General features: G+C 61.5%; 91 protein-coding genes and 4 tRNA genes (2 of these 95 cut by a window edge). 36 read left to right on the top strand and 59 right to left on the bottom strand.

The window, feature by feature from the left end; genetic code table 11:
* From phaC to LB525_RS04600, 4 genes are all read left to right on the top strand, one after another.
* Positions 1-1,296: the 3' portion of a class I poly(R)-hydroxyalkanoic acid synthase gene (gene phaC, locus LB525_RS04615; RefSeq protein WP_224525320.1), read on the top strand. Its footprint begins 540 nt before the window's first position; the window shows 1,296 of its 1,836 coding nt (coding positions 541-1,836); its start codon lies off the left edge, out of view; the stop codon is at positions 1,294-1,296.
* Positions 1,297-1,664: 368 nt separating this feature from the next.
* A complete protein-coding gene (locus tag LB525_RS04610) occupies positions 1,665-2,783 on the top strand; it encodes a YcbK family protein (RefSeq protein WP_224543695.1) in 1,119 nt (372 codons plus the stop codon).
* 479 nt (positions 2,784-3,262) lie between these two features.
* Positions 3,263-3,337, top strand: a tRNA-Glu gene (locus LB525_RS04605).
* Positions 3,338-3,799: 462 nt separating this feature from the next.
* The gene (locus LB525_RS04600; RefSeq protein ID WP_224543694.1) at positions 3,800-4,885 is read left to right on the top strand and encodes a hypothetical protein; all 1,086 of its coding nucleotides are present in this window, start codon (positions 3,800-3,802) and stop codon (positions 4,883-4,885) included.
* Positions 4,886-4,999: 114 nt separating this feature from the next.
* Here LB525_RS04600 and LB525_RS04595 read toward each other — a convergent pair whose 3' ends face one another.
* The 13 genes from LB525_RS04595 to LB525_RS04535 all read right to left on the bottom strand — a co-directional run bounded on the left by LB525_RS04595 (position 5,000) and on the right by LB525_RS04535 (position 39,597).
* Positions 5,000-10,507, bottom strand: coding sequence for a DEAD/DEAH box helicase (locus LB525_RS04595; RefSeq protein WP_224543693.1), 5,508 nt, complete (start codon positions 10,505-10,507; stop codon positions 5,000-5,002).
* A 3-nt stretch (positions 10,508-10,510) separates the two neighbouring features.
* Positions 10,511-11,530, bottom strand: a complete 1,020-nt coding sequence (locus LB525_RS04590; protein WP_224543692.1) for a hypothetical protein — start codon at positions 11,528-11,530, stop codon at positions 10,511-10,513.
* A gap of 7 nt (positions 11,531-11,537) precedes the next feature.
* Positions 11,538-13,418: a hypothetical protein gene (locus LB525_RS04585; protein WP_224543691.1), complete on the bottom strand. Its 1,881-nt coding sequence runs from the start codon at positions 13,416-13,418 to the stop codon at positions 11,538-11,540.
* On the bottom strand, positions 13,415-14,680 hold the full coding sequence (locus LB525_RS04580; protein ID WP_224543690.1) for a hypothetical protein: 1,266 nt from the start codon (positions 14,678-14,680) through the stop codon (positions 13,415-13,417). Before LB525_RS04580 ends, LB525_RS04585 begins: the two co-directional genes overlap by 4 nt.
* A gap of 376 nt (positions 14,681-15,056) precedes the next feature.
* Positions 15,057-16,259, bottom strand: a complete 1,203-nt coding sequence (locus tag LB525_RS04575; protein WP_224543688.1) for a Druantia anti-phage system protein DruA — start codon at positions 16,257-16,259, stop codon at positions 15,057-15,059.
* A 303-nt stretch (positions 16,260-16,562) separates the two neighbouring features.
* The gene (locus LB525_RS04570; protein ID WP_224543687.1) at positions 16,563-18,482 is read right to left on the bottom strand and encodes an ABC transporter substrate-binding protein; all 1,920 of its coding nucleotides are present in this window, start codon (positions 18,480-18,482) and stop codon (positions 16,563-16,565) included.
* A gap of 158 nt (positions 18,483-18,640) precedes the next feature.
* Positions 18,641-31,750, bottom strand: coding sequence for a SpvB/TcaC N-terminal domain-containing protein (locus LB525_RS04565; protein ID WP_224543685.1), 13,110 nt, complete (start codon positions 31,748-31,750; stop codon positions 18,641-18,643).
* A gap of 735 nt (positions 31,751-32,485) precedes the next feature.
* The gene (locus tag LB525_RS04560) at positions 32,486-34,732 is read right to left on the bottom strand and encodes a ComEC/Rec2 family competence protein (protein ID WP_224543683.1); all 2,247 of its coding nucleotides are present in this window, start codon (positions 34,730-34,732) and stop codon (positions 32,486-32,488) included.
* Positions 34,733-35,276: 544 nt separating this feature from the next.
* On the bottom strand, positions 35,277-35,705 hold the full coding sequence (locus tag LB525_RS04555) for a terminase small subunit (protein ID WP_224543681.1): 429 nt from the start codon (positions 35,703-35,705) through the stop codon (positions 35,277-35,279).
* Positions 35,706-35,873: 168 nt separating this feature from the next.
* Entirely contained in the window at positions 35,874-36,704 is an 831-nt protein-coding gene (locus LB525_RS04550; protein ID WP_318012387.1) for a hypothetical protein, read from the bottom strand.
* The gene (locus LB525_RS04545; protein WP_224543680.1) at positions 36,677-37,285 is read right to left on the bottom strand and encodes a hypothetical protein; all 609 of its coding nucleotides are present in this window, start codon (positions 37,283-37,285) and stop codon (positions 36,677-36,679) included. The genes LB525_RS04550 and LB525_RS04545 overlap by 28 nt, the downstream gene beginning before the upstream one ends.
* 332 nt (positions 37,286-37,617) lie before the next feature.
* The gene (locus LB525_RS04540; protein ID WP_224543678.1) at positions 37,618-37,869 is read right to left on the bottom strand and encodes a helix-turn-helix domain-containing protein; all 252 of its coding nucleotides are present in this window, start codon (positions 37,867-37,869) and stop codon (positions 37,618-37,620) included.
* A gap of 372 nt (positions 37,870-38,241) precedes the next feature.
* Positions 38,242-39,597 carry a tyrosine-type recombinase/integrase gene (locus LB525_RS04535; protein WP_224543676.1) on the bottom strand — a complete coding sequence of 452 codons (1,356 nt, stop codon included), beginning with the start codon at positions 39,595-39,597 and terminating at the stop codon, positions 38,242-38,244.
* A 698-nt stretch (positions 39,598-40,295) separates the two neighbouring features.
* Here LB525_RS04535 and LB525_RS04530 point away from each other — a divergent pair.
* Positions 40,296-40,676, top strand: a complete 381-nt coding sequence (locus LB525_RS04530; protein ID WP_224543674.1) for a hypothetical protein — start codon at positions 40,296-40,298, stop codon at positions 40,674-40,676.
* 646 nt (positions 40,677-41,322) lie between these two features.
* Here LB525_RS04530 and LB525_RS04525 read toward each other — a convergent pair.
* Positions 41,323-41,586: a hypothetical protein gene (locus tag LB525_RS04525; RefSeq protein ID WP_411966450.1), complete on the bottom strand. Its 264-nt coding sequence runs from the start codon at positions 41,584-41,586 to the stop codon at positions 41,323-41,325.
* A 52-nt stretch (positions 41,587-41,638) separates the two neighbouring features.
* Entirely contained in the window at positions 41,639-42,088 is a 450-nt protein-coding gene (locus LB525_RS04520) for a cupin domain-containing protein (RefSeq protein WP_224543672.1), read from the bottom strand.
* 63 nt (positions 42,089-42,151) lie between these two features.
* On the opposite strand from LB525_RS04520, the gene LB525_RS04515 reads away from it, so the two are divergent.
* Complete coding sequence (locus LB525_RS04515) at positions 42,152-43,159, top strand: LysR family transcriptional regulator (RefSeq protein ID WP_224543670.1); 1,008 nt, start codon at positions 42,152-42,154, stop codon at positions 43,157-43,159.
* 461 nt (positions 43,160-43,620) lie between these two features.
* On the opposite strand, the gene LB525_RS04510 is transcribed toward LB525_RS04515, so the two are convergent.
* Entirely contained in the window at positions 43,621-43,914 is a 294-nt protein-coding gene (locus LB525_RS04510; protein WP_224543668.1) for a hypothetical protein, read from the bottom strand.
* A 219-nt stretch (positions 43,915-44,133) separates the two neighbouring features.
* On the opposite strand from LB525_RS04510, the gene LB525_RS04505 reads away from it, so the two are divergent.
* On the top strand, positions 44,134-44,820 hold the full coding sequence (locus LB525_RS04505; protein ID WP_224543667.1) for an aspartyl/asparaginyl beta-hydroxylase domain-containing protein: 687 nt from the start codon (positions 44,134-44,136) through the stop codon (positions 44,818-44,820).
* Positions 44,821-44,832: 12 nt separating this feature from the next.
* Here LB525_RS04505 and LB525_RS04500 read toward each other — a convergent pair whose 3' ends face one another.
* The 3 genes from LB525_RS04500 to LB525_RS04490 all read right to left on the bottom strand — a co-directional run bounded on the left by LB525_RS04500 (position 44,833) and on the right by LB525_RS04490 (position 46,080).
* Entirely contained in the window at positions 44,833-45,138 is a 306-nt protein-coding gene (locus tag LB525_RS04500; RefSeq protein ID WP_224543666.1) for a DUF982 domain-containing protein, read from the bottom strand.
* A 225-nt stretch (positions 45,139-45,363) separates the two neighbouring features.
* Positions 45,364-45,600 (bottom strand): hypothetical protein, encoded by a 237-nt coding sequence (locus LB525_RS04495; protein WP_224543665.1) that lies wholly within the window; start codon positions 45,598-45,600, stop codon positions 45,364-45,366.
* Positions 45,601-45,711: 111 nt separating this feature from the next.
* On the bottom strand, positions 45,712-46,080 hold the full coding sequence (locus LB525_RS04490) for a hypothetical protein (RefSeq protein WP_224543664.1): 369 nt from the start codon (positions 46,078-46,080) through the stop codon (positions 45,712-45,714).
* Positions 46,081-46,278: 198 nt separating this feature from the next.
* Between LB525_RS04490 and map the strand changes: the two genes are divergently transcribed.
* From map to LB525_RS04450, 8 genes are all read left to right on the top strand, one after another.
* Complete coding sequence (gene map, locus LB525_RS04485) at positions 46,279-47,106, top strand: type I methionyl aminopeptidase (RefSeq protein WP_140543738.1); 828 nt, start codon at positions 46,279-46,281, stop codon at positions 47,104-47,106.
* Between the two features lie 36 nt (positions 47,107-47,142).
* Entirely contained in the window at positions 47,143-47,904 is a 762-nt protein-coding gene (gene radC / locus LB525_RS04480) for a RadC family protein (RefSeq protein ID WP_224543663.1), read from the top strand.
* Between the two features lie 148 nt (positions 47,905-48,052).
* On the top strand, positions 48,053-48,937 hold the full coding sequence (locus LB525_RS04475; RefSeq protein WP_224525292.1) for a cytochrome c oxidase subunit II: 885 nt from the start codon (positions 48,053-48,055) through the stop codon (positions 48,935-48,937).
* Positions 48,938-48,958: 21 nt separating this feature from the next.
* Positions 48,959-50,728: a cytochrome c oxidase subunit I gene (gene ctaD / locus LB525_RS04470; protein WP_224543662.1), complete on the top strand. Its 1,770-nt coding sequence runs from the start codon at positions 48,959-48,961 to the stop codon at positions 50,726-50,728.
* Positions 50,725-51,429, top strand: a complete 705-nt coding sequence (locus tag LB525_RS04465; RefSeq protein WP_095765040.1) for a cytochrome c oxidase subunit 3 — start codon at positions 50,725-50,727, stop codon at positions 51,427-51,429. The genes ctaD and LB525_RS04465 overlap by 4 nt, the downstream gene beginning before the upstream one ends.
* A 10-nt stretch (positions 51,430-51,439) precedes the next feature.
* On the top strand, positions 51,440-52,159 hold the full coding sequence (locus LB525_RS04460; RefSeq protein WP_095765039.1) for a heme-copper oxidase subunit III family protein: 720 nt from the start codon (positions 51,440-51,442) through the stop codon (positions 52,157-52,159).
* A gap of 26 nt (positions 52,160-52,185) precedes the next feature.
* Positions 52,186-52,578, top strand: coding sequence for a cytochrome C oxidase subunit IV family protein (locus tag LB525_RS04455; protein ID WP_095765038.1), 393 nt, complete (start codon positions 52,186-52,188; stop codon positions 52,576-52,578).
* A gap of 129 nt (positions 52,579-52,707) precedes the next feature.
* Positions 52,708-53,181 carry an aminoacyl-tRNA deacylase gene (locus LB525_RS04450; RefSeq protein ID WP_095765573.1) on the top strand — a complete coding sequence of 158 codons (474 nt, stop codon included), beginning with the start codon at positions 52,708-52,710 and terminating at the stop codon, positions 53,179-53,181.
* Positions 53,182-53,520: 339 nt separating this feature from the next.
* Here the strand turns inward: LB525_RS04450 and LB525_RS04445 are convergent, their stop codons facing one another.
* From LB525_RS04445 to tig, 3 genes are all read right to left on the bottom strand, one after another.
* Positions 53,521-53,901, bottom strand: a complete 381-nt coding sequence (locus LB525_RS04445; protein WP_224543661.1) for a c-type cytochrome — start codon at positions 53,899-53,901, stop codon at positions 53,521-53,523.
* Positions 53,902-54,116: 215 nt separating this feature from the next.
* Positions 54,117-54,626 carry a hypothetical protein gene (locus tag LB525_RS04440; RefSeq protein WP_224543660.1) on the bottom strand — a complete coding sequence of 170 codons (510 nt, stop codon included), beginning with the start codon at positions 54,624-54,626 and terminating at the stop codon, positions 54,117-54,119.
* A 195-nt stretch (positions 54,627-54,821) separates the two neighbouring features.
* The gene (tig, locus tag LB525_RS04435) at positions 54,822-56,336 is read right to left on the bottom strand and encodes a trigger factor (protein ID WP_095765035.1); all 1,515 of its coding nucleotides are present in this window, start codon (positions 56,334-56,336) and stop codon (positions 54,822-54,824) included.
* Positions 56,337-56,780: 444 nt separating this feature from the next.
* Here tig and LB525_RS04430 point away from each other — a divergent pair.
* Together LB525_RS04430 and LB525_RS04425 are read left to right on the top strand one after the other, a co-directional pair.
* Positions 56,781-56,865: transfer RNA gene (locus tag LB525_RS04430), tRNA-Leu, on the top strand.
* 326 nt (positions 56,866-57,191) lie between these two features.
* Positions 57,192-58,124: a hypothetical protein gene (locus LB525_RS04425; RefSeq protein ID WP_095765034.1), complete on the top strand. Its 933-nt coding sequence runs from the start codon at positions 57,192-57,194 to the stop codon at positions 58,122-58,124.
* Positions 58,125-58,170: 46 nt separating this feature from the next.
* Here the strand turns inward: LB525_RS04425 and LB525_RS04420 are convergent, their stop codons facing one another.
* Together LB525_RS04420 and LB525_RS04415 are read right to left on the bottom strand one after the other, a co-directional pair.
* Positions 58,171-58,752 carry a GDYXXLXY domain-containing protein gene (locus LB525_RS04420; RefSeq protein WP_224543658.1) on the bottom strand — a complete coding sequence of 194 codons (582 nt, stop codon included), beginning with the start codon at positions 58,750-58,752 and terminating at the stop codon, positions 58,171-58,173.
* A complete protein-coding gene (locus LB525_RS04415; protein WP_224543657.1) occupies positions 58,749-59,867 on the bottom strand; it encodes a DUF2157 domain-containing protein in 1,119 nt (372 codons plus the stop codon). Before LB525_RS04415 ends, LB525_RS04420 begins: the two co-directional genes overlap by 4 nt.
* Positions 59,868-60,102: 235 nt before the next feature.
* Here LB525_RS04415 and LB525_RS04410 point away from each other — a divergent pair, with 235 nt between their 5' ends.
* The 4 genes from LB525_RS04410 to LB525_RS04395 all read left to right on the top strand — a co-directional run bounded on the left by LB525_RS04410 (position 60,103) and on the right by LB525_RS04395 (position 62,730).
* The gene (locus tag LB525_RS04410) at positions 60,103-60,243 is read left to right on the top strand and encodes a DUF1127 domain-containing protein (protein ID WP_095765031.1); all 141 of its coding nucleotides are present in this window, start codon (positions 60,103-60,105) and stop codon (positions 60,241-60,243) included.
* A gap of 51 nt (positions 60,244-60,294) precedes the next feature.
* The gene (locus LB525_RS04405; RefSeq protein ID WP_071031998.1) at positions 60,295-60,435 is read left to right on the top strand and encodes a DUF1127 domain-containing protein; all 141 of its coding nucleotides are present in this window, start codon (positions 60,295-60,297) and stop codon (positions 60,433-60,435) included.
* A 363-nt stretch (positions 60,436-60,798) separates the two neighbouring features.
* The gene (gene trmFO / locus LB525_RS04400) at positions 60,799-62,208 is read left to right on the top strand and encodes a methylenetetrahydrofolate--tRNA-(uracil(54)-C(5))-methyltransferase (FADH(2)-oxidizing) TrmFO (RefSeq protein WP_224543656.1); all 1,410 of its coding nucleotides are present in this window, start codon (positions 60,799-60,801) and stop codon (positions 62,206-62,208) included.
* 3 nt (positions 62,209-62,211) lie between these two features.
* A complete protein-coding gene (locus LB525_RS04395) occupies positions 62,212-62,730 on the top strand; it encodes a hypothetical protein (protein ID WP_224543655.1) in 519 nt (172 codons plus the stop codon).
* Positions 62,731-62,740: 10 nt separating this feature from the next.
* On the opposite strand, the gene LB525_RS04390 is transcribed toward LB525_RS04395, so the two are convergent.
* From LB525_RS04390 to yajC, 6 genes are all read right to left on the bottom strand, one after another.
* A complete protein-coding gene (locus LB525_RS04390; RefSeq protein ID WP_224543654.1) occupies positions 62,741-63,691 on the bottom strand; it encodes a sterol desaturase family protein in 951 nt (316 codons plus the stop codon).
* Positions 63,691-64,116 carry a hypothetical protein gene (locus LB525_RS04385; RefSeq protein ID WP_095765027.1) on the bottom strand — a complete coding sequence of 142 codons (426 nt, stop codon included), beginning with the start codon at positions 64,114-64,116 and terminating at the stop codon, positions 63,691-63,693. Before LB525_RS04385 ends, LB525_RS04390 begins: the two co-directional genes overlap by 1 nt.
* 77 nt (positions 64,117-64,193) lie before the next feature.
* Positions 64,194-65,069, bottom strand: coding sequence for a phytoene/squalene synthase family protein (locus LB525_RS04380; protein ID WP_224543653.1), 876 nt, complete (start codon positions 65,067-65,069; stop codon positions 64,194-64,196).
* Positions 65,070-65,459 carry an Mth938-like domain-containing protein gene (locus LB525_RS04375; RefSeq protein WP_224543652.1) on the bottom strand — a complete coding sequence of 130 codons (390 nt, stop codon included), beginning with the start codon at positions 65,457-65,459 and terminating at the stop codon, positions 65,070-65,072.
* Positions 65,460-65,487: 28 nt separating this feature from the next.
* Positions 65,488-68,028, bottom strand: a complete 2,541-nt coding sequence (gene secDF, locus LB525_RS04370; protein WP_224543651.1) for a protein translocase subunit SecDF — start codon at positions 68,026-68,028, stop codon at positions 65,488-65,490.
* Positions 68,029-68,082: 54 nt separating this feature from the next.
* Positions 68,083-68,421: a preprotein translocase subunit YajC gene (gene yajC / locus LB525_RS04365; protein WP_095765024.1), complete on the bottom strand. Its 339-nt coding sequence runs from the start codon at positions 68,419-68,421 to the stop codon at positions 68,083-68,085.
* Positions 68,422-68,687: 266 nt separating this feature from the next.
* Here yajC and LB525_RS04360 point away from each other — a divergent pair, with 266 nt between their 5' ends.
* Positions 68,688-69,560 (top strand): ATP-binding protein, encoded by an 873-nt coding sequence (locus LB525_RS04360; RefSeq protein WP_224543650.1) that lies wholly within the window; start codon positions 68,688-68,690, stop codon positions 69,558-69,560.
* Between the two features lie 10 nt (positions 69,561-69,570).
* Here the strand turns inward: LB525_RS04360 and LB525_RS04355 are convergent, their stop codons facing one another.
* Entirely contained in the window at positions 69,571-70,392 is an 822-nt protein-coding gene (locus tag LB525_RS04355) for an AraC family transcriptional regulator (protein ID WP_224543648.1), read from the bottom strand.
* Positions 70,393-70,503: 111 nt separating this feature from the next.
* Between LB525_RS04355 and LB525_RS04350 the strand changes: the two genes are divergently transcribed.
* Positions 70,504-71,394, top strand: a complete 891-nt coding sequence (locus tag LB525_RS04350) for an NAD-dependent epimerase/dehydratase family protein (protein WP_224543646.1) — start codon at positions 70,504-70,506, stop codon at positions 71,392-71,394.
* A 110-nt stretch (positions 71,395-71,504) separates the two neighbouring features.
* Here LB525_RS04350 and LB525_RS04345 read toward each other — a convergent pair whose 3' ends face one another.
* From LB525_RS04345 to LB525_RS04285, 13 genes are all read right to left on the bottom strand, one after another.
* On the bottom strand, positions 71,505-73,034 hold the full coding sequence (locus LB525_RS04345) for a peptidoglycan DD-metalloendopeptidase family protein (RefSeq protein WP_224525254.1): 1,530 nt from the start codon (positions 73,032-73,034) through the stop codon (positions 71,505-71,507).
* Positions 73,035-73,171: 137 nt separating this feature from the next.
* Complete coding sequence (locus LB525_RS04340) at positions 73,172-73,825, bottom strand: protein-L-isoaspartate(D-aspartate) O-methyltransferase (protein WP_224525251.1); 654 nt, start codon at positions 73,823-73,825, stop codon at positions 73,172-73,174.
* 14 nt (positions 73,826-73,839) lie between these two features.
* Positions 73,840-74,598, bottom strand: coding sequence for a 5'/3'-nucleotidase SurE (gene surE, locus LB525_RS04335; protein WP_224525249.1), 759 nt, complete (start codon positions 74,596-74,598; stop codon positions 73,840-73,842).
* A 4-nt stretch (positions 74,599-74,602) separates the two neighbouring features.
* Positions 74,603-75,907, bottom strand: coding sequence for a serine--tRNA ligase (gene serS / locus LB525_RS04330; protein ID WP_224525246.1), 1,305 nt, complete (start codon positions 75,905-75,907; stop codon positions 74,603-74,605).
* Between the two features lie 184 nt (positions 75,908-76,091).
* Positions 76,092-76,955 carry a twin-arginine translocase subunit TatC gene (gene tatC / locus LB525_RS04325; protein WP_224525243.1) on the bottom strand — a complete coding sequence of 288 codons (864 nt, stop codon included), beginning with the start codon at positions 76,953-76,955 and terminating at the stop codon, positions 76,092-76,094.
* Entirely contained in the window at positions 76,952-77,659 is a 708-nt protein-coding gene (gene tatB, locus LB525_RS04320) for a Sec-independent protein translocase protein TatB (protein ID WP_224525240.1), read from the bottom strand. Before tatB ends, tatC begins: the two co-directional genes overlap by 4 nt.
* A gap of 83 nt (positions 77,660-77,742) precedes the next feature.
* Positions 77,743-77,961 carry a twin-arginine translocase TatA/TatE family subunit gene (locus LB525_RS04315; protein WP_027167260.1) on the bottom strand — a complete coding sequence of 73 codons (219 nt, stop codon included), beginning with the start codon at positions 77,959-77,961 and terminating at the stop codon, positions 77,743-77,745.
* Between the two features lie 179 nt (positions 77,962-78,140).
* The gene (gene scpB, locus LB525_RS04310) at positions 78,141-78,896 is read right to left on the bottom strand and encodes an SMC-Scp complex subunit ScpB (protein WP_095765016.1); all 756 of its coding nucleotides are present in this window, start codon (positions 78,894-78,896) and stop codon (positions 78,141-78,143) included.
* Positions 78,893-79,693 carry a segregation and condensation protein A gene (locus tag LB525_RS04305; protein ID WP_095765568.1) on the bottom strand — a complete coding sequence of 267 codons (801 nt, stop codon included), beginning with the start codon at positions 79,691-79,693 and terminating at the stop codon, positions 78,893-78,895. The genes scpB and LB525_RS04305 overlap by 4 nt, the downstream gene beginning before the upstream one ends.
* Before the next feature lie 62 nt (positions 79,694-79,755).
* Positions 79,756-80,775 carry a beta-N-acetylhexosaminidase gene (gene nagZ / locus LB525_RS04300; RefSeq protein ID WP_224525232.1) on the bottom strand — a complete coding sequence of 340 codons (1,020 nt, stop codon included), beginning with the start codon at positions 80,773-80,775 and terminating at the stop codon, positions 79,756-79,758.
* Positions 80,776-80,908: 133 nt separating this feature from the next.
* Complete coding sequence (locus LB525_RS04295) at positions 80,909-84,418, bottom strand: SPOR domain-containing protein (RefSeq protein WP_224543645.1); 3,510 nt, start codon at positions 84,416-84,418, stop codon at positions 80,909-80,911.
* A gap of 103 nt (positions 84,419-84,521) precedes the next feature.
* Positions 84,522-86,279 (bottom strand): arginine--tRNA ligase, encoded by a 1,758-nt coding sequence (argS, locus tag LB525_RS04290; protein WP_224543643.1) that lies wholly within the window; start codon positions 86,277-86,279, stop codon positions 84,522-84,524.
* Between the two features lie 61 nt (positions 86,280-86,340).
* Positions 86,341-87,570 (bottom strand): deoxyguanosinetriphosphate triphosphohydrolase, encoded by a 1,230-nt coding sequence (locus LB525_RS04285; RefSeq protein WP_224543641.1) that lies wholly within the window; start codon positions 87,568-87,570, stop codon positions 86,341-86,343.
* Between the two features lie 70 nt (positions 87,571-87,640).
* On the opposite strand from LB525_RS04285, the gene erpA reads away from it, so the two are divergent.
* From erpA to LB525_RS04265, 4 genes are all read left to right on the top strand, one after another.
* A complete protein-coding gene (gene erpA / locus LB525_RS04280; RefSeq protein WP_042644753.1) occupies positions 87,641-87,988 on the top strand; it encodes an iron-sulfur cluster insertion protein ErpA in 348 nt (115 codons plus the stop codon).
* Positions 87,989-87,992: 4 nt separating this feature from the next.
* Positions 87,993-88,385: a VOC family protein gene (locus LB525_RS04275; protein ID WP_095765011.1), complete on the top strand. Its 393-nt coding sequence runs from the start codon at positions 87,993-87,995 to the stop codon at positions 88,383-88,385.
* 7 nt (positions 88,386-88,392) lie between these two features.
* Positions 88,393-89,187: an exodeoxyribonuclease III gene (xth, locus tag LB525_RS04270; protein WP_095765010.1), complete on the top strand. Its 795-nt coding sequence runs from the start codon at positions 88,393-88,395 to the stop codon at positions 89,185-89,187.
* 71 nt (positions 89,188-89,258) lie between these two features.
* Positions 89,259-89,552 (top strand): hypothetical protein, encoded by a 294-nt coding sequence (locus LB525_RS04265; protein ID WP_095765009.1) that lies wholly within the window; start codon positions 89,259-89,261, stop codon positions 89,550-89,552.
* Between the two features lie 322 nt (positions 89,553-89,874).
* Here LB525_RS04265 and LB525_RS04260 read toward each other — a convergent pair whose 3' ends face one another.
* From LB525_RS04260 to LB525_RS04220, 9 genes are all read right to left on the bottom strand, one after another.
* Positions 89,875-90,702, bottom strand: a complete 828-nt coding sequence (locus tag LB525_RS04260; protein ID WP_224543640.1) for a tetratricopeptide repeat protein — start codon at positions 90,700-90,702, stop codon at positions 89,875-89,877.
* Positions 90,689-92,413: a dihydroxy-acid dehydratase gene (ilvD, locus tag LB525_RS04255; protein ID WP_140840483.1), complete on the bottom strand. Its 1,725-nt coding sequence runs from the start codon at positions 92,411-92,413 to the stop codon at positions 90,689-90,691. Before ilvD ends, LB525_RS04260 begins: the two co-directional genes overlap by 14 nt.
* A gap of 290 nt (positions 92,414-92,703) precedes the next feature.
* Positions 92,704-93,972, bottom strand: coding sequence for an OmpP1/FadL family transporter (locus LB525_RS04250; RefSeq protein ID WP_224522617.1), 1,269 nt, complete (start codon positions 93,970-93,972; stop codon positions 92,704-92,706).
* A gap of 362 nt (positions 93,973-94,334) precedes the next feature.
* Complete coding sequence (locus tag LB525_RS04245; protein ID WP_224543638.1) at positions 94,335-97,118, bottom strand: valine--tRNA ligase; 2,784 nt, start codon at positions 97,116-97,118, stop codon at positions 94,335-94,337.
* A gap of 209 nt (positions 97,119-97,327) precedes the next feature.
* Entirely contained in the window at positions 97,328-98,125 is a 798-nt protein-coding gene (locus LB525_RS04240; protein ID WP_224543636.1) for a PopZ family protein, read from the bottom strand.
* Positions 98,126-98,404: 279 nt separating this feature from the next.
* Complete coding sequence (locus LB525_RS04235; protein ID WP_224543634.1) at positions 98,405-99,787, bottom strand: TolC family outer membrane protein; 1,383 nt, start codon at positions 99,785-99,787, stop codon at positions 98,405-98,407.
* A 186-nt stretch (positions 99,788-99,973) separates the two neighbouring features.
* Positions 99,974-100,648 carry a protein-L-isoaspartate O-methyltransferase family protein gene (locus LB525_RS04230; RefSeq protein ID WP_224543632.1) on the bottom strand — a complete coding sequence of 225 codons (675 nt, stop codon included), beginning with the start codon at positions 100,646-100,648 and terminating at the stop codon, positions 99,974-99,976.
* Between the two features lie 92 nt (positions 100,649-100,740).
* A tRNA-Cys gene (locus LB525_RS04225) sits at positions 100,741-100,814 on the bottom strand.
* A gap of 163 nt (positions 100,815-100,977) precedes the next feature.
* Positions 100,978-101,238, bottom strand: coding sequence for a hypothetical protein (locus LB525_RS04220; protein ID WP_095765002.1), 261 nt, complete (start codon positions 101,236-101,238; stop codon positions 100,978-100,980).
* Between the two features lie 208 nt (positions 101,239-101,446).
* Between LB525_RS04220 and LB525_RS04215 the strand changes: the two genes are divergently transcribed.
* A tRNA-Asn gene (locus LB525_RS04215) sits at positions 101,447-101,521 on the top strand.
* Positions 101,522-101,857: 336 nt separating this feature from the next.
* Here LB525_RS04215 and LB525_RS04210 read toward each other — a convergent pair.
* Positions 101,858-102,145 carry a hypothetical protein gene (locus LB525_RS04210; protein WP_095765001.1) on the bottom strand — a complete coding sequence of 96 codons (288 nt, stop codon included), beginning with the start codon at positions 102,143-102,145 and terminating at the stop codon, positions 101,858-101,860.
* A gap of 251 nt (positions 102,146-102,396) precedes the next feature.
* Between LB525_RS04210 and LB525_RS04205 the strand changes: the two genes are divergently transcribed.
* The 5 genes from LB525_RS04205 (at position 102,397) to LB525_RS04185 (ending at position 107,824) form a co-directional block, all read left to right on the top strand.
* Entirely contained in the window at positions 102,397-102,654 is a 258-nt protein-coding gene (locus LB525_RS04205; RefSeq protein ID WP_176476901.1) for a hypothetical protein, read from the top strand.
* Between the two features lie 24 nt (positions 102,655-102,678).
* On the top strand, positions 102,679-103,449 hold the full coding sequence (locus LB525_RS04200) for a hypothetical protein (protein ID WP_140840505.1): 771 nt from the start codon (positions 102,679-102,681) through the stop codon (positions 103,447-103,449).
* A gap of 1,044 nt (positions 103,450-104,493) precedes the next feature.
* Positions 104,494-105,711 (top strand): HlyD family secretion protein, encoded by a 1,218-nt coding sequence (locus LB525_RS04195; RefSeq protein WP_224543630.1) that lies wholly within the window; start codon positions 104,494-104,496, stop codon positions 105,709-105,711.
* A complete protein-coding gene (locus tag LB525_RS04190) occupies positions 105,708-107,324 on the top strand; it encodes a DHA2 family efflux MFS transporter permease subunit (protein ID WP_224543627.1) in 1,617 nt (538 codons plus the stop codon). Before LB525_RS04195 ends, LB525_RS04190 begins: the two co-directional genes overlap by 4 nt.
* A 68-nt stretch (positions 107,325-107,392) precedes the next feature.
* Complete coding sequence (locus tag LB525_RS04185) at positions 107,393-107,824, top strand: cupin domain-containing protein (RefSeq protein ID WP_224543626.1); 432 nt, start codon at positions 107,393-107,395, stop codon at positions 107,822-107,824.
* 42 nt (positions 107,825-107,866) lie between these two features.
* Here the strand turns inward: LB525_RS04185 and LB525_RS04180 are convergent, their stop codons facing one another.
* Positions 107,867-108,322, bottom strand: coding sequence for a carboxymuconolactone decarboxylase family protein (locus tag LB525_RS04180; RefSeq protein ID WP_224543624.1), 456 nt, complete (start codon positions 108,320-108,322; stop codon positions 107,867-107,869).
* Positions 108,323-108,408: 86 nt separating this feature from the next.
* Positions 108,409-108,864, bottom strand: a complete 456-nt coding sequence (locus LB525_RS04175; RefSeq protein WP_095765564.1) for an SRPBCC family protein — start codon at positions 108,862-108,864, stop codon at positions 108,409-108,411.
* A gap of 408 nt (positions 108,865-109,272) precedes the next feature.
* On the opposite strand from LB525_RS04175, the gene LB525_RS04165 reads away from it, so the two are divergent.
* The 3 genes from LB525_RS04165 to LB525_RS04155 all read left to right on the top strand — a co-directional run bounded on the left by LB525_RS04165 (position 109,273) and on the right by LB525_RS04155 (position 111,101).
* Positions 109,273-110,028 carry a copper homeostasis protein CutC gene (locus tag LB525_RS04165; RefSeq protein WP_224543622.1) on the top strand — a complete coding sequence of 252 codons (756 nt, stop codon included), beginning with the start codon at positions 109,273-109,275 and terminating at the stop codon, positions 110,026-110,028.
* The gene (locus tag LB525_RS04160; RefSeq protein WP_224543620.1) at positions 110,028-110,537 is read left to right on the top strand and encodes a GNAT family N-acetyltransferase; all 510 of its coding nucleotides are present in this window, start codon (positions 110,028-110,030) and stop codon (positions 110,535-110,537) included. The genes LB525_RS04165 and LB525_RS04160 overlap by 1 nt, the downstream gene beginning before the upstream one ends.
* Before the next feature lie 75 nt (positions 110,538-110,612).
* The gene (locus LB525_RS04155; protein ID WP_224543619.1) at positions 110,613-111,101 is read left to right on the top strand and encodes an SRPBCC family protein; all 489 of its coding nucleotides are present in this window, start codon (positions 110,613-110,615) and stop codon (positions 111,099-111,101) included.
* On the opposite strand, the gene LB525_RS04150 is transcribed toward LB525_RS04155, so the two are convergent.
* The 3 genes from LB525_RS04150 to LB525_RS04140 all read right to left on the bottom strand — a co-directional run.
* Positions 111,102-112,124: an acyltransferase family protein gene (locus LB525_RS04150; RefSeq protein WP_224543618.1), complete on the bottom strand. Its 1,023-nt coding sequence runs from the start codon at positions 112,122-112,124 to the stop codon at positions 111,102-111,104.
* 206 nt (positions 112,125-112,330) lie between these two features.
* Positions 112,331-113,128 (bottom strand): FAD binding domain-containing protein, encoded by a 798-nt coding sequence (locus tag LB525_RS04145; protein WP_224543617.1) that lies wholly within the window; start codon positions 113,126-113,128, stop codon positions 112,331-112,333.
* A 120-nt stretch (positions 113,129-113,248) separates the two neighbouring features.
* Positions 113,249-115,343: the 3' portion of a xanthine dehydrogenase family protein molybdopterin-binding subunit gene (locus LB525_RS04140; RefSeq protein WP_224543616.1), read on the bottom strand. 251 nt of this gene lie beyond the right edge of the window; 2,095 of the gene's 2,346 nt are visible here — the last part of the coding sequence; its start codon lies off the right edge, out of view; its stop codon occupies positions 113,249-113,251.

Raw genomic sequence — 115,343 nt, 5'->3', positions numbered from 1 at the left:
ATCGCTCCGTCGAACTTCATCCTGACCAATCCCGAGCTGTTCCGCGAGACCATGGCCTCGAACGGCGAGAACCTGGTGCGCGGCATGAAGATGCTGGCCGAGGACATCGCCGCGGGCCGAGGCGACCTGAAGCTGCGCCAGGCCGACTACACGCCCTTCGAGATCGGCAAGAACATCGCCACCACGCCCGGCAAGGTCATCGGCCGCAGCGATGTCGCAGAGATTATCCAATACGACCCGGTAACCGAGACAGTGCTGAGACGGCCGCTGCTGATCTGCCCGCCATGGATCAACAAATTCTATATCCTCGACCTCAACCCGCAAAAGTCCTTCATCCGCTGGGCGATCGAGCAGGGCCACACCGTCTTCGTCATCTCCTGGATCAATCCCGACGAGCGTCACGGCGCCAAGGGCTGGGAGGCCTATATCCGCGAAGGCCTGCAATTCGGCCTCGACATGGTGGAAAAGGCTACCGGCGAAAAGGAAGTCAACGCCATCGGTTACTGCGTCGGTGGCACGCTCCTGGCTGCCGCGCTGGCGCTGTTGGCGCAGGAAGGCGACCACCGCATCAGATCGGCCACCTTTTTCGCCACCCAGGTGGACTTCACCTATGCCGGCGATCTCAAGGTGTTCGTCGACGAGGACCAGGTCGCCGCCGTCGAGCGCTCGATGAACGAAAAGGGCTATCTCGACGGCACCAAGATGGCCACCGCCTTCAACATGCTGCGCTCGGGCGACCTGATCTGGCCCTATGTCGTCAACAACTACATGCGCGGCAAGGAGCCCCTGCCCTTCGACCTGCTCTACTGGAATTCCGATTCCACGCGCATGGCGGCGGCCAATCACTCATTCTACCTGCGCAATTGCTATCTCGAGAACAATCTCTCGCGCGGCACAATGGAGCTTGCCGGTCGCACGGTCTCTCTGGCCGACATCACCATCCCCGTCTATAACCTGGCCACGAAGGAAGACCACATCGCGCCGGCGCTTTCGGTGTTCCTGGGGTCGCAGTTTTTCGGCGGCGACGTCGAGTATGTAATGGCGGGTTCCGGTCACATCGCGGGCGTCGTCAACCCGCCTGCCGCCAGGAAATATCAGTACTGGACCGGCGGCAAGCCGGTGGGCGATTTCAGCGCGTGGCTTGCCGCGGCGCACGAGCATCCTGGTTCATGGTGGACGCACTGGCAGCACTGGATCGAGGCCCAGGACGACATTCGCGTACCCGCGCGCAAACCCGGCAAGCGTATGAAAACCTTGGGAGATGCGCCGGGCACCTATGTCAAGGTGCGTGTGTAACGGGCTGTAATGTGTGGTGAGTTGACGGGCCGCCAAAACAGGGCGAAATGGTGGCGTCAATCGTTCGGCGGCCTCAAATCACCTTCCGACGCAGAATAATTCCGAGGCTTGCAGATTCGACACACGTCCCGTTTCCGGTTGGGAACAGGAGGGTTATCGCGGCGCGATACTGGAGTGGCGCGGCGATGACGAACCGACCGGATCTCGAGGGGGAATTTGTTTTGAAATCAGCAGGTTGGCGTCTTGCACGAGGGGGAAGCTGCAGCATTGCGGCAGCGCTTTTCTCCGTGCTCCTGGCCTCCTGCACATCGACCGGCGACCCAACGATGTCGGTCGTTTCGCCCGCTTACAATTCAACTGCCGGCGAAATGAGCGCGACATCCAGCGCCAAGACTGCGACTTCGGCCGATTCGTCCTTGCAGGCATCGGCGCCGGCCGAAGCGACGTCGACCGTGATGAGCGAGGGCGATGCGCCTTTGCCCGAGAAGGTCGCCTATGTGCCGGAGACGCGGCCGGACGGCACCTTCCCCATCGCCATCCCTGCCGGCGCCCAGGCCATTGCCGGGAGCACGCCGCAACCGCTGGTTCAGCAGGCGCAAACGGCGGAACAGACGCTAGCCCTCGCCAAGCAGGTGGCCGCCGGCGATGCCGCCACCGTCGCGTCGAAGGCGCAGGCGACCACGCAGGCCATGAGCAACGGCGTCTATGTGACCGCGGCCGAGCCGGCGCAGCCGCAGATCGCCGCGCCGAAGAAAAGCCTGTTCGCCTCGCTGTTCAGCACCACGCCGGCTTCGGCCGCGCCCGCCCCCCTGATCAACAATGCGCGCTCCGGCGACCAGCCCGCCGCGCAGGCCAAGACCACGCCGCCGCCGGCCAAGCCGATCGTGACGCTGGCCTCGGCGACCCCGACCGAAAAGCCGGTGCAACTGGCCTCGCTCGACAACCCGAGCAATCACATCACGGGCGCCGACGCTCTTCCCGGCGTGCGCCAGACGGCGCTGTTCGAGATCAAGCGCAAATCCGGCATCGACGACGAGAGCGACGTCGACCTCAACGAGGACGAAGGCGGCGGCGGTTCCTACCAGGTGGCGTCGGCCGCCGGCTTGGCCAGGCTCGCGCCCAATGGTCTTTTGAAGCAGAACGAAAGCGTCGACGTCGCCTGCCTCAAGCCGTCGCTGGTACGGGTGCTGAAGACGATCGAGGGCCATTTCGGCCGCAAGATGATCGTCACCTCCGGCTATCGCGATCCCTCGCGCAACCGCCGCGCCAACGGTGCCAAGAACTCGCTGCACATGTATTGCGCCGCCGCCGACATTCAGTTGCCCGGCGTGTCGAAATGGGAACTGGCGAGCTACGTCCGCTCGATGCCCGGCCGCGGCGGCGTCGGCACCTACTGCCACACCGAATCTGTCCATATCGACGTCGGCCCCGAGCGCGACTGGAACTGGCGCTGCCGCAGGCGCAGCGGCGGCGGCGAGGACGGCTGATACGTTCGGCCTGGTCTGGAGGGGCATGCCGGTTTTACCGGCTGCGAGCCGATCGCCGCCAACGCCGACATTCGTCTCAACACGCCACCACGGACGTCAGTTTCAACACGCCACCACAGACGTCGGCGATTAGCCGAAGCCCTTCGAACTTCGTCGTCCACGGGCGGAGCGGGAGCGAAGCGGACGCGCAGACCCGAGGATCCATTCAGTGACCTTGACCGCGGAGTGCAGCGGCGCAAGTTCTGCACCGTTGCGGCACGTCAGCCGCGCGGATTCTATGGTCTGCGCGCGTCGCTTCGCTCCTTGCTCCGCCATAGAATGACGATCGCGAGGATGTTCCGGCTAATCTCCAGGGATGCGCGGCCAAGCGAAACCGCCACCCGAGGGGCTTTGTGCCGCCTTTGAAAAAAGTTGTCGCATGTGGCGGCAGATGGGTTGCCGGTTGGCAACAACGCAATTATAAGCCGCTTCGTCTGAGCGCGCCCATCGTCTAGCGGTTAGGACACCGCCCTTTCACGGCGGTAACAGGGGTTCGATTCCCCTTGGGCGTACCAGATTTTTCAATGTGTTAAGGCGCCTCCTCGAATTTTGGTCCCGAAAAGTGACCCGAAATGCGCGAGCGGTAACGTCAACTGGATGATTCTTTGGAGCGAAAAGTCTGGTGCGACTGCGTTCGAATGAGGCTGCGTGTGACGCCAAATCACTATATGAATTTGGAAAGTGACCGCACGGAAACCGTATCATGCCCGCAAAGACGCTGTTGGATTTCAAGAACGAAAGCGATCTCGTTTTCAGCGACATTTCTAGCGAGGCTTGGCGCGAGTACCATTTTGAATCGGGCGCTAAGGTTCGAATCGATGGCCCACAGAGGCTTCACGTAAGCGACAGCGGTGGCCACCGCATCTTCGACAGTCAAGGTCTATCTCATTACATTCCTAAGGGGTGGATCCACCTTATTTGGGAAACGAAGCCAGGACACCCCAATTTCGTGCGTTAGCCAGTCTGGAAGCGGCGTCATGATCGTGTTTCTGTCTTCGTCGGCCCGCGCCCGATACGCTGACGATGTTATTCGGATGCTGGCGCTTCCACGTGGCGGTCAGTTGCAGTTCCGGTACGATGGCAGGTGGCTTGCTGACGACGTCCGTAACAGGGTTCCTTGCGAGCAACTCGCCGACGAATATGCGCTGGTGTGCTTCGTAGCTGGTAGCAGTGACCCTATCCCCTATGATTTGATACCCGTTCGTATCGCTCGCATAATCCGTGCTGAGACTGTCGGAACGTCTTACATTTTTACCCTGGCTGCCCATGCGTATGTCAGTGAAGCGACAGCTGGTGCCTTGAACACAGCAATAAGTCCTCTCTCTCGCGAACGATTGCCTAGCGCGGCCCACGCTCCGAATGAACTCTATTGCTTCTCCGTCGACCTTGATTTGCGATCTCACCAGCGCCTGACATTCGACGCCTTTGAAGAGACTGCAAAACAGCTCAGCCGTCACAAGTCGTTTGCAACTGAGGAAAGCGCTTTCTTTGCAGTACGTCAGATCAGCAGAATCTCCGGCCGGAGCTGGTTTGGCACTTGGCCGCGGCCGAGCGCTGTCGAGCAAGGTGCGTTTCGGCTCCGGACTGGGAGGCGCTATGAATGTGAGGTGTACTGTCTTAGGCTGTTCCAGCACCCTGCCGACGCAGTTGATGTGCAGCCGACGCACAAGGAACTTGCCTTGGTTGTCGAGGCTAATGATGATTCCATTCAGTTTGCATCTGCCAAACGCAGCGTGGTCGATTCACGGTATGACGTGAAGCGCTACGTTTTTGCAGCTGAACCGGAGGTGATGCGGCGCGTTAGCGGTTTTAGACTATTCCTTTCAGCTGAGGGCGATGGAGGAAACCAGGTACGCCAGGACATCACTCTCCAAATCATGTTCGGCGGCTCGCTTTTCCTAGCTTCCATTCGGGCTATTGCGATTGGTATCGCAACTGCCGGGCCGGGAATGATTGCCGCAAATGCCGCTGGGAAGCTTAACTCAGGCACTGCGGTGCTTATGATAGCCTTAGGGGCGCTCGCTGGGATATCCGCAATTTTTCCTTCCTTTCGGAAGCCGTGATAAAGAGTTTTGGGGTCGGCGGCCGATATCTCACAAAGCGTCATTCGTCAGCATGGCCGGAAGGTGCCCTCCATTATTTCGGTCGACAAGTTTGTCACGGGTTGGCTGGTGACCCTATCCGCCATAAAGCACTGCGTTTCGAACCATCTGATGTTCATCAGGTAGATTTCGACCTAAGACGAACTCGTTCAACACGACCGAGGTAGTTGTTGAGGGTAAATTGCAAAGCGAGTGCCCTTGCCATTCCGGCGTAAGCAAAGCGGGGCGAAGCCCAACCGCAACTTGATGTTTGGCGCTCGTAACGGCAAGTGGCACAGTGACGCCCTGCATTTCTGTTGGCCCCGCACACGAGAAGCCCTCCAATTCGAGCAGGCGCTGAAGATTCAACAAAAGCCTAGCCTGCGCGAGCGATGTCTTTTCCTGTGGTAACGTGCCATCAAGCGCGTAACGCAGAAGCTCGGCACCAAGGTTCCTGTCGAGTCGGTCCTTGAGGTACTGGTTGTGGTAGTGGCGCAGGCAACTCTGGCACGAGTGTTCGCAATGAGCGGGGCAATCCTCCAGCAGTGCGAGCGTCTGTTGAAGGACTTCCTCGATGTTTCTTGCAGCCAGCTCGGCATAGCCGGCTCCGCCGGACAAAGTATCGTACAGGTAGACGTCGAGCATCAAAGAGTCATCTTCCCGGTTTGGAACGATACGGAACCCCGCGCCGAACTCAGCAGGGTCGAGATCGATCTGTTTGTGCCGGCTGGCTGCCAACCGCAGGCCTTCTGCCAACGAGTAAAGGGCGTCTTCGAGTATCCTCAACTGTAGGGGGTCGCTTGTCTCGGTGATCAGCGGCCGCTTAAGGCCGATACGTAGCAGCAATAAGTCCGTCGAGAAAACGTGGCCTAGGAATACATTTTCATAGGTCCCAGCACATCTTTGCCCTGGTTTCCGCTGCCCGTATGAGTATTCAATCTTGTAAGGTCGCGTGTGTGATCCGTGGGGCGGTTCGTCGACAGAGGCGCGACCGCACTGATTGCAAATCCAGAATCCGCTACGCCCGGCGGACGTTTCCTGCCCTTTATTGACTGTCACGAGCTGGCGATCAGTGGTGACTACGTAGGTGAGGTTGCGGCCAATCGACCGCAGGCTCGGCAGGTCGTCCTTTCCTACGGGAACGGGGAACTGCGCCGCCGTTGCGTAGGTAATGTCCTGATCGCGGTCGTCATCCTTCAGTGCCCTGCCATCTTCCGGGAGAAAAACTTGCGGCACTACCATGTGCGTATGTTTCAGGTCGCTTGCGCATACCGGACAATGTGCCCCGCCTTGTGTCGTGTCATTCAAGTCTGCCACAAAGCTGCAGTTCTCGCAGTGCACCAGCGTACGGCGCTCATCGAAGATCGCCTGGGCGCGGTTCTCGACGTCCGGCAATGTGTTCGCAACCACTCCGCCAGAACGATAAGTCTCCTTATTAATGACTATCAGGCGGCCGGGAGCATATTCACTCAGAGCCTTCGAGATGGACTGCTGAGGCCGCTCGTCGACCTCCATCTTCCACTCGTCATTGCGCTTGACCAGACGCTCCACAAGGAAACTGGACAGGTCTGTGGGAAAAGCATAGCTCGGCAGCAAGCCCTTGGAGAATAGGAACTCAAGCAGTTCCTGATCGGCGAGAGCCTGGCGTTCGTCCTCGTCCTCGCCACCAGCGCCTTCCTCGCCTTCGCCTGCGCTGCTGCTTGTCGCTGTTGCCGCTAACAATTCATGTCGGAAGCGGGCCAGAGTCGCCAGCAAGTCCTCTGCCTCTTCTCCAATCCAGGCGTCGATCGTTCGAGGGGCTACGCGGAGATCATCCGGAAGCCAGTCTCGGATCAGTGGACGCAACTGACCGATCGGCGCAATAAGATCCTGGCGCACCCACGTGTCGAAGCTCGTGATGTCGAGGCCGGACATGGGTTCACCAAGGAAAAAGTCCGTAGCCTTGCCCAAAGCCCGGAACAAAGCGGACGATCCAGCGCCGACTGGGACCTCGTGGTGATCCATATAGTTATGAAAAAACGTCTGGAAGAGGTAAGCTGCGATGTGGCGTCGCGCGATCTTTGGGTTGTCGATCTTAACGTCGGGGTTTCGGGGATCGCCAGCCACGATCTGTGCCGGATTGTTGTAATAGTAGCCGTCGTGAGGACCGTTCTGTGCATAGGTCAGAACGGTTGAAAGCGACGAGCCGCGCCGCCCGGCTCGACCAGCACGCTGTTGGTAGTTCTCTCGTTGGGGTGGCACATTGCGCAGCCCCACCGCAACCAGCGAGCCGATATCAACCCCCACTTCCATGGTGGTGGTGCAACTCAGTACATCGATCGGTTTATCGGATTTTGCGATTTGAACATCCTTAAAGCGCAATTCGAACTGCTCGGTGGTCGCGTGGACCCGCGCATTATCGCGGTTTGACAACTGAGCCGTATGTTCTTCGACCGAAATGCTGCGCAGTCGCGCGTCGCCCGCAAGCACGCGTTCCACGGGCGCTCGCCAAAACCCCTTGCGAGCTCGAATATACTCGCTCTGGGAAGGTATCACCGAACGGAGGGATCCTGAACCGCAAGCCGCGCAGTGGCCGTGGACGGTCATCGGCAATAGCGCGGTGCAGTCGGTGCAATGATTCCATGTCATATCCAAGTCAATTTGAACGACAACTTTGGCGGGATCGATGAAAATCGCGTCGGTGGAATCAATGAGGCCGAGTTCGTTCGCCAACTCCTTTTCGATCAAGGTGAAGGTAGTGAGGTCAATCTTCAGGGCGGCCGCCAGTGAAGGTCGGATTGCCTTCGGAAATGCACCGTTGCTGCCCCAAGCGTTCCTCCAGCGGCCTGCTGCCGCCCCACGCACGTTTGCCTCAATGGTATGGTCGAAGGCATACGCGTCCGCCACATGCATCAACCAAGCGGCAGCGAGACCGGACATGTCGGCAGTTGGAAGCGTTGGAATCAAAGGTGCAACCGCGCTGACAAGCTTCGTCAGCGCACGCCTAGTTGGCAGGAGACAGCCCACCGTGGTACCCGACAGTGAGTAATAGCGGCCGCACAGTTGCCTGAGGAGAGCCATTCTGTAGCGGCTTGGCGGCGGTCCAGGGTCGAAATCTGCCAGCAATTCCTCAAGAGGCTGGTCGGCGTGATCCTTTTGCAGGCGTTTAACCTGATCCTCGATTGTTTGCGCATCTTCTCGATCAAAGATTGGCAAATTACTGTCGCTGAGAACCTTAAGTACCGCGATGTATAGACTTCGGTCGGGCCGGGGTTCGCGGCCCGCATCGAGCAGTGCGCGCGTGGCGAGTGCCAAAACCTGCCGGAAGATGTCTTGCTCTACCTCGCGCGGAATATCGCGAGCCAGCCGGGCAGCCTTCTGCCGGCCGTCCGAAAACAGCAGAACCTTACGGCCGCCGTTAGGGTACTCGCGGGTTTCGATCCGAGACGCCGGCTGGCTGTCCAATTGCGTCTTCACCAAGTTGGCAAACGGTGCCTCGCCCTTGGTTGCATGGTCCATGATCGTAGATGTATCACTACGCAGCGTTGGCTCGCCGCACACGCAGCAACTTCCAAATCTTACGCCGCTCCTAACCCAATCCTGGCTCTGTGTGGGCAGGTAGACGCGGGTAAAGCCCGGAGCTGGCTGATCGACGCCATAATCAAGACGGCCGCTCCGCATATCGAGCCAGGCGGCGACGCAGTCGACGAAGCTCGGATTCGGTGATTCCATCAGCACTTCGACCTCAACGAGCGGGGGCTGACGGCCTTCGCGGAACGGCCCGGAAGGAGTGCTCCAGAGGAACTGAGGTTGCGGGCCATCGGCATATCCCCGCAGATAAGCCGTTCCGCATTCACGATGAGTGAGCAGCTCGAAAACCCTTGCACCACACTGGCAGTGCCGGCGATGGTGCGTATGCAACCTACCAAGGATCCGGTCAGACTCCTGGTATCGAGCGTGAGAACAATTCGGATCGACGCAGGCGTAAAGTCCGGGCAAACCGCGAAAAAACATATGCAGGCGGGTGGGTAACAGGACCCGGTCATCTGCTTTCCGGCGCGCGAAGGGGGCCAACGCTAATAGCGTCGCTAGCGCGCGATTGCCATCGGGGTGGTGCTCGAACAGTTGCTCCTGCAAGGAGCGTAGCGCCACGGCGTTGCCCGACACCATTTCGACAAGCCTTTCGAACACCGGGAAACCCGTGAGGTTGGCAAACAGGTAGTCTGCAAGGTCTTCAGCGGACTGTGGTTCAGGCCAGCCGAACCCGGCGGCCAAAGCGGCAACTGCGTCGCACGCAGTTTCCGGATGGGTTGCGTGCTGCTCAAAGGCAGCCAAGTCAAACACAGCAAGCAAATCGGTCACGCGAGCGCTGGGCCGCCCACTGCCGTGTCGCTGTTCGCGCGTGCCAGTGATTACCGAAAATCGACGGCTCGATTGGCGCGACAAACCTGTGAGATTGCGGGCAAACTCTTCAATAGCCGCCTCGGCCGCCGGACCCTGTCCCAAGCTGGCGCTAGTCAGGATGAAGCGCACCCGTTCACGCGGAACTTCAAGGCGAGCTAGTAAGCGTCTAATCAGCAGAGCAACCTCTGCGCCACCCGCACCTCGGTACATGTGCGCCTCGTCCAGCACCAAGATCAGTTCATTGGCGCTGTCGGCATGCAGCCAATCCTTCGTCTGCTGGAAAATGGACCGCTCGATCGGCCGCATAAGCATGTATTCAAGCATCGAGTAGTTAGTGATCAAAATGTCGGGGCACGCCCGCTGCGTCTCATCGCGGGTCATCATCTCGCGGTCTGCGGGCTGAGTGACGAGACGGCGGTTCCAATGATGATATCGCCGTGGCGGGCCGCCTTTCGGATTTGGCTTCAGTTCTTCGTGTTGCTTACCGTAAAACGCCGACAGATCCTTTGAGGGCCACTGGCCGATCTTCGTCAGATTAGCCACTGTCTCAGGCTGTGCCATTAAGGGCAGATAAAAGCGCTCGAACAACGGTTCGATCCGTTCGCCGTCGCGTTTCGCCGAGCGCAATCCCGGATAGGGCGACCGCCCGGTGTAACTGCCAAAGCGCACGGGCCTGGTGCGGCCGGCAGAAACAATCCCCGACGCAACCTTGTCACCAAAGAGACGGCGGATGCGACCCAACTGATCGTTGACGAGAGCGTTCATTGGATAGAGTAGAAGGGCGCGGCAACCCGGCAGCGATGCGGTGGCTGGCCGATCACTGGCCTCTTGGGTGAGCTGCCCAATGATCGGCATGAGAAAGCTCTCGGTCTTGCCTGAGCCGGTCCCGGTTGCGACGATGAGGTCGGCGCCCCGGAAATATTTCTCAAGAGCTTGTGCCTGGTGCACATAGGGCCGGGGAAATAAGCCGACCTTCGCCGCGGCAAGTTCTGCAAGTGCCTTCTGAACTACCGGCGGAAGGTCGAGTTGGTCGTAGGCATGCCCCAACTCATAGACCGGGGTTGACTCAACAAATGGAACCTGCGCGACCGCGCCGTCCTCCTGGAGCAAAAGCCGCCGTTCCTCAATCAAGGCCGGGTTGCGCCTCGATATAAGCCCGTAGACTTTCACCGAGTCGTTCAACGGTAGCGTGAACACCGTGCTCTCGTCGCTCGGCCTCATTGCTCATGACACTCCCCCTTTCAATTGTACCCCAAGCCGGCCGAGCGCATGAGCCACGAACGGCAAGGCGAGGACCGGGAAGGCCATGCGACGGACGGACGGAGAGGTTGCATCTTCACGCCGCCAGCCAAGCGCAAGAACGCGTCCCTCTTCGACGGGCAGGTCGTTGGCGAGTGTAACCTGCACCAAATCGTCGTCCCGCTTAACATCCAGTCTGCGTTTGACTCCTAGGGCCTCATCGTAAGCAAAGCGGAACCTTCTAGCGTGGCCATGTTCGACCACCGCTGCACGCCGCAGCAGTAGTCCATCCGGCGTGCGCTCGAACTCCCCGAGATAATACGGACGATTGTAAAGCGTCGTGGGCTTTGCCTGTGCCCGGCATAGCCGCAAGGGAACATCAGCAAGGTCAGCCTCCCGGGCACCTATCCAGCGGGACCGGAACTGCTGCACGGCTTGGTCCGGAGCGTATATTTCGAGATGGTCGGCTGGCACGGCGGACTGCTGAAGCCGTGAGCGGTAGATCTTCAGCGCCTTGGCCATCCAGACACCGATTGGCTCGATGTGGCCCAGCCAATCGTCGAAGCTCTGCACGGCCATGTGGGAGTTGCCAGTCATCGCATAGCGCATGACCCCTGCCGCAACAAAGCCGCCGGGCGGAAGTGCGCCAAGCAGGAAGGACGGGCCGCCCGATAGGGCAACGGCACGTGGAGGCGTTGACTGCCAGTAGCCTCCAGGCGAGCGCCACAGGTCGCCGGTTTCCGCAAGCGCGTCCAGTACCTCCTTCACCAATGGTCGCGTCTCAGCAGTGCCGAGCAAACCGGCGAGATTCGTCTCGATCATGTCGGTGAGGCGCCCCGTGAATACGCCATGCCCGCTGCGTGCGCCGTCCGCCTCGCAAACGGCGTGAAGATGGGCGGTAACCACTGCGCGCCGAACCGCTTCAGAGGATCCGTGGATCGACAGGCCGGCCATCACGTCGGCCAGCACCTCGGAATGAGGAAGGACACGTAGCGACAGGGGCATCTCGGCGCTAATCCTTCCTGATGCTTACTAGATCCAGCAGCAGTTTCAGTCGGGTGTCGGCATAATCCTCGCTGTCAACTCGGCCGCCGTCCAGTTCCTCCTCGATGTCCTCGGGCTTCAAGTCGGCCATCCGCCAAAGGGGCCATAACCAGGCATACGCGGTCGATTGGAGGGATGTAGGCGCATTTGCGGTGCGGAAACCTTCCAGCGTGGACATGAAGGCTGCTGCGGTCCGTTCGATGCGCGGGTTACGCGGCGTAAGATCCCGCCTCAATAGCCTCAGCAACTCTTCCGTTTGGGCTTTGCCCTTCGAGAGTTGCATCGACAACGCCTTGGGATCGAGCGATCCCAGCATCCCTGACGAGACGGTCGCGTTGGCTTTCGGAAAAATGCTGAAATCCAGAACATCAGTATCGAAAACCGGCCCGAGTTGGAGATTGAGTGGCTGTTCTGGAAACGTCGATACTCCGTCGGCCATGGTTGCCACCACAACGACGCTGGCGCTCTGGACGAGGTCTGCAATCGCGTCGGCCAGCAGTTCGAAGGGCACGTTGTTGACCCGCTCCAGCACAAGGGCTCCGATCGTGCCTTCCTGTTTCCCAAGTGCCCCCGCCACATCGGTATCGAGCGTCGCTGCGTCAACGAACCCGACCGGCACCCGCGCCCGCACCGCACGGCTCCCGGCGAGCGCCATTGCGATCACACGGGCGAGTTCGGTCGAGAATGCTCCCTTGAGAAACAGCACTCTGCCGGTGACCGCCGCAACCAGGACTTCTTCCGCAAAAACTGCGGCGCCCGGAGATTTCAGTCCGAGCGCAGCGAAGTTCGACGTCAGTAGACCAACAGCCTCTACCCCCGTCACAAGATTCTTGGCTGAATCGGGCCGTTGATCCAGCGGCACAACGCGGAGCGATTGTGTGGTCGCGGCGGGAGGTCCGTGGGTGTACACTGGTGGCGGGCTAAGGTTCTCGTCCAATTGCTGGACACGTTCGGTGAGCGCGGCAAATTGTTGTTTGAGTTCCGCGGTCTGCTTGCCGGCCTGATCTTCGGTGTCACCCCACAAGGCCTCGAGATCAGCGACGCTGCGTTCGATGGCCTTCAGGCGCCCATCGCTCGCTCCACTGGCGCGTGCAATGGCCTCGCGACAGGAGTCCAATTCCTTTCGCAGATGCGCTAGCTCGGCACGCGCCTCTTCCATCACACGCGGAGAAACGCTCTCTGTCACCACCGGAACTGGGCGAGCTATGAGGCCGTCAATCGTCTCTGCCAGTCTCCCAATATCGCCCTGCAGGCCTTTCAATAGATCCTCACAGCTCTGCAGACGATCTGGCAGGGTCGACAAGGCACGGTCTTTCTCGACCGCGACCAAGGGCTTGGCGCCGCTCACCAGCCGCTCAAGAGTATCCGTGATCTCAAAGGGGCTGAATTGGAGGAGCCGTGCAATCGTCTCGGCGGCGCAATTGTTTAGAAAAGACTGTTCCTGTAAGGTGCGGAACAGTGCCTCAATCTCCGCCTGCGGCTGTTCGGCGGCTGCTTGTGAATGCTCTTTGGCCGCATCCTCGATTGTGTCGAGCAGGGGGGTGAGACCCTCGACCTCCTTCAGGTATTGTTCGGCCCAGGCCCGCCAAAAATAATAGTAGGCGGTTTCGGCGCTCGCCTTGCTGGCTTTGGAAGCGCCGCCCTTTTTAAGAAGATGATGGAGCAAAGCCTGCTTGCGCTTCGGAAGGCTGGCGGCACTATCCTTGCGAAAGCCGTCAACGCTAGGCAGGACGCGCAACAGTTCACGATTGGTCTTGTTGGTAACTTCGTTGAGGAAGGCTAACAGCTCTCGATCGCCGAGCGCGCGTAGCCGTTCCGCCGCCTGGGGCGTGGGGGACGACTGAGTCATGATGCCTCCCCATTCCGGCGTGTCATTCGGCTCAAGGCCAGACGGTGGTGGGCTGCAAGCCAACGCGGAGCGATTAGTGCGCGCAATGCCGTCGATAGCTCCTCGTCTGATGGCGACCTGGAAACCGCGCCCGCTCGTCCGGCGGCCATGAGAACCCAGCGTGCGTGGGCACGCGTGCCAGGTGACATGTGTTGGATCGGCATGGCCGGGGCGACCCGCCCATCGAACCACGATCGACCGAACGGCCCGAAATCCAGTTCGACATCCCGTGCGGTGTCACGCAGCGCGTTTTGTAGGTCAGCGAGGGCTTCAGACGTTACAGATTCAGTCAACGGATGCTGTTCTGTCGCGGTAACGACGACGTGCTGTTCCCAATCGATCGCTCCCGCCGGTCGCGAACGAAGGTGCGGAATCAGGCCACGGGGAACCCTCACGCCGGAGAGTTCCAGCGAACCTGCCCTCACCTGCTCGAGCAGTAATCGCGCCTCTGGCGAGCTCGCCGAAACCGAGCGTGAATCGAAGCTCAGAATTACAATTTGCGCTACACGAACGACAGGCCGGACCAGTACCTCTGGCAATGGCCTCCCGTCGGCCTCTAGGACAGGGGCGTCGGTCGCCGCAAAGCCACTGACCCGGACGAATTGCCACTTTCCCCGTGCGAGTGACACAGACACGCTGTCATCACCTCGGCGCGCGCGTAGGATAGCAACGTCGTTGCCGTCCCCCGCATGGATCGCAAGGGTGAGTTGGTTCCCAGTCTCCAGGACAAGACGCGCCGAGGAGTCCATGAAATGCATGGCTGGTGACACTACCCCCCAACGGCGCTTCGGAGGCTGCACCACCATGCCGGTAGCCTGCCTGATCCACTCGGCCAGGGATTCGTCGGCCACCTGAGGGAGCGTGACCAGCAGGCAGCTCCATTGCTTCAGGTCCGCCAAACGAGTGACTGCGAGCTGCGCCGGCACGCTCGTGGCCAGATCGGCACGCTGGACGAAATAATACGTTGCGCCCCAGTCCAGTCCGGTCGCCACCGTCTGGCGATTGCCCCTACCGGTCGAGAAGACCGTGCTTCGCGCGGGATCCAAGCCGGATATCCGTTCCTGCAAGGCCAGGCCATAGGCCCTTTCGACGTCCTGACTGACCCAAGCTACTCTGAACGCCTGCGAATCCGGATTGACCGCGTAGGTCTGCGGTCCAGCGTGCAGTCGGGCACCGGCGATCTCGACCCGGAACCCGGCGCCACCGCCATCGAAAGTCATCATGCCCCTCGCGGTAGGTGCGCGTGGAACCTGCACCTCCACGCTCCAAAGGGCTGGCGCTTTGCGGACAGGAGGTTGCACATGCAGCATAAGAGCAAGGTGAGCCAGCGGCGCAGTCGGCTCTGGGCGCGGATGCACGGCCGGTTCGGCCCCTAGTCCCTGCCATCCGTCCGACGCGTGATAGAGATAACACTCGGGCCGCGCGGCACCTGAGACATGGGCAAAGTGCGCATCGCGATAGGCACCCTGCCGTGGGCTAACGCGTGCCTCGCACACGGGGCACTTATAACGGCGATGCCGCTGCGCCAGCGAGGCAACCACCCGCTGTCCAGTCGCAACGTCGATGGCGAAATACATCCTTCAGCCCCCGAATGGCAGCTTACGCTGCCTTCTCCCTTAACTCGTCGAGGGTTCCGCCGACCGCGCCGCGCACCAGAAGTGACACACCGTCCCTGCTCCAATGGCGATAAGCCGGCTCACGGATACCGCGCGGAGCCATCCAGCGGCTTACCGCTAGCGCGGATACCTGGGCTACACTGAGCAGGTCGCCATAGTCAGGATCGGCCCCGCTGCCGCGAAGGATGTCGACGGTGTTCGCGGCTAGATTGCAGAGAAATACCTGCCTCTGGACGCCGTGTTTGAGCAAAGAATCCTTGAACCCTAACCTGGTAAGCGCGGCCTTAATGGTTCGCAGCCGCCAATTCGGTCCCTTGCCGTACGCATGGTGGTCGGCATAGTCGTGATTGAGCTGGCGGAGATAAGCACGCAATTTCTCAAACAATGCATCGGTGATGTGGAAGTGCCCCCAGCCGGTCGTAAAGCCCACTGGCTGGAAGTATCGTGTGCCGTCTAATGCCAAACGGTTATAGACCGACGACCGCCCCATCGAGGAGGTTGTGGTCACCATCAGAAGGCTAGCGTGCTTGGCTGCCCCTGAAATAATACCAACGGACTCGCCATAGGTGTCTTTGAAGTCCTGCACTATCTCCTTCGTACGCACGAGTGCGGCCACGGCCTTGCCGCCGAGCAGGAATGAATACGGGGGCACCGCGCCCAGCACATAAGCGTCAAGCAGATGAACCAGCCTCAACGAACGGTCATTTGACTTCCACCCCACCACCTTGTCCCGGACCGACAGATTGAACACGGGATCGCCCAGGGCGATGATCCCTGCCAAGCGGTCGTGGGCCTCGTCCCACACAAGGTAACGCAGGCGCCGGCCAAAGCCGGCCGACACCGGAACCGACCAGGTTAGAGTGGCGAGGCGAAATAGGGCGGCATCCTTCGTGTCACTGCGCACCCGCCGAAGCACCAACCTGATATTTGCGGGCTCGATCTCGTTGCCGTCCGCGAAATGCGGCAACAATTTCATTTCAAATCGTGCAAGGAAGGCTGCGTTCGCTTTGAGTTTGTCGCTGCGCTGCTCCGCGTGCAGCAGTCGTACCGCTTGCTTGTCCTGACCAGGGGACAACAGTTGGCCATTCCTGCCCTTTTTGAATCCGAGACGCTTCAGATCCTGGCGAACCGCCCGCTTCAACTGCGCTTCCGGCGGCGGAAACTTGACGAGCACCCCCTCACTCATAGGCACCTTCCCCTTAATCCTTCTGGTTGTTCCAGATTATTGTTTGCATCGACAATCACTCAACGACCTAGACCCAACTGCCTACAAGGCAGGCAGTCGCGACAACAACTCGATGGCCGCATAAGGCTGAGATTCGCGAGCACTGTCGATCGCTACTCCCGACAACCTTCCGGATTCTTCACCAAGACCATCCTGGACTAGCCAAGCCGCTAGTCGGACTCCGCATCCTGGAACGCCAGTAGACGCTGGACGTTTTACAGCGCACCATGGAAAGCAGCCGTTTCGTATCCGATCCACCGCTTCTCAGGGCTGCACCTTCTCGAGATTTTGCAGCAACTTGTGGATCGATCCCCAATCGTGCGCCGGGTTGCCCGGCTTGGCGCTTGTTGGCCACCCGGTCCAATGTGCGGTGTTGAAAGCAATGATCCTTGGGGTCTGGACCAACGGAATGAAGGGCATTTCCTCGTCGAGGACTTTGTATGCCTCCAGCATCTTGGCAACGAGTTGAGGATTCGGCTTCGATGCGTCCGCGCTATCTCTGAGTGAAAGGCTGGCCATGGCCGCCAGGGCGTCCTTATAGGCTGCTGGCACGGTCCAGCGCCCCGTGTTGTCGAAAGTGGGGTCGTCCTTGTTCTGCTCCTGCGGCGAATAGGCGTAGCGCTTCATCGACGTGTATGGCTCGGCCAGCGAGCCACAGGACAACCAACCATAGGCCATCTGGTAGCGACCGTAGGGAACTGTCCAACCCCAGTACCGCTCGTTAGGCTGCTCGTCGATCGTGATATCTATGCCTGCTGCCTCGAGCTGGGTCTCAAGGGCGTCCGCGCCCTTCGCGTCGGAGGTACCGTCAATAACCGCGATCGTCGCGGCCAGAGCTTTGCCATCCTTTGCATAGCGTCCGCCCTCCTTGGCATAGCCGGCATCCTTGAACAGTGCTTCCGCCGCTGAAGGATCCGCCGTGGGAGCTAGCTCAAACTTCGCGGCTTCGACCGCCTGGATGAAGGGCTTCATGCTGCCATAGGCCGCAAACATTGTTGTCGACGGCGTGGCTGCAAACCACGTCTTCTGCGGGTTGACTAACTCATCTGTATAGCCATAGGCCTTGCCGACCGCCGTGCGGTCGATCAGGGCAGCGAGGGCTTTTCTCAGCCGAGGGTCGCTCCAGGGGTTTTCGATCGGTGTTTGGGGCGCCTCTCCAGGTAGTGTGTATTTGGTGACGACCGTCGGCTGCGTGTTGATTTCGAGCTGGCGCGCGCAGGCGGTGTTCCAGCCAGGCTTTTCAGGATCGTCCCAGGTGACAACCTTGCCTTCGCCGCCAGCTTCGATGGCCAGCTTGGCCTCCTTAGGGCTGAGCTCACGTGTGGCATCAAGCCAATCTGTTGGCTGGAGAGGCTGCTCGGCATTTGCCGCGCCTTCGATGGCCGGATCGTCTCCTGGCGGCGCTACGAGGTCCTTTTTCGGGAGGAGGTCGAGGGTTTCGGGCGCTTCCGTATAACGCCATACCAGCTCTGTGGGCTCAGGCAACCTCACCTTCGGCAGCTTGCCACCTTTGTCCGGTTGCGCTCCCGGGAGATCGAAACCGGCCTTCGCGCCCCACCATCCGGGATCGAGCGCATAGGTCACCTTGTCCTTGGTGTATTCCTCCAGCGTGTAGGGTCCGGTCCCGATCGGCTTCTCGAAGGCGAACTTGGAAGCATCCTGATTCTCCCAGATGTGCTTCGGCATGATCATCAATGATCCGAAGGCGGCGTCGCCGAAATTCTCGATGGCAAAACGCGGGTTGGGATTGCGCAGAGTGAACCTGACGGTGAGTTCGTCAATCTTTTCGACCTTCTCTACCGCCGCGCGGAAACGGGACGCCTCGTAGGCACTCAGATTGACGTTGCCCAGGATCATGGTCGACGTGAAGACGACATCATCGGCCGTGAACGGGTAGCGCTTTGCCTCTGGCTCCAACGGCTTCTTCGGCATCAGGTCCGACCAGGTCACGCCATCACGGACTTTCAGTGTCCAGACCCTTTGCGTAGCATCAGGTTGCATGAAGAGACCAAGCCACGGCTCCAATTCGCCCGTTTCCAGATTCAGATGGAACAGCGGCTCGAACAGCACCTGCCGCGCGCCATGCTCTCTGCGCGCTGGGTAGATGCCATTGATTTTGGAGGGAGGCGTGAGGTAATTGAAGTTGGGTTTGGGCTCAAGCGGAACAGCAAGCTCGAAGGACACTTTTCCTTGGCCGGGGTTATCGGTGGATTGTGCCCTTACGCTTGATGCAGATCCCAAACTAACTGCAAGCGCAGTGCATAATGATCGTACTATGAGATTATGTGACAAAGTCATTTGCATTCGACTAAACCTATATTCGCGATTGTCATCGTCCGGTCCTATGGGACTAAATTCTTGCCTGGATAACTCATATTTGGCTGTTGCAAATTTTTTATCCCAAGACTCTTCAACAAGGCGTCAATGTCTACAGGGGGTTCATTCTCTGTTTTAATGTATTCGCCAAATTTTATCTCATTATTCAGTAGTTTTTCTGCCATTCGAATGGAGTTCGACTCTTCATTCCCATACGCAGCATTCCAATGCCCTTTGAGCGTGCCCCAGAATGACTTCGTGCTTTCCTCTTTGGTCACGGCGTTCCTAAATGCCCAGAGGGTTTTTCCAACAGGATAAAGTACGGATGGAGGCAAAAAGGACTTTTCTGAATAATAAGCCAATGTCAAAGCCCAGTCCAAATCAGTTCGACCGTCCTTTGTATCGACCGTCATGTTAAGGAATCGATCGTCACCAACATCCACTTCAGAGGCAATCTTCGTCGGACTATACGTCATATATATTTGTTTATTAGTTAGGCCATTTACAGATTTAACTTGTTCGCGAACGTTTTCCATCCTTGATGCGGACGCGGCATCTTGCCCGTCTGGGTCTATTTTTATCGTTGGATTTAGTGCGAAGCCCGCATAAACAGCCATCGTTCGGGGGTGGGCGATTTGAGGCTTTCGATCAACATAAGTCTCCGGATCGGGGCTCAACCACAACCCGACGTCCCGGCTATAGTACCTAGTCCCAAACGACGAAAACCCGGTAACGCGATCAAGCTCTTTGCCGTGAAAAATATCCACCGGCGGCAAATCTCCTCGCACCGACTTTGCTAAAGCTTCCGATGTCAGCGGCAATCCGTAGGGATCATACTCCCTACGTGCGATCATCGTTGCGGCGGCATTGTCTGGCTCGCCATAGGCGGTAACGGCTGCCGTAATCGAGCCAACCGGCAAATCGGCATAGAGATAGGTGGCGACAGGGTCCTCGCTCTCGTCGGCGGGAGCGGCCATGCTAACGGATGGAAGGGTTCCCGGAGAAAGCTGAACTGTTCCGCGCGCATTGTAAGGGCGTGCGTAATAGGGCGTCATGTAGATCGTCGCGGCTTCAATCTTGCGGGGTTTGGCGTCGGCGCCTGGCTTCGATGGTTTGGCTGGTTGCGCGTTTTCGGCGGCACCCTGCTTGGCTGGCGCTGCAGGCTCGAACACATCGGGCTGGTGCATCTTCAAGACGCGATTCCCGCCAGCATCATAGGTATAGTGCTCTCGCAGCCACTTGGCGTTGTCGTTCGCGGCCTTGTCTTCCAAGCCCCGTACATGAATCAGGCGACCCTGGCCGTCCCAGTTCATTGTACGGTTGCTGATGACCTTCGCGCTCGCCTTGTCGTCCGCTTCTCCAGGCGCTGAGGCCCCAATCATGCGGCCGATCTCGTCGTAGCGAAATTCGGTCGTTCTCGGCTGCAGCACAGGCTTGCTGCCAACCGGGTAAGTCCCCAGTGAAAAAGTCACAGATTTCGGCGCATGGAAGGGGCCCTTCGTGGCATCGTACTCATAGGTCCACGACCTGCCGAAAGTCTGGCCAGCTTCTGTAATGTTGAGGCTACGGTCGGTGAAGCGATGGCGTGCGTCGTAGCCAAACCTACCGTCAGCGGACATCTTGCGCATCGCGCCATCAAGAGATGCTGAAACAGCCGCCTTGAACAACTGCAGACGGTTCACCGGATCGTAGATGAAAGCGAAAGCGCTGTCGTAGTCAGTTGCCGCCGCAGCGCGGTTGCGGTAGTCGAGGATGTTGCCGCCGCCATCATACTGGTATTCGACCATTTGAACCCGCTGATCGGCGCCGGTCAGGGTTGTCATTTGATTGAGCCGCAGGTCGGTCGGATCGTAGCGATACCCCGTCATCGAGCCATTTGCCGTCCAACGCACGGCTGGGCGCCCCAGCGCGTCCTGGGCGCTGCTGACGATCGTCTTGCCGTTGAAACGCATTTCGGCCAGGGCCCCGTCGGGGCTGTAGCGTCGGCCGATGGAAAATCGTGAAAGACACGTGTCGACGCCGTTTTTGACGCAGGCTTCGGCGGGATTTGCCGGCGCGCTCTCGGTAAATTCTTCGAGCGCGATATCGCCAAATGCCGTGTAGGAATTCTCCACCTCATAGGCCGCAAGTTCCGGCACGCTTGTTTCGGCTTCGCCTGCGCTCTTGACGACGCGGTCAAGGGAGCCAACGATCGAGCGCAACTCGCGGCGGACGAGCCCGAGTTCGTTGTAGGAGTAAGTGCGCGCGCCACTGCGGTCGCTGACCAGCGTCGCCTGACCTATGCAGTTGTCGCAGAAGCGACCCGTGACATCGATGAGATGCTGGTTCGCCTGGTCGTTGAGCACATACTTGTCAGCTTCGACCGGCGTGCCGGAAAGCGATGCAAAAGGGTATCGATCATAATAGAACGTGGCCGTGTCAGCGCTGTCGGGAACCCCGCCCTGTTCGTCTAATGAGTGATAGGCAATCGACTTCAGGCGATCGCCTGAATAGGTATAGCTCTTTTCATTGCGTGCTTGGAATGTGTCGCCGCAAATCGGTGATTTGCCTGGCTCAAATCGGTAACCGGCCTCGGAAGTCAACAAATTGAGGGCGTCATATGCGTACCGCGTGCAGCCGGAATTCCGCTCCTGCATCTGTACCGTGCGCCCGAGCAGGTCGTAATTGACTGTAATCGATGTGTTAGCAGCTTCCTCGGCCGGCTCTTTGGTCTCGTCCTTGAATGGGTAATCGACACGCTTGAGCTGCTGAAGGCTATCGTAGGCATACTCTGTGTGCACTGCTGACTTTGTCCAGCCGGCAGCAAGGTCGGCAATGGGCGCGCACGGTTCTGCCGTGCGGGCGAGACGCCTGTCATACCTATCTGCGCCGCTGGGCGGTATCCCCGCATCGGCGTCCGGATCTCCAATGCGATACCGCTCTGCCTGCCCTTCGAACACATTCGTCGTCATGCCGCGAGAATCCATCCAGGTCGCGCCAGCCGAGCAGCGTGGTGAAAAGGTCAGCGTCTCAAAGCGGGCCGCCTGACCAGCCTGCATTTGGATGCGGTAGCGAAATTGCGTCGTACCCGTCACCGCGCCGGCAACCCGGCTAGCAAGGCGCGATGCAATCGTCAGTGGGCGACCGGCGCCGTCGAATGCGGATTTTGTCAAAGGTGCTGGTTCGACCGGCGCAACGAGCATTCGGTCAAGCCGGATCGCACTGGCAACCCGAGGCGCAGGCTCATCGGTAGGCGCATATGGCTCGAACGACATCAGATCGCGACCCAGCGCATCGATGGCCGTGGATGGCCTAACGATTATACCGGCAATCCCGCTGGCTTTGCCGTTTCCAGGTCGCGAGCAGCGAGCGGCGAGCGGCGCCGTGGCTGCCACATTCTTCGGCCTGTCCGGGTCAAAGAGACTGCTGCTTGCTGCGAGGCAAACGTCGGCCTCGCTGAGCGTCTGGATCGGACGGCCGTAGCCGTCCGCGAAGACTGCACTTTCGCGCGTCGTGTTGCCCGAATGAAGCAGACCCGAGTAGGTGTCGGCACTCTCGAAGCGACGCAGATTGCTCCGCAGCACTCCATCCGGTGTCGGTATCGAGCGGCAGTTATCCACGACTTTGCCCTCTTGAGGCGCCATGCAGGAATAGTCGGCCAGCGCAAGGATGCGCCAGTCAGTGACATCTCCCATCGTCTCGGTCGCACTGAGGGTCGGATCCGGATTGCCGTCCGTCCCAGGCTTCCTATCGGCCTCTATCTCGGCCGCATCGGTCTTCGCCACGGCACGCTTGAGCTCCTGCGCGAACGTCTTGTTCTCCCGGGGAGCGTTGCCCCACCTCCGCGCGATCAGGCGCAAGCGGCTCCAGCGATCGAAATCATAGAGCAGGCCGTTTCCGTTGATGTCGGTTACTTCGGCGACCATGCCAGAGTGCGTATCGACCCGCGAATGGGAATAGTGGGTTACGCCGACATTCCTGACGAGCTCGGGAAGCACTTCGAGCCCGAATGAGCAGCGCTGCTTGTCCAGGTCCGGAAGGTGTGGCGAGTTGTCTCCAGCACCTGGTTCCCGCTTCACGCAACGGGTCAATTCAGTCTCGGTCGCAGTCGTTTTGAACGGATCTTCCGTATAGCGAAACACCCGCTCGACCCAGTCCATGCTTCTCGACAGCGGCGAAACCGAATGGGTTAGATTTCCATAGTCGTCGTAGTCGACGAGCTGGTACCGGATCACCGCATCCGATGTCGTAGCTCCACCAACAGGCAGGTGAGCCTCATCGACCTCGTAGGCATACTTGAGCGCCGACTGCATCGTATGTTGGCCGTTGTCGAGCGCTTTCTCCAAATTCGCGCTGAATTTGCGGCAGATGCCCGGGGCAAAATCAAATCCGCTCTTGGCTCCTGGATAAAGGCAAATCTCGGTCGGCAAACCGCGCCCCGCAAACTTTCGATCTGCTTGCTTGTCCTCCTCACCGGTCGGATAGACCGCCTCGCGCATGCGGATCGGCTGTTCATCTCCCTTGCGCCATCCCTGATCGAAGACTTGAACCGAAGTCGCCAGACCCAACAGCGGGTAGCGTCTTTTGTGCAATTCGGTTTCCGCCTCGACCGCCGAACTCAGCAGCCGTGCGAAGGCAACATCGACGTGATTGGAGGATGCCTCCACCGGTTTCCAATCCGGGCCGGCTTCAGCAATGTTGTTCAGCCTGAGGACCTGCCCCCAATTGTCATGATCGAAGGCTATGGCCGACTTCAGGCCTGACTTTCCCACACAGGACGCATCGGCATCGAAATCGCACGTGTCTGCCTCATTTGCCGTCGGGGCGACTATCTCAAGCCGGACAAATCTTTGCCTCACCGAGCCGGATTGTTGAGCCCAGAACGTTTTCTGCTCCCGGTCGAACCCTTGAGAGGTGACCCGGTTTTGCAATCTATCGGCACATGTGCCAATATCAGGACACAGAGCCTGATCACCGCCAAACACACGCCCATTGTCGGCATAGTCGATCGAGCCGTCCCAAGCATGCGAAAGTGCCGAAAGCTGATCGCTGAAGTAGGACGCCGTCCAACGGCCGGACGATTGGTCGGCCGACCCGGTGCAATCTGTAGCACCGTTGTTGATGCATTGGAGACTATCGATCGAGTATCCGAAGACTGTCCTGGATACAGGCGAGAAGCCGCCTGTACCCGCAGTCGCATCGGGGCTCGATATCGCGCCCCGGACTGTCTGCGACAGCAAGGTACCTTGAGTGAGCAGATCACGATTTGAAAACCGCTCGACGATCTCTCTCAAGGGTTTGAAACCTGCCCGAGCGAGGACGTCGTCGTCGAGCTTGGCCGCCGTTTTTATGGATACGAGGCATCTGTTTTGCTTTGAAGCGTCGGGGCTGTCCTCATCGCATCCATAAGAGGTGCTGGTTCGCTTGTCGAAGCCATAAAACTGATGCTCCGCTCTATTGAAATAGCCATTTTCGTAGGCGTAGCGCGTCAGTAGGACATCCTGCCCGTCAGTTGCCAGCCCAGGCACGGAATCCGACTTGAATCCGTCATAGCGCGCAACCTCCGTCAAGGCCCAGACGGGCCTTCCCTGGTACGGCCCTTCATTGCCGAAAAGATCTTGACGCAGGACAAACTCCGCTCCCGTCGGCGTCTTGATGCCGGATAGAAAATGATAGCCGGCATCCGGGTTGTAGCGAACGTTGGCCTTCAATTCCGTCTCGAGGGGAAGCTTTGGTATCAGGCCGCCATCCTCGATGCCAAAGGCGCCGCTCACGCTTGCGATGTCGGGCATGCCGTCGCCATTGATGTCGCGTATCTGCAGCAATTCCCGCGTCTGGTTGCGTGAGTGTTTGATGCCAGGATTGAAGACAACCTTCACCAACCAGACGGCGAACCCGTAGGTAAACTGCGCCCCGCCATCGACCAAGGTTGTTTCGGAGTAGCTTGTGGCGCTGTCAGTCCAGTTGGGAATCAAATGCAGCCGCCCTTTGCCGAACCCGTTTCCGAGATTGGGATGGACGATGAGACCGCCCTTTACCGGCACCACGATATCCGGCCGTCCGTCCCCGGTGAAATCGAGAAGTGCGCCCTGCGAGCCGGAGTCGCGATGCGACAAGCCCATTCCAGCCGCGAAGCTGCCGGACTCGGTCGAGTAGCCCAGCCGGACGCCGAAGCCTGCCGAGTGGCTGGTATTATAGAAGACACCTTGTGCCGGTACGCCGCCCGCGGTGAACGCACCTTGGCTTCTCGGTACGAGGCTGTTGCCCGCGTTATAAGCCAGCGTCAGCGGATTATCGACGGTGCTGCCTGTGACCGAGTCCGCCAGACCGTCTCCATTGAAATCCCGCAACTCGGTGAATGTGAGATCGTTTCCGCTTTCCGCATTGAACTCAAAGCTCGGCTCCACATTCGGGTCGGGCGAGCCACTGTTTTCGTTGCGATTGGTGCCACGGCTGTCAAAGAGGGCCGCCGTCGAAGGGCTTAGACCAATGCCGGTGCCTTCGCTGCGTGACGCGGCGCCAGTCCCCATGCCGTCCGCGAAACGCTCCTTGGCCAAACCATCTGTGCCAGGGCGGATACGGAAATACTTCCACCAGTCGCGTCGCGACAGGCCAACCGGCGAGGTAAGCTCGGCGACGCCGTTCGAGATCAGTTCAGGGTAGCCATCACCATTCACATCCTGATAAGTGGTCAGCGTCCTTCTGTTCGTCCGGCTCTTTGACGCGTTGACGAACGCTGCGCCACCGTTGAACGAGACCGTCTCGGACTCGCTGCGCTGAATCGGCGCAAAAACCTCGACGAGCGCATCGGCTGGCGCGGCGTCCGGGCGTGCCGGCGGCAGATTTTTCTCAGTTGGACTGGCCCGAGCGCTTTCGTCTCCATCTTTTTTGCATGTGCCTGTCCAGTCACGATCGAGGCAGGCAACATCCTTCAGGGTTCCAAATTCCGAGAGAAACTCGGCAATTGGCGGCCGTTCGAATCCAATCAAGGCAGACATCGAAAACAGAGGCTCTTGCTTGGCGCCTCTGGATATTCCTGATTCCAGCAAGACCGTATCGTCGAAACCCTGCCAACAATTGGCTTCCTTGTTTGGCAGCTCGGATGCGCAGACTGATGCCTGACTGGTTGAGATCGCTGGATCGTCGGTCGCAGGACCGGCGAACCGGTGTACGAGCGGTATCTGGGTGACATCCGCAAAGCGAAGAACCTCTTGCCCCTCTTCCCCGAGATGGTCTCCACATCCTTCAAAATTTGGCTCGTCGGCGGTTCCGCAAGAAGCGCTAGCAGAGGCGTAAGCATTCTCCTTTCCTTGCCTAGCGCCCTCGTAAATGTTCGACGCGAACCGAGCTTTGTGGAAGTCGCGCGGCAACGACAACGCCTTGCCGTCAAATTGTCTTGCAAAAAACGCCCAGGATCCGCCAACCTTGGGAACGTGCGGCTGGAATCGATCGAAAACCAGGAAGGCGGTGGGAGCGGTAATCGCCTGAACCTTTGGCGAAGGCGCCAGGAAGGCTTTGGCCACATGATGCGTCTTTCCCCAGATCGCGACGCCATTTGCAGCGACCAACTCGGCCGCCCAAAGTTCCACGCCAGTGATATCGATCAGGTTGGCCAATGGCCGAAAGGCCAGCATTCCCTTGAGAATTGTGCGCGCGGTCTCGCCAACCACCGGCTCCGTTGCTGTAAGGATAACCCTGGCGCCGTCTCTGACGGTTCCGGCTATCGCGAGTTCACCCGTCTTAAGGCCGTCAATGGTGGGAACCGCGTCAATTTGGTCGCTGATCGAATACTGTTCGGCAGCAACCTCTATCTCCGGGAAGAGACGCAGGATTTCACGACGACGTTTGATCGAGAACTGGTAAGCCAATCCTGTGCGTGTGGCGTCGCTGTAGGTCCGGTATTGCGCGCCGAGCAGAAGCTCCGTCCACCCAAGTTTCGTCCATGGGCGGCAGGTTGCCGGCAGGTGCACTGTCTTCTTCGGATCGGCGAACGGCGCTGTTGCCGATGGATATGGAGGACAAGCCAGTGTCCTGTCATCAGCCAATATATCCGCCGCCGAACGACGGATCATTTGCCGTCCAACCTGGTTCTCAAAAAGCGAGAACCGTCCACGGATGGTCTCGCCCGTTTTAGTCTGGACGTCTAAGTGGAGTTTTGGCGTGAGCTTAATGTGAAATTGGGCGACGCCGAGGGGGTGGCCCTGGAACTCGAAAATCCTGTTGCGACCTAAGAATTTATTGGCCTCGGTGATCTGATAGGTGACGGCGAAATCGGGGGTGGAGCTGACATATTTTAGATCGGGTTCGATCGCATTTGGACCGCTCCGCTCGCAATCCTGCTTGCGCTCCATCTCAGAAGAGGTCGCATAGTCTGGCATACGCTTGCATTCAGCCAACCCAGGGCTCTTCGCCTGCATGATGCTGCTTGAAAAGCCTGCCGCCCGCCCAGCTCTTTTGTTGACGGTTACACGCTGAAAGACATCATCGCCCGGATCGGGATAGGCATAGCCGGGAGAATCGCCGGCCCTTACGCCATAGACACCCGTGCAGGTGTTGGCGTTTGGCGTTGTCGGTTGGCAATCGTCGTTGCCTGCCGCTTCGCCGGTCAGTTCCCGAAACGGCACCGGCACGCCATCGACCGTCGCGGTCATTGTCAGTTCAAATGCTGCTTCAGTCTTTTTTGAAAATTCGGAGAACCAGGTTTCGGCGTTCGGTGCACCGCCGTCCTTGAAATCGAGCATCGCAAAATTGGCGAGCACGCGGTAGGCGCAGAGGTCATCGAGGCTTGAGGAGGTCAATGGCTCTTTAATAGGTTCACCAGCAGACGAAATAATCTTGCAGGAAAGCGGGTTGATCTTGGCTGGCAGGCGATAGCCTCGACGCGTCATCCGAGCATTGTCGGTCAGCAGTTCTTCGCCGGCGTCGAGTTGGTCGAAGACCTTGCCGATCAGGAGTTGCGCGCTCGCGATTTGCTGCCCAGGTTCGAGTTTTCCCAGGATTTGAGGCAATCTCAACGCGTCGTTGATGGACTTGTCCGGCGTGGCGCCGGTGAACAGCGTGTACTTCACCCGCTTCTCAGCTTCGATACAGCGTTTGCCGTAACGGCCATCCGGGTCGTCCAACTGGCTCGTCCAGTATCCGGAGAAATCTGTGGCAAACGGCGATGCATGCGGGTCGATGCGACCTTCGAGGAAAGTAGCAATCTCCCTTGCAAAACGGCACAGATCGACCGTTTGGCGCTTTCTTGCCAATTCGACGTTCTGGTCTTCCATGTCCTGGATCTGGGCGAAGTTAATCCGTTTGAACGGTGGGCCTTTGTCCTCCTCGAGACCGTTGTCGGGATTATCAAATCTGCCGTCTTTAATGCGAGCGAACTCGAGGTCCGGATCGCCCATTGTGACCGGCAGGTAGACAATCGTCTTATCTTGCCCTTTGGCCGTCAGATTTGGTTTGTCGGAGCTCGTCGTCTCGGTGAATTTCGAAACGATCGCAGGCGCCTCCGACCACCGCAAAGACGCCAGATCCGTGTTCAGGTCACGGGCAGCGATTTGGGTTCCTTTGTGCAGAATCGTGAGCCGCAACGCGAGGACGTACGACGTGTTTTCGTTCAGGATATCGATGCATGGGGTGCTCGGCTTCGTCCAAGTGCAAAACGTGCTGATGTCGACTTGGCATTCGCCATTGGTGCAGGAAGTCGACGCATCGATCCGCTTCAGTGGTGGCCCGTCAGGGACCACTGTCCTGCTAGCGTCGTTGTCGGTGGTTTCGGCACCCACAAGATCGACAAAGACATCGTAGTTCTGGCGCAAATCGGGGAAGGTAAAAGCACCGCGCATTGCTCGCTCAATGCCCTTCGGCAAAACAGCCTGTGAGCCGGGTGACGAGGTCAGCGCTCCCGCCGAAAGATCAAACGTGTAGCGAGTGAGGCCAGCCAAGCGGCAGGCATCGTTCGCTTTGACGGGGGCTGGGTCCTTCCAGGAACAGCGGATCGCCTTTTCGATGCCTTCACGGGTTCCGCCATTGGTCAGCGCGCCGTACTTCAGGAAGCGAAAGACCGGATCGCCATCGACGTCCTCATAGGTGAGTTTCAGCTCAGGGCGGATGCGCTTGCCGAAATGAGGATGAACGCTGAAAGTGACATGGATGACGTCGCCCGCCGCCACTCTGATCAGCTTCGCTCGCCTGCCGTCACCCACGAACCCGAGCTGTTCAGTCGCCGGTTGGCAGTCCGCAACAAAGTTAATTGTAGCGAGATCGAGTGAGTCCGGACGCTCCGGTATCGGCTCATTTGGCGTGCACGGCGATGCTACGCCCCCTGCTGCCTTCCTGAAAATTGAAACCTGCAGGAACGAAGGCGGCGTGTGGATAAAGTCGAAGCCTGCAGGCACCGGCGCATCGTAGCCCGGAGTGAACGGATCCGACACCTGTTGGTGGCACGCCGGCTCGTCAGTCCATGTGAGGCATTTGGCCTTAGCCGCTACATTGTCGGCGAACGGTTTGACCTTTGCAGGAAGAGCTGCAAATTCGGATGGCGTGAAAGCGAGTTTAGATCGCGGGAGAGCACCTTCAGCTTGCAGAATATCGTCCGGCCATACATCGCTGCTCGATTCCACACTATCGAACTCAAGCTTTCCACCGATTGAGACAATCCCGTCCAATGGGCTCTCCCAGGACAGGGTTGTCTGGCTATAGCTCAGTTGCTCAAGTTTCCGGCTGATTTGCGCCAGGCGCGTTTCTACGAGGCGGATTGTCTCGCGCAACTGTGTCGGCACGCGCGCTTGAATGATCGACTTGGCAATCTGGCCCGGGACCGGTGGAGTCAAAGCCCTGCTCGGAAGGAACCGCACGACCGGTTCGCCGGTTGCAGGCCGCTCCTCCCCCTGCCCGTAGAGAACTCGGCCATGAGTGACCAAATCGACGAGGCCGTCACCATCCTGTTCCGTGAAATAGATATCGGTGCTGTTCTCGGACTGGTTGAAGCCAACTGCGGCGAAGGAGTTTGCTGGGAAAAAGCCCTCCGCCGAAACGCTGAGCGTCGACGTGTCCGAGGACGAGAATTCTTCGATCGGCGAGTCGGCAGGGCCGACAACACGCCCGCATCGCTTGTAGCTCATCCGGAACTTATCGGCTGGATCGCGTTGACCCGCACAGTATCGAAGACCATTAACGCCCCGGTAAAGGATATCATCGATGCCGTCACCGGTTACATCCACCAAAGTAGAGTTTGATTCCGACTTCGTGAAAGTCGTGCCACCTTTGATGCCGCCGGTGATGGGTTTTGACGTCAGCCGACCGTCGTTTGGACCAACGCCGACATAGAGGGAGCCACCCGTTTCCTTGGTGCGGCCTGTTCCCAGCAACGAGCGCTGTTGCAACAGATCGAGGCCGAGATCTGTGATCAGCGCCGTGGGAAAATCAAGCTTGCCTTCAGGTGCGTTGAGGCCGATTTCTCCAGCCATCGACGCTTCGACGTTCTGCGGTTCGTCAGCCCATTGTGCCGTGCAGGCTCCACCCACTTTGGTCTCGCCCTTGTAGTCGAACGAAAACGTCTGGACTTCATCGCGCGGAGCTTTTGCATTGGCGTGCGCGAGTGGTCCATCCACAAGTGGATTGGCCCAGACGCGATAGGCCTTGAGCACTCGCTCGTAGTTCATGCACGGGGCATCTTCATCACCGAGAACAAACGCGTGTGAGGAAAACACAACCTTGCCCTCGATCGATTTTAGAACTCCATTTTCGGCCTTGGCTCCTGCCGCACGATCCGCCGGCCGCAGCTCTTTGGCCATCACCGCAACTGTCTGGTTCGCTGCGCTCAGCCATGAATTATCGGATGCCGGCGCGTAGACGACATTGATCTGTCGAAGCCAGAATTCCTGTGCCTGAAGGAACCCGAGTCGGCCATCGGAAATAAAGCGCGCCAACTCACGCTCTTCCCAGTCAAAAAGAACTGTTGTCGCGCCGCGCTCCCACCCCGAAATTGGAACCCATTTTCCCCCGCCGTCCAAGGTTCCGCCAAACGCCTGATTGTAGTCGATTGCCTTCAGTCGCAAGCTTGCCCAGCATTCTCCTCCCCACGAGGCGCTTTGGCACCGCGCTCCCTTGTCTGTGTGCTCATACGAATAGGTTGAGCCGCTCCTGGCGGGCTGGTTGTCATATTCTTGGGTTAGTCCCCATTGGCCAATGACGGTATTGCCGTGACCGCCGCTGAAGCGAACGACCCCCCGCAACTGAGCGTTGCTGGTTTCATCGATCGCCAACGAACCGTCATGTTGCAGCTTCGCGCCATAGAGACGCGTCACTTGGGTGTTTGGGTTCCAGACTTCCCAAAAATAGTTGTTGGGATCATTGCCGCGGCGTCTGACAATCAAGCCACTCGAATTGTTCCTCAAACGAAAAACACGCTCACCGGCGACGCGAGGGATAATCGGCCCCCCCTTGTACAAGGGGGGAATGTCGCGACCATCGCCGTCAAGGGCGATCAGCTCGGTTCCATCGAGAAGGTAATCCTCGGTCTCGTAGTCTGGGTGGTAGATCGGCGATGGACCGCGAACCTCAACCGAACTGAAGCTTAAATCCCAACCGCGCCCGAGGACGCCGGTGGCGCCGCCGGAAGTATAGCGCACTGAGAAACTCGGGCCGGGACCGCGCGACGGTCGCAAGAGCAGCGGGAGGTCGACGCTATATGCACCCTTGCTGTCGGGCTCGACGCCGCCGATCTTCAAGTAGCCGTCATCCGGCGACACCTGGTCTAGAGGCTTTGCGATTGACGACTGCTGATTGGTTGCCGGCTCCGCCTGTAGTGTCTCGGGCAAGGCAACAACACCGGCAATGACGCGCTGGCTCTGTTCATTCAGCGTCGCATACGCCTTATTCGGTTCTCGGTTGGGCGGCGTGAAAGACTTCGCCTCGGCCCAATTGCCATAGACGCTATTGAAGGTAAAAACAGACGGAGTGGACGAGCTGTCATTTTCTCCCACAAGGTCGGCAGTGTGGACCGCCACGCCGATCGTGGATGCCGAAGCAACAGCAGATGTTCGTCCGTAGTCAACGCCTGGCAATGAGGCGGCGCTGATCTGGTAAGAACTGCAGGAATGCTCCGGCCGCTTGGTCAAGTTAATGAGATGTGCGTTTTCCCCGTAAAGGTCGGGATCGATCATTAACGCTGGCGTCTGTCGTTCACTGAAACACTCGACCGTCACCGCGACTGGGCTGTGACTCGGCTCGCGCAGAAAGACTTCAAGCCCAGAGATCGAAGCTCTTTGCTTTTTCTCCGTTAGAACGACCGAATCTCGGATCAGAGAAGGCCCTACCCCCTGATGCAATTGGTATCGCGCCACAGCACCTGCATTGACAGGCTTAGGCAACGTTTCCCCGACCGCAGATGATGTGTAGAGAACGGATACTGCGCCGACGACGAGCTTCTTCGCTATGCGTCGCGCTAGCCATATGGCCGCGCCTCCATTAGGCCTTGAAGACTCCGAACGTAGCATCTGCGGTTCCCCCCGAGAATGCAGATACGTTTCACACTAGCCTATACTGCAGTTTCCGCACTGGAAGTCGAGTCGTTATCGATAGAAATACGTGGACATTGTTGCTCTCTCTGGTGAGAACGCAATTATCCGCCTTAAGGCTTTGACGGGCTGTCATGTGAACGCTCGTCCGTTCTCCCAGTCAAAACCGTCGCTGCTTAATAGGCAGGCGTTCAAATTTACGAGGACCTAGTTGTTGAGCAGTCGAGAATGGCGGCATAGTCCACACAGCCAGCTAACTGGATCCGCTTCGAAGAAACTGCTCGGCTAGATTAGGACTACGCCTATCCGACGCTCCACTAGTGCGGGAAAGCAGCCAAGAAGACGCGCGGACCGTGCCGGCGACCCGTCGTCCGGTTAACATCACAAGTGGCGCGCCGGAGCCTTGCTGATGATGTCAAACCCACCTCCCAACAACGTTGCAGCGGTTGCCGTCGGCGCTACTTCCAGAGGAAGTTCTGTACGAGTCAAGGATGACCCAACACCACTTATCCATTCTTTGACGGCTGCACGCTCGAGCTTGCTCAAATTGCCAACGGGCAAATCGACAGAATGCCACCGCTTCACCATGAGGCCACTGGGCGGCAATACTTTTCCCAGCCATAGAGGCGTCACAAGTCCGTTAAGTACCTCGGGCCATTCAAGCGATGGTTTATTGTAGTACACATCAAGCGCTAGCGCCGACAATTGCAAATAGGATTGCAATTTTTCGCGGTCACCAAGGGCTTCAATGCTCTTGGCTAACGTCGAGGTCATCTTGTCGAGGCTCTCGTCGTGGAACAGAGCCAGAATTGTCGTCGCACCGTAAGTGTTCTCTGCACCTGCGAGCGTTCGGATGGCTATAGTGCGGGTACGCATGAGATGGTCAACTGTCATCGGCCAGAGAATGTCTCCGAACATAGCCCGAGGAAAAAGGAGGCTTTCCGCCAAACGATCAGCCAGCCAACTCGTATCCGCTGCGTAGAGCAATTCCTCGACGGCTGAAGCAGAACTCGCATCTTCCACCGCAAGTTGGACGACAAGGTATTCGTCAATCCAGGCCTTGAGGTCAGCTCGATCGTTTGAATCGGGCATAATCCAAGCTTGCCGATCATCGCTTCGGAAGCGGCTGCTTCGGGAAAGCCAGACCTTTCCTTCGCGAGAGGCGCGTTCGAGAATCATTTCCATCTCAGTTGCGGCCGCCAGCCGATTTGCTGCGACTGCTGCCTGTCGCATGACACCAAGGGGAATGGGACTGAGGTCGGGTCGAGTTGGTCGGTTGCGACGATCGGCTAGTGTCGAGCGCAGCCATTTGATCGCCCATTCGATGTGCTTCCGAATTTCATTCTCAGCAAGCGTCGCGAGGATCGGGCTTGGTTCGACGACGTGCTGTCTAATCTCTATCACCGGCATGGCGCCGGATAGATTGCCCCGCGCACACGCAATACCGTCACTGACGATGCCCGCCCTCGTAATTGAAAGAGAGACAGGTGCCTGATCGTTGTTTCTGCACGCATATTGGACGTTGCAGCAAGGTTCGAGGGTCGGTCCGCTGACGATCTCGCGGCTGCGCCGCGAAGTGCAGAACAGGGTTGCACCGTAGCGTAACGCAGCGTCACGGAAGTCGCTGCGGGGCAATCCATGTTTTCCATTCGCGCTCACTAGCACTGAGCGCGGTCGCAACCATTGCCAGACCGCATCATAAGCTTTGTCACGATCGACAAAGGAATAGGACCCATGATGCGGCGCCTTCACGACCTCGCAGCCTAGTCCCATGGGATGGCGCGCCATGAGATAGGTGAAGTTTTCGAGGTCTCCAGTGAACAAGAGGCGTCGGTGGATGACGCCAAGGCGAACCTCGACCAGGAGCACGATCGAGGTGTCATTAAGTACTGAGTTTCCAAAAAACTCGGGCGCCACCCCCCTTTCTGCCGCCTGCCTAGCGAACTCTGCGGGGGTAGAGGGCCGCGGTGTTGGTGGAAGGTCCGGCGGCACTTGATCAGGCCCAATCTCCCCAGTCGATATTGCGAAGCGAAGCTCCGCAAAGGGGTCTTCGACGAGAGAATCTTCGGCGTCCCCGACTAGCAGCCATCCGAGTGGTGTGGGGTGCTCGAGGAAAAGACTCAGCGAATCTTCACCGAGCAGGAGACGCTCTATGAGGCGGGCTGCAGGTGAAAGAACCTTGATGGAGAGACCACCGTCAGGACTTGTCCAACCAGCACCTTCAACTGGCCAAGAAATCGCGCAGTCTGCGCCAATCGTCTCTTGCAGCACTTGAGTCTGGTCGAGGCCGCGCTCGATCCGCGCAGGAAAAAGCCAACTGTGGCGACGGAACGCGGGGAGGCATGGGCCCCAATAGCGGTGGATTGGCAGCCGATCCGCAAGCTTGGCATAGGCGAGCAACCCATCGACGTGGTCGGCATCGCAGTGGCTGAGTACCGCTAAGTCGATCCTAGTTGCCCCAACGCGATTGAGCGTCTCTCTAATGCGCCGTTCACCTGCCAGGGGACCACCATCAATAAGGATGGTCGATGCGTTTCCCTCTTCGGGTATCCAATGTAGCAGCAGCGAGTCGCCGTGACCGACGTTGATAAGTTCAACCATAAGCTTGGCGTTAGGCGCCTTTGTCATTCAAGAAACTCGCGGAGCTCTGCTGAGGAAGGAGAGTTCCTCCAATTGTGTGTCATCGATTGGCGAGTGTCACCGGCAAAAGCGAATCCATGAAGCATGTCACGATAAGACGGAATGTGTTCTGGGACTCTAAAACACCCGATTGGATGGCCAGATTAGGTCGAACTCGGTCGTTCAGCGCGACTTGGGTCTTGTGGCGATAGCGGTCGGCGGCCATGAGTGATCCCGAACCGTGAGCGAGGGAAGCCGGGCGTGTCCGATAGGGGCCCCACAACCAGCCCCCGCCCCTGCCTGCCGACAACCCCGGGGGCGGGTTGCCGGATCTTACCAGCGCGAGCCGAGCGGAGTCCGCTCGGCGGGCTCGGTGACCTCTTGTTGCAACTCTGCAGGGGATGGTTCGAGCGCTAATGGTGAAAATTTGGCCTTGACCATTTGTTGCCTCAGCATTTGATAAATCAGACCCAAAATGTCAAGCTCGGCAATGGAAGACGAACGGGGCCGAAATGCTATTGGCCAGGGTCTAGCGTTTGCGCCTGGTAAGCGCCTATTGCAGCTTTGCCTTGGGCGCGAACTTAGCCGTCCAATCGTCAAGGCTCATCCGCTCCGCCTCGTTCGGCTCACGGAGAGGTTTGCGCATCGTCGTGGCGACTTCGGCTCTGTCAACGATCAGACCTAGCAGCTTAGCCTTTCCCATCACTGCCGCCACGCCTGCGGCCGGGTTTTTGGTTGTAATCGCTAGCTTTCGCATATCTTCAAGTTCTGCGACCAAATCATCGACTGTGATCTGCGAACGCCTTGCGGCCGCAGCCTGCAACTCGGCGATGCGCGCCGCCACCTTAGGGTTTCTTAGAAGCTGGGAAGCGCTCGCTTCAGCGGCATTGCCGCGCGCAGCATAGCCCGCCTCAATGTAGGCACGGGATTGGGGAAGGCCCTCGGCGAGGCCAAGGCAGAAACGCTCCTGCCGTGTGTTCAATTTTGAGTGCAACATGGTGGTTCTATAATACCGCTATTGTCGATTGCCGCCAACGTCTCACGTCCAGCGTGTGCCGGTTGTCCTGAAGTATCTGAAGTCACTGGTCTGTCAATTCGTGAGAAATTCACGACGCAGAAGAAATCCGAGTTGAAGGACCTATGACTTCAGTTACTTCGGTGACCATCTGATTTCCCCGTCGACGCGCCTCCTGACGGCATCGATGCGCTCTCGCGCTGCCAAATTCTTGTGGCCATAGATCGGCTGGCGACGGCCGTTGATCTTCCATTTGCTATCTTCGGCGTCGGGATTGGGAACGCGCAAATAGCCGGCCTTTTCGAGCCGCTTAGGTATCTGCCGGCGGTTCTTCGGGTCTTCGAGCCAGGCCCCGAAATGATCGCTTGTTGCAGAACGCTTCACATCATCCAATGTGATGGCGTCCGGCGGAACGAGCTTGCCCAACTCATTTGTCTCGCTCATCCTGTCGATGGCGTCTGCCAATTCGCTCTCCTCGCTGCCTCGCTCGGCCTCGACGACCTCCCAGAACGCGGCAGTTTTGTCCGGTGGTGCCTTTGCGTTGAAGTCGTCCAGGTTCACCTGAGAAAGGAAGGCAGCGACATGATCGTAGCCGCCCTCATCCTCGTACCAGCGGTGGAGGCGACCGAAATACTCTGGATCGAGGCTGCCGTGCTGGAGAGGTGACCACGCGACATAATGGCGACGGTCGTCGGGGGGCAGGTAAACACCATCGGTTAGGTAATTTGAAGTGATGATGACGCCGGTCACGTTCGGCACGGCATGTTCGCGGATATTCTTTTCGTCGCAGCGGAGCACCTCGGGCGGCGCTGCCGTCAATGGTTTGATGTGCTCGTAGAAGGCATAGCGGTTGATCTCGCCGAGGTCGCGGGCCTCGTTGATGCGCAAAATCACGGATTTGATGAACCCGTTGAAGCGTCCGAGCAACTGGACAGGTGTTACTTCGGTAAAATTCCAGGTGCCAATTGCGCGAGCGACTGGAGCAAGCAGTGTATCCTTGCCGATGCCTGGCGCGCCGCCGAGCAGCAGTGCATGGTTGATCTTCTCGGCTGGTTTCTGCACACGATGTGCCAGCCAGCGGACGATATGATCGGCATGATCAGGATAGATTTTGCGATGTGATCCAGCCAGGGTCCAGCCGCCCCGGGATCGCCCTCCACTACCGCCGGAGGACGATAGAGGTTGAAGATGGCAGAGCCAGCCCGCATGATGAAGCCACCTTCGGCTATCAGCCGGTCGCGCATCAGCATCGGCTCGCCCGGATACCAAGTGAGTTGTTCTACGGGGCGAAATCGGTCGAGCCAGGCGGACGCGGGCATGAAGACGACCTCACCCTTGGCATTGAGTTTCGGTGAGCCGTCAGTGTGCTGCAGAGGTATTGGCGAGACCCGAGCGTTAACGCTGCTCGCCGGCCATAGCTCGCGGGTTGGTGCGAAGATATAGCGATGTTGTGGCATGTACGCGAAGAAATCCTCAAGCCTTGCCGATTGCGCGCTCTCGCTGTCCCAGTCGGACAGTTCGGTTCCATCGTCGACGCCGCGTTGCATCAATAGCTCCTGCCGGCCAGTCGTCTGTATTCTCTGGCCGCCTCAACGATGTATTTCGGTACGTCATGAATCAGTTGGGCCGTGCATAGGTCATCAAAAAGGAAATCGGCACGACGCTGGACCTCATCCATCAGGGCGCAATAACCTGACGCACTGATTGTGCAATTCGGTTCGAAGAGTCGGGCTCGTGCTGATGCCACGCCGGGGCAGTATGCCGTATGCTGCGGGGTGGGACGGCAGTTCGAGCGGACCATCGATAGATTCCTCCCGTCGATCGCCTCTTCAGCTTGATCGTTGGCTCAGGGTTGTTTGGGATCTGAGCGGCTACGAGCTCACAGCTTCATGGGCATGGGCTTGAACTTCGCCTCGGGCATCGCTTTGAGGTAGCGATCCAAATCCTCGTATAGCAGGATCGTGCGGGAACCCTTTTTGCGCGCTACCAGCAGACCGGCGCGCATGTCTTTGTAGAGCTGCGCACGGCACAGACCGGTGTAGTCCACCGCGCCCTTCACGTCAGTTGCGAGTCGAGGGCGGTTGGCGGTTGCGGCTGGCGAATGATCGATGGAAAGCTTGGGACGGGTCATGCTGCTGTCTCGTGGGCTTGGGACAGCACTACTAACCTGCACGTCTATAAGCACTTAAGCGAGGTTACTGACGTTGAGAGCCAACCGGCACTCTCGCCCCAAGCAGCCATAAACTCCAGAGTTTGCAGTTGCGGCTTCGTTTTTCCAGCAGGGCGTCTGGAACTCCCTGTAGGTGAGTTTTGGCTTGGGGTGGATTGGACTGCTTTTTCCCCGATATCCACGGAGGTTATGCACAAATCGGTATCCGACAGCGCAGGGCTTTTGTGGTTGCCAGCTTCAACCCGTTCCTTCGTCGCCGGCGACGTTTGTCGAATATGTCCAGGCACCTTGTCCCGGCGTGGCTTGACGCCGCACACCGGAGCACCAGCTACCTCACGGTACCGGGTGAAGCGAAACAACGTTGCTCGGGGGCTGGCCAGAGATCAGCGGGATGATGGCGCTCGCAGATAGCTCATCGAGCAGGTCGACGATGGCCGAGGCATAGTGGCGTTCAATCATCGTCGTGCTGGTGTCATGCAGAGCGGCCACAAGCCGAACAGGTAGCCCTGCCCTAAGCTGGCGAACGATGGACGAATGCCGCAATGAATAAGGCACGACCTCGCGCGACAGGCCGGCACGGGTGACGATCTCCAGCCAAGGCCGAGCCAATTCGCTTGCTGCAATCCACGGTCCACGGGCATCGCGAACCCATTGTGGCGGCTGGGAGTCGGTGGCCTTCGTCTGAACATGGCGCCACCGTTGAAGCAAAGCGTCACCGTGCTGCTTTCCTGCAATCGCGGGGCGCAACTTATCGATAACATCAACGCCAACTCTGATACCGACGTGCGTTGTCTTTTTCGTACCCCTGCCCTTACGGCTCGTCGGCACCATCAATCGGCTTTGTGGTATCTGAACATCGCCTACAGTCATGCGAGCGACTTGCGAAAAGCGGGCTCCGGTCGCGGACAGCACCAGCACCATGCGCAAAAGGTCGCCGTCCCAACCCTGGTCGGCATCGACCAGGCTCGCCGCCTCGATTATGCGGCGGATATCTGCGTCGGGCAGTGCGGCCTGGTCGCGAGCAATAGGTGGCGCGGCCTCGCCTGCTGACAACCCATTCTTGATGACGACCGCCACATCAGCCGGAAGGCGGGAACGATTTTTGACAGCTGCGGCGTTGAGGGCCGCCTTGAGATCGTTGACCACCCGGCGAACTGTCGACACTGAAAGATCGGGCGGTCGACGGCTCCTCCATTGGTCAAAATGAGCCTCTTTCAAATCGTAGAGCGCGACATCAGAGACGGGATCCGACAACACGTGTCGGGAAAGCCTCAGCCGTGCATCACCCCGCAATCTGCCTTTGCCTGCCACGGCACGTTCCCGCGCGGCCTGCAGTTCAATGTAGTTCTCCACGGCCGAACGCACTGTCGGCGCAGGGCCATCCGCGGAAGCTATTTCCGCTGCATGCCACGAGGAAATCTTCGCCCGGGCAGCACTCTTGGCCTGCTCAAAGTCAAAAACGTTGACGCCATCCGCGTCCAAAAAATCATCCGCAATGCCAATCTGCTCAACGCGGTAACGTTTGGCGCCGAGCGATTCGATCGCCTGCCAGACCCCTCCCCGCGGTTTTCTTTGGTAGCCGATAGCAAGGGTTGGCCCGAGTGACCGGCAATACGGCTTCTTTCGCGGCTTGAGCTGCTTGCGGGCATTGCGCGTCGTTATCGCAGCTTCTGTCCTGGTTCGCGCCATGTGGCCTGTCCCGCCTCAAAAATTGACCCGAAATCGGTCCCGAAATACACCCGCGGACACGAGAAGACAACCCTAGATATGTAGCACGAACTATCCAATAAATACAAACATTTATGCTATACACCGATAGACACGAGTAGACGATCAGCGATCCGCATGAGACGAAAAGTCCGCCCTTTCACGGCGGTAACAGGGGTTCGATTCCCCTTGGGCGTACCAGCAATCTCAAGCACTTAGTGACGCTTATGCCGACTCTGTCCAATCTTTGGCCAATATCGGGCTCGAAATCCGGCTGGTCCGGTGTCGCGTTGACGGTTGGTTAACGTTACGTTACCCTCTCATTAGCTGTTGCTAAAGAAGGGGTAACGCTATGAAAACGGCAATCGTTTGTGCGGCTCTCGTTCTCGCGGCGTCAAGTGCCGCTGTGGCCCACGATAAGAAGCCGACGCTCACTGCCCAAAAGGCATGTGCAGGGCTGTCGATCAAGGCGACTGCAGCGGCCAAACTTGACTGTACTGCGACCGGAACCGCCAATTCACCACAGACCGAGGTGGGCAGTTCCAAGCCCCGCCTTGGCTACGAGACGAGCCGTCCCGAAGTGTTTTCTTTCGGACTTTAGTTACTGGCGTGCCCGCCCCAATGAGGCAGCGGGCCGCTCAAAGATCGGTGGTGCAGACTGTGGTTTAGTTGATTGCCGAATGCGTCTCGCCGGTCAGGCGCCGCGCCTCCTGACGGCCGAAGGTCTCTGCCGCCATGGCTTTCATCGTCTCCGTAGTCACAATGAATTTCGCCTCGCGAACGCGTTCCTGGCTCCCATCACAGGCGCGCTGGTTAACGAAGTAGACACCCGGAACAGATTGGCTGCCATCGACACCCTCCCTGCCACCACCACCGCCGCCCGGTCAGTAACGCTCTCCGCACTTGTGAGCTTAGTTCAAGCCAGCCCCGTCATGTGGACGAGCCGAAAAACCCCATGGCCGATCGCGAGCATGAATTCACCATGGTTGGCGGCCAAATCCCAGCCGAAGAACGCAGCCCAACAAAAGAGCACCAAAGTAAAGCGCATTAGCGAATTCTAATGTGCGATAGTTGACCAAACCTTTACGCAATGACCGCATTCCGGCGCCTGGAAATCGGTGGAAAAGGTATAGAAACCTATATCAATGCATAGATGCTAATTTAGCCTCGCTTTAGCCGACTCTACCCACCCCTACCGAGTCGGCTAAGGCCCGGCGGTTCACCCAACGCAAACCCCAACGCGGAACTGTCGGGCCGCTCTATGGCTAAGGCGTCCACCCCTTACGCTGTGCTGGAATTCCGCGCGTTGCTGTATAATGACCCGGTCGCGGAAGGCGCGCTGCGTGTGTTGGATGTGGGCGGAGTCACCTTCAGCAAGCCAGCACGCCCGGCCACCTAAGCAGCCGCGTCAATTGCGACACATGTCGGGTTCTCACTAGACTAGGCATCACAGCTCAAGCCTTCGCTGTTTTGCATCTCGACAAGAACTTTGCGATCCGCGGCTCGATGGGCACTCGATAAAAGGCCCTCATATTTGATATCGGCCGCCGGAATCTGTTAGAGTTCGGCTCGACATAAAAAGCGAAATCCGACATGTGATCGTGATTAAATATCGTGCAGTAAATTACCTGCCCGACTACAGCAAAACCTCTTTTTCAGCAAATCCGCCGCTCACGAATCCACGCATTAGCTGATCATTCTTTGCGTTCAGCGTGACTGTAAGTTCGTCGCCAGCACCAATGGCCGTCCAGAGCTTCCAGGGTTGTGGCAGCGTTGACAATCAGGTTGCGCAGCGCGCGGCGGCGCAGGCCGAGCGCGCCGGAGGGCCGTCATCTCGGTCTCGATGTCGCGGATCAGCCGGTCCAGTTCCACCGCGTCCTGGTTCACCTCCTCGCGCACTAGGCGGATGGCGCTGTCGGCGATGCGGTCGAGCTCGTGAAGATCGCTCAGCCATTTTTCGCACTCCCTCAAGAAACTCGTCTCTGAGCCGCCAAGGACGCGCAGTTAGCTATCGCGCAGTTAGTTATCTAGCCGCGCCCAGAGGTGGGCCTGTGAAGGTCAGACCGAAACGCGCCCCGATTGCCGCGATCTGATCCATGTCATCCGGGATTCGGCACTTGTGTTTCGCCATCTCCGCGAAGAAGCCTTCGAAGCCGCCGGGAGTCAGGATGGTGAGCATTCTGGCGGGTCGATCGCCGATCACCCGGAATGCATGCTCGATTCCGCGCGCAACGTGCACGACACCGCCCGGGCCGACCATGCGCGTTTGACCGTTCATCCAGAACTCTACTTCGCCGGACTGGATCTGGAAGGTCTCGTCCTCGTTATTGTGGATGTGGCGCGGAGGACCGTAACCGAGCTGATCGAGGCTTTCGAACATTCCCAGCCGCGAGGCCGTTTGCTCCGCCGTGAGGCAAATCCGGTAGGACGTTCCAAGCCACTGGACGCTGTAGGGTACTGAAGCAACGGCCACCGAAACCTCCCGCGATCCGACGTCATTTTCGACGCAGGGAAGTTGCCAGAACCGATTTCATAATTGAAATCGATAGCTGATATAAAATATATTCGGCGAATGAATTTATCGAGCTTCGACCTCAATCTCCTGCGGGTACTCGACGCGCTGCTGCGCGAGCAATCGACCGTAAAGGCCGGAGAACGCATCGGTCTGTCGCAACCGGCGATATCGGCCAGCCTGGGACGACTTCGGAATTTTCTCGGCGATCCGCTGTTCGTGCGCCAGGGACAGCATATCGTGCCGACACAATACGCCCGGAACCTCGAGCTTCCGCTTCGCCGCATCCTTGATGAACTGTCGGCGCTGCTTGCCGGGCCTGGCAGCTTCAATCCGGCCGAAGCCGAGCAAAGCTTCAAGATCGCAGGTTCGGATTTCTTTGCCGAGATGTTGATGCCTGCCCTGGCCAATGCAATCTCCGGGCTTGCTCCCAAAATACTGATCCAACTGGTGGATCTTGTGCCCGACGACTATGTCGGCACGCTCGAAAAGCACGGTATCGATCTTGCCCTCGTTCCCAAGGTCGATTTCCCCAGTTGGATCGACTATCTTCCTGCCTTCCGGTCGACATTCGTGACGATCGCCCGCGCTGGGCACCCAAGACTCGAGCGGGCGAAGGTGAGCCCCGGAGACGTCATTCCGATCGACCTTTTCTGCGACCTCGGCCACGTCGTCTTCTCGCCCGAGGGCAAGCTCAAGGCCATGGGCGACGCGGCGCTGGCCCGGATGGGGCGCGAACGGCGGGTGGCCATGACGATGCCGGTGTTCGGCGGCGTCTGTAGCGCAGTGGCGGGAAGCGATCTGGTCGCTCTCGTTCCGGAACAGCTCGCGCGCAAGGTAGCATCTCGCTTGGGACTGGCGATCTACAGTCCGCCGATGCCGATCGATCCTGCCCTCATCTGCATCGTCTGGCACAAACGCAACACAACCGATCCTACGCACCGATGGCTGCGGGAAATCGTGTTGAAGCTGCTCTCGCAACTGAGCGCCGGCGAAGCCGGCAGCAGCGCCCATAAACCACGCCCGGTCTGAATGGCGGGCCAGCGTCGTGCCTTGTCGGTAACAAGACAGGACGCAAGCGGAAACGCGCTGTTAACGCCGTTCGCGGACGACAGGAGCCGTCCTCGACTCGAAAGTGTAAAATTCCCTCCGCTCTCGGCCTTGGAGGCGGGAATGAAGATGCTTCGGACAGCGCTCTTATGCGCGGCAATGACCGGCCTGGCAGGCGTGCCGCCCGTTCACGCAGATCAGCCTGCCCAGCCGAATAGCCAAGCAATGCCGCGGCCGCCGGCAGTCCATTGCCAAGGGCAAAATTGTCTTCCTCCGGCTGACGATCCCGTGCTGGATTGCAAGGGCCCGGATTGCACGCCGGCCCCGGCAACTGATCAGACGCCGAGCCCGGAGATTCAACCGGAGATTCAAAAGGTCAAGTAAGCCGCATCGGCCAGTGTCTGAGGCTCCGTGAAAAGCCGGGAGAGCTCACAGGCCTTCGGTCAATCCGGAACCATTGGAGCCGGCTCCTCGCACCGGTAAACCATGCACCGGCCGTCGCTGGTCGGAACATAGTCGACCATCGGCGCGTAAGGAGCGTCGCACTCATTGCCGAATTGGCGGACATAGCGGTCATAGGTATTCGGTCCGGTGCTCAGCACCGCAGCGTGCTGGCTCTGGATCAGTGCCTGCGTCTGTTCACACGTCATCTTGCGCGTATCGGATCGGGCGTCGGCGAAATTTGAAGCAGCAACGAGCATGGCTGCCGCGCAAAGCATAATCTTGCGTCCGGGCATGGTGGCGTCCTGGCAAACATCGTATCGCCAAATTCGCATCTTGTGTCGCAGTTCCGCAATGATCGCGCTGTCACGATGCAGCGAGCGAGACCGACATCGTTTCGATTTTGGCATGGCGGCCTGCGATGTCATCTCCGTGTTGACGGCTCGAGCAAATCTCCGTGAGTGATGGCCCGTAAGCAATATCCCACTATATAACAGCATCGTTGAGGTAATGAGATGTCAGGCGCCTACGATCTCGGAACCAATCTGGTCCGCCGTATCTATGAAAAACGCATAGATGCACCGGCCATTCTTGATGCCGCCACGCATTTTCCCAATGCCGCGAAGTTCACCGCCGCCTGGCGCAATATCCGCGATGAAGCACTGGCCGCGAAGCTGAACAAGGCGCCGCGCTTCCACGACATCATGCCGGAACAGGCCAATATCTCGGCCAATGACGGTCTCGACTGGCGCATGTTCGTGCTCAAGGCCTATGACATGACGATCCCGGTGAACCTCGCTAGGATGCCGGTGCTCAGCCGATTGCTGACTGAGTGCCCCGAGGTCAAATCGGCGGCCGTCTCGTTCCTCGCCCCGCGCAAGCACATCCCGCCGCATCGCGGACCCTTTCGCGGCATCATGCGGTTCCATCTCGGCCTGGTCATCCCCCAACAGCCTGACGGCCGTCCGGCAACGATCATGATGATCAATCATGAGGAAAGGCGCATCGCCGACGGCGAGTGCTTGCTGTGGGACGATACTTTCGAGCACGAAGTGATGAACAACTCGGATCAGCCCCGCGTCGCTCTCCTGCTCGACGTGTGGCGTCCGCAAATGCCGCTGGATATGGAAATCCTGTCGCGCGTGATCGTGCGCGGCGTGCAGGTGGGAATGCGCTATCGGGGCGTGTCGTTCGGCGGCTGAACCGATCGAAATCTACGCTCTCGCGTCGCGATACGTCCCTGCCCCGCTGCGACGCTTGCCGGGAAACATCGCGTCCCTCGCCAGCAATCCGCTGACGCGGCAGAAGGCTGCGAACGCGCGGCAGGCCTCCTCGGCGCTCGTCACGTCGACCGTCGCCCCGAAGCAGGCGTTGAATGCGGCTTCGTAGACCTTGCCTTGCCTGCGCTTCGGCCAGTCCTGCAGGAAATCGAGCGCCTGTTCGACGCTGTAGATTTCCTCGATCGGCAGCCCGGGCGCGGGCGTGATGCGCACCGGCACTTCGAATTGCAATCTGTCCATCCCCTGTCTCCCGAACTGGCGTAGCCGGAGCAACGCCGTTCGATATGAAAAGTTGCTTTTGCGGCCTTCTGACTCGCAAATGTGACCTCAGTGCGATGAAGAATCGGTTCGCCGGTGCGGCGGATCCGGGTCAGTCCGCATCGATACCGGCTGCATTGCCAATGCCGAATTTCCATCGTACTGCCGGCCATCGCAGCCCCTTGTCCCTCTTCCACGCCCTTGCCGCTATTGGTTAGCCGGGTCGGTCTCCGCATCATAGGCCATGCGGGTAACTACCATCAGCACATAAGCGGACGGCGCCGCAAAGATGGCGCCGAGCACGATCGCCGCCGTTCCTTCCATGCGAAGGGTGGCGGCAATGGCCCAGTAGACGGTGCCGATGCAGATTGCCGCCTGGACCGCCAGAAAGCAGGCCGCCGCGACCGCGCAGGTGAGTGTCTTGAATGTCTTGATGCGTTGCATTGAACGGAATCCGAACTGACGCGCACGCGACCGGCGGACGACCGGCGGCCGTCGCCGGATCACGGCGCAAAGGAATTTTTGGTTTGAATGCCGCGCCTAGCGGCTAAGGCTTCACGCGGCCGGCGGCGCGCGCGGTTGGTTGGTGCGCGAAGCGGTAGCGCTTGCCGATACGGGCGTGGCGCTCATCTCGGACGGCAACGCCCGGCCGATAACCAGGAAATCGGATGCATGGGCGAGCGCGCCGGAATTGCCGCCGACGAGCTTTGTCGCGAGCGGCCGGCTGGCCCGGACCTCAAGCGCCTGCGCCTTGCCGGTCGTTCTGAGCAGCGCGATCGTGTCGCCCTGACGGGCAGCGCTGATGCTGGAACCACACGAGAACGAGGCGGCGGACGCGGAGATTTCGGCCTGCGCGAAGCCCAGCAGCGCGAGCATCAGCAGCGCCATCAGGCCCGCAAAAGCGGTCCTGGCCGGCAGCAGCATCGATCTTTCGCGTTCAGGCGCCGTCAAGTCAGTCTCCGGATACCAAGGCCCGACCTAGCCCATGGGATGGCCGAAGGAAAGCCGCAATGGAGGCCGCAATCGCACTTCGTCCTTGAACCTTGCGGCTTCCGGTGCCAAATCTGGAGCAGATTTTCGCATTCGGCTCCCTTGGAGCCAACGCCCGCAAAACGGACAAGAATGGTCACCTATCTCGACGCCTCCACTGCCCCCCTTCGAAACACCGGCCAGATCCGCCTCTATGGCGAGGACGGCTTCGCCGGCATGCGCAAGGCCTGCGACCTCACCGCGCGCTGCCTCGACGAGCTTGTGCCGATCGTGAAGCCCGGCGTGACGACGGAAACGATCGATCGCTTCGTCTTCGAATTCGGCATGGACCATGGTGCGCTGCCGGCAACGCTCAATTATCGCGGCTACACCAAATCGTCCTGCACCTCGATCAACCATGTCGTCTGCCACGGCATCCCCGACAACAAGCCGCTGAAGGAAGGCGACATCGTCAACATCGACGTCACCTATATCCTCGACGGCTGGCATGGCGATTCCTCGCGCATGTATCCGGTGGGCACGATCAAGCGTGCCGCCGAGCGCTTGCTCGAAGTGACCTATGAGTGCCTGATGCGCGGCATAGCCGCGATCAAGCCCGGCGCCCGCACCGGCGCCATCGGCGCTGCGATCCAGACCTATGCCGAGGCCGAGCGCTGCTCGGTGGTGCGCGACTTCTGCGGCCACGGCGTCGGCCAGCTTTTTCACGACGCGCCCAACATCCTGCATTACGGCACCGTCAATGAAGGCGTCGAGATGCGGCCGGGCATGATCTTTACCGTCGAGCCGATGATCAATCTCGGCCGGCCGCATGTGAAGGTGCTGTCGGACGGCTGGACGGCAGTCACGCGCGACCGCTCGCTGTCGGCGCAGTATGAGCATACGATCGGCGTCACCGACACAGGCTGCGAGATCTTCACGCTGTCGCCGAAAAAGCTCGACCGCCCCGGCCTGCCGGCGTAGCACTTCGACCTAAGCCTGAGGGGGAGCGGGCGGACCATGGGCAAAGTCGAGGACGAGCGGGCATTCTTTTCCGAAGGCTGGATTGAACCGCCTGAGGCAGTGCAAAAGAAGGCGGCACCTACCGAGAAACCGCATTATCACGGCCATCGCGACCGCCTGCGCGAGCGCTTTGTCGCCGGCGGACCGGACGCCCTGCCCGACTATGAACTGCTCGAGCTGCTGCTCTTCCGGCTGATCCCGCGCGTCGACACCAAGCCCATCGCCAAGGCGCTCATCGCCCGCTTCGGCTCGCTGGCCGAAGTGCTCGGCGCGCCAGCATCCCTGCTTGAAGAAGTCAAAGGCATCGGACCGGCCGTCGCGACCGATCTCAAGGTCATCGCCGCCACAGCCCAGCGCATGGCGCGCGGCGAGGTGCGCGGCCGTGAAGTCCTGTCCAACTGGACGCAACTCCTCGACTATTGCCGTTCGGCCATGGCCTTCGAGAACCGCGAGCAGTTCCGTATCCTGTTCCTCGACAAGAAGAACGGGCTGATCGCCGACGAGGTGCAGCAGAAAGGCACCGTCGACCACACGCCGGTCTATCCGCGCGAGGTGGTCAAGCGCGCGCTCGAGCTCTCAGCCAGCGCCGTCATCCTGGTGCACAACCATCCTTCTGGCGACCCCACACCTTCCCGCGCGGACATCGAGATGACCAAGCAGATCATCGATACGGCCAAGCCGCTCGGCATCGCCGTGCACGACCACATCATCATCGGCCGCAAGGGCAACGCCTCGATGAAGGGTCTGCTGCTGATCTGAGGCGTTTGCCCGGCATTTCGGGATTGCCGGGACATCGTCTCCTCATCAGATAGTCGGCTCTGGAATTTCAGCAGGAAATCAAGCATGATGGCACTTGGTATCTTCCTGGGATGCTTCGCGCTCCCGTGAAATACCGGGAGGACGGGACATGGCCATTGTGCTTGTACTCGTTTTGATCGTTGTGGGCTCGGTGCTGTTCCACCTCCTGAGCCCATGGTGGTGGACGCCCATCGCCTCGAACTGGGACTACATCGACAACACCATCACCATCAGCTTTTGGATCACCGGCATCGTCTTTGCCGCTGTCGTGCTCTTTATGGCTTATTGCGTCTTCCGCTTCCGGCATCGGGAAGGCAATCGCGCGGCATATCAACCGGAGAACAGGCGGCTCGAATCGTGGCTGATGATCGCAACGGCGGCCGGTGTCACCGCCTTGCTGGTTCCCGGCCTCTTCGTCTGGAGCCGCTTCGTCAACGTTCCCGGCGAGGCTGCCGATATCGAGGTTGTCGCCCAGCAATGGCAATGGAGCTTCCGTCTGCCTGGCAAGGACGGCAAGCTCGGCACCTCCGACACCCGCATCGTCTCGGCTGAAAACCCGCTCGGCATCGTACCCGGCGACCCGAACGGCCAGGACGACGTCGTGGTCGAGGCGGCGGACCTGCACCTGCCGGTCGGCAAGCCGGTCAAAGTGCTGTTGCGCTCGATTGACGTGCTGCACGATTTCTACATCCCGGAATTCCGCGCCAAGATGGATATGATCCCGGGATCGGTCACGTATTTCTGGTTCACGCCGACGCGGACCGGAACCTTCCAGGTCTTGTGCGCCGAGCTGTGCGGCCAGGGACATCCGCTGATGCATGGCGTTGTCATGGTCGATACCGAGCAGGATTATCTGGCCTGGCTCGGCCAGCAACAGACCTTTGCGCAATTGTCCGCGCCCCAGCAAACGGGCTCGGCGAACCAACCGTCGGAAAAGACGATGGCGTCCAGTTTGGACGTTGCGGCAAAACTCGAAACGCTCGAGGCCCGCTGAACAGGGCGCGGAGGTGCTCCCATGGTCGACGTCACACCCGCAGATGCCGTTCCACCCGCCGAAGTCGCGGAGATGGAACTCTACCATCCGCACAGTTGGTGGACGAAATACGTCTTTTCACAGGACGCCAAGGTCATAGCAGTCCAGTATTCGGGGACGGCCATGGCTATAGGCCTCGTCGCGCTGATGCTGTCCTGGCTGATGCGCCTGCAGCTCGGCTTCCCCGGCACGTTCGATTTCATCACTCCGGAGGCCTACTATCAGTTCATCACCATGCACGGCATGATCATGGTGATCTATTTGCTCACCGCGCTCTTCCTTGGCGGCTTCGGCAATTATCTCATTCCGCTGATGGTCGGCGCCCGCGACATGGTCTTTCCCTATGTCAACATGCTGAGCTATTGGGTCTATCTGCTTGCCGTGCTGGTCCTGGTGTCGAGCTTCTTCGCGCCGGGCGGGCCGACAGGCGCCGGCTGGACGCTCTACCCGCCGCAGGCGATCATGACCGGCACGCCGGGCGGCCAGGACTGGGGCATCATCCTGATGCTCTCTTCGCTCATCCTGTTCATCATCGGCTTTACCATGGGTGGCCTGAACTATGTGGTGACGGTGCTGCAAGGCCGCACCCGCGGCATGACCTTGATGCGCCTGCCGCTCACCGTCTGGGGCATCTTCACTGCCACGGTCATGGCGCTTCTGGCCTTCCCGGCACTGTTCGTTGCTTGTGTGATGATGCTGCTCGACCGTCTGCTCGGCACTTCCTTCTTCATGCCGGCAATCGTCGAGATGGGCGAGCAGCTGCAGCACAATGGCGGCAGCCCGATCCTGTTCCAGCATCTGTTCTGGTTCTTCGGCCACCCGGAAGTCTACATCGTGGCGCTGCCGGCCTTCGGCATCGTGTCCGACCTGATCAGCACGCATGCGCGCAAGAACATCTTCGGCTATCGCATGATGGTCTGGGCCATCATCGCCATCGGCGCGCTGAGCTTCGTGGTCTGGGCGCACCACATGTATGTCAGCGGCATGAATCCTTATTTCGGCTTCTTCTTTGCCACCACGACGTTGATCATTGCGGTGCCGACCGCGATCAAGGTCTATAACTGGGTGCTGACGTTGTGGCGCGGCGACATCCACCTCACCATACCGATGCTGTTCGCGCTCGCCTTCATCGTCACCTTCGTCAATGGCGGCCTGACGGGCTTGTTCCTCGGCAACGTCGTCGTCGACGTGCCGCTGTCGGACACGATGTTCGTCGTCGCACATTTCCACATGGTCATGGGCGTCGCGCCGATCCTGGTGATCTTCGGCGCGATCTATCATTGGTATCCGAAGGTCACCGGACGGATGCTGGACGAGACACTCGGCCGCTTCCATTTCTGGGTCACCTTCCTCGGCGCCTACCTGATCTTCTTCCCCATGCACTATCTCGGCCTGATGGGGGTTCCGCGGCGCTACGCCGAACTGACCGACATGAATATCATGACGGAATCGGCCCACCATCTGAACTCGTTCATCAGCGTCATGGCCTTCATCGTCGGCTTCGCCCAGATGGTGTTCCTGTTCAACCTGATCTGGAGCATTCGCCATGGCCGCGAGGCCGGCGGCAATCCGTGGCGGGCAACGACGCTCGAATGGCAAACGCCTGAGACGCCGCCCGCGCACGGCAATTTCGGCAAGGAACTGCCGATCGTCTATCGTTGGGCCTACGACTACAGCGTGCCGGGCGCCAAGGAGGACTTCATCCCGCAGAACGTGCCGGGCTCCTTCGGCCCCTCCAGGGAGCCGGCATGAGCGTCATCCTGGTCTTCATGTTGGTGATCGCCGGCTTTGCCGGTTGGTGGCTTTCGCACCAGCGGTTGACAGCCAAGCCGTGGCTGGAGCAAGGCGTGGCCGGGGACGTCGTCGGCTTCGACCGGTCGTCCCTGCCCACCGCCAAGATCGGCCTCGGCGTCTTCCTCGCCGTCGTCGGCTGCCTGTTTTCGCTGTTCACCAGCGCCTATTTCATGCGCATGGGCCTGTCGGACTGGCGGCCGCTGCCGCTGCCGCGCCTGCTTTGGCTCAACACCGGCGTGCTGGCGCTGAGCAGCGTCGCGCTGCAATGTGCGGTGGTCGCCGCGCGCAGAGGCCAGGTGGACATGGTAAGGCTCGGTCTTGCAACGGCGGGGTTGACCGCCCTCGCCTTCCTCGCCGGCCAGTTGATTGCATGGCGGCAGCTGACCGAGGACGGCTACCTGTTGGCCTCCAACCCGGCCAACAGCTTCTTCTATCTGATCACGGCGATGCATGGCCTGCACATACTGGGCGGGCTGGTCGGCCTTGGCAGGACGAGCGCCGGCGCCTGGAACGGAACGCGGCGGGAGCGGCTGCGCCTCAGCGTCGAGCTATGCGCCATGTATTGGCATTTCCTGCTTTTCGTCTGGCTGTGCATCTTCGCCGTCCTGGCCGGTTGGGCGGCGACGTTTGTGAGCATTTGCCAACGGCTGCTGACCTAGGAGACTGGCGATGGCCGAGACCACACTGACGCATACCAGCCAGATGGATCGCCCCCAGGGCTTGCGCGGGATCGCCGCCGACTGGGCCTCGGATCAGCGCGCGTTCAAGAACGTGTCTTGGGGCAAGGCTATGATGTGGATCTTCCTGCTCAGCGACACCTTCATTTTCGGTTGCTTCCTGCTTTCCTATATGACGGCGCGGATCTCCACGCGCGTGCCGTGGCCGAATCCAAGCGAGGTCTTCGCCTTGCGCATCGGCGGCTCGGAGATCCCGCTGATCCTGATCGCCATCATGACGTTCGTTCTCATCTCGAGCAGCGGAACTATGGCCATGGCGGTCAATTTCGGCTATCGCCGCGATCGGCGCAAAACCGCGATCCTGATGCTTTTGACCGCCGCGCTCGGCGCGACTTTCGTCGGCATGCAGGCCTTCGAGTGGACCAAGCTGATCACCGAAGGGGTCCGGCCATGGGGCAATCCCTGGGGAGCCGCGCAATTCGGCTCGTGCTTTTTCATGATCACCGGCTTCCACGGCACGCACGTCACGATCGGGGTGATCTTCCTGATCATCGTGGCGAGAAAAGTCTGGCGTGGTGACTTCGACACCGGCCGGCCCGGCTTTTTCACCAGCCGCAGGGGCCGCTACGAGAACGTCGAGATCATGGGGCTCTATTGGCACTTCGTCGACCTGGTCTGGGTGTTCATTTTCGCCTTCTTCTATCTGTGGTGAGAGGCAGGTTCTGTTGAGAGGAAGACATGGCTGAAGCAACCGCAAACGGTCTCGGACAACACGCACTGCATCCCGCCCATGATGCGGCGATCGTCGCCAAGGCGGAGACGCATCAGGAGCACCCGATCAAGCTCTATCTGGTCGTCTGGGCGTGGCTGTTCATTCTCAGCACCTGCTCCTATCTGGTCGACTATTTCGGCCTCCACGGCTATCTCAGGTGGTCGCTAATCCTAATCTTCATGATGCTCAAGGCAGGACTGATCGTCGCCGTCTTCATGCACATGGCCTGGGAGCGGCTGGCGATGATGTATGCAATCATCCTGCCCCCGATACTGGTGCTGGTTTTCGTGGCGATGATGGTCTTCGAGGCCGACTATACGCTGCTGACTCGTATCGCGTTTTTCGGGCCTGGCCCCTGACACCCGATGCGGGGTCCAGCCGCAGCATGACGGGCCGGGGACGGCCGGTTCCGATGCCTTGAAACAACAGGCCGCCGGCCCATTTTGGTTTGGCGTATGCGCCGTGAACTCAAGCAAAGGACGCGGACAATGACGATAGCGAACAGACTGAGAAACTTTATCGACCGCAAGGGCATCTCCTACGATACCGTGGGGCATCATCGAACTGCCACCAGCAGGCAGGCCGCCATTGCCGCGCACGTGCCCGGCAGCATTATGGCGAAGTCCGTGGTCGTTCACCACGAACTCGGTTATGCGCTGGCCGTGGTGCCAAGCACCCACAGGATCGAACTCGGCAAGCTGCAGGACGTCATGGACAAACGCCTCGGCCTCGCTTCCGAAGACGAAGTGGTATCGCTCTTTGACGATTGCGACGTCGGCGCCATACCGCCGATCGGTGCGGCTTATGATGTGCCGGTCATTCTGGACGAAAGCCTGCGTGATGCCGCCGATATCTATTTCGAGGGCGGCGACCACAAGACGCTTGTGCATGTCAGCGGCAAGGATTTCCGCAACCTGACGACGGACGCGCGCCAGGCGCGGTTCAGCTATCCGGCCTTCTGACGCATAGAGGCTCCCGCCGCTGCGTCACGGCAGGGCCTGATTGCTTCGACGGTCTGGGGCAGCCGGCGGCTCTACGACCTTGCGGTAAACATGCCAGGGTCGAGGAGCACGACCGCCAGTCGTCCAGGGCTGCTTTTTCGGTATTCTCAAGATGCGAAGGTGAACGTCATGGACACGCGGACGCTTCTCATACTCGGCCTTGGCATAGTCATTCTGCTGCTATTGGGTTTTTTTGCGCTCCCGGCTTGACGGTGCTGGGCGCGATATTCATCTGCGCAACTGCCGGCGTCTTCCTTCCGGATAAGCAGGCGACCATCAAAAGAGTCTGGACGGCGGTGTTTATTTGGAAAACTGCTTCAGGTAGGCGATGACGTTGGCTATGTCCTGATCGTTCTTGAGGCCGGGAAACGCCATCTTCGTCCCTTTGACCATCGCCTTGGGGTCGTGAAGATATTTTGTCAGCGTAGGCTCGTCCCATTTGATGCCGGATTTTCCGGCCTCGATCATGGCCGTGGAATAGGTGAAACCGGGATGCGTGCCCGCGGTGCGCCCGATGACGCCGTGCAGAGACGGGCCGACCTTATTCTGGTCCTGGTCGGCAATGTGGCAGACCTTGCATTTGGTGAACACCTTCTCGCCTGCGGCGGCGTCTTGCGCCTGCGACGGACTTGCAAAGAAGGTCGTAGCTGACAAGACGATGAAAAGTGCGGTTACGCGCATGGCACTTCCTCCCTGATCGTCATTTACGTCGGACGGCCCGCGCCACGCTGGTGTATCCTGCATGGCGGGCAGCCGCGTCTCTTCAGTGGAATTGCGGCACCTACATACCACAGAATCGAACCAATGGGCAAAAATTGCCAGCCTGCGAAGGCTTAGGCCATGCGCCGAGGACTAACTGCCCCTAAAAGCGGTCCAAGCCTTCTGAACGGCGACGATCAGGGCGGGTCGGTCTTGCAGCTTGCCGCGATCTGCCCGATCACGTCCGAAAAACCCGCAAGCTCGAAATCGGCCTCGCCGCGTCCCGACAAAAGGCCGAAGCGCCACGACAGCGTCAGCCGGTTCGCTGAAGCCAGACGCTTGATGCCGTCGTCTCCATCCCTGACCAGTGTTCTGCCGCGCGGGCCGACCGACCAGCTTTCATCGGTTTTGCCGCCGCCGTCGACCACGACGGAGATGGTGATCTTGCGGCTGGCGGAGACAGCATCGTTGAGCTGGAGCCACTCGCTCCAGCGTGGTTCGCCGTCGGGCCGGCAAGCCAATGTCAGCACAGGGCTGTAGCCCAACGCTCCGCCGCCGGTGATGAGCTTGTTGCTGGCGTGGAGCGACGCCGTGATCTGACCATCATTACCGGCGCCAACGCTCCAGTTGCCGAGAGCCGGCTCGGCCCGGGCGACACCGGCGGCTGCGGCAAACAAGAGCGCCGCGGCGACGACCACGTCTCTCATCGTGAATCCCAGCCTCACCAATGCCTCCAAACACCCGCGAATGCGATGAAGCGCAGATAATGTTCAACCGTTGGTATCGCCAGCGGCAGGCCTTCAAGACAAGTTGTCTGTGTTGCCGCGCCGCCACAATAAAGTAGCTCCTAATGAAAAAGGCCGCCCGGAGGCGGCCTTTCCAAATCGCGGTGTTGAAACCTATTACTCGGCTTCCTTGGCGGCTTTTTTCTTTGGCGCGGCCTTCTTCTTCGGCTCTTCCGCCTCGTCGGTGGCTTCGCCTGCCTTTGCTTCGCCAGCCTTTGCGTCGCTTGCCTTGGCTTCGGCCTTCTTCGAGGAAGCCTTCTTGGCCGGCTTCGCCTTAGTCGCGGTTTCGGCCTCTTCGTCGTCGGCCATCAGCTCGTCCTTGCCGACCTTGACGTCGTTGACCGAGATCTGGCCAAGCAGATAGTCGACCACCTTCTCCTCGAACATCGGCGCGCGCAGCGCGTTGATGGCTTCCGGGTTGCTGCGATAATACTCGAAGGCTTCCTGCTGCTGGTTGGCCGGGAAGCGGCGCACCTGCTCGAACAGGCCGCGCTGCAGTTCCTCGTCCGACACGGTGACGCCGGCCTTCTCGCCGATCTCGGCCAGGACCAGACCGAGGCGCACGCGGCGCTCGGCAAGGCGCATATATTCGGCACGCGCTTCTTCTTCCGTCGTCTCTTCGTCGGCGAAAGTGCGGCCGGCGGCTTCCAGGTCGCGGTTGACCTGGCCCCAGATGTTGTTGAACTCGGCCTCGACGAGCTTCGACGGCGCCTCGAAGGAGTAGGATGCGTCGAGCTGGTCGAGCAACTGGCGCTTCACCTTCTGGCGGGTCATGGAGCCGAACTGGTTCTCGATCTGGCCGCGCACGATCTCGCGCAGGCGCTCGAGCGACTCCAGGCCGAGATTCTTGGCCGTCTCGTCATTGATCTCGAGCGCGCCGGGCGCCGACACTTCCTTGACGGTGACGTCGAAGGTGGCTTCCTTGCCGGCCAGATGCGCCGCCTGGTAGTTTTCGGGGAAAGTGACGGTGACCTGCTTCTCGTCGCCGGCCTTCGTTCCGATCAGCTGCTCCTCGAAGCCCGGGATGAACTCTTTGGAGCCGAGCACCAGCGGCTGGTCGGTGCCGGCGCCGCCGGCGAAGGCCTCGCCGCCGATCTTGCCGACATAGTCGATGGTCACACGGTCGCCCTCGGCGGCCTCGCCGGTCTTCGGCTCGTAGCTGCGCGCCGATTCAGCGACGCGTTTGACCTGATCCTCGACTTCCGCGTCCGGCACGTCATAGACCTGGCGCGTCACCTTGATGTCGGAGAAATCCTTGATCTCGATCGGCGGGATGACTTCGTAGTTGAGGCTGAATTCGAAATCGGCGCCGCCGGCCAGGATCTTCTCGGCCTCCTTCTCGTCCTCGGTCATGATCACTTCGGGCTGCATGGCGGCTTTTTCGCCGCGCCCCGAGATGATCGAACGGGTCGAGTCATTGAGGATCTCGTTGACGACCTCGGCCATGAACGACTTGCCGTATACCTTGCGCAGGTGCTGCACCGGCACTTTGCCCGGGCGGAAGCCGTTGATGCGCACCTTGCCGCGGGCATCGGTCAGCCGCGCCATCAGCTTGGCTTCCATGTCACCGGCCGGCACGGTGATCTTGATCTCGCGCTTGAGACCGGAGTTGAGCGTTTCGGTGACCTGCATCCTAGAACCTTTGTTTTCAACAATGAGACTGCCGAACGGTTTTAGCCGTTTACAGCCTGCCGGTATGATCTTGCCGGAAATGGCTTTTGGGACGGAACCTGGCGATTTGACCGCGAATGCGGCTCAAATTCTCCTGAACTGCGCCTTGCCGGATGCGAATAAGTCTTTGTTTTTCTTACGACTTTTCACATCTTGCAGAAGCGGAAACTCACTTTCCGTCACATTCGACACGCCTTTTGTCACAGGCTAGGCTAATTTTCAACTATCTTCGCTCCAATGCATGCCGCCCAAAAGTGCGCAGCGGTTTTGGGAGAACGGCATGCATCAAGACTAGGCCTGAAGCGCGTCACCCGAGCCGTTTCGACATGACGCGCTTTAGCCGGATAAGCATGACTTGAGCCTCGACATTGACAGAATGATGGCTACATGGGATTGCCGGGGAAAGCGGATGTGGCGGAATTGGTAGACGCCCTGGATTTAGGTTCCAGTGCCGAAAGGCGTGGGGGTTCGAGTCCCTTCATCCGCACCATCTTCGCTCTTTGAGCTTCGGATGGCAGGCCACCACCTGAGGCTCGAAGAGCCGAAGGTGTCTCCGAAGTCTTGGCGAAGGAGGACCGCAGCTATCTCCTGGCGGCGCAAGCAAGGCCCTCACGCTCTCGGAGACCATCCCGCTTTGCGCATCCGATGCACTTGAAATAGCCCTTTGACAGGTTCTTACTTGCAACAGGCGGGTCGGGGCTCTGTCAGATTGTGCGTGTAACTTCTCTGGTTCTGGGGCTTGGGTCAGCTCTCGCGGCGGCGTCTCAGGTTGAGGCTTTGGAGTACACTCCGGCTTCTCTTCCGGGTCAGCGGCCAATGCTCATTGTCTCCGGTGAGTTTAGCGCCAATGAGTCCTTGAACGGCTTCAGCCGCGCGGTTGCGAGCAGCGGGGCCAAGGTGATTGTATTCAACTCCCCTGGTGGCAATGTCGGCGGTGCTATTCGGTTGGGGCGTATGATCCGCGCAGCAGGGTTGGATACGCTTCAGGTTGGCCAATTGCAGTGCGCTTCAGCCTGCTCACTGGCCTTCCTGGGTGGCATCCACCGTGTTGCCGAACCAAGTTCCATCGGCATCCACCGGGCGTTTCTCAAACCGGCTGACGGGATGTCCACCGAAGAAGCGAAGGCCCGCGTCCAGCTCGGAACGGCTGCAATCACGTCTTATGTGGTCGAGATGGGAGTGGACCCCAAGCTGATAGAATTGGCTTCGAGCTATGGCAAGCATGACATAAGATATCTATCGGCCAGCGAAATGGCTGACTTGCATGTGACCAATGCCGCAGCGAACCAATCGCCGGCAGATATTTCACAGGTGTTAACGAGGCCAAATCCTGCGCCCGTGTCCGCTCCCGCACTCGACGCCAGGCAACTGCCGGAAAGCATTGCGGTCGCCTTCGTCAGGGATCTCATCGAGCATCATGGCGACAACGACGATTTCGCTCTTGCCCAAGTTCAGGCATCCTACGCTCCCAAGGTCGATTATTATGGCAAGCTGACGAAGTTGAGGTCGATCATTCAGGACAAGAGAAACTATTACCGGCGATGGCCTGAACGCGGATATAGCGTCCGCAATGACAGCATCGTGGTCAACTGCACTAACGATCGCTGCATGGTCTCGGGCGTCTACGACTGGGTTGTGCGCAGTCCCTCGATACACAAGCAGGAAAAAGGCGTGGCAAACTTTAGCTACACGATTTCGATCGGTCCCTATCCCAAAATTATCGCAGAGACAGGGAGTGTCCAGCGATAAGCGGGACCACCGTTAGCGCGGACACAGACGTCAAGCACCTATACGCTCAATAAAGCGGCTCCTCGAACAGCGTCTTGTCGCCGTCCATCAGCGCCTTGATCTGTGCCGTGCCGTCGGAGGCGAGCGCGAGCTTGATGCCGAACGGCCGCACGCGCATGTCGTCCTGGATCGCCATTCCTTCGCCTTCCGGCAGATAGAAGCGGTCGATCCCGTAGTCGGGCGCGATCGTCGCTCCCGGATCGCTGAGGCCCCAGCCTCCCCCGACATGGCCGGCAATGTCTGCTTCGTCCGCGCCGGCCGGGACCGGCGCTTTGCCGAACCACGCCGCGGTCGGCTGCCAATAGCCGTCGGAGCCCTTCTTCAGCCGCACCACGATCGCTGTGTCGTCGCTGGAGAACTTGCCTTGCGGAAGGTTGACGATCAGCTTCACCGGGATGCGCGAAATGTTGTTGTTGAGCGAGATATAGTCACCTCGCAGGAGGTCGCGCGGATCGACGGGTTGGACTTTCAAGAGGACTTCCTTGCCGTTGCGCAGGATCGCGGCCCGGCCGGCTATGATCCAGCTGAGAAAGCCGATCTGGACGAGCGCCAGCACCAACGCCGAGATGATGAGCTTCTTGCCGGTCATGCTGCTGCTCCTGTCTCGGCGGGCGCTCTCATGCGCTTCTCGATACGGATGATGATCAGCGCCAGTACGCCGAGCAGCACGGCAGCCGCCAGGAAGAAGCCGGCCGTATCCAGCATCGAAAGCAAGGTGACGCTATAGATAATTGCGAGTTCGAAGGCGAAGCCGGCATAGGCCAGCCAGCGCAGGCCCCTGCTCTCGCGGCCGGCCAACATGATCGCCACCACGATGCCGGCAAGCGCTATGATCGAGGCGAGGGCGAAACCGCTGTTATAGGTGCTTTCATCCGCCAGCTCGAACTGGATCATCGCCATGCCGGTCAGGAAGCCGAGCAAGGCGTGCAAGGACAGCCGGCCGCCCAGCTGCAGGATCCTGTCGATCGGATCGCCGGCAAAGACCGAGGCGGCAAAGAGCAGCACTGACGCGATGGCCAGCGACATCGCCACCGGCAGCGCGTCGTGATCCGTCGCCAGCAAGACCAGATACAGAATGACAGACAGGACGATGAGGTGGCGCGCTGCCCGGCTGCGCGTCCAGAACGAAATGGCGAACAGGACGATCGCCATGACGATGAAGAGATGAGGAATTTCCGCGCGCCAGTAGAAGCCGAACCCCTTGAGGACCAGCCAGGCATCGGCAATGCCGACTGCAGCCACCGTCAGCGGGTTCGAACGCAGCGCTACTGCCGCCAGCGCCGTGCCGGCACACCATGTCACCAGCGCCGAGGCCTCGTCGCCCGAAAGATGGTACATCTGGCCGATCAGCGCGATCGATCCGCCGAAGGCGGCGGCTGCAACGATCCACAGCGCCTCGCCGATCGCGGCATGGTCGCGCGTCTTCAGCACCGCGCCGCCGACATAGCCGGCCAGGATGACGGCGAAAAGCGCCGCCACACGAACGACACGCGGAATGGCCTCCCAGTTGGCGGCGACGAAAATCAGGATCGCTGCGCCGAACAGAAGCGCCGCCATCATCGCCAGGATCGAGCCGAAACTCAGCGACGCGCGCTCGTTGGCAGTGACGTCGCGCGTCAATGCCTCCGCCGTGGCGGGATCGATCAGCCCTCTCTCCCGCCAGCGGGCGATATCCGCCCTTAGCCGTGTCGTATAGCTCGCCATGCTTTCCCCCGAAGCCTGGTCATTTCCTCAACCGGGGCAGCCAAACCGTTGACGCGGCGGCACTTTCCGATTCGGCCTTCTTTGCGACGCAGGCGTGAACGGCCGTTAATGTTGCATTGCACAATTTGCATTGCTGCCATGCGCCAACGGCACTTTTAAACCGATATGATCCCACCTATTTTCTGTTCGTACACAAACGGAATGATCCGAAGTTAAAGACGAAACGAGAACTACCATGAACCTGATCCGCAACTACCGCAACTGGCGCCGCTACCGGGACACCGTCTCCGAGCTGAACCGCCTGTCGAACCGTGAACTGACCGACCTCGGCATCAGCCGCAGCGACATCCACTACGTCGCCCGCAAGGCGGTCTAATCCGCTTCGGACCGCAAATGGTCCGAACCAGTTTTGAAGAGAGTTAAGACAATGAACCTGATCCGTAGCTATCGTAACTGGCGCGTCTATCGCGACACCGTTGCTGAGCTGGGTCGGCTTTCGAACCGCCAGCTCCACGATCTCGGCATCGTTCGCGATGAGATCAAGATGGTCGCCCGCAAGGCGATCTAAGCAAGGCATTTCGCCAGGGTCGACCTCCTCCCCGACCCTGACGGATACGGCCAACCCTCACCTCCTCCCGAGGGTTGACCACCAAAACGGCGCCCGCTGGACCTCCTCCCCCGGCGGGCGTTGTTCCCGAAGCGAACGCAGTTCGTCTTCGAAGGGCGATAAGGAATTTCGTCAAAGCCGACCTCCTCCCCGGCAATGACGAATGAAGGTCGATCTTCACCTCCTCCCGAGGATCGACCCCCAAAACGACACCCGCCGGACCTCCTCCCCCGGCGGGTGTTGTTGTTTCTGGCGCAGGCACCGGCCTCGTGCGTTGTCAGCTGGCAATTGCAATCGCGTCCCCAAGCTATTATTCCGGCGCTCATGAGCAAAAATCCCGTACACGTCATCGGCGGCGGCCTCGCCGGCTCCGAAGCCGCATGGCAAATTGCGCAAGCCGGCGTTCCGGTCGTGCTGCATGAAATGCGCCCGGTACGCGGCACCGACGCGCACAAGACCGACGGCCTGGCCGAGTTGGTCTGCTCCAACTCCTTCCGCTCCGACGATGCCGAAAACAACGCCGTCGGGCTGCTGCACGCCGAAATGCGGCTTGCCGGCTCGCTGGTCATGAGTGCCGGCGATGCGAACCAGGTGCCGGCCGGCGGCGCGCTGGCAGTCGACCGTGACGGCTTTTCCGACGCGGTCACCGCGAGGATCGAGGCGCATCCGCTGATCACCATCCAGCGCGAGGAAGTGCCTGGGCTGCCGCCCGAGGATTGGGACCAGGCGATCATCGCCACCGGCCCGCTGACGGCGCCTTCGCTGGCGCAGTCGATCGCCGAAGCTACCGGCGCCGATGCGCTCGCCTTTTTCGACGCGATCGCGCCGATCGTGCATTTCGACACGATCGACATGAACACAGCCTGGTTCCAGTCGCGCTACGACAAGGTCGGTCCAGGCGGCACCGGCAAGGACTACATCAACTGCCCGATGGACAAGGAGCAGTATCTCGCCTTCGTCCAGGCGCTGCTCGACGGCCAAAAGACCGAGTTCAAGGAGTGGGAAGGCACGCCCTATTTCGACGGCTGCCTGCCGATCGAGGTGATGGCCGAGCGCGGTGTCGAGACCCTGCGCTACGGGCCGATGAAGCCGATGGGGCTGACCAACGTCCACAATCCGTCGGTCAAGGCCTATGCGGTGGTGCAGCTCCGGCAAGACAATGCGCTGGGCACGCTCTACAACATGGTCGGCTTCCAGACCAAGCTGAAGCATGCCGAGCAGGTGCGCATCTTCCGCACCATCCCTGGGCTTGAGAACGCGGACTTTGCGCGTCTCGGCGGCCTGCACCGCAACACCTACATCAACTCGCCGACGCTGCTCGATCCTTCGCTGCAGCTGAAATCGCGCCCCGGCCTGCGCTTTGCCGGCCAGATCACCGGCTGCGAAGGCTATGTCGAAAGCGCCGCCATCGGCCTGCTCGCCGGCCGCTTCGCCGCCGCCGAACGCCTCGGCCAGGCGCTATCGCTGCCGCCCTCGACCACCGCCTTCGGTGCGCTGCTCAACCACATCACCGGCGGTCATATCGTCTCGGATGACGAGCCCGGCAAGCGCTCCTTCCAGCCGATGAACGTGAATTTCGGCTTGTTTCCGCCGGTCGAGGCGCCGAAGACCGAAGGCAAGCGCCTGCGCGGCAAGGACAAGACCGTCGCCAAGCGCCATGCCATCACCTCGCGCGCTCTGGCCGATTGCAGGGCATGGTTGGGGCTGCCCGCACGGGCCGAGGCGGCCGAGTAACTTATGGCTGCCGTCTCCAGGTTGCCTCAGCTCCTGCCGCCGGGTTTGCCGGCAAGTGAAGAACCCTTCGCGGGGGGCTACGAGATTGTCTGGAGCGTCTATATTCGCTGCAAGAGGCTCCAAAAATTGCGCGAGGTTCATATCCCAGCGCTCGAAGCGCTGATCGGCCAGCCACATGGCGGCAACGGCTGGCTGTACGACAACGAACGCTACATCAAGAACCGGGACCGGAGGCTGAAGAGGATTATTGCCTTAAAGCGCGTCCCAGGCCCCTACACCGATCAGATCCTCGTCGATTTCATGAAGACGCTTTATTCGCTCTCTTCGTATTGGACAATTCAAGCCCGGCTGGACCCGTCGCACCCCCGCGGTGTGTACGTGTGCGCCAGCTTCAGATCCGAACCTCCGCCCTCAGAGACACCGGCGGTCGTCGACGCGCAGGTTGAATTGGAGGCCAATTTCACCGATGCGATGGGCGGTGAATCAGGGCGCTATCTCGGCTCCGGTCAGCGCATCAGCTAGTGATTTCCAACTATTCCGCCGGCTCCGCGCCTGTCCTCGGCAACCCCGGCTTGCCCGCCTCTCCCGGATTCCTTCGCACATAAGCCGACTTCAGCGTCTCGGACGTATCGCGCGAACCGTCATGGCTCCAGCCTGGCGGCTGGATGAGATAATTGACACGCTGACCAGGCGTCAGCCCCGGCGCCAGCGCATCCTTGAACATGCCGATCCATTCGTGGAACGCAACCTTCAGCGGATTGAAGGTGCCGATGTTCTTTACGATGCCGTAGCGCGGCCGGTCCTCCTCCAATTCCTCGACGAAGGTGCCGAACATGCGGTCCCAGACGATCAGCGTGCCGGCATAATTGGCGTCGAGATAGCGCGGATTGGTGGCGTGGTGGACACGGTGGTGCGAAGGCGTGTTGAAGATGAATTCGAACCAGCCCCACGTCTTGCCGATCGTCTCGGTGTGGATCCAGAACTGCCAGACCAGGTTGAAGCCGAAGACGAACGCGATCACCGCAGGATGGAAGCCGAGCAGCACCAGCGGCGCCTGCAGGATGAAGGTGAAGGTGAACAGCCCTGTCCAGCTTTGCCTCAGCGCCGTCGAGAGATTGTAGTGCTGGCTGGAATGATGGTTGACGTGCTCGGCCCACACCCATCGCACCCGGTGCGCGATGCGGTGATAGACATAGTAGCGCAGGTCGTCGAGCAGGAAGGCGGCGGCGAACACCCAGATCGACAGGCCGAGGTTGAAGAAGCGGAATTGCCACAGCCACAGCAGCGCCCAGTAGGACACGACGCCGAGCAGCAAGCCTGCGACGACATTGCCGGTCCCCATCATCAGGCTGGTCAGCGTGTCGCGCGTTTCGAACGATCCCCTGGCGCGGCCGGTGCGCACCAGCCAGAGCTCGATCAGGATCGCCGCGACGAAGAACGGGATCGCAAGCTGGGTGATCTGCGGGAAATTATACTCGTCCATCACGCCGCCTCCCGGATCCGATCATGGCTTTGCAATGCCGCCGCCACGGCCAGCGCGCCGGCTTCGTCGGCAAAAGCAAACCGCCCGCCTTTCCAGGTGAAATCATTGAGCCGCAGCGAGACCACATTGCCTTCCCTAGTCAGCGCCAGAATGTCGTGGGGCGTGACGATGCGCGTCAGAAAACAATCGCCTATGCTCCGGACGATTCCGCAGCGCTGCGGGCCAAGATCGAGAAACGCGGCATGGCTGTCGGCTGTCAGCCGTATTGAACCCGGTCTTTCGTCGGGAAAATCCTCGGCAAAGCGTGCGAGCGCATGATCGGCGCCGGCAAGCGTCGCGGTCGTCGTGCCGCCGGTGAAATGCACGGCCGCGACCGACAGCGCGATGCCGAACACGACAAGGACGACCAGGACTGGCAGGCTCATGGAAAGACGGCTCCTCCGGCGGCCCGCATTTCTTCGACGCGAGTCCAGATGGACGGAATCCCTAGCACGGTTGACGTTTACGTCAAAGGGGGCGTCCAGCCCCGCATCGCATGACGCAAGAGCAGCCAGTGCCGGGGCAAGGTTGAGAGCGTTGCCGTCGCACTGAGCGGCGACCTGCCCGTCTTCTCCATCCTGTCGAGATAGGCATCGGTCAGCGCTAGCGGCAGGAAGGCGGGCCGCAGCGCAACGGGAAGCGCTGGCGCACCTTTCTCGAAGGCGTTGAGATGCTCGCGCGCCAGCGCAATCATCGCCGCAACCGCGCGCTCGGCGGCTGCCCCGCCTTCGCCTTTGACGAACTCTTCCGGCGTCGTGCCGGCGGCCGAAAGGATGTCGGCGGGCACAAAACACTGTCCGCGCCGACGATGGAGCGGCAGAAGCAACAACAGGCCGGTGATCGCCTGCGCGCAGCCGGCCCTGCCCGCCAGTTCGGCAAAGCCGGGCGCCGCGGCGGGATCGAGCACCATGGCCGCAAGCTGGATCACCGCCGCGGCCGTCTCGCCGCAATAGCCCTCGAGATCGGTCCGCGACGGCATCGGGTCGTCATAGAGATCGAAGATGCGCGCCTCGAGCATGTTCTCGAAAGCAGCCTTCGGCAACCGGCAGGCGGCGATCGTCGCGCGCAGCGCATCGGCGGTCGGGTGGCCTGTCTCGGCATCCCCTTCGGCCGAAATGACGTCTCGCCACCATTGCAGCCTGACCTCGCCCGGCAGCGGCTCATGGATGCGATCGCGCACGCCGGCGATCTCGGCATTGAAGGCGTAGAGCGCGAGCAGCGCGTCGCGCTTGTCGCCCGGCGCGTAAAGCGCCGACAGATACCGGTCATGGTCGACGGCGCGCACCGCACCCATGACGATGTCGCCATTCTTGATGATCTTGGACGTGCCGGCGGCCATTCAATCGACGGCGATCAGCGCCGCGGCCACGGCGCGGTCTTCGGCGAGCAGCACATTGTAGGTCCGCACCGCCGCTCCCGTCGACATCGGGTCCGCCGAGATCCCGGCCTCCTTTAGCGCGGCTCGCAGCGCCGCCGGCAGCGGCCGCAGTTCCTTGCCCATCCCGACCAGCAGGATCTCGACTTTGCCGGCCTCGGCGAGCAGCTTGTCGAAATCCGTGGCATTCAGCGCCAGCGGATCGGCGGGCTCCCAGCCATGGATGCCCGACGGCAGGACGAGCAGCGATCCGCGATGCGACATGTCGGCAAAGCGAAAGCCGCCATTGCCATAGGCCTCGATCGGCGCCTTGCCGGGGAAATGCGCCTCGCGGATGATGATGCCTTTGGCCATGGCTCTAGAACATGATGCCGAAACGGCGTCAGGTCGCCACCGCCTTGCCGTTCACCGGCTCCTCAGCCGAGGCCTGCGGCCTCAGCTTGAAGAGGATCAGCAGCGGCGCGGCGATGAAGATCGACGAATAGGTGCCGAACACCACGCCGAACAGCATCGCCAGCGTGAAGGAGCGGATCACCTCGCCGCCGAACAGCACCAGTGCCAACAGCGCCAGCGACGTGGTGACGGAGGTCAGCGTGGTTCTGGAAAGCGTCTCGTTGATGGCATTGTTCAAGAGCTGCGGCAGCGGCATCTTCTTGTATTTTCGCAGATCCTCACGAACGCGGTCATAGACCACGATGGTGTCGTTCAGCGAATAGCCGATGATGGTCAGGATGGCCGCCAGCGACGACTGGTTGAACTCCAGCCCTGTCAAGACGAAGAAGCCGATCGTCATCACCACATCGTGCACCGTGGCCACGATGGCGCCGACGGCGAACTGCCATTCGAAGCGGAACCAGACATAGAGCAGGATGCCCGCCAGCGCGATCAGCATGGCGATCGTGCCCTGCTTGGCCAGCTCGCCTGAGACCGTCGGCCCGACCACCTCGACGCGGCGGAAGTCATATTGGTCCTGCAACTCGCCCCGCACCTTGTCGATGACGGTCTGCTCGGCATTCTCGCCGGCGTCCTGCGTGCCGACACGGATCAGCACGTCGTTCGGCGCACCGAACTGCTGCACCTGGATCTCGCCGATATTGAGCTCCGACAGCCTGTTGCGGATGTCGCCGAGATCGGCATCGCCCTTCTTGGACTGCACCTCGATTATCGAGCCGCCTTTGAAGTCGATGCCGTAGTTGATGCCAAGAGTCAGGAACCCGACGACAGACAGTATCGACAACGTGCTGGAGAGAGCGAAGGTCCAGCGGCGGATGCCCATGAACGGGATCTTCGTGCCCGGCGGAATGAAGGTGACCGGCGCGCGCGGCAGTTCCTTCGGCCGGGCGCGGCGCAGCCAGATCGACACCAGCATGCGGGTGAAGGTGAAGGCCGTGAAGACCGTGGTCAGAATGCCGATCGCGTAGGTGATCGCAAAGCCCTTGACTGGCCCTGTGCCCAGCCAGAACAGCACCACGGTGGCGATCAGCGAGGTGACGTTGGAATCGATGATAGTCGCCAGCGCCTTGGAGAAGCCGGTGTCGATCGCCTGGATCACCGAACGGCCGTTGCGCCGCTCTTCGCGGATGCGCTCATAGATCAGGACGTTGGAGTCCACCGCCATGCCGATGGTGAGCACGATACCGGCGATGCCGGGCAAGGTCAGCGTGGCGCCGAGCAGCGACAGCGCGCCGACGATCATCGCCACGTGCACGGCCAGAGCGATGTTGGCCAGGAAACCGAGGAACCCATAGGCGACGAACATGAAGGCGACGACGAGAATTGAGCCGATCACGCCAGCCACCTTGCCGGCGTGGATGGAGTCCTGACCAAGGCCCGGGCCGACCGTACGCTCTTCGATGATCGTCAATTTGGCCGGCAGGGCGCCGGCGCGCAGCAAGACGGCGAGGTCGTTGGCGCTCTCGGTCGTGAAATTGCCGGAGATCTGGCCACTGCCGCCAAGGATCGGCTCGCGGATCACCGGTGCCGAAATCACCTGGTTGTCGAGCACGATGGCGAACGGCTTGCCGACATTCTGTTGGGTCGCCTGACCGAACCTGGTCGCCCCGCGGGAATTGAAGGTGAACGAAACCACCGGCTCATTGGTCTGTGAATTATACGTCGGCGTCGCATTCGACAGGTCTTCGCCCGAGACGATAACGCGGTTCTCGACGAGGTAAGGAACCGGAGGGTCGTCCTGCGAATAAAGGACCGAGTCGCCAGCCGGCGGGCGATTCTTCATCGCGTCCTGGACCGGCACCGACGTGTCGACCATCTGGAACGTCAGCTTGGCGGTCTGGCCGATAATGTCCTTGAGCCTTTGCGGGTTCTGGAGCCCGGGCACCTGGACCAGGATGCGGTCGTCGCCCTGCCGCTGCACAATCGGCTCGGTCGTGCCAAGCGCGTTGACGCGTCGCTCCACCACCTCGATCGCCTGCGAGAGAGCGGTCGTGGTGCGGTATTTGATGCCCGCATCCGTGACGGTGAACTTCAACAGCCCAGGCTCGGAATCGTCCAGCGCCATCGACTGCACGGAACCGCCGGCAAACAGGCCGGCGGTCACCGGATTGGTTATCGGCTTCAGCGCTGTCTTGGCGGCTTCGACCTGGCTCGCATCGTTGATGCGCACCTGCACGGTTCGGCCTGTTCCGCCAAGGCCGGTATATTGGATCTTGGCGTCGCGCAGCAGTGTCCTGATCTCGTCACGCGTCGTCTGCAGCTGATCCTTGATCAGGTCGTTCTGATCCATCTGCAGCAGGATGTGCGAGCCGCCCTGAAGATCGAGGCCCAGCGTCATCTGCCGCTTCGGCACCCAGCTCGGCAATTGCGCCAGCATGCTCGCCGGGAAGAGATTGGGCGCGGCGAGGATCACTGTGACGGCCACCGCCAGCCAGATCAGGATCATCTTCAGGCGCGAGAAATAGAGCATTCGTTTTATCCGTTCAGGCGTAGAAGCGGCAGCGTTCCGCCATCGAGGTTAGGATTACTTCTTGGCGTTCTGGTTCGCCACCGGCTCGCCCTTGACGCGCACGTCCGAAATCGTCGAGCGCAGCGCCGTCACCTTGGTTCCGCCGCCAAGGTCGATCTCCAGCTCGTTGTCGTCGATCACCTTGGTCACCTTGCCGACGAAGCCGCCGCCGGTCACCACCGTGTCGCCGCGGCGCACCGCCGACAGCATTTCCTGGCGCTTCTTCAACTGCGCGCGCTGCGGCCGGATGATCAGAAAATACATGATCACGAAAATCAGGACAAACGGCAAAATCGAGATCAACATGTCTGGCGAGGCGCCGACGCCCTGGGCGTATGCCGGTGTAACGAACATTAAGAAACTCCTGGATGGTGAAATACCGCCGGGGCGGCCCCGCGAAATTTGGCCGGAATATAGTCGGTAAACTTGCCAATGCAACTGCGCTGCGAGCCCGATCCGTTGCTTTTCCAGCCGTTTGCGGCGTGCTAGAGCGTCGCAGCAGAAGCGGCTTCGAGGCCACCGAAAAGATCATGCTCCAACAAAAGCTTGGAGCTGGTTCTTGCAGCGATGTCATGGAAGCTGCTCCCACACGCTGAAATGCCTAAACAAAAAGACCTGATATGACCGACAGCCTGGACGCATTGAACAAGAAACTCGATCGCCTGATCGAGGCAGTCGCTCGCCTCGCTCCGCCGCCGGTTCCTCAGACCGATCTCGGTGTTGCCGACTGCTTCGTGTGGCAGGCAGACCCTGGCTTCCTGGAACCGGTGCGCAAGGTCAACCGCGTCGACATCGGCCTGATCCGCGGCGTCGACCGCGTGCGCGACATCCTGCTCGACAACACCGAGCGTTTCGCGTCCGGTTATGCGGCCAACAACGTGCTTTTGTGGGGCGCGCGCGGCATGGGCAAATCGTCCCTGGTCAAGGCCGTGCATGCCACGGTGAACGCATCCGACAAGCTCGAGCGGCCGCTGAAGTTGATCGAAATCCACCGCGAGGACATCGACGCGCTGCCCAAGCTGATGGGTCTCCTGAAGGCCGCCCCCTGGCGCTTCATCCTGTTTTGCGACGACCTTTCCTTCGATCACGACGACACGTCGTACAAGTCGCTGAAGGCGGCGCTCGAAGGCGGCGTCGAGGGCCGGCCCGGCAACGTCATCTTCTACGCCACGTCCAACCGGCGGCATCTGCTGCCGCGCGACATGATCGACAATGAGCGCTCCACCGCCATCAACCCTTCGGAAGCGGTCGAGGAAAAGGTCTCGCTTTCCGACCGTTTCGGCCTGTGGCTCGGTTTCCACAAATGCTCGCAGGACGAATATCTCGACATGATCGACGGCTATGTCCGCTACCACGATCTGGCGATCGACCCCGAGCAGCTGCGCGCCGAGGCGCTGGAATGGGCAACCACGCGCGGCAGCCGTTCCGGCCGTGTCGCCTGGCAATTCACGCAGGACCTCGCCGGGAGGCTCGGCAAGCCGCTCAAGGATTGAAACGTTAACGTCAACTGGGCGACTGCGCTCGTCGCAAGTCGCGCGGCGTCTGGCCGATTTCGCGGCGCATCCAATGCGCCAGATGTGACTGATGCGCGAAGCCCGTCAATGCTGCAACCTCGCTCGTGCTCAGATCGCCTTGCTTGAGCAGAACGCGCGCCCTTTCCACGCGGCGTCGCAGCACGTAGCGATGCAGGGTGACGCCCGTCGCCACCTTGAACCATGTCCGTAAGTGCGAGCTGCTCGCGCCGGCAACCCGGCTCAGCCGGTCAATCGAAAGCGGCTCGTGGAGAGCGGTCTCTATGTGTTCCAGAACCCGCTTGAGCTGCGCATCCGACAACCGGTTCACTCGAACCGTGTCCGGCCCATCGAGACCGAGCAGCCTCACCGCAAGGGCGGCGCCGATGCTGTCGGCAAACAAAGGGCCGCCCGGCGCGCCGGCATTGAGGTCGCTCTGCAGCGCTCGGGCAAGATGTTCGATGCGCTGGTCACGAAGCAAATGGCGCGTGTCGAGCCGCGACGCTCGCGCCCTGCCGCCAAGTTCCGCGGCGACCCTTTCCATCAACGCCGGCTGCAAGACGATCTCGATCGTGTCGAACGGGGTTTCGGCGTCGAAGCCCCCCTCCTCGCCAGCCGGCACTAGGTCGATATCGCCGGCGCGCCTGACGAAATATCGCCCAACCTGGTTGCAGTAGGAGCGCGTTGCCGCGCTTGCATGCACCATGATGCGATGGTGTGGCGCCCGGGACAGGCGATGGACGCCTGCTTCAACACGGCGGGAGACCATTGCTATGTCGGACGAGGATCGGGCCGGCTCGAATTGCGAAGGCATGCTCTCTCGATTCATGGCAAAACCTGTCCAAGATTTGGCAATTCCCGCGCGATTTTCAACGCCGTGAACTCGTACTCACGCCTCTCCATCAAGCTTGGAAGAGAGGTTGCCATGAGTTTTTATGTTGTTGTCGGCGCGGGCCCGGTTGGGCGCGAGACGGCTCGTCGTCTTGGCGAAGAAGGACACGATGTCGTTCTCACAAGCCGAAGCGTCGGTTCGAACGCGTCGCCGAATGTGCGGACGATACGGGCTGACGCCACGGACGCCGCGGAGCTGTCACGCGTTTGCCGAGGCGCCGATGCCATTTTCATGTGCGCCATGGCCACATATCATCGGTGGCCCACCGACTTTTTCCCCATAATCGACGGCACCGTGCGCGCGGCGGAAGCCGTCGGCGCGAAGCTCGTCGTGCTTGGCAACCTCTATGGTTATGGGGGACATGCCGACCGCCCGCTTCGCTCTGACATGTCTTTAGACCCGACTTCGAAGAAGGGAACCGCCAGGACCATCATGTGGCAGCGGGCGGTCCGCGCCAGTGTGCCGGCGATCGAAGTGCGGTCCAGCGACTATCTCGGACATGGCGCGATCAGCTACTTCTCGCTGGTCGCGCTGCCTTCCATTATCGAAGGCAAGCCCACCGCCTTCATTGGGGACCTCGACGCAACTCATGCCTGGGCCTTCACCAAGGACGTCGCGAGCACGCTTGTCGCGGCCTCCCGCTACACGGGTGAATGGGGACGGGCGTTTCATGTTCCTTCGCAATACGCCTCGCCCCGCGAGCTTATCCGGAAAACCGCGGCTATGCTCGGACACGAGACCCCAGAGACACGCTCCTATTCCGTCCCCGAGATGGAAGCCCTTGGCATGCATGAGCTCGTCGAGATGCGGTACCTCTTCGAGAGCCCCTTGCTCGTTGATAGCTCCGACGCGGAGACACTTCTTGGCGTGAAGGCCAGCAGCCTTGAAGAGATGATCGCCGATACGCTCCGTGATTATCTCTGAACCTTGCGGGCAGGCATGTTGCACGAATCTGAAAAAGCCCGCTCCTTGCGGAGCGGGCTGAAGACGGCGGGCCGGACTGGAGGTCAGGCGGCCCGCAAACGGTTCTTGTTCTATTCGAGGTAGCCGCTCGGATCGACCGGGGCCGAGTTCTTGCGCACTTCGAAGTGCAGCTTGGGCGAGTCGGTGGTGCCGCTCATGCCGGAGAGCGCGATTTCCTGACCGCGCTTGACCTTCTGGCCGCGCTGCACCTCGATCGAGCTTGCATGGCCATAAACGGTGACCAGGCCGTTCTCGTGCCGCACCAGCACGGTGTTGCCGAATTCCTTGAGGCCGTCGCCGGCATAGATGACGACGCCGTTCTCGGCTGCCTTGATCGGCGTTCCTTCCGGCACCGCTATGTCGACGCCGTCCTTGCCGGAACCGAAGCCGGAGATCACGCGGCCGCGCACCGGCCAGCGCATCTTGCCTATCCCGGTCGCGTCGGGCGCCACCGCATCGTCGTCCTCGGCCTGCTGGATGACCTTGGCGTCCTTCTTCGGCGGCGTATAGGAGGCGAGCGTCTCGGTGGTCTTGGCCGCCGGCGGCGTCGTTGCCGTCGTCACCGGATCGACCGCCGGCTTGGTGGCCGCGGGCTTTGCCGCGGCAACGGCGACCGTGCCGCCGGCCGGAACCTTGAGCGTCTGGCCGATCTTGAGCAGGCCGTCCTGCATGCCGTTGGCCTTCTTCAGCGCCACGACGCCGACGCCGGTCTTCCTGGCGATCGACGACAGCGAGTCGCCCTGCTGTACCGTGTAGGAGTCGCCGGCGCCGGCCGGCTTGGCCTCGGCCATCTGCGCCGCTGGCTTGGGGTCCTTCGAGCCGCTGGCCGCGACCGACGTATCGACCTCAGCGGCCGACTTGCCGTCTTTGATTTTCGGCTGCTGCGGCAGCACCGCGACCTTCTCCGGCGCGCCGGCAGGCTGCTTCGGCGTATTCACCGGCTTGCCCTCGGCGACCTTCGGCTCCTTGCTGGAATAGGCATAGGCGGGAATGACGATCTTCTGGCCGCTGCGGATGCCCTTCTTCGGATCGATCCCGTTGACCTTGGCGATGGCATCGGCAGGCACGTGATAGTGCTGCGCCAGGCCCGAAAGCGTCTCGCCGTCCCTGACCACGATTTCGGTCGCATGCGGGGCAGCACTGGCGTTGCGCACGGCGTCGGGCTCGGCCGTCTTGAACGGCTTGGCCGGCGCGACGGTGTTGGTAGTCGTCCTGTCGACATGCGGTGCGGGGGCAAGCGCGGGAGCCGGAGCAAGGGCGGGGGCTGACGCTGTGCGCATCGGCCTGGCTGGCGCGGCGGCAGGCTGCGAGGGCGGCGGCAGCTGCTGCGCCGTGACCGGCTCGAGGCTCGAGCGGCTCACCGACTGGGTGTGGGTGCCGTCGACCGGCGCCGGCGCGACCGTGTCGCCCGGATAGGGCTGGTCGACATTCTGCTTGTTGATGATGGCGCGCTGATTGTTGGTGGATGATGTGAAGACATCATCGACACCGTTGAAGCGCATCGACTGGGAACTGCACCCGGCCGCCGCGCCGGCAATCATCAGGACAGCGCAACCGCGCGCCAGATTACGTCTGTTTGCCTTCAAGTGATTGAATTGCATCGCACTAACCCGCACAGACCCGGTACAAACTGGTCACGATTAAAGCGCGTTAATGTTACTGGGCGGTTAACCCATTAGAATCCGACAAAAATTTTCTTAAAACATTGGCGGAAATTTTGGCGAGGGCTGTGAAGCCCTTAAATCACCATCGCGACGCTGCGCAGGATCGGCTGCAGCCTGACCATGCCGATGTCCTCGCGCTCGAAGCGGCTGCCGACCTTGGTGAGCTTGGCCAGCACCTGCTCGCCCTCCTCCGGGCCGATCGGCGCGATGACCACGCCGCCGCTCGACAGCTGGTCGAGCAGGAAGCGCGGCAGGCTGTCGAAGGCCGCCCAGGCGACGATGCGGTCGAACGGTCCTTCATTGGGCAGGCCGTTGGACCCGTCGGCCTGACGGGCGATGACGTTGCTGATCGCCAGCGCCTCGAAGCGTTGCTTTGCCTGCTCGGCCAGCGTCTTGTAGCGGTCGACGGTGATGACGCGCGCCGCAAGCCTCGACATGACAGCGGCCGTGTAGCCCGAACCGGTGCCGATCTCGAGCACGCGGTTGCCCGGCTCGATATGGAGCGCGGCGATCACCGCCGCCTGCAGATCGGCGCCCTCGATCGCCTCGCCGCATTCGATCGGCAGCATGCCGTCCGACCAGGCGACCGCATGGAACTGCGCCGGCAGGAAACCACGCCGCGGCGTCGCCTCGAAGGCGGCGACCAGCGCCTTGGGCGCCGCGCCCCTGCCCCGCAGCCTGAGCAGGAAAGCGGCAAAACCTTCGCGGTCGTCGATGCCCGTATTCATGCCAAAACCCTATTTTATGACAGCGCCTTGGTCAGTTGGTCGCGGAGCTCATGCGCGGTGAGGTCGAGCTGCAACGGCGTCACCGACACCAGCCGGTTGCGCAGCGCATGGAGATCCGTGCCCTTCTTGCCTTCGACCGGCTCGCGGCCGAAGCGCAGCCAGTAGTAAGGCAGGCCGCGCCCGTCGCGCCGCTCGTCGACCCAAAGGCTGTGCACCAGCTTGCCCTGCGCGGTGACGACGGTGCCCTCCACCTCGTTCGGCGCGCAGTTCGGGAAATTGACGTTGAGCAGCACGCCGTCCGGCAACGACGTCTCCACCAGCCGCTTGAGCAGTGCCGGCGCCAGCGCCTCGGTCGTCTCGTAAGGCACGACGCGATCCTCGCCGACATAGGAATAGGCCTGGCTCACCGCGATCGAGCGGACGCCGAGCAGCGCGCCTTCCATGGCGCCCGCAACGGTGCCCGAATAGGTGACGTCGTCGGCGATATTGGCGCCGGAATTGACGCCGGACAGGATCAGATCCGGCGGTCCAGGCAGGATTTTTTTCGTGCCCATGATGACGCAGTCGGTCGGCGTGCCGCGCACGGCATAGTGCTTCTCGCCGATCTTGCGCAGCCTGAGCGGTTCCGAGATCGACAGCGAATGCGCGTAACCGGACTGGTCCTGCTCCGGCGCAACCACCCAGACGTCGTCCGACAGCGTGCGGGCGATACGCTCGAGCGACGCCAGCCCCTCGGCATGGATGCCGTCGTCATTGGTCAGCAGGATGCGCATCAAGTCACTTCGCTTCGATCTTGGCGAGACCACCCATGTAAGGCCGCAGCACTTCAGGAATGGTTACGCTGCCATCCTCATTCTGGTAGTTTTCGATGACGGCGATAAGAGCCCGGCCGACTGCGGTGCCCGAGCCGTTCAACGTATGGACGAAGCGATTGCCCTTGCCGTCCTTGTCTTTGTAGCGGGCATCCATGCGCCTGGCCTGGAAATCGCCGCAGACCGAGCAGGACGAGATTTCGCGATAGGCGTTCTGCCCCGGCAGCCAGACCTCGATGTCGTAGGTCTTGCGCGCGCCGAAACCCATGTCGCCGGTGCAAAGCGTGACGGTGCGGAACGGCAGGCCGAGCCGCTTCAGCACCTCTTCGGCGCATTCAGTCATGCGCTCATGCTCGGCGAGCGAGCTTTCCTGGTCGGTGATCGAGACCAGCTCCACCTTGTAGAACTGGTGCTGGCGCAGCATGCCGCGCGTGTCGCGGCCGGCCGAGCCCGCTTCCGAGCGGAAGCACGGCGTCAGCGCCGTATAGCGCAGCGGCAGCTTCTCATGCGCGGTGATCTCTTCGCGCACGAGATTGGTGAGCGGCACTTCCGCCGTTGGAATGAGACCAAGCCGACTGTCGCCATGCGGCGTGAAGAACAGGTCGAGCTCGAATTTCGGCAGCTGATTGGTGCCGAACAATACCTCGTCGCGCACCATCAGCGGCGGGATGATCTCTTCATAACCGTGCTCTGTCGTGTGCAGGTCGATCATGAACTGGCCGAGCGCCCGCTCCATGCGCGCCAATTGGCTCTTCAGCACCGTGAACCGCGAGCCGGACAATTTCGCCGCCCGCTCAAAATCCATCATGCCCAGCGCTTCGCCTATCTCGAAATGCTCCTTCACCCAATTCGGACGCGTCGGCACCTCGCCGACGATGCGCTTGACGACATTATCGTGCTCGTCCTTGCCGACCGGCACGTCATCAAGCGGCACGTTGGGCAGAACCGCCAGCGCGTCGTCCAGCGCCTTGTCGAGTTCGCGCTCGCGCGCCTCGCCATTCTGGATGAACGCCTTGATCTCGCTGACCTCGCCCTTGAGCTTCTCGGCGAGCGCTGAATCGCCTGAACGCATGGCGTTGCCGATCTCCTTCGAGGCGGCGTTGCGGCGTTCCTGCTTGACCTGCAATTCGCTGAGATGCGAACGCCGCGCTTCGTCCTTGGCGACCAGGTCGTCGACCGTGGACTGCGCTTCATCCGCCGGCCACGAGCGCTTCACCAGCGCTTCGACAAGGGCCTTGGGGTTGTCGCGAATCCATTTGATATCAAGCATGGTCGATCCTCAAAGCAATGCATGTCGCCCAGAAGTATGTCGCGGTTCTGGGACAACGACATGCATCAAAACTAAGACTTAAAGCGATGCGCTTTAAGGATCGAGGGCGTAAACCGCATCCGTCATCGATGCAAGACGGCGGTCAGGACGACAGCCGCGATTTTCCCGGCTTGACGCCTTTCGCCTAGGCCGACGGCGCGTCCGGCGTGTTGCTGGCGGCAGAGCTCCCCGCCTCCGCCTGCTCGCGCGCCAGGCGGTCGCGCGCCTGGCTGCGCTCGATCATGCGCGAGGACCAGATGGCGACCTCATAGAGAATGATGGTCGGGATGGCGAGGCCGCACTGGCTCATCGGATCGGGCGGCGTCAGCACGGCGGCGACGACGAAGGAAAGGACGATCGCCCATTTGCGCTTCTCGGCCAGCGCCTGCGACGACAATATGCCGACGCGCGTCAAAAGGCTGGTCACCACCGGCAGCTGGAACACCAGGCCGAAGGAAAAGATCAGCGTCATGATCAGGCTGAGATATTCCGACACCTTCGGCAGCAGCGAGATCTGCACCTGGTCGTTGGTGCCGGTCTGCTGCATGGCCAGGAAAAACCACATGACCATCGGGGTGAAGAAGAAATAGACAAGCGAGGCGCCCATCAGGAACAAGATGGGCGATGCGATCAGGAACGGCAGGAAGGCGCTGCGCTCGTTCTTGTAGAGGCCGGGCGCGATGAACTTGTAGATCTGCGTGGCGATCAGCGGGAAGGCGATCACCATGCCGCCGAACATGGCGAGCTTCACCTGGGTGAAGAAGAACTCCTGCGGCGCGGTATAGATCAGCTCGACCTTATGCGGGTCGAGCCCTGCCCACTGCGTCGCCCATTTGAAGGGGACGACCAGAAGGTTGAACAGGCGCTTGGCGAAGAAGAAGCAGACAAGAAAGGCGACGAAGAAGCCGCCCAGCGACCAGATCAGGCGGCGGCGCAGCTCGATGAGATGCTCGATCAGCGGCGCTGACGATTTCTCGATTTCTTCCCGCTCCTTGTCCGAAACGCTCACTTGGTGCCGCCCGTCATCTTCTTGCCGTCGGTTGCCTTCTTCGCGACCAGCTTCTTCGCCGCGGCAGGCGTTGTCTCAGTCTTGGGCGCGACCTTCCTGGCGGGCGCGGCGGCTTCGGCCGGCGCTTTTGCTGCCGGTGCCCTAGTTGCCGCGACCGGTTTGGCCGCCGTGCTGGCGGTCCTTGCCTTGGCGGTCACCGCCTTTTTCGCCGGCCTGGCCGGCACGGCGGTGTCAGAAACCGGTGCGGTGACGGAGGCGTCGGTCATGGCCGGGAAGGCTGGAGCGGCAGAGCTAGCCTCGGGCCCACCGACGCCAGGCAGGTCCGTCGCACCGTTCTTGAGCGGCTCGGCGGCCTGCGGCGTTTCCGCTGCCGGCGCCGCCGGATCGGCGGCCGGCTTGGGCTTCATCATCGTATCGACGCCGGCGCGCACATCGGCCGCGGCCCGCTCGAACGGATTGAGCTGCTTGCGCACCTCGTTCATCGGATTGAGGCCGCGAAGACTATCGATCGAGCTCTTCACATCGTCGAGCTCGGCTTCCTTCAGCGCTTCGTTGAACTGCTTCTGAAAGTCGCCGGCCATGGCGCGCAATTTCGCCGCGGTGCGGCCGAAGGTGCGCAGCATGTTGGGCAAATCTTTCGGCCCGACGACCACGATCATGACGACCGCGATCACCAGCAGCTCGCTCCAACCGACTTCGAACATGACAATCTATTCCGACGGGTGCCTGCCGCCCAAAAATGCGAAGCGGTTTTGGGACAACGGCATGCTCAAAGCAACAACCAAGATCAGCTCTTGCTGACCTTTTCCTTGGCCGGCGAAACAGTCTCGTCAGCGCGATGCTCGACGGTACGCTTGTCGTCGGCGTCGTCGTCGGCCATGCCCTTCTTGAAGCTCTTGATGCCCTTGGCCATGTCGCCCATCAGTTCCGGAATCTTGCCGCGGCCGAACACCAGAAGCACGATGACCAGCACGATCATCCAGTGCCAAATCGAAAATGAACCCATAACAATCTCTCTCGAATGGTTTCCCTCGGCGATGATCTATGCGTTTTCGCTCAGGGATTCAAACACAACCGCTACGAAGTTGATAAAATGGCTAGCGGATGTCACGCACTTTCGGCGTGAGCGGCTTGCTACGAATCCGCGCAGCCTCTGCTAATAGACCATTCGCGGCGATTTGATGATCACTCGTCGGTGACGCGCGGCGTCAGCAGCCCGAGCTCCTCGAGGTCGATATCCGTCAGCGCATCCTCGTCTTCGGCGAGCGCGTCCGGGTCGGCCGGCGGCACCGGCATCGAGAAATTCGCCGGCATGCGCGTCGAGAGCAGGCCAGCGCCCTTCAGCTCTTCCATGCCGGGCAGATCGCGGATCTCCTCCAGCGCGAAATGATCGAGGAAAGCGTCGGTGGTGCCGTAGGTCACCGGCCGTCCGGGCGTGCGGCGGCGGCCGCGCATCCTGACCCACTCCGTTTCCAGCAGCGTGTCGAGCGTGCCCTTCGACGTTTCGACGCCCCTGATGTCCTCGATCTCGGCGCGCGTCACCGGCTGGTGATAGGCAATGATCGCCAGCACTTCGAGCGCCGCGCGCGAGAGCTTCCTTTGCTGCACGGAGTCCCGGCTCATCAGGAAAGCCAGGTCGCCGGCGGTGCGGAAGGCCCAGGCATCGCCGACCCGTACCAAGTTGACGCCGCGCTTGGCATAGATTTCCTGCAAATCCGCCATTGCGGCGGCAATGTTGACGCCTTCCGGCAGGCGCGCGGCAAGCTGCTTTTCGCTGACCGGCTCGGCACTGGCGAAAATGATCGCCTCGGCCATGCGCACGGCTTCCGACAATTGCAGCCGCTCGGCGGGGTTTTCGATGGAACCCTGCTCGGCCATCTCGTCTTCCGGTTCGTCCTCGACCTTGAACGGGATGACCGAAGCGTTGGCGCGTTCGCTCATGATACCACCTCGACTGCCCTTACCCCTTGCGCGCGGCCGCGCAGATAGATCGGCGCGAACACCTGATCCTGCCGAACTTCCAATTTGCCCTCGCGCACCATCTCGAGCGTCGCCGCGAAAGAACTGGCCATCGCCGTGCGCTTCTCCTCCGGCGCCGCCAGATATTCGATCAGGAAGCTGTCGAGCGTCGTCCAGTCGCCGACCGAGCCGATCAGCCGCGCCAGCACCTCGCGCGCATCCTTGAGCGACCACACGGCGCGCCGGGCGATCGTCACATTGTTGATCGCCTGCCGCTGGCGCTGCTGCGCATAGGCGGTGAGCAGATCGTAGAGCGAAGCCGAAAAGCTGTTGCGCTTCTCGACAATGACCATTTCCGGCATGCCGCGCGCAAAGACGTCGCGCCCAAGACGGTTGCGGTTCACCAGCCGCGCCGAGGCGTCGCGCATGGCTTCAAGGCGCTTCAGCCGGAATTGCAGCACCGCCGCCAGTTCCTCGCCGCTTTCGCCCTCCTCGCCCGGCTGTTTCGGGATCAAGAGCTTCGACTTCAGGAAGGCCAGCCACGCCGCCATCACCAGATAGTCGGCGGCAAGCTCTAACCTAAGCGCCCGCACTTTTTCGACGAAGGCCAGATATTGCTCCGCGAGCGCCAGGATAGAAATGCGCGCCAGATCGACCTTTTGGTTGCGGGCAAGATGCAAAAGAAGATCGAGCGGGCCTTCGAAACCCGCCACGTCGACGACCAGCGACGGGTCGCCAGTCAGGCGGGAATCGTCGTTCTCGGCCCACAGGCGGTCCATCGGTGCGGCCTTCGCGGCCTTGCCTTCCAATGTCTCCGCCACTTGCCTTTCGTCCCTTCGGTTCAGGCCACCGCTTCGAAATAGGTGGCGAATTCTGCGCGTATGGCCGTCTCGTCGGCGACGTCGCGATCCTTTATATAGGTCAGCGCCCGCTCGGCGCGCTGCAAAGACTTGCCTGACAGCGCCGTCGTGCGCGACGCGATCCCCGACATCTCCTCGAAAACGCCGTTGCAGTGAAGGACGAGATCGCAGCCGGCCGCAAGGATCGAGGCCGCCTTTGTCGGGAAATCCCCAGAAAGTGCCTTCATCGACGTGTCGTCGCTCATCAGCAGCCCGTCGAAGCCGATCTCGCGGCGGATCACCTGATCGACGACCTTGGCGGACGTCGTCGCCGGATTGTCGGGGTCGACTGCGCTGTAGACGACATGCGCCGTCATCGCCATCGGCAGCTCGTTCAACGCCTTGAACGGGGCAAAATCATGCCGTCTGAGTTCATCGAGCGGCGTATCGACGGTCGGCAGCGCGAAATGCGTGTCGGCAAAGGCGCGGCCGTGGCCGGGAATATGCTTCATCACCGGCAGTACGCCGCCCGACATCAGCCCCTCGGCCGAGGCCCGGCCAAGCTCGATCGCAGCATTGGGCTCCTTGCCATAGGCGCGCGCGCCGATGACGTCGCTGGCGCCTTCGACGGGCACATCGAGAACCGGCAGGCAGTCGGCGGTGATGCCGAGGCGCGAGAGATCGAAGGCATGCAGCCGCGCCATCAGCCAGGCGGCGCGGCGGCCTGCCTCGCGATCATCGCCCCACAATGCGCCAAGCGCGCCCCCGGCCGGGTAGTTCGGCGCCAGCGGCGGACGCAGGCGCTGCACCCGGCCGCCTTCCTGGTCGATGAAGACCGGAGCCTCCGGGCGACCGACGCAGTCGCGCATCGAGGCGACGAGGTCGCGGATCTGCCCGGCCTCGCCGATGTTGCGCGCAAACAGGATGAAGCCCCAGGGACGTTCGTCCCGATAGAAGCGGATTTCGTCTTCGGTGAGGGATCTCCCGGCGCAGCCGAGGATCATGGATTTTGATTCGCTCATGCACGGAAGCTTAAGGCTTTGAGCGAGCAAAGGGAATCACCCCTGCCCTCGCACCAGCCAAAGCCCGCAATCGTCCACAACCAAAAGCCGGCGCGGCCTTTCGGCGGCGCCGGCTTTGATAGGCTTGATTTAATCAGCGCGATACGAAGCAGTTGCCGCCGGCCGCCTTGTAGCTGGTGCAAAGGCTGATCGCATCGTTCCGCGACTGGGCCGCAACGCGGACGCGGTAGAAGGTGCCCTTGCCCGCGACCTCGGCCTTGACGATGTTGGCCGTGCGTCCGGACAGCACGCCGCCATAGCGGCGCTGCAGGTCCTGATAGGTCGACTGCGCGCTTTCGACCGTCGGCTGCGAGGCGATCTGCATCGACCACGAGCCGCCGCCGGCGGCCGCCGCCGGATCGATCGAAGCGACCTGGTCCGGCTTGACCTCGCCGACGATATCGACCGGCTGGTCGGACGGACGCGCCGGCGCCACCGGCGCCACTGCCGGCGTGTTGGCCGACTGCGCCTTGGCTTCAGTCTTCTTCGCGGGTTTCACCGGCTTGACGGCCGGCGCATCGGCCTGGTCCGTAACGGCCTGGCCCGCGTCGGAAGCCACGGTCCCCGTCTGCTGGCCGTCGGAGGCCGGCGCGACATGTTGCGGCGCCGGATCGCTCGGTTCGGCCGCGGCGACCTTCGGCGCAGCGGCTGGAGCAGGGTCCTCGCGCGGCACCAGCGAGCCGTCGGGTTTCACCATCATCGTCTTCACCTTGCGCGGCGCGACGGCGACGACATCGTTGTTGGCGGTGTTCTCGGCATCCTGCTGCAGCACCTGTGCGATGCGGTCTTCCGACTTCGGCGCCGGTGCCGCCGGCTGCGCGCTTGCCGGCGCGGTAGGCTGCGCACTTGCCGGCGCGGCAGGTTGCGCGCTTGCGGGCACAGCCGCTTGCTCGACGCCGGGCAATGCTGTGCCTGGATCGCTGGCGGCGTCAGTGCCGGCCGCGGCGCCGTTATCTTTGGGCGAAAGGTCGACCACCCGGCTCTGCGGCGGTTCCTTCGATGCCAGGTCCACGGGCTGCTCGGTGGTGTTCACCAGCTTCTGCTGCACCGGCTCGGCCGGCTTGGCCGCGCCGCCGCCCTTGGCAACCGCATCGTAAACCTTGTTGTCCTGGTTCGGCACCACCGTGCCGCCGGGATTTTCCGGCTTCACCTTGATCGGCGAATTGTCGGCCTTGACGATCACCGGGGCCGCGCTGCCGCCTTTGCCGCCGAAAGAGAAGGCCAGCGCGCCAAGGCCGCCGAAAACCACCACTGCGCCGACGAGCGCCGCGATCATCACGCCGCGCCTGCGCGGCTGCGCCGCCTCGCGCTCGGCAAGCCCGGGGATCGCCATCGCTTCTTCGAGCTCGGGATCATAGTCGAGCTCATCGGCGGCGAATTCGTCCGCCTGCGAAACCGGCCGGCTGCCGGGCAAATCATCGGCATCGTAATCATTCGCGACGGCAAGCGCAGCCGGGGTCACCGGAGCCGCCGGAGCCTCGACACGCAAGTCGCGACGATCATAGCCATTGAAGCCGGCATTATAGGATTCGTCGTCATAGCCGCGGCTCTGTGTCGGCGCCGACGCGATCTCCGTCGCGTTCATGTCGGTGAGCAGGCTGGCGAATTCCGCATCGAGGTCGTCATATGCGGATGCCGCCGGCTGGTCCTCTTCGAAGCTGAGCTCCGGAATGTCGAGGTCGTCCGCGAGCGCGACCACGCGCTCCGGCACGTCGACCGTCTCGACGTCGGGCATGTCATCATGCTCGTGGGGGTGTTGTGGAGGCACAGGCGCCTGCGCCGGCTTGGCGTAGGCGGAATAATCCGTAGCCGGTTCGCTGCGGTAGGCCGGCGCCGCCACCTGCATTGGCGCTGAAGGCGCGGCCATCTGCACCGCCGTCGAGGCTGCCGGCTGCGCAAACGAAGCCTGCACCGGCGGAGCGGCGGTCGGGGTCGACCGACTCCACGACCTTGCCGGCTCGGCGTTCGTCGAATGCAGCCAATCGGACGAATTTGCCTTCGCCCGGGCGGCCTCCTGCTCGGCTTCGATACTCCGGGCGAAAGCGGCGCCGAATTCGTCGTCATCAAAATCGACCGCGGGCTCTGCCTTGGCCGAGGTTGCGAAATCCTGGTGATCGAGCTCGCTGGCGAGCAGGTCGTCCAGGTCGCTTTCAACCGGCTGACCGCCCTGGCCGCTCTGCGACGGCTGCTGCTCGTCGAGATTCCAGTCGAGATCGTCGGCCTCGGCCTTCTCGCTTTCGTGGCTCGCAGGTTGCGCAACCAGCCGTGGCGCGGGAGCAGGCTCCCTGACAGCCGGCATCGGCCGCGCGGTCATGGCGCCAAGCAGCGCATTGAGCTCGTCTTCCAGGCTGCGCTCGCTGGCGGCCGGCTTCACGGGCTCAACGGCGGCGCTCGGCGGAACCGGAGCGGCGACGACGGGAGCCGCCTCGGCGACGGTCGGCTGCAACGCCGCAACGGGCTCGACGGCCGGAGCTTGCGGCTCCTCGTTCAACGCATCGCGAAAGCTCAACTCGAAATCGTCATCGAGGGTCAGCGCGGCGGCAGGTTCGGGCGCGGCGAGCTCCGGCTCGGCGGCGGCCGTCTCGGCCGGCGCCTCGACAGTCGGCGCAGACTCATCGTCAAGCGACAGCTCAGGCTCTTGAAGATCCTGACCCTGGCCGAGATCCATATCCTGGCCGAGATTGATATCGACATCGGTCATCGCCTGATCGAAATGACCGGCAAAATCGTCCTCGGAAATCAGCGGGGCGGCTGCGTGAGCTTCGACTGGCTCGGCGGCCTGCGCATGCTGCTCCGGCTCCTGGCTCTCAAACGACAGCTCGTCTTCGAGCGACATCTGGACCGCGTTGTCGAAATCGGCGTCGAACGCCGCCTCGCTTGCGGCCTGCATGGCCTCGACGGCGTCCTGACGCGCGTCAGCCGGCCCTTGATCGTCGAGGTTGGCGAGCTCTTGATCGTCGAGGTTGGCAGGCTCGTGATGGTCGAGCTGGAAATCCTGGTCCAGCGAAGCCGCCATTTCCCGGTCGATCGCAAGATCATCTTCGACCGGCGAGACATCAAGCGAACTGGCGACGGCCTTGTCGAAATCGTCGTCGAAAGCGACCTCCGGCTCGGAAGCTTCTTGTGGCTCCGGCGCGAAATGCGGCTCAGATGCAAAATGCGCCTGTGGCGCGACTTCCGGTTCGGGCGCCGCCTGCGGCTGCGGCGCAAAATCCGGCTCCGGCGCACGGGCCACAGCGAAGTCGGCATAATCCGCCGCGTCATCGAATACGAAATCCTGCTCGAAGGAAGCGGTAAGCTCGTCGTCATTCGCGGCGGCGCTGGCAGCTTCGAAGGCCGGCTCTTTGCTGATCTGATGCAGTGCAGCCTGCTGAGCGACCGGCGCGCTTTCCTCGACGGAGTCGAACTCGCCCATCAACTCCTTCTCGAGGTCGATGTCGAAATCGTCAGCCTCCACGGCCTGATTGGCCTTCTCGGCCGCGGGGGCCGGCTGCCGCACCGGCTGGCGCGGATCGAAACCCATGATCCGGGTCAGTTCAGCGAACGGATCATCGTCGGCGATGTCGTTGTGGTCGGCTACTTTCAGCGGGGTTCTGTCTGCCATTATTGTTCCCGAACTCGCACACAGTCGGACGCCATGGACGTCGCGCAGGGTTGGCCCTTACCAGCGCAATGTGGGCAAAAGGTGACAGGTTTTTTAGTTAAACCTAACGCATTTCGATGGGCGCGTCTGCCCCGATCAGCGTCAGGCCGGAAGTCAAAACATCCGAAACAGCCTGCACCAGCCCTAGTCTGGCATAAGTTGATTCTCGGTCGTTAACCTTAACAAAACGTAAGTCCTGGTTGTCGTTGCCGCGATTCCACTGTGCATGGAAGCTGGAAGCCAGATCGTAGAGGTAGAATGCCAGCCGGTGCGGCTCCAGCGAAAGCGCCGCGGATTCGATCAGCCGGGGATATTCGGCCAGCTTCCGGATCAGCGCGATCTCGCCCTCGTCGGCCAGCGCAGCCACCGAGGCCGCGAGCCGGTTGCGATCGAAGTTCGCCTCGCCGAGCTGCTCGCTCGCCTGCCTGAAAACGGAATGGCAGCGCGCCGACGCGTACTGCACGTAGAACACCGGATTGTCCTTCGACTGCTCGGTGACCTTGGCGAAGTCGAAATCGAGCGGCGCGTCGTTCTTGCGGTAAAGCATCATGAAGCGGATCGGGTCGCGGCCGACCTCTTCCACGACCTCGCGCAGCGTGATGAAATCGCCGGACCGTTTCGACATGCGGACCGGCTCGCCGTCGCGGAACAGTTTTACGAGTTGGCAAAGCAGCACCGTCAGCTTGACCGTGTCGCCGGCAACCGCGCGCGCCAGCGCTTCGAGCCGCTTGACGTAGCCGCCATGGTCGGCGCCGAGCACATAGATCAGGTCGACGAAGCCGCGGTCGACCTTGTCCTTGAGATAGGCGACGTCGGCGGCGAAATAGGTGAAGGAGCCGTCCGACTTGACCAGGGCCCGGTCCATGTCGTCGCCGACCGCGGTCGAGCGGAACAGCGTCTGCTCGCGGTCTTCCCAGTCGTCCGGCTTCTCGCCCTTGGGCGGCGGCAGCTTGCCTTTGTAGATGTGGCCCTTCAGCGTCAGGTCGGCGATCGCCGCCCGGATCTTCTTGGCGTTCTCGGCATGCAGCGTGCGCTCGGAGAAGAACACGTCGTGATGCACGTTGAGCAGCGCCAGATCCTCACGGATCATCGCCATCATCGCGTCGACGGTGCGGTCCTTGACGATCGCCAGCGCCTCCTCTTCCGGCATCTCCAGCAGGCCGAGTCCGAACTCCTCAGCCAGCGCCCGGCCGACGGGGATCAGGTAGTCGCCCGGATAAAGCCCGGGCGGTATCTCGCCGATGGCTTCGCCAAGCGCCTCGCGATACCGCAGCAACGCCGAGCGGCCGAGCACGTCGATTTGCGAGCCGGCGTCATTGATGACGTATTCCTTGGTCACGTCGTAGCCGGCGAAGGCCATCAGATTGGCCAAAGCATCGCCGACCACGGCGCCGCGGCAGTGGCCAACATGCATGGGGCCGGTCGGGTTGGCCGAGACATATTCGACATTGGCCTTGCGGCCGCCGCCGACGGTCGAGCGGCCATAATTGCGCCCCTCGCCGAGCAACGCCGCCAGGTGCGTGTGCCAGAATGCGTCCTTCAGCCTGAGATTGACGAAGCCCGGCCCGGCGATCTCGGCCGAGGCAATATCAGCGTCGCCCCGCAGCGCTTCGGCCAGTTTTTCGGCAAGCGCGCGAGGGTTCTGTCCGGTGGGCTTTGCCAGCACCATCGCCGCATTGGTCGCGAGGTCGCCATGGCTGGCGTCACGCGGCGGCTCGACCGCGATACGCGACAGGTCAGGCGCGGCCCCATCCTTGTCTTTCAGGTTAAGGGCTTCGACGGCTTTTATGATCCGCGCGTTGAAATCGGCGAAGATATTCATCGGAAGTGCTCTGGGCTTTAAGAGGCGACCGGCCCGATGGCCGGCAAAATCGAGGCTCGCCCTAGCTCAAATCGGGCGTATGGTCAAACAGACGCCGATGTTCCTTGAGCGCATAGGTGTCGGTCATGCCGGCAAGGAAGTCGGCGACGCTGCGCGCCTTGATGCGGTCCTCGGCCCGGTCGAGCCCTTCGCGCCACCCGTCGGGCATGGCGCGCGGATCGGCGAAATAGACGTCGAACAGCTCGCGCACGATCTGTTCGGCATCGGCCCGCACGCGCATAACCTCCGCATGCCGGTATAGATGCTTGTAGAGAAAGGCCTTCAATTCCTTTTCGGCCGCCGCCATGCTGGCCGAGAAGGTCACCAAGGTCTCGCCGGCCGCGCGTACCGCGTCGGCGCTGTCCGGGTTCAGGCGCTCGATATTGGCGATGGTCGATGCGATGACATCCTCGACCATCAGCGTGATCTGCCGGCGCATCAGCTCGTGGCCGGTGCGAACATCGTCGAGCTGAGGATATTTGGCACGCACGCTGTTCAGGATCGAGCCGGGCAGACCGACCTCTCCAAGCATATCCAGCGTCAGCAGGCCGGCGCGCAAGCCGTCGTCGATGTCATGGGCGTTGTAGGCAATGTCGTCGGCGATCGCCGCACACTGAGCCTCGATGCCGGCGAAGCGGTCGAGCTCGAGATCGTGCAACTCCGAATAGTCGCGGATCGCCTGCGGCACCGGGCCCTTGAGCCCCTTCCCGCTCGCGTCGGTCAGCGGGCCGTTGTGCTTGACCAGCCCCTCCAGCGTTTCCCAGGTGAGGTTCAGCCCGTCGAATTCGGCATAGCGCCGCTCGAGCCGCGTCACGATACGCAGCGACTGGGCGTTGTGATCGAAGCCGCCCCAGGTCGCCATCTTCTCGTTGAGCGCGTCCTCGCCCGTATGGCCGAAGGGCGTATGGCCGAAATCATGCACCAGCGCCACGGCTTCGGCGAGATCCTCGTCGCCGCGCAATGCCCGCGCCAGCGCGCGGGCGATCTGCGCCACCTCGATCGAATGCGTCAGCCGCGTGCGGTAGTGATCGCCCTCATGCGCGACGAACACCTGCGTCTTGTGCTTCAGCCGGCGAAAGGCGGTGGAATGGATGATGCGGTCGCGGTCGCGCTGGAACGGTGTGCGGGTCGGGCTTTCCGGCTCGTCGAACAGGCGACCGCGCGAGCGCGCCGGGTCGCTCGCATAGGCCGCGCGCGGCCGATCGCCGAACCCGATGTCGCCGAGAGCATCCTTGCCCTGCCGCTCGTCCATTGATCCACCAGTTGACTTGGCCCCGCCCGCTTCATACCTATCATGTGAAACCGAAAGCAAGGTGACGCCGATGGGCGCGGATGCCAAGACTGCCATGAAGGTCGAGATGACCGATGCCGCGGCGAAGCGGATCGCCAGGATTGTTTCCGGCGAACCGGGCAAGACGGCGCTGCGCGTTTCCGTCGAAGGCGGCGGCTGCTCCGGGTTTTCCTACAAGTTCGATTTGGTAGGCGACCGCAACGATGACGATGTCGCCATCGAGAAGGACGGCGCAACCATCCTGATCGACGACCTGTCGCTGGTCTATATGGGCGGCTCTGTGATCGACTTTGTCGACGATCTGATGGGCCAGTCCTTCCAGATCAGGAACCCGAACGCGGTCGCCTCCTGCGGCTGCGGCACGAGCTTTTCCATATAGTCCGATGCCTGCCATCGGCGCGGTCCGTCAGGTCGCGCTCTCGGCTGGCCGTGATCTCGATGCGACGCTTGCTTTCTGGCGCGACGTGCTTGGTCTGAACGTGCACGCCCGCTACGACCCGCCCGGTATTGCCTTCATTATGGCCGGTGACGTGCGCCTCCTCTTCACCGACGGCGTTCCGGCCGGCACCGTCTATTTCGACATCGCCGGCCTCGAAGCCTTCCACGCCGAGGCGAAAGCCGCGGGCATTCCCTTCACCGCGCCGCCGACGCTCGTCCACCGCGACACCGAGGGGCGGTTCGGCCCGGCGGGGGAAAGCGAATGGATGGCCTTCCTAAAGGACCCCGCAGGCAATACGATCGGCCTCGTCGAACGCCTGCCGCCCGAAGAGCATTGAGGTCCTCATGAAGATCGTCACCTGGAACATCAACGGCGTTCGCGCCCGCATCGGCAATCTCACCCACTGGCTGACCGAAAGCGCGCCGGACATCGTGTGCCTGCAGGAGATCAAGACTGTCGACGACCAGTTCCCGCGCGCCGAGATCGAGGCGCTGGGCTACAATGTCGAGACCAACGGCCAGAAGAGTTTTAACGGCGTCGCTCTCCTGTCGAAGCTACCCTTCGACGAGGTCAATCGCGGCCTGCCCGGCGACGATGCGGATGACCATGCCCGCTTTATCGAAGGCGTTTTTTCCACCGACCAGGGCGCCTTGCGCGTCGCTTCGCTCTATCTGCCGAACGGCAATCCGGTCGACGATGAACGGAAGTTTTCCTACAAGCTCGCCTGGATGGCGCGGCTGGAGCGTTGGGCGCAGGAGCGGCTGCGGCTCGAGGAAGCGCTGGTGCTGGCTGGCGACTACAACGTCATTCCCGAACCCGCCGATGCCCGGTTTCCCGAAAATTGGTTGGGCGACGCGCTGTTCCAGCCGCAGACGAGGCAAGCCTTCCGCCGGCTGAAGAATCTCGGCTTCACCGAAGCTGTGCGCGCCGTGACCGACTCGGCCGGCGTCTACACCTTCTGGGATTATCAGGCCGGCGCCTGGCAGAAGAACAACGGCATCCGCATCGACCACCTGCTGCTCTCGCCCGAAGCCGCCAACCGCTTCTCGTCGGCCTCGGTGGAAAAGCACGTCCGCGCCTGGGAAAAGCCGTCCGACCACGTGCCGGTCGCCATCGACCTCAGCCTGCAGCCCGCCTGAGACGTTGCCAGGCACCCTGACCCAGTATCGCCACAAATCCCGTCTTTGATGCGGCTTGCTGTGGGGGTTGAATGGCGATCCGATTTCTTTTCTGGCCAGCCGGCCTTGCCTTGGCGCTTGCCGCGCCGGCGCCGTTGCTGGCGGCGCCAACCTGTCTTGCCAACGGCAAATCCTTCAACGTCGGCGAGACAGCGTGCCTGACGCTGGCCGGCGAGAGTTACCTCGCCCGCTGCGACATGGTTCTCAACAACACGTCCTGGACCAGGATCAAGGACGAATGTCCGGGCGAAGCGCCAAAGCCGCACCCGACATCGCTTTCGACCCCGACGCCCGGCCAGACGCCGACGGAGCCGACCGAGAACTGAGGCCTCGTTGATCTCCCCACCATCCAGGTTACGCTATGCACACATCTTCTGTGACTGGCGCGACTGATCAGGCCGAGGCTTGATTGCCAGGTGGTTCCCCCAATCCGTCGCTGCTTCGCAGCGCCACCTTTCCCCCCTCCGGAGGGAAAGGAAGGGAGCGTTGCTGGACGAGCGTTGACGGCAAAAAGCTTGGCGCCTTTCCTCTACCCCGTCGATCGGGGGAGAGGTGGCTCGGCGAAGCCGAGACGGAGTGGGGGTCGACCAGCGCTACATTAGCCAATGCATGCGCCAAGCTGCCATGCACGCTATCGCCAACCTGCGCTTATTGGTCGCCGTTGTTGCCCTTGGTCAGGATATCGTCGGCGAGCGAGATCGCGGTCCGGCGATCGGCCTCGCCGGCCGCGGCGAAAGCCTCTTCCTGCATGTTGCGAATCCAGGGCTGGTCGGCCGCCGGAGCCCGCGCCAGCGCCGCCGTCATCATCGCCAGGCCGCGCACGACCTTGCCGCTCTGGAACAGTAGATTGCCGAGCGTCGCCTGCGCGCCGGCATGGCCCTTCTCGGCCGCGAGCTGCAGCCAGCGGCCTGCCTGCTTGACGCTGGCCTTCACGCCGCCCTCGCCCTTGAGGAACATCTGGCCGATCTCGAACTGGGCGTTCGGATTGCGGTAGTTAGCGGCGGCGCGCATGTAATATTCCTGCGCCGCGACGTCGTTTTCCTCGACCGGGGTGCCGGGAATGCCCTTGCGAAGATAGTCGCCGAGCGCCACCAGCGCGTCCGACACATAGCTTTCTTCCGGCGAGCCGGGCTCGACATCCTGATCGACGATTTCCGAGAAGAACTTGAAAGCGGCGTAATCGTCGCGCGTCACGCCGTCGCCTTCGGCATACATGCGCGCAAGCTTCCAGGTGGCGCCGATCTGGCCGTTCTCGGCGGCGTATTTATAGGCTTCGACCGCCTGATCCTTATGGCCGCTCTTGTAGGCGGAGAACCCGAACTGGAACACCGCCCAGGGGCTCGACTGCGGCTTCACGCCGGTCTTGTCGTCGAACACCTTGTCGTCGAAGGCCATGGCCTGCCCGACGGTGCCCAAGGTCGCCAGAGCGACCAGTGCCGAAAAGACAGACGACCTCAACACCTCAGATGTCCGCATAGCAGTGCGTTTCTTTGGCGGCGCCCGGATGGGTCACCGCGCCGTCGCGGGCCGACCCGACGGCCTGCGCATATTTCCAAATCGCGCCGGACTGATAGTCGGTCTCGCGCGCCTTCCAATTCTTTGCCCGGGTCGCCAGTTCGGCGTCCGACAGGGCCACCTCGATCGTGCCTTGCACGGCGTCGATCGAGATCACGTCGCCGTCCTGGATCAGCCCGATCGGCCCGCCGACCGCCGCTTCCGGCCCGACATGGCCGATGCAGAAGCCGCGCGTGGCGCCGGAGAAGCGCCCGTCGGTGATCAGCGCCACCTTCCCGCCCATGCCCTGGCCGTAGAGCGCCGCCGTCGTCGACAGCATCTCGCGCATGCCCGGACCGCCGCGCGGCCCCTCGTAGCGAATGACGAGAACCTCGCCTTCCCGGTAGTTGCGCTGCGTGACCGCCTCGAAGCACTCTTCTTCCGAATCGAAGCAGCGCGCCGGACCGGAGAATTTCAGTTCCGACATGCCCGCGACCTTCACGATCGCGCCTTCGGGGGCAAGGTTGCCCTTCAAGCCCACAACGCCGCCTGTCTTGGTGATTGGCCGATTGGCGGGACGCACAACATCCTGGCTTTCATTCCAGGAAACGTGCTCCATATTTTCGGCCAAAGTGCGGCCAGTGACCGTCAAGCAGTCGCCATGCAGATAGCCGTGGTCGAGCAGCGTCTTCATCAGAAGCGGAATGCCGCCGGCCTCGAACATATCCTTGGCGACATATTTGCCGCCCGGCTTGAGGTCGGCGATATAGGGCGTCTTCTCGAAGATCGCCGCCACGTCGAACAGGTCGAACTTGATGCCGGCCTCATGCGCGATCGCCGGCAGGTGCAGCGCCGCGTTGGTCGAGCCGCCGGTGGCCGACACCACGGTCGCCGCGTTCTCCAGCGCCTTGCGCGTGACGATGTCGCGCGGCCGGATGTTCCTGGCTATCAGTTCCATGACCTTTTCGCCCGAGGCGAAATTGAAGCGGTCGCGCATCTCGTATGGGGCCGGCGCGCCGCAGGAATAGGGCAGCGCAAGACCGATCGCTTCGGCGACAGTCGCCATGGTGTTGGCGGTGAACTGGGCGCCGCAGGAACCGGCGGAAGGACAGGCCGCCTGCTCGATCTCGAGCAATTCGGCGTCGCTGATCGATCCGACCGAATGCTGGCCGACCGCCTCGAACACGTCCTGCACGGTGATCTGCCGGCCGCGATAGCTGCCGGGCAGGATCGAGCCGCCATAGATGAAGATCGACGGCACGTTGAGGCGCACCATCGCCATCATCATGCCGGGCAGCGACTTGTCGCAGCCGGCGAGCCCGACCAGCGCATCGTAGCAATGGCCGCGCATGGTGAGCTCGACCGAATCGGCGATGACCTCGCGCGACACCAGCGACGACTTCATGCCCTGGTGACCCATGGCGATGCCGTCGGTGACGGTGATGGTGCAGAACTCGCGCGGCGTGCCGTTGGCGGCCGCAACGCCCTTCTTGACCACCTGCGCCTGGCGCATCAGCGAGATGTTGCAGGGGGCAGCCTCGTTCCAGCAACTGGCGACGCCGACCAAAGGCTGCGCGATCTCGGCCGCCGACAGCCCCATGGCATAGAGATACGAACGATGCGGCGCCCGCGCCGGACCTTCGGTCACGTAGCGGCTGGGCAGCTTGGCCTTGGAGATTGCCTTGGCGTCCATCATCGTCCTTGCCGCACACCCCGCGGCCGGTCCCATCGCCGGGCCAACCTGGCACGCATCCCGGGACATATCTCGGGTGCTCCGGGTTTATGGCGGGAAATGGGCAGTTCCCTCGGCAAGTCTTTTAGCGCGGGGGTTGTTCATAAACTGTTGCCAAAACGTCACAATCGTATCGGGCGCCGGATGCGCGGCGAATCTGCAACAGCGAGTTGAGGACTGAGAATTACGATCGCCGTCATCAACGGAAAGGGCCGGGCAATGCCGGCCCTTTTCCGTTCAAATTTAGGCAGTTACCACTTGACCTTGAAGGATCCTGAAATGGCCGACACGAGGTCGTTGCCAAAGTCGGCGGTATAGTCCGTGCCGTAGGTAACGCCGTCAGAACCAACGACCGAGTGGATATGCCCGCTGGTTAGCACGCCCAAGGCACCGCCTAGACGGACTTCCACATTCTGTGTCGGCGTATAAGCCACGCCAGCGCTGAGCGTCCAGGTATCTGTCTGAGCGCTGAGACCGGTGGTCGTGCCGCGATCCCAAGTGATCCCTGCAGCCCCACTCCACTGATCGTTGAACTTGTGGCCGATGCCTGCGGCAACCGTCCAGCCATCACGGTAGAGCAAGTCGAGAGATGTAAGCCGCGTAAGACTGGTCGTCGTGCAAACTGCCACGCCCGTCGGGCAGAAAGGAATGCTCTGCAGCACGCTCCAATCCACCCATTTGATGGACCCAAAGGCCAACCAGCCGGGAGCTATGCCGGACTGCAGCTTGAGCTCCACTGACTGCGGGACCTCCGAGGAACCGCTGACATCGGTGACCCTGCCCAAAAAAGGGTTTGACGGATTGATGAACCCTGGAACCTGGGTCAGATCAAGCGTTCCGCTTAGATCATCGAGCTTGACAGCCGAATTATAAACCAGGCTGGCACGCAGCGCGATGTCCGGAATCTCATAAGCTACGCCCGCGCGCCATCCCCATCCGTCTCCCTCAAGATCAAGACGTCCGATGCCCGTACCGAATATTGCCGGAATGGGAGCAACCAGCTGTTCCTTGAAGCCCGAAACATCCTCGTGGAACACGCCGCCAATGAAGCGAAACTGGCCCTTGCCGAGGTCCATTTTGTACGAGCAGGTCGCACCAAAGGCTTCGCTCTCTACCTGCGTATTGACGTTCCCTTGTGCACCCGCCCAGTTGGCGCCCGGATTGCTGGATGCACCGATCGGTTGGGAGTAGTCCCCCAAGCAATCGATCGGACCCATGCCAACCTTGATACCCACGCTCGGCACCCAATAGCTTTCAGTGTCGCGGGCTGTGGTCGATCTACCCAGTGCATTGAGATTGCCGTCAGAAGGATCCGCATCCCTCACATTCTTGAGGTCGCGTTGCGGCATCACATAGGTGCCGGTGACCTCGCCCGTGACCTGTGCCGGATCGAAAAGCAGATCGATGTCGTACCAGCCACGCTCCAGGCCGCCGGCATGCGCCGGGACGACTGCGGCGCCGGCCAAAGCGATCGAAAAGCACCCTGCCCCCAGCAGCGCTTTGACTCGCAAAATGTTCATGGAAATCCCTCCCCAAATACAAGTGGCTCAAGCTAGAACCAATTCGGGTTAACGACGCAACAACGATTTCAGGAGCTGTACATGTACATCTTGACAGCACCTATTTTTGCCATGGTCATCGACGCCGCAATCGGCGCCTAAGTCGCGCGAACCGGCGTCAAAGGATCGAAAAAATCCGGGGAAACTGCCAAAAAACGGGGCAAAAACAGCCGGTTTTGGGGCTGACGGCCCTCATTGTTACATTATGGCAACAATGGGGCGCAAACTTTCCGTTTACGTCAAAATTAACGCAGCGGCAGCCGCATTTTCGAGGCAGCTAACGTACCGGAAAGCGCCTTCGGAGCGGCGGCGAATCTTGCCGTTCAGCCGGCGTCGCGGACCCTGGTCAAAGCCACCGAAAGCTTCTCCTGCGCCTCGCGATATTCGGCGAGTTTCTCGCGCTCGGCCTCAACCACTTCTTCAGGTGCGTTGGCGACGAACTTTTCATTCGACAGCTTCTTGTGCAGGCGGGCGATCTCCTCGGTGACCTTGGCCAGTTCCTTCCGCAGACGCGCGGCCTCGGCCTGGAGATCGATCAGGCTGCCGAGCGGCAGGCTTACCGTCGCCTCGTTGATCACGATCTGCGCCGAACCTTGCGGCGGCGCATCGGCAAGCGCGATATCGCCGACACGCGCCAGCCGCTTGATCGCCTGCGCGTGGCGCTCCAGCCGCTCCTGCGTCAGCGTGTTGGCGCCGATCACCGTGAGCGGCGCGATTGCCGCCGGCGGCACATTCATCTCCGAGCGCACCGAGCGGACGCCCGAGACGAGATCGACCAGCCAGTTGATGTCGGCGGCGGCCTCCTCATCCTCGAAATCGGGCGACGGCCATGCGGCGTGGCAAAGCAGCGACGAGCGCTCCTTGCCCTCGCCCGCGGTCTGCGCCCAAAGCTCCTCGGTCATGAACGGCATCATCGGATGCAGGAGCTTGTAGATTTCGTCCAGCACGAAGGCGACGCAGGCCCGGCTCTCGGCCTTGGCAGCCTCGTCCGTGCCCATGAAAACCGGCTTCAATAGTTCCAGGTACCAGTCGCAGAACAGGTTCCAGACGAAACGGTAGGCAGCACCCGCCGCTTCGTTGAAACGATAGCTGGTGATGCCTTCGGTGACCGCGCGCGCCGCCCGCGTCAGCTCGGTCAGGATCCAGCGATTGACCGGCAGCTTGGCGTCGTTCAGCCAGAACTCGTCGTTGCGCGCGACGTCGTTCATCTCGGCGAAGCGCGTCGCGTTCCACAGCTTGGTGCCGAAATTGCGGTAGCCGGCGATGCGCGCCGGATCGAGCTTCACGTCGCGGCCTTGCGCCGCCATGACCGTCAGCGTGAAGCGCAGCGCATCGGCGCCATATTCGTCGATCAGGTCGAGCGGATCGATGACGTTGCCTTTCGACTTCGACATCTTCTGCCCGTTCTTGTCGCGCACCAGCGCGTGCACATAGACGGTGTGGAACGGCTCCTCGTCCATGAAGTGCAGGCCCATCATCATCATGCGGGCGACCCAGAAGAAGATGATGTCGAAGCCGGTCACCAGCACGTCCGTCTGGTAATAGGTCTTGAGCTCCGGCGTCTGGTCGGGCCAGCCGAGCGTCGAGAACGGCCACAGCGCCGACGAGAACCAGGTGTCGAGCACATCCTCGTCGCGGGTCAGAATCTCGCCCGGCTGGAAGTTCTCGAGCTTGTCCTCGACCCAAGCCTTCCAGGGCCCTTCCAGCGCGAGGTAATATTCAATGGCTGCAGCGAGCGCCTCTTCCTCGGTCTTCTCGACGAAGACATGCCCGTCCGGTCCGTACCAGGCCGGGATCTGGTGACCCCACCAGAGCTGGCGCGAGATGCACCAGGGCTGGATGTTCTCCATCCAGTCGAAATAGGTCTTTTCCCAATTCTTCGGCACGAAGTTGGTTCGGCCCTCGCGCACCGAAGCGATCGCCGGCTTGGCGAGCTCGGCGGCGTTCACGTACCACTGGTCGGTCAGGAACGGCTCGATCGGCACGCCGCCGCGGTCGCCATGCGGCACGGTGTGCCGGTGCGGCTCGATCTTGTCGAGGAAGCCGCCGGCCTCCATCAGCTCGACGATCTTCTTGCGGGCAGTGAAGCGGTCGAGCCCATCCAGCTCGTCCCATATCGCCTGGCGCCCCGGCGTGACCTCTAGGCCGGCCAGGAAGTCCTCATTGTCCTTCAGCTTGATGGCCGCTTCGACCGTCAGGATGTTGATCGCCGGCAGCTTGTGGCGCTTGCCGACCTCGAAGTCGTTGAAATCATGCGCCGGCGTGATCTTGACCGCGCCGGAGCCTTTTTCCGGATCGGAATACTCGTCGGCGACGATCGGTATCTTGCGGCCGACGATCGGCAGCACGACGTTGCGGCCGACCAGACCGGAGAAGCGCTCGTCATCGGGATGCACGGCCACGGCCGTGTCGCCGAGCATCGTCTCGGGACGCGTCGTGGCGACCGTGATGAAGGTCTTCGGGTTCTCAGGGTCGAACGCCTCGCCGTCGATCGGATAGCGGAAGTGCCAGAGATTGCCGTTCACCTCGTGCTGCTCGACCTCGAGGTCGGAAATGGCGGTGAGCAGCTTCGGGTCCCAGTTCACAAGGCGCTTGTCCTTGTAGATAAGGCCTTCCTTGTAGAGGGTGACGAAGACTTCGAGCACGGCCTTGGACAGGCCTTCGTCCATGGTGAAGCGTTCGCGCGACCAGTCGGCCGAGGCGCCGAGCCGCTTCAGCTGGTTGAAGATCGCGCCGCCGGATTCGGCCTTCCACTCCCAAACCTTCTCGATGAACTCTTCGCGCGTCAGATCGCGGCGCTGGATCTGCTTTTCCATGAGCTGACGCTCGACCACCATCTGCGTGGCGATGCCGGCGTGATCCATGCCGGGCTGCCAGAGCACGTTCTTGCCGCGCATGCGCTCGAAGCGCACCAGAATGTCCTGCAGCGTGTTGTTGAGCGCATGGCCCATATGCAGCGAGCCGGTGACGTTCGGCGGCGGGATGACGATGGTGAAGGCTTCGGCCCCTTCCTCCGCGCCGGCGCCCGCTCGGAAGGCATCGGCCTCTTCCCAGATTTTGGCGATCTTCGGCTCGACGGCTTTGGCGTCGTAGGTCTTATCAAGCATGGAGGAGGTCCGAACTGTCGGGAACAAGCGTCCGGTGTAAATCGGAAGGTCTTGGCCGAGTCAACCGCGAGAGCAGCGATCGCTTCCACAGATAGGTCTGCCGCGGCCAGCGGCAATGCCGGCTAAGCCAGGACAGACGCGTTCATCCAGGCACCTTAAACAAAAGCGCCGCCCCAAGGCGGCGCTTGTCAGCCTGCATGTTGCGGCGGTTACTGCGCCCCGCGCGCCACGCGCTCGATCTCCTCGCGTACCAGCCTTTCGACCAGCGTCGGCAGGTTGTTGTCGAGCCAATCCTGCAGCATCGGCCGCAGCATCTCCTCGGCCATCTCGTCGAAGCTTTTCTTGCCGCGGCTGGCAAAAGCATCGGAAAGCTCGCCAAAGGCTGCTGCGACCTGCCGGCCCGTATGCTCGGAAAGGATCGCGGGCCGGGCCGGCTGCGCCTCCGGTTCGGAGGCCCGGGACGCGCCTACAGGCGCGGAATCTTCGAACGCCGGCTCTTCCTTCTCGACCTCGGCCTTCGGCGCGGCTTCCGAGACCCGGATGGCCGGTCTCGCGGTGACCGTGCTGCCGCCGACCGCCGCTATTTCGCGCCGCCAGTCGGCGACAATGGTCTCGGCCGTCTGCGGCGCATTTGCCGCGGCTGGCTTGCCTGCGGCCGCTTGCGCCCCCGGCGCAGTACTCTCAAGCTCAACCGTCGGCGCAGCCGTAGGCGCAGTCTTCACCGGCTCGGCGCGGGCGGCGCGCGGCAGCACTGGATCGGTCGCCGCAAGCTGCGCCTGGACCTCCGCCAGCGTCGGCGGCTTGCGGACGTCGGCATGCAATTCGGAACGAAAGGCATCAACCTCGACAGCCGGCGCGCCAGCCGCGGCCGGCTCCAGATCCTGGCGCAGCTCGCCGGCCTCGGCCGGTTGCTTGCGCCCGGTGTCGCTGTCTTCGATGATCCTTCGGATGGAAGCCAGTATCTCTTCCATGGAAGGTTCGCGCTGCGCGCTGCTTGCCGTCGCCATCGTCACATCCGCCGCCCTAGTGACCTGTCCAAGAACTTGACCTGTTCCAGAACCGACCGTTCAAGAACTTGACCCGCCCAAGAATTCCGTCCTGCCCGGGCCGGAATTCGAATCAATGGAAACAGCGTAACCGACCGATCGTCATCCGAGAATCCCCAATCTGGGGACACGTTGGATTTCAACAGATTAGGCGGCGCGCAGCCGAATGAGTCTCCCGGAAAGACAAACGCCGCGCGTCCATCGGACACGCGGCGCTCGCAGGAAGCATGCTGTCGGCAATCAGCGCCCGTCGGGCGTGCGCAGTCCGATCCACTTGTCCTTGACGGCGTTGTAGTGCTCTTCCGGCCGGTATTTGGCGACTGCCAGGCCAAGACGGTCGACCGACAGCCGGCCCATCGCCGACAGGATGGCATAGCTCGCCACCACCACGTCGCGCTCGGAACTGGCCTGGTTGATCTTGGCAGTAATGACCGCGTTCTGCGCGTTCAACACGTCCAGCGTCGTGCGCTGGCCGACATTGCGCTCCTCGATGACGCCGTTGAGCGCCAGTTGCGCGGCATCGATCACCTGCCTGTTGGCATCCACGCTCTGGCGCGCGGCGACATATTGCGTCCAGGCCGAGACCACGGCCTGGCGCACCTGGTCGCGGCTGACATCGACCTGGATGCGCGCCTCGCCCAGTGATTCCTTGCTCTGCCGCACCAGCGCCGAGGTCCGGCCACCCGAATAGATCGGAATGGTGAGCGAAGCGCCGATATTGGCCGATGTCGAACTACCGTTAGGACTGGTGATGGAACTGGGAACGGTGTGGGTGTAGTTGTCCGAAACGCCGGCGGAAGCCGTAAGCTGCGGCAGCAGCGCGCCTTCCGACGACTTCACCGCAAAAACCGCGGCATCGACGAGATGCTGTGTGGCAAGAATGGCGGGATGTTCGGCGGAAGCGATGGCCAAGGCGGAATCGACGCTACCCGGCAGCAGCTTGCCAAGCGGCGAGGCTGCCTTGAGCTTGCCCGGCTCGTCGCCGACGATCTGGTGATAGGTGGCGGCGCTCGCCAGCGCCGTCGCGCGGGCGGCGCTCAGCTGCGCCACGGCCGTCGCGCGCGAGGCATCGGCCTGGGCCACGTCGGTGCGGGTGCCCTCGCCGACCTCGAAGCGCGAGCGGGCGGCGCGCGCCTGCTCGGTCAGGAACTGCAGGTTTTGCTCGGTCAACGCCGCGACCTGGCGGTCGCGAATCACGTCCATATAGGCGCTCGCCGCATTGAACAGGATATTCTCTTCGGTGTTGCGCAGGCTTTCGACCGAAGCCTTCACCTGCGATTCGGCGGCGGCGACATTGTTCTTGGTCTGAAACCCGTCGAACAGCGTCTGGTTGATCTGCACTCCGAAGCTGCCCGTCGTTAATCTCCGGCTGGTGCCAAAGCCATGTATGTTGGTGTAGTCGATGTTAGCCGAACCGGTGACGGTCGGGCGCCAGCCCGACTTGGCGATGGCCACGCCCTCATCGGTGACGCGAACGCCGGCGCGGGCCGCGTTGAGCTGCGAATTGTACTGATAGGCTTTGGCGAGCGCGCCCGTGATGGTTTCGGCAGAGGCGGCCAGCGGCGAAAGCGCGGTGGCCGAAACAAGGATAGCTACTAAAATACTCTTGCGTAGAGGCGGCACGTTATATCCCTCATTCGTTTTGCATGGGAACCACGCCACGCCAACCTACCCTTACGGATCGGCCAGCGCCGCGTTGTTTATCGTTCCCCCGCTGACGGCCTCCCAAAAACACCCGGTTAACCAAATCAGCAACGATTGTCAGGCGCAAGCGATCATGACAGCGCCTTCGCTGCAAGGCAAAAACGCTCAGAATTCAAATGCGTGAGCACGTTCGAAGCCCGGTAGTGGCTTAATTGCCGCATTAAAGGCACGCCTTCCGGTTACAACCCCCCCTGCCTTGACAAACAGCCGGGCCACGCCAGAGTTGCCACGCCCTTCGACCGCAACCAGGCGTCCATCTTCCGCGAGCTGGTCGAGCAATGCCTGCGGCACTTCCTCGACGCTGCCGCCAATGAAGATGACATTGTAGGGCCCTTTGGCGGCCTGCCCTTGCGGCAGCGGCCCGGTAACGACCGTGACGTTTTGGCAGCCAAGGCTGGAAAGTGTTGATTTCGCGGCCTCCGCCAGCGTTGCATCGCTCTCCAGCGCGACGACGGAACGCGCGAGCCTGGACAGCAACGCGGCGGAATAGCCGGTGCCGCAACCGACATCGAGCACCGAATCGCTCGCGTCGATCTCGGCCAGCTGCAAAAGCTTGGCGAGCGGCGACGGCTCCATCAGGTAGCGTGCGCCGCTGCCATTGGCGCCCTCGGAAATGCGGATGTCTTCGTCGATATAGGCCAGATCCTGCTGTCCGGCGCCGACAAAGGCCTCGCGCGGAACGGCCAGCATCGCTTCGATGAGCGGCGCGCTGGTCACGTCGGTGGTGCGGATCTGGCCGTCGACCATCTTCACGCGGCGTTCGGAGAAATCAGCGTTCATGTCCCAACAATCCGCTCCCCGCGCCAGGCGCGCGGCCAAAACTTCAACCGGAACCCCGCTCCGGCGCGATTGCGCTGGAGCCCGCAAGCATCTGGAGGCCTCGCCCGGAATCGAACCGGGGTGCAAGGATTTGCAGTCCTCTGCGTAACCACTCCGCCACGAGGCCTCGCAATGCTCCCGGCGTTCCGAGCGAACTCATTATGTTGGCGCTCAAAGGTCGTCAAGCGCTCGCGCGTCATTCCCGGCGCTTTCGCATCGAGCGCCAAAGTGGTGATTACCAATCTGTTTCATGGGTCCGGAATCACTGCGGCGAAGGCCGCCCCGTGCTCTCAGTCGGGCCGCCGCCGGCGTTCCCACCAGACGACGAAACGCCGCCGGTGGCGTCGGATCATCGCGAATTCATAGGATAGAACCAGGAGACCGAGCGGAATCATCCAGAAACCGAGAATCGGCAGAAAGCCCAGAAGCCCGCCGAGCGTAAGCAGCATGCCGATCGCGATTCGCCAGCCGCGCGAGCGCGGCATGGTGAACTCGCGGCCGAAGATCGAAATCTTCCGCGCCGGGGCGTTGTCATCATCCGCTGCGGTCATTCAAGCCAGATCCCATCTGCTGCCTAAGCCATATCAAGACGACAACCGGCCGCCTTGTTCCGCGCCGGTGTGAAGCCCTTCATATGTGGGCGCGCCGGACGATGGCACAAATAGCCGCATCAAAAACTGGAGAAAAATTGCGAAATGCTTCTTTGCAAAGCCGAAAGGTGTTTGCTATAGGCTGCGCCACTCACGTCAGAGCCTCCGTTCCCCGGTAGCTCAGTGGTAGAGCAACCGGCTGTTAACCGGTTGGTCGCTGGTTCGAATCCGGCCCGGGGAGCCAAGTTCCACTCGGAACGCCTTGTATCGACGTTTTCAAAGCCCGGCCTTTCCCCAGCGGTCCACATTCCGGCACGCTCGAGGTTCAACCTCAAGGTAATGTCCGTCAAGCGCATCCACGACTGTGCCGAAACCGTCTGATTGTTGTCTGTTTCCAGATGCTGGCGATGCAGAATTGAGGGCAGGCGCCCGCCAAAAAACCCGCCGCCGCATGGCAAGGCAGCGGGTTTTAAACGGCGGCCGCATCCATGCGGAATCGACCGCCTCAACCCGTCACCCGAGCGCATTGGGATCATTCCCTAGCGGGAGAACGGTGTGATGTGCTCATAGAGGGGAGGCTTCAGCCTCCCATCTTCTTGGCCATCGCGCAGAAGTCCGCGTGCGCCTTGTTGATGGTTGCGTCGCCGCAGTCTTTCAAAATCGCTGTACGCTCATCCGGCTTCATGGCCATCCAGGCAGTCTTGAAATCCGCCTCGGTTCTCAATGTTTTCATGCCAGCGTCGGTGAAGAACGGCGACATCTTGGCCGGGTCGTCGAGCGCGGACGTCCCGGTGCTACTACCGGCCATCGCGGCACTACCCATCATTGCGAGCGCAACTGCGCTCATGCAGAGCATCTTGATTTTCATTTGAATATCCTCCGGTTAGGTCCCAATGAAATGTGACCGTGACGAAAGAACGCGCAGTCATTCGAGACGTTCCCACGCGTTGCAAACAACCAAGGCGGTTGCGCCCGAATTACAGTGACGGTGCAGCCTCACATTGCTCCTGGAGCGCTGGCTCTGATCATTAGCCACCGTAATTCCGCCAAATCTGAAGCCTGGCATCTCGATTGCTCACCAATTGAACTAACGCAGACAACGACGTTAGGCCCAACGGAATGGGCATTCAGTCCAAATTGCTGGTCTTCACGAGGCCAAATAACCTTGCGAAGGAAAGGCAGGGGCAAATGGCCTGGAAACGAGCGATTGCTGTCAAAGACTGGTCTTGCGCCATGAGTGACGAGATTGGCCGCGTGGTCTTGGCCATAAACTCGACCGAAGGTGAAACGACCTACGTTCTGATGACAACCTTCCAGGCGGCGAAAATGGCTCAGGAGCTGCGGTCGCCGAAGATGGTCCCCCGATACGACATGTAGCCAGTCCAGCGGGGTTCCTAACGCATGATTGTTGAATTCGCAGGTCCGGCTGGGTCAGGCAAAACGACATTTGCGCATGCGCTTTATGAACAGTTGCGGGCTCACGGACACCCTGCACGGATTGTTCTCACTGACCGGCGGGTTGTTCACCGATCCATGCTGGACCCCGGCGGCATTGTCACTGCGATGTGTCGAGTCGCTCGCGCGGCTGCACGCTCGATTGGCATGGCCTGTCGTCCATCCGCGAATGCCGTCGACTTCAGAATTCGCGCAAACCTGGTGCACACACTGCCTCCCAGAAACGTGATCTGGCGCATCAGGCTAAGTCAATACGTTCTCCGCCTTGCCCGCGCATGGCGCCAATCTGCCGCGAGCGAGGAAATTCTTATTTTCGACGAAGCCTTCGTTCAGGCGGTTTCGATGCTCGCCTGCTTCAGTGGAACAGCAGATGAGACGTGCCTTGCACACGCGCTGGATTTCATCCCGGAGTCGGACGTGGTGGTTAGAATCGACGCCTGCGAGCAACTTCTCATCGAGCGGCTTGACCGGAGACAGAAGAGCCACACCTTTGCCGAGCGTTTGTTCGAAACCGGATTGGACAAAAGGCTTCAGTCGGCCACCGTCGTGGCGCGCGTATGCGGCTTGCTGACGGCGCGCGGCCGGTCGATCATTGACGTCGACGCCAACAATCAACGTGCACTAACGCTGGCGATCGACGAAATCGAAGAGGAAATCTTGGCGAGGTACAAACGCAGCTTGCACTCAGCAGCCTATCCGCCAATCCCGTTGGATTGAGTGGCGGCCTACAACGGACTTCCATTCACCGTCGGCGAAGACGGCTGCAGCCGCCGAACGTCTACACTCGCACGGGCAGTTCGGTCACCGTAGTTCCAGGAACAACCGTCGATTTATTGGCAAGGCGGGTCTTGGTTCCCACTGGCCGGCTAGGCATCCTCCATTCGTATGGCAAGAATCTTGGGTCGGGCTGATAGGCTCGATCTCAGCCGGAGCGTTGCGAGCCTTGCTGGTCAGGCCCGGCCTGACTGGTTCTACCCCGCCAGCCTTGCCGGGCCGCTTCGCCGAGGTGACGACCCACTGTCGTCGCCGGCTAGGCCTCGTCCTCTTCGATGCCAATGCTGTCCCCATCGCCATGGACCTTGTTCCGGTCCCATTCGTTGGTTTTGTCGGGCGGCAGCATTTCGGATTTCGCGTTGCTTGTCCTTGCGCGGCTTGGGACCTGTCAGATCGCGCGATGATTTAGGGTCGATTGAGCTTATCCCCGCGGTCGAACAGAATGCCAACGGCAGGCGGGCTCGAATGTCCTGCTGTGGGATGCAGCCGCCTGACTTGTAAGCGTTCGCCGCTGCTTGCCAGGGCCGGCGGCCCCGGTGCGAGGCTAGCAAGCCAGGTGGCTTGGGAGCGCGGCGGTTCGCCGTCGATGTCCGTCGTCGCCTTCATTCAACAGTTCCAGCAGCGCGGTACAATCGATCAGATCGTGAAACTGGGCGCTTGGGTCAAGCCGAAGGCAGGAGCCGTAAGATCGCAGGCTTCGCAGCCCCTGCATTTTTTGCAGCCTCGCCCGACGTTCCGCTTCTCCCGGCAATGGCCGAGTTGAGCTTTTGTCCTTTTCCATCGGAGACTGCATGAGCAGCCCCTCCCTGAGGTTTCGGTCGCAGCGACGATCCTATTACTCGCGCAGCGACGCTGCCATCATCCATTTGCAGGCCAATGCCTCCGGCGGGACTGAGGTGAACCCGGCATCCAGCGACAGGAACCTTTGCGGAAAACACCCGTTGACCCTGCTGCGAGAGGGGTCGACGATATCTGGGATCCGTTGCCTTGGACGCAAAAACTGACAGAAAAGAGCGCGAAACCGCTCCCGCCGAAGAATCGCGTGCTCAGCCGCGGTCCGATCGGCAGCAACGCCCGCCGGGCGACGACAAGCGCGTCGAAGACAGACCCGTAGAAGACAAGCGCGACGACGAGCAGGCGCAAGACAGGCAGGCGAATGACGGTTCGCCCGACGGCAACAAGCCCGGTCTCATCAAACGCCACCCCTACATAGCGACGCTCATCGCGATCCTCGTCTTGTTGGTCGTCGCGGCGGTGGTGATCTGGTGGATCAACGCACGGCACTATGAATGGACCGACGACGCCTTCATCGACGCGCGAACGGTAACGGTCGGCGCGGAAATTGCCGGGCGCATCACCGACGTTGCCGTGACCGACAACCAGCCGGTCGAGGCCGGCGCCGTGCTTCTGCGCATCGACGACAGCGACTACCAGGCCTCGCTCAAGCAGGCACAAGCCGGCGTGGCGGCGGCGCAGGCCGAGATCGCCAACGTCCAGGCCCAGACCCAGGCGCAGAATGCCAAGATCGATGTCGCCGGAAAGCAGGTGGCCCAGGCGCAGGCCGCGTTCGAATTCGCCAAATCCGAGGACCAGCGCAACCGTGAGCTGCTCGCCAAGGGCACGGCAACGCAACAACAGGCACAGCAGGCCGCTTCGACCTTGCGCCAGGACCAGGCAGCGCTCGATGCCGCCAACGCCAATGCCGAGGCGGCGAAAAGCCAGGTTGCGGTTCTGCAGGCACAAGGCAAGAGCGCCGAGGCCAAGCTTCGGCAGGCTGAAGCCACCGAGGATCAGGCCAGGACCACTCTCGCCCGCACGATGATCACGGCGCCCGTGGCGGGCCATGCCACCAACATCACGGTGGCGAAAGGCACCTATGCGCAGCCCGGCCAGGTGTTGATGATGTTCGTGCCCAAGGACGTCTGGGTGAAAGCGAATTTCAAGGAGACGCAGCTCGACCTGATGCGGCCGGGCCAGCCCGTCGACATCGCCATCGACGCCTATCCGGAAAAGACCTTCCATGGCCATGTCGACAGCGTCCAGGCCGGCAGCGGCACGGCGTTCAGCCTGCTCCCGGCCGAAAACGCCACCGGCAATTTCGTCAAGGTGGTGCAGCGCGTGCCGGTCAAGATCGTCTTCGACCAGCCGCCCGGCGTCTATCTCGGTCCCGGCATGTCTGTGGTGCCGACGGTCAAGGTCAGATGAGCGATGCCGCAACAGTCCAGGGCGACCAAAGCCGGTCTGCGGCCGGCGGGCGCAACCCATGGCTCATCGCGATCGTCGTCTCGATCGCCACCTTCATGCTGGTGCTCGACACCTCGATCGCCAATGTCGCGCTGCGCAACATTGCCGGCAGCCTGGCCGCCGGCATGGACGAAAGCACATGGGTGATCACCACCTATCTCGTCGCCAACTCCGTCATCATCCCGGTCAGCGGCTGGCTCGCCAGCGTCATCGGCCGCAAGCGCTATTATATGATCTGCGTGGCGACCTTCACGCTCGCATCGCTGCTGTGCGGACTGGCCCCCAATCTGCCGACGCTGATCGCCTTCCGCATCCTGCAGGGGCTCGGCGGCGGCGGCATGGCGCCGAGCGAGCAGTCGATCCTCGCCGACACTTTTCCGCCGGAGAAGCGCTCCCAGGCTTTTGCCCTCTACGGCATTGCGGTCATCGTTGCGCCAACGGTCGGCCCGACCATCGGCGGCTGGCTGACGGACAATTTTTCGTGGCACTGGATCTTCTTCATCAATGTGCCGTTCGGCATCATGTCGCTGGCGCTCGTGCAAGGGCTGGTCATCGAGCCCGACATTCTCGAGCGCGAGCGCTGCGAGCGGCTGAGCAAGGGGCTGAAGGTCGACTGGATCGGCTTCATCCTGGTGGCGATGGCGCTCGGTTGCCTCGAAGTCTTTCTCGACGAGGGCCAGCGCAACGACTGGTTCGCCTCGACCTTCATCACCACCTTCGCCGTGATCTCGGCGGTGTCGTTCCTGCTGCTTGTTCCTTGGGAGTGGACGAGGCGCGATCCGATCGTCGACATCCGCCTGCTTTTCAGCCGTCAGTTCGGCATGTCGTTCCTGGTCATGATGGCGGTGGGCGCGGTGCTCTTCAGCACCACCCAGCTTTTGCCGCAGCTGCAGCAGACGACCTTCGACTACACCGCCACCCTATCCGGCCTGTCGATGATGCCGGGCGGCATCGCCATGCTGATGCTGATGCCGATTTCGGGCTTTGCCGCCGGTATCGTTCAGCCGCGCTATCTCATCATGCTGGGCATGTCGGTGGTCGCGGTCGCGCTCTGGCACACGACTTCGCTGACGCCCGATGCCAGCTTCGGTTTCTTCGCCTATGCGCGCGTCTATATGATGATCGGCCTGCCGTTCCTGTTCATCCCGATCTCGACCGCCGCCTATGTCGGCCTGCCGCCGCAGAAGACCGATCAGGCGTCCTCGCTGATCAATGTCGCGCGCAACCTCGGCGGCAGCATCGGCGTGTCGCTGTCCAACACGGTGATTGCCCAGAACGCCCAGCTCCATCAGTCGGTGCTGGTCAGCCACACTGCACAGTCGAGCGACACCTATCAGCAGACGCTTCGCCAAGTAACGGACCATTTCGTCGCCGAAGGCTCGCCGCTGGCCGAGGCCAGGCAACAGGCCGTGGGTTGGATCGGCCAGGAGATCGGCCGCCAGGCTTCGCTGCTCGCCTATGTCGATGTCTTCTTCTATTGCGCGGTAGCGACGGCGCTGCTCGTGCCGGTCGCCCTGCTGTTGCGGCCGCCGAAGTCCGGGACAGCCAAACGGCAGGACAGCCCCGCTGTGTGACAGAGCCGCTTGCAAAAGGATGCTTGTGCGTCAATGTCGGGCGATGGTGCGGCAATTTGGAGGGGACTATGCGCAACATCACAATACCGGCACTGCTGGCGATAGCCGCCGTCTACGCGACTGCGGCCAACGCTTTGGACAGCGGCAACATGCCGGTCGTGGTGACGCCGCTGGCGGCGAAGACGACGACCGCATCGGGCCAGCCGATCACGCTGCCGCAAAAGAATGTCGAGGTTCAAGTCTCGTCGTACCAGATAGCCCCCGGCGCGACCCTGCCGGTGCACAAGCACCCCTTCCCGCGCTATGCCTATGTCGAGCAAGGCACGCTCAGAGTCGCCAATGTCGAGACCGGTGCCGCCAATATCTACAAGACCGGCGACTTCATCGTCGAGATGATCGGCCAATGGCACCAGGCCACCAATATCGGCACCGATCCGGTGAAGCTGCTGGTGATCGATCAGGTCGAGCAAGGCGCCAAGAACACGATCCTGAAACAATAGCCGGCGAGAGGCCCGCTTCAGAGCGGGCGCCCTCCTTCCACCTTATCTCCAGGCGCCCACGAGTTGCCGCGTGGTGGCGTTCAGGCGGTTGAACGCATTGATCAGCGCGATCTGGATCACCAGGGCGGCGAGCGCCTTGTCGTCATAGTGACGCGCGGCCTCGTCCCAGACGTCGTCCGGCACCGCGTCGGAGCGGTCGGCCATGCGCGTCGCGGCTTCGGCAAGCGCAAGCGCCGCGCGCTCTGCGTCATTGAAATAAGGCGTTTCGCGCCATGCCGAAACGGCGAAGATCCGCTCGTCCTTCTCGCCGGCCTTCTTCAATTCACGCGCATGCATGTCGACGCAGACGGCACAGGCATTGATCTGGCTGGCACGCAGATGAACGAGCTTGCGCGTCACATAAGGCAAGCCGCCGGCTTCGGTCGACTTGTCGAGCGCCAGCAGCGCCTGCAGCGCGCCGGGAATGAGCATCACCGGGTTCTTCAATCTTGCTTCCATCGTCGGTCTCCTTCAGACGTTTTTCTGCGAGCCCTGGATGCAGACGCATCAGGGACTTGCACCACATGCCGGCGCAAATGTCGGGATCAGCCCGGCCGGGCGGCAACCTGCTCAAGCCGCTCCAGGATGCGCGGCCAACCGCTTCCCATGCCTTTGTAGCCAGGCTCGTCCTGCGGCCTGAAGCCGGATTGCTCCATCCGTACCCGGGTGGCATCGCCTTCTGGCGTCAACGACCATGTCACCACCGTCTTCAGGCCACTATCGGACTCGCTTCCGTCGCCCCAACTGTAGGCGAGCAGCCTTGGCGGTTCGACCCTCAGCACCACACAGTTCGTCACGCCTGACCAGCCGGGCACGGGCTTTGCGCGAAAGGTGAAGCGATGGCCTTCGACCGGCGCGAAGTCGTTCTCCATCAGCCATTCGGCAACGAGATGCGGAAACGTCAGCGCACGCCAAATCTTGTCGGCGCCGTGTGGAATGAGCCGCTCGACAACGATCGATTTGGTTTCATCCTTCGTCGGGTCTTTGGCGATACCGTCCATGGCATCCTCCTTGTCCAATTGTTCCAACAATTTCAGCAAAGCCGCGAGACAGCGCTTCCAGTGACGGCTGGCGCGTCGATAGCTCTGCGCATCACGCGGCCTGAAGCCCGATTGTTCCACGCGCAGATGGGTGCCGGTTTCGGTCGGCGTCAGCGTCCAGGTGACGACAGTCCTCAGGCCGGTCTTTGTGCGATCCTCTTCACCATCTCCAGGCGGCACGCCGTCCTTCCCATTACATCAATAACTCACCAGCTATGGGTCATCTATAACCTGACAGTTATGAATGTCAACGGCATTCTGCACCAAGCCCCGATAATCACCGCCGGACCCTGGATCGATCGTTGCGGCTTTCGCGGCAATCGCCGCGATGCTAGGGCTGGCGATCTGTTGAAATATGGATGGACATTGGTGACCCACGCCCGACTCCCCCTGATCGAAATCTGCGTCGAAGGCATTGACGGGCTGCTCGCCGCGCAGGCCGCCGGCGCCGACCGGGTCGAGCTCTGCGCCAGCCTGATCGAAGGCGGCATCACACCGAGCCTGGGCACGGTGCGCGCCGCGCTCGAAAGCGCGACCATTCCCTTCCATGTCATCGTGCGCCCGCGCGGCGGCGACTTCCTCTACAGCGAGGCCGAATACCGCTCGATGCTTGCCGATGTCGAAACGCTACGCGAGCTGGGCGTCGCCGGCGTCGTCGTCGGCTGCCTGACCGCCGACGGCGCCATCGACGAGGCGCGCATGAGCGCATTGGTTGAGGCCGCCGGCCCGCTCAACGTCACCTGCCACCGCGCCTTCGACATGACGCGCGATCCGGCTGAGGCGCTCGAAGCCTTGATCCGCTGCAAGGTCGGCCGCGTGCTGACCAGCGGCCAGCGCGACACGGCGGTCGAAGGCGTCGGGCTTCTGGCGGAACTCGTTCGCCAGGCCGGCTCGCGCATCATCATACTCGGCTGTGGCGCACTCGCCCCCGACACAATTGGCGAGGTCCGCAGGCGTACGGGACTGACCGAGATGCATTTTGCAGCACTTGCGGACGTGCCGAGCGCCATGCGCTACCGCAACCCGAATGTAGGCATGGGCGGCAACGACCTCGACCGCGAATACCGCAACACGGTGACCGATCAAGCCAAGGTGGCTGCGATGATCGCGGCCGCGAGAGCTTGATGGCGCAAGTGATGAGCAAGGAATTGCTGCCGATCGAACGCGTCTCGCCCGCCGACGAGCCCGCCATCCTCGCGCTCAACAACGAGCATGCGGCGGAGCTGTCCTGGCTCGAGCCGGAACGGCTTTCCTTCCTGCTCGACGAGGCTTTCTACACCCGCCGGATCGGCGCGCTCGAAGCCTTCATCCTATGCTTCGACCAGGACGCAAGCTACGACAGTCCGAACTTCCTCTGGTTCCGCGAGCGCTATACGCGCTTTGTCTATGTCGACCGTGTGGTGGTTGCGGCCGGGGCGCGCGGCCGTGGCCACGCCCGACGGCTTTACGAGGATCTGTTCGAGCATGCCCGGCGCGCCGGCCACGCGATCGTCACCTGCGAGGTCAACGCCGATCCGCCCAATCCGGCCTCCGATGCCTTCCACGCAGCGCTCGGCTTCGCCGAGGTCGGCGATGCGGTGATCCACGGCGGCAAGAAGTCGGTCCGTTATTGGGCAAAGCCAATCGTCGCCTGAAGATGCCTCCGAAGCCGCTGGCAAGGAAAACAAGCCGCAGCTAATATGGCCGCTCCGCTGGTTGGGGGCGACGTCATGGCGAGCAATGTCTTCCGCTTCGACGAAAGCTGGGACATCCCTGAAGGCACGCCGCAGGAAGTTTGGGACGTGCTGTCGGACGCCCAGCTCCTGCCGCTCTGGTGGGGCGATGCCTACAAGGAGATCGAGCCGCTCGACAGGAAGGGCAAGGGCGTCGTCGGTGCGCGCGCCAGGGCGAGAGCGCGCGGCGCCCTGCCCTATGAGCTGAACTTCATCATCGAGGCGGCCGAGCTCGAGCCCGGCCGGCTGGTGGTGGTCAAGACCTTCGGCGACTTCGACGGGCTCTGGCGGGCAGAGCTGTCGCCGTCCGGACGAGGCACGCATGTCGAACTTATCTGGCAGGTCACGGTCGAGAGGCCGATCCTCAAGCTGCTGGCGCCGATTCTGAGGCCAGCCTTCGCCTGGAACCATCGCTGGACCACGCCGCGCGGCGAAGCCGGGCTCCGCCGCTACCTCGCTGCGCAACGAGCGACGAAACCTGCTTGATCACCAGTTTCGGTTGAGCCAGCCGCGGGCGGGTTTCTCGACGATGTAGTAGCTCGCGAGCGCGCAGGCGAACACGGCCGCCAGCATCGGGATTGTCGCGCTGCCGCGCTCATCGACGAATTTGTAGAAAGGCTGCTGCCAGAGATAAAGCGAATAGGACCACAGCCCCAGCATCACCATCGGCCGTGACGACAACGGTCCCGTCAGATAGCCGCCCGCGAAGTCGAGCGTGTTGACGGCGAGCGCCAGCAGCGGCACGCCGACAAGATAATGGATCGTGGTCGGCACCGGATCGAGGAACAGCAACACGCCGCCAACCGCCGCCGCAAGCGCCACATGTTGGTTTTGCAGGAAAGCCGGCAGGCGCCCGTCGGCCTTGAACAGGCAGATCGCCGCGGACAGCAGGATCGAGGCGATATGCACGTCCGTGCGCCAGTAGGTAGTCTCGTAGCCCATGCCGAGAACCCCGTACGAAATGGCGCCGTTGGCCATCGCCAGCAGCGCCAGCACCACCAGCAGCCGCACGACATTCGCCCGACCGGTAACCACCACGCTGATCAGCGCCAGCAGGATATAGGAATGCTCCTCGACGCAGAGCGACCAGATGTGGTCGAGCGCGCCGGCGCGGGTGATCAGGACGCCGGCGTAATTGTAGGTGAAGGTCAGCGCCGTCAGCGCCGCTTTCCACTTGAAGGCGATGAAGGTTCCGGTCAGGCCGATCATGGCGGCAATCACGAAGATTAGCAGCGCTGGATAGATGCGCGAGAAGCGGCGCTTGAAGAATTTCTTCAGCGGAAAGCGCTCGATGAACAGGATTTCGCCCATCAGCCGGCCGCTCAGCACGAAGAAGAACTCGACGCCGAGCACGCCGAGATTGAGCCCTGGGACCGGAAAGAAATGGCCGACCAGCACCATGGCGATCGACAGGCCTCGCCAACCGTCGAGATAGGCCAGTCTTGCCCTGGCTTCCTTGTCGGTCGCGGCCCGCGGCAGGACAACGGACGCTGCGGAGATGTCGGTCATACCGTGCCTTCGCGACTCGAGGTCCGCATGCGAAACATTGCCCGCAGCCTGGACCATCTGGTATTCCCGCCGGATTTATTTTGCAGTGCGGGATAACTTTGTGCAAGTGCGAAGCCGCAATTCGACAGGCGTTTGCGCCTAAACCATTGCCGCAGCGAAAGAAAAAGGGGCCGCGAGGCCCCTTCTTTCATGCATGGCGTCGCCGTTCAGGCGTTGGCAGCGGCCACGGCGCGCTTGGCCATCACCGCGATCAGATTGGCGCGGTAATCGGCGGAAGCATGGATATCGCTCAGCAGCCCCTTTGCCGACACTTTGAGGCCGCCGAGCGCCGCGACATCGAAATTCTTCGCCAACGCTGCCTCGATTTCCTTGGAGCGGAAGACGCCGTCCTCGCCGGCGCCTGTCACTGCCGCCCTCACCCCGTCCTTGCCCTTGGCCACGAACACGCCGACGATGGCGTAGCGCGAAGCCGGGTTGCGGAATTTCTGGTAGGCCGCCTTGGCGGGAGCGGTAAAGCTCACCGCCGTGACGATCTCGCCGTCCTTCAGCGCTGTCTCGAACAGGCCCTTGAAGAACTTGTCCGCCGCGATCTCGCGCTTGTTGGTGACGATCGTCGCGCCCAGCGCCAGCAATGCCGCCGGATAGTCGGCCGCCGGATCGTTGTTGGCGATCGAGCCGCCGATCGTGCCCTTGTAACGCACCGCCGGGTCGCCGATCAGCGATGCCATATGTGCAAGCGCCGGGCAGGCCTTCCTCAGCTTCTCGTCGGTGGAGACGTCGTAATGCGTCGTCGCGGCACCTATGGTCACGGTCTTGCCGGACACCTTGATGCCCTGCAGGTCCTTCAGCCGCGAGACGTCGACGAGGTCCGACGGTGCCGCGAGCCGCGTCTTCATCGCCGGGATCAGCGTCATGCCGCCGGAGAGCAGCTTGGCGTCGCCGTTCTTCAGCAGCCTTGCGGCGTCGGCGACGGAGGAAGCGCGATGGTAGTTGACGGAATACATGTCTCTTTTCTCCCTTCGGGGAAAAAGCGAATAGGGAGTAGCGAATAGCGAGTAGGATTACTTATTCGCCGCATCGCTCTCCTCTTCCCTGTTCGCTACTCCCTATTCGCTATTCGCTTTTCAATGCTTCGCCCGAATGGCCGACCACACCGTGGCGGGCGACGCCGGCATGGCGATGTCGACGACGCCGAGCGCATCTGTGATGGCGTTGATGACCGCCGGCGGCGAACCGATGGCGCCGGCCTCGCCGCAGCCTTTGACGCCGAGCGGATTGCCCGGGCACGGCGTGTTCGAGGTCGAGACCTTGAAGGACGGCAGGTCGGCCGCGCGCGGCATGGTGTAGTCCATGTAGCTTGCCGTCAGGAGTTGGCCGCTGGCGTCGTAATGCGCGCCTTCCAGCAACGCCTGGCCGACGCCCTGGGCGATGCCGCCATGCACCTGCCCTTCGACGATCATCGGATTGATGATGTTGCCGAAATCGTCGGCCGCGACGAACTGGATGATCTCCGTCATGCCGGTTTCCGGATCGATCTCGACCTCGCAGATGTAGCAGCCGGCCGGGAAGGTGAAGTTGGACGGATCGTAGAAGGCCGTCTCCTTTAGCCCTGGCTCCATGCCGGCCGGCAAATTGTGGGCGGTGTAGGAGGCAAGCGCCACCTGGAACCAGGGCAGGCTCTTGTCGGTGCCCGCGACCTTGACCTCGCCATTCTCGATGACGATGTCGCCCTCGTCCGCCTCCAGCAGATGCGCGGCGATCTTCTTGGCCTTGGCTTCGACCTTGTCGAGCGCCTTGACGATGGCCGACATGCCGACGGCGCCGGAACGCGAGCCATAAGTGCCCATGCCCATCTGCACCTTGTCGGTGTCGCCATGCACGATCGAGACGGAGTCGATCGGCACGCCGAAGCGCTGGGTGACCAGTTGCGCGAAGGTCGTCTCATGGCCCTGGCCATGGCTGTGCGAGCCGGTGAGCACCTCGATCGTGCCGGCGGCATTGACGCGCACCTCCGCCGATTCCCAGAGGCCGACGCCGGCGCCGAGCGAGCCGACCGCCGATGACGGCGCCAGGCCGCAGGCCTCGATATAGCAGCTCATGCCGATGCCGCGCAGCTTGCCCTGCTTGGCGGCGTCGGCGCGGCGCTTGGTGAAGCCGGCATAGTCGGCGGCTTTCATCGCCGCATCGAGCGAAGCGTTATAATCGCCGGCGTCATAGTTCATGATCACCGGCGTCTGGTGCGGGAAGGACGTGATGAAGTTGCGGCGTCGGAGTTCCGCCGGCGACACGCCAAGCTCGCGCGCCGCGGTCTCCATCGTGCGCTCGAGCACATAGGTGGCCTCCGGCCGCCCAGCTCCGCGATAGGCATCGACGGGCGCCGTGTTGGTGTAGACGGCGCGCACATTGGCGTGGATCGCCGGGATGTTGTACTGGCCCGACAGCAGCGTCGCATAGAGATAGGTCGGCACGCAGGACGAGAACAGCGACATATAGGCGCCGAGATTGGCTATCGTATCGACCTTGAGGGCGGTGATGCGGTTGTCCTTGTCGAAGGCCATCTCGACGGTCGAGACATGGTCGCGACCATGCGCGTCCGACAGGAAGCTTTCGGTGCGGTCGGCGACCCATTTGACCGGAACGCCGGTCTTCTTCGATGCCCACAGGCAGACGATCTCTTCCGGATAGATGTAGATCTTGGAGCCGAAGCCGCCGCCGACATCGGGCGCGATCACCCGCAGCTTGTTTTCCGGCGCGACATTGTAGAAGGCGCTCATCACCAGTCGCGCGACATGCGGGTTTTGCGACGTCGTCCAGCAGGTATAGTGGTCTTCCGCCTTGTCGTAATGCCCGAGCGCCGCGCGCGGCTCCATCGCATTCGGCACCAGCCGGTTGTTGACGATCTTCATGCGCGTGACATGGGCTGCGGACTTGATCGCCGCGTCGGTCGCCTTGGCGTCGCCGAGCTCCCAGTCGAAGATCAGATTGTTCTCGGCCTCGGCATGGATCTGCGGCGCGCCGGGTTGGATCGCCTTCGTGGCATCGACCACGGCCTTCAGTTCCCTATAGGTGATCTCGACCGCTTCGGCCGCGTCGCGCGCCTGGCCCTTGGTCTCGGCGACGACGACCACCACGGCGTCGCCGACATAGCGCACCTTGTCGACAGCGAGTGGCGACCACGCGCCCATCTTCATCGGCGTTCCGTCCTTAGAATGGATCATC

Source organism: Mesorhizobium sp. CA16, assembly GCF_020165175.1.
Taxonomy (GTDB): Bacteria; Pseudomonadota; Alphaproteobacteria; order Rhizobiales; family Rhizobiaceae; genus Mesorhizobium.
The sequence above is the reverse complement of the archived record's forward strand: the minus strand, read 5'-3'. Positions and strand labels throughout refer to the sequence as shown.

What these genes read in the sequence shown, in the direction of transcription:
- trmFO (WP_224543656.1), top strand. Translation starts at nt 60,799, where the DNA reads ATGAGCAAAAATCCCGTACACGTCATCGGCGGCGGCCTCGCCGGCTCC.
- argS (WP_224543643.1), bottom strand. Translation starts at nt 86,279, where the DNA reads ATGAATATCTTCGCCGATTTCAACGCGCGGATCATAAAAGCCGTCGAA.
- LB525_RS04265 (WP_095765009.1), top strand. Translation starts at nt 89,259, where the DNA reads ATGGCGATCCGATTTCTTTTCTGGCCAGCCGGCCTTGCCTTGGCGCTT.
- LB525_RS04565 (WP_224543685.1), bottom strand. Translation starts at nt 31,750, where the DNA reads ATGATCGATCCCGACCTTTACGGGGAAAACGCACATCTCATTAACTTG.
- LB525_RS04205 (WP_176476901.1), top strand. Translation starts at nt 102,397, where the DNA reads ATGGGCATTCAGTCCAAATTGCTGGTCTTCACGAGGCCAAATAACCTT.
- LB525_RS04575 (WP_224543688.1), bottom strand. Translation starts at nt 16,259, where the DNA reads ATGAGTGAGGGGGTGCTCGTCAAGTTTCCGCCGCCGGAAGCGCAGTTG.
- LB525_RS04420 (WP_224543658.1), bottom strand. Translation starts at nt 58,752, where the DNA reads ATGACCGGCAAGAAGCTCATCATCTCGGCGTTGGTGCTGGCGCTCGTC.
- LB525_RS04445 (WP_224543661.1), bottom strand. Translation starts at nt 53,901, where the DNA reads ATGCGCGTAACCGCACTTTTCATCGTCTTGTCAGCTACGACCTTCTTT.
- LB525_RS04465 (WP_095765040.1), top strand. Translation starts at nt 50,725, where the DNA reads ATGAGCGTCATCCTGGTCTTCATGTTGGTGATCGCCGGCTTTGCCGGT.
- LB525_RS04505 (WP_224543667.1), top strand. Translation starts at nt 44,134, where the DNA reads ATGTCAGGCGCCTACGATCTCGGAACCAATCTGGTCCGCCGTATCTAT.
- LB525_RS04540 (WP_224543678.1), bottom strand. Translation starts at nt 37,869, where the DNA reads ATGACCCGTCCCAAGCTTTCCATCGATCATTCGCCAGCCGCAACCGCC.
- LB525_RS04160 (WP_224543620.1), top strand. Translation starts at nt 110,028, where the DNA reads ATGGCGCAAGTGATGAGCAAGGAATTGCTGCCGATCGAACGCGTCTCG.
- LB525_RS04380 (WP_224543653.1), bottom strand. Translation starts at nt 65,069, where the DNA reads ATGGCCGCCGGCACGTCCAAGATCATCAAGAATGGCGACATCGTCATG.
- LB525_RS04495 (WP_224543665.1), bottom strand. Translation starts at nt 45,600, where the DNA reads ATGCAACGCATCAAGACATTCAAGACACTCACCTGCGCGGTCGCGGCG.
- LB525_RS04415 (WP_224543657.1), bottom strand. Translation starts at nt 59,867, where the DNA reads ATGGCGAGCTATACGACACGGCTAAGGGCGGATATCGCCCGCTGGCGG.
- LB525_RS04390 (WP_224543654.1), bottom strand. Translation starts at nt 63,691, where the DNA reads ATGGACGAGTATAATTTCCCGCAGATCACCCAGCTTGCGATCCCGTTC.
- LB525_RS04410 (WP_095765031.1), top strand. Translation starts at nt 60,103, where the DNA reads ATGAACCTGATCCGCAACTACCGCAACTGGCGCCGCTACCGGGACACC.
- nagZ (WP_224525232.1), bottom strand. Translation starts at nt 80,775, where the DNA reads ATGAGCGAATCAAAATCCATGATCCTCGGCTGCGCCGGGAGATCCCTC.
- LB525_RS04610 (WP_224543695.1), top strand. Translation starts at nt 1,665, where the DNA reads ATGAGCGCGACATCCAGCGCCAAGACTGCGACTTCGGCCGATTCGTCC.
- LB525_RS04150 (WP_224543618.1), bottom strand. Translation starts at nt 112,124, where the DNA reads ATGACCGACATCTCCGCAGCGTCCGTTGTCCTGCCGCGGGCCGCGACC.
- LB525_RS04185 (WP_224543626.1), top strand. Translation starts at nt 107,393, where the DNA reads ATGCGCAACATCACAATACCGGCACTGCTGGCGATAGCCGCCGTCTAC.
- LB525_RS04155 (WP_224543619.1), top strand. Translation starts at nt 110,613, where the DNA reads ATGGCGAGCAATGTCTTCCGCTTCGACGAAAGCTGGGACATCCCTGAA.
- LB525_RS04385 (WP_095765027.1), bottom strand. Translation starts at nt 64,116, where the DNA reads ATGAGCCTGCCAGTCCTGGTCGTCCTTGTCGTGTTCGGCATCGCGCTG.
- LB525_RS04210 (WP_095765001.1), bottom strand. Translation starts at nt 102,145, where the DNA reads ATGAAAATCAAGATGCTCTGCATGAGCGCAGTTGCGCTCGCAATGATG.
- LB525_RS04425 (WP_095765034.1), top strand. Translation starts at nt 57,192, where the DNA reads ATGCTCATTGTCTCCGGTGAGTTTAGCGCCAATGAGTCCTTGAACGGC.
- LB525_RS04230 (WP_224543632.1), bottom strand. Translation starts at nt 100,648, where the DNA reads ATGAACGCTGATTTCTCCGAACGCCGCGTGAAGATGGTCGACGGCCAG.
- tig (WP_095765035.1), bottom strand. Translation starts at nt 56,336, where the DNA reads ATGCAGGTCACCGAAACGCTCAACTCCGGTCTCAAGCGCGAGATCAAG.
- ctaD (WP_224543662.1), top strand. Translation starts at nt 48,959, where the DNA reads ATGGTCGACGTCACACCCGCAGATGCCGTTCCACCCGCCGAAGTCGCG.
- LB525_RS04535 (WP_224543676.1), bottom strand. Translation starts at nt 39,597, where the DNA reads ATGGCGCGAACCAGGACAGAAGCTGCGATAACGACGCGCAATGCCCGC.
- LB525_RS04590 (WP_224543692.1), bottom strand. Translation starts at nt 11,530, where the DNA reads ATGCCCCTGTCGCTACGTGTCCTTCCTCATTCCGAGGTGCTGGCCGAC.
- LB525_RS04460 (WP_095765039.1), top strand. Translation starts at nt 51,440, where the DNA reads ATGGCCGAGACCACACTGACGCATACCAGCCAGATGGATCGCCCCCAG.
- LB525_RS04455 (WP_095765038.1), top strand. Translation starts at nt 52,186, where the DNA reads ATGGCTGAAGCAACCGCAAACGGTCTCGGACAACACGCACTGCATCCC.
- LB525_RS04250 (WP_224522617.1), bottom strand. Translation starts at nt 93,972, where the DNA reads ATGAACATTTTGCGAGTCAAAGCGCTGCTGGGGGCAGGGTGCTTTTCG.
- LB525_RS04595 (WP_224543693.1), bottom strand. Translation starts at nt 10,507, where the DNA reads ATGAGGCCGAGCGACGAGAGCACGGTGTTCACGCTACCGTTGAACGAC.
- LB525_RS04240 (WP_224543636.1), bottom strand. Translation starts at nt 98,125, where the DNA reads ATGGCGACGGCAAGCAGCGCGCAGCGCGAACCTTCCATGGAAGAGATA.
- ilvD (WP_140840483.1), bottom strand. Translation starts at nt 92,413, where the DNA reads ATGGACGCCAAGGCAATCTCCAAGGCCAAGCTGCCCAGCCGCTACGTG.
- LB525_RS04340 (WP_224525251.1), bottom strand. Translation starts at nt 73,825, where the DNA reads ATGAATACGGGCATCGACGACCGCGAAGGTTTTGCCGCTTTCCTGCTC.
- erpA (WP_042644753.1), top strand. Translation starts at nt 87,641, where the DNA reads ATGGGCGCGGATGCCAAGACTGCCATGAAGGTCGAGATGACCGATGCC.
- LB525_RS04295 (WP_224543645.1), bottom strand. Translation starts at nt 84,418, where the DNA reads ATGGCAGACAGAACCCCGCTGAAAGTAGCCGACCACAACGACATCGCC.
- LB525_RS04275 (WP_095765011.1), top strand. Translation starts at nt 87,993, where the DNA reads ATGCCTGCCATCGGCGCGGTCCGTCAGGTCGCGCTCTCGGCTGGCCGT.
- LB525_RS04190 (WP_224543627.1), top strand. Translation starts at nt 105,708, where the DNA reads ATGAGCGATGCCGCAACAGTCCAGGGCGACCAAAGCCGGTCTGCGGCC.
- LB525_RS04245 (WP_224543638.1), bottom strand. Translation starts at nt 97,118, where the DNA reads ATGCTTGATAAGACCTACGACGCCAAAGCCGTCGAGCCGAAGATCGCC.
- LB525_RS04510 (WP_224543668.1), bottom strand. Translation starts at nt 43,914, where the DNA reads ATGCCCGGACGCAAGATTATGCTTTGCGCGGCAGCCATGCTCGTTGCT.
- LB525_RS04600 (WP_224543694.1), top strand. Translation starts at nt 3,800, where the DNA reads ATGATCGTGTTTCTGTCTTCGTCGGCCCGCGCCCGATACGCTGACGAT.
- LB525_RS04405 (WP_071031998.1), top strand. Translation starts at nt 60,295, where the DNA reads ATGAACCTGATCCGTAGCTATCGTAACTGGCGCGTCTATCGCGACACC.
- LB525_RS04475 (WP_224525292.1), top strand. Translation starts at nt 48,053, where the DNA reads ATGGCCATTGTGCTTGTACTCGTTTTGATCGTTGTGGGCTCGGTGCTG.
- serS (WP_224525246.1), bottom strand. Translation starts at nt 75,907, where the DNA reads ATGCTTGATATCAAATGGATTCGCGACAACCCCAAGGCCCTTGTCGAA.
- tatB (WP_224525240.1), bottom strand. Translation starts at nt 77,659, where the DNA reads ATGTTCGAAGTCGGTTGGAGCGAGCTGCTGGTGATCGCGGTCGTCATG.
- LB525_RS04305 (WP_095765568.1), bottom strand. Translation starts at nt 79,693, where the DNA reads ATGGACCGCCTGTGGGCCGAGAACGACGATTCCCGCCTGACTGGCGAC.
- LB525_RS04490 (WP_224543664.1), bottom strand. Translation starts at nt 46,080, where the DNA reads ATGCTGCTGCCGGCCAGGACCGCTTTTGCGGGCCTGATGGCGCTGCTG.
- LB525_RS04530 (WP_224543674.1), top strand. Translation starts at nt 40,296, where the DNA reads ATGCGTCTCGCCGGTCAGGCGCCGCGCCTCCTGACGGCCGAAGGTCTC.
- radC (WP_224543663.1), top strand. Translation starts at nt 47,143, where the DNA reads ATGGGCAAAGTCGAGGACGAGCGGGCATTCTTTTCCGAAGGCTGGATT.
- xth (WP_095765010.1), top strand. Translation starts at nt 88,393, where the DNA reads ATGAAGATCGTCACCTGGAACATCAACGGCGTTCGCGCCCGCATCGGC.
- LB525_RS04395 (WP_224543655.1), top strand. Translation starts at nt 62,212, where the DNA reads ATGGCTGCCGTCTCCAGGTTGCCTCAGCTCCTGCCGCCGGGTTTGCCG.
- LB525_RS04440 (WP_224543660.1), bottom strand. Translation starts at nt 54,626, where the DNA reads ATGAGAGACGTGGTCGTCGCCGCGGCGCTCTTGTTTGCCGCAGCCGCC.
- LB525_RS04450 (WP_095765573.1), top strand. Translation starts at nt 52,708, where the DNA reads ATGACGATAGCGAACAGACTGAGAAACTTTATCGACCGCAAGGGCATC.
- LB525_RS04315 (WP_027167260.1), bottom strand. Translation starts at nt 77,961, where the DNA reads ATGGGTTCATTTTCGATTTGGCACTGGATGATCGTGCTGGTCATCGTG.
- LB525_RS04145 (WP_224543617.1), bottom strand. Translation starts at nt 113,128, where the DNA reads ATGTATTCCGTCAACTACCATCGCGCTTCCTCCGTCGCCGACGCCGCA.
- surE (WP_224525249.1), bottom strand. Translation starts at nt 74,598, where the DNA reads ATGCGCATCCTGCTGACCAATGACGACGGCATCCATGCCGAGGGGCTG.
- LB525_RS04580 (WP_224543690.1), bottom strand. Translation starts at nt 14,680, where the DNA reads ATGATGACTTTCGATGGCGGTGGCGCCGGGTTCCGGGTCGAGATCGCC.
- yajC (WP_095765024.1), bottom strand. Translation starts at nt 68,421, where the DNA reads ATGTTCGTTACACCGGCATACGCCCAGGGCGTCGGCGCCTCGCCAGAC.
- LB525_RS04585 (WP_224543691.1), bottom strand. Translation starts at nt 13,418, where the DNA reads ATGACTCAGTCGTCCCCCACGCCCCAGGCGGCGGAACGGCTACGCGCG.
- LB525_RS04560 (WP_224543683.1), bottom strand. Translation starts at nt 34,732, where the DNA reads ATGACAAAGGCGCCTAACGCCAAGCTTATGGTTGAACTTATCAACGTC.
- LB525_RS04345 (WP_224525254.1), bottom strand. Translation starts at nt 73,034, where the DNA reads ATGCAATTCAATCACTTGAAGGCAAACAGACGTAATCTGGCGCGCGGT.
- LB525_RS04180 (WP_224543624.1), bottom strand. Translation starts at nt 108,322, where the DNA reads ATGGAAGCAAGATTGAAGAACCCGGTGATGCTCATTCCCGGCGCGCTG.
- map (WP_140543738.1), top strand. Translation starts at nt 46,279, where the DNA reads ATGGTCACCTATCTCGACGCCTCCACTGCCCCCCTTCGAAACACCGGC.
- LB525_RS04200 (WP_140840505.1), top strand. Translation starts at nt 102,679, where the DNA reads ATGATTGTTGAATTCGCAGGTCCGGCTGGGTCAGGCAAAACGACATTT.
- LB525_RS04545 (WP_224543680.1), bottom strand. Translation starts at nt 37,285, where the DNA reads ATGCAACGCGGCGTCGACGATGGAACCGAACTGTCCGACTGGGACAGC.
- LB525_RS04285 (WP_224543641.1), bottom strand. Translation starts at nt 87,570, where the DNA reads ATGGACGAGCGGCAGGGCAAGGATGCTCTCGGCGACATCGGGTTCGGC.
- scpB (WP_095765016.1), bottom strand. Translation starts at nt 78,896, where the DNA reads ATGAGCGAACGCGCCAACGCTTCGGTCATCCCGTTCAAGGTCGAGGAC.
- LB525_RS04360 (WP_224543650.1), top strand. Translation starts at nt 68,688, where the DNA reads ATGACCGACAGCCTGGACGCATTGAACAAGAAACTCGATCGCCTGATC.
- LB525_RS04220 (WP_095765002.1), bottom strand. Translation starts at nt 101,238, where the DNA reads ATGACCGCAGCGGATGATGACAACGCCCCGGCGCGGAAGATTTCGATC.
- LB525_RS04350 (WP_224543646.1), top strand. Translation starts at nt 70,504, where the DNA reads ATGAGTTTTTATGTTGTTGTCGGCGCGGGCCCGGTTGGGCGCGAGACG.
- LB525_RS04175 (WP_095765564.1), bottom strand. Translation starts at nt 108,864, where the DNA reads ATGGACGGTATCGCCAAAGACCCGACGAAGGATGAAACCAAATCGATC.
- LB525_RS04500 (WP_224543666.1), bottom strand. Translation starts at nt 45,138, where the DNA reads ATGGACAGATTGCAATTCGAAGTGCCGGTGCGCATCACGCCCGCGCCC.
- LB525_RS04260 (WP_224543640.1), bottom strand. Translation starts at nt 90,702, where the DNA reads ATGCGGACATCTGAGGTGTTGAGGTCGTCTGTCTTTTCGGCACTGGTC.
- secDF (WP_224543651.1), bottom strand. Translation starts at nt 68,028, where the DNA reads ATGCTCTATTTCTCGCGCCTGAAGATGATCCTGATCTGGCTGGCGGTG.
- LB525_RS04375 (WP_224543652.1), bottom strand. Translation starts at nt 65,459, where the DNA reads ATGGCCAAAGGCATCATCATCCGCGAGGCGCATTTCCCCGGCAAGGCG.
- LB525_RS04355 (WP_224543648.1), bottom strand. Translation starts at nt 70,392, where the DNA reads ATGCCTTCGCAATTCGAGCCGGCCCGATCCTCGTCCGACATAGCAATG.